This window comes from Dyadobacter ginsengisoli DSM 21015 (genome assembly GCF_059568735.1).
In genome coordinates, this window is the sequence record NZ_JCANTY010000001.1 from 1 (window position 1) to 115,343 (window position 115,343).

80 protein-coding genes (1 of these 80 running past the window's edge) are annotated in these 115,343 nt (G+C 49.8%); 56 read left to right on the forward strand and 24 right to left on the reverse strand.

Annotated features, from left to right (window positions below; translation table 11 throughout):
- The 8 genes from BP71_RS00005 to BP71_RS00040 form a co-directional block, all read right to left on the reverse strand.
- Positions 1 to 6,719, reverse strand: a 6,719-nt coding sequence (locus BP71_RS00005; RefSeq protein ID WP_496375267.1) for a hypothetical protein, incomplete at its 3' end; no start/stop codon positions are given.
- Positions 6,720 to 6,942: 223 nt separating this feature from the next.
- Positions 6,943 to 7,572: a response regulator gene (locus tag BP71_RS00010; RefSeq protein ID WP_496375269.1), complete on the reverse strand. Its 630-nt coding sequence runs from the start codon at positions 7,570 to 7,572 to the stop codon at positions 6,943 to 6,945.
- A gap of 40 nt (positions 7,573 to 7,612) precedes the next feature.
- Complete coding sequence (locus BP71_RS00015) at positions 7,613 to 8,242, reverse strand: LuxR C-terminal-related transcriptional regulator (protein WP_496375271.1); 630 nt, start codon at positions 8,240 to 8,242, stop codon at positions 7,613 to 7,615.
- A gap of 107 nt (positions 8,243 to 8,349) precedes the next feature.
- Complete coding sequence (locus BP71_RS00020) at positions 8,350 to 9,672, reverse strand: T9SS type A sorting domain-containing protein (RefSeq protein WP_496375273.1); 1,323 nt, start codon at positions 9,670 to 9,672, stop codon at positions 8,350 to 8,352.
- 85 nt (positions 9,673 to 9,757) lie between these two features.
- On the reverse strand, positions 9,758 to 10,423 hold the full coding sequence (locus BP71_RS00025) for a hypothetical protein (protein WP_496375275.1): 666 nt from the start codon (positions 10,421 to 10,423) through the stop codon (positions 9,758 to 9,760).
- 52 nt (positions 10,424 to 10,475) lie between these two features.
- Positions 10,476 to 11,363, reverse strand: a complete 888-nt coding sequence (locus BP71_RS00030; protein WP_496375277.1) for a tail fiber domain-containing protein — start codon at positions 11,361 to 11,363, stop codon at positions 10,476 to 10,478.
- A 91-nt stretch (positions 11,364 to 11,454) separates the two neighbouring features.
- The gene (locus BP71_RS00035; protein WP_496375279.1) at positions 11,455 to 12,177 is read right to left on the reverse strand and encodes a hypothetical protein; all 723 of its coding nucleotides are present in this window, start codon (positions 12,175 to 12,177) and stop codon (positions 11,455 to 11,457) included.
- Positions 12,178 to 13,065: 888 nt separating this feature from the next.
- The gene (locus BP71_RS00040; RefSeq protein WP_496375281.1) at positions 13,066 to 13,494 is read right to left on the reverse strand and encodes a DUF1801 domain-containing protein; all 429 of its coding nucleotides are present in this window, start codon (positions 13,492 to 13,494) and stop codon (positions 13,066 to 13,068) included.
- Between the two features lie 194 nt (positions 13,495 to 13,688).
- Between BP71_RS00040 and BP71_RS00045 the strand changes: the two genes are divergently transcribed.
- A complete protein-coding gene (locus BP71_RS00045) occupies positions 13,689 to 14,507 on the forward strand; it encodes an alpha/beta fold hydrolase (protein ID WP_496375283.1) in 819 nt (272 codons plus the stop codon).
- Here BP71_RS00045 and BP71_RS00050 read toward each other — a convergent pair.
- Positions 14,504 to 15,316: a response regulator transcription factor gene (locus BP71_RS00050; protein WP_496375285.1), complete on the reverse strand. Its 813-nt coding sequence runs from the start codon at positions 15,314 to 15,316 to the stop codon at positions 14,504 to 14,506. The genes BP71_RS00045 and BP71_RS00050 overlap by 4 nt on opposite strands.
- 573 nt (positions 15,317 to 15,889) lie before the next feature.
- On the opposite strand from BP71_RS00050, the gene BP71_RS00055 reads away from it, so the two are divergent.
- Positions 15,890 to 19,003 (forward strand): T9SS type A sorting domain-containing protein, encoded by a 3,114-nt coding sequence (locus BP71_RS00055; RefSeq protein ID WP_496375287.1) that lies wholly within the window; start codon positions 15,890 to 15,892, stop codon positions 19,001 to 19,003.
- Positions 19,004 to 19,084: 81 nt separating this feature from the next.
- On the opposite strand, the gene BP71_RS00060 is transcribed toward BP71_RS00055, so the two are convergent.
- The 3 genes from BP71_RS00060 to BP71_RS00070 are packed head-to-tail and all read right to left on the reverse strand — an operon-like array spanning position 19,085 to position 21,266.
- Entirely contained in the window at positions 19,085 to 20,497 is a 1,413-nt protein-coding gene (locus tag BP71_RS00060) for a peroxiredoxin family protein (RefSeq protein ID WP_496375289.1), read from the reverse strand.
- Between the two features lie 29 nt (positions 20,498 to 20,526).
- Positions 20,527 to 20,772 carry a helix-turn-helix transcriptional regulator gene (locus BP71_RS00065; protein ID WP_496375291.1) on the reverse strand — a complete coding sequence of 82 codons (246 nt, stop codon included), beginning with the start codon at positions 20,770 to 20,772 and terminating at the stop codon, positions 20,527 to 20,529.
- Positions 20,769 to 21,266 (reverse strand): hypothetical protein, encoded by a 498-nt coding sequence (locus BP71_RS00070; protein WP_496375293.1) that lies wholly within the window; start codon positions 21,264 to 21,266, stop codon positions 20,769 to 20,771. The genes BP71_RS00065 and BP71_RS00070 overlap by 4 nt, the downstream gene beginning before the upstream one ends.
- 160 nt (positions 21,267 to 21,426) lie before the next feature.
- Between BP71_RS00070 and BP71_RS00075 the strand changes: the two genes are divergently transcribed.
- The 11 genes from BP71_RS00075 (at position 21,427) to BP71_RS00125 (ending at position 31,884) form a co-directional block, all read left to right on the forward strand.
- Positions 21,427 to 21,885 (forward strand): DinB family protein, encoded by a 459-nt coding sequence (locus BP71_RS00075; RefSeq protein ID WP_496375295.1) that lies wholly within the window; start codon positions 21,427 to 21,429, stop codon positions 21,883 to 21,885.
- Positions 21,886 to 22,178: 293 nt separating this feature from the next.
- The gene (locus BP71_RS00080) at positions 22,179 to 23,975 is read left to right on the forward strand and encodes a sensor histidine kinase (RefSeq protein WP_496375297.1); all 1,797 of its coding nucleotides are present in this window, start codon (positions 22,179 to 22,181) and stop codon (positions 23,973 to 23,975) included.
- Between the two features lie 6 nt (positions 23,976 to 23,981).
- Positions 23,982 to 24,755, forward strand: coding sequence for a response regulator transcription factor (locus BP71_RS00085; protein ID WP_496375299.1), 774 nt, complete (start codon positions 23,982 to 23,984; stop codon positions 24,753 to 24,755).
- A 235-nt stretch (positions 24,756 to 24,990) separates the two neighbouring features.
- Positions 24,991 to 25,701: a porin family protein gene (locus BP71_RS00090; protein ID WP_496375301.1), complete on the forward strand. Its 711-nt coding sequence runs from the start codon at positions 24,991 to 24,993 to the stop codon at positions 25,699 to 25,701.
- Positions 25,702 to 25,738: 37 nt separating this feature from the next.
- Positions 25,739 to 26,758 carry a hypothetical protein gene (locus BP71_RS00095; RefSeq protein WP_496375303.1) on the forward strand — a complete coding sequence of 340 codons (1,020 nt, stop codon included), beginning with the start codon at positions 25,739 to 25,741 and terminating at the stop codon, positions 26,756 to 26,758.
- A gap of 14 nt (positions 26,759 to 26,772) precedes the next feature.
- Positions 26,773 to 27,888: a DUF4282 domain-containing protein gene (locus BP71_RS00100; protein WP_496375305.1), complete on the forward strand. Its 1,116-nt coding sequence runs from the start codon at positions 26,773 to 26,775 to the stop codon at positions 27,886 to 27,888.
- A gap of 47 nt (positions 27,889 to 27,935) precedes the next feature.
- Entirely contained in the window at positions 27,936 to 28,733 is a 798-nt protein-coding gene (locus tag BP71_RS00105; protein ID WP_496375307.1) for a hypothetical protein, read from the forward strand.
- Positions 28,734 to 28,738: 5 nt separating this feature from the next.
- Positions 28,739 to 29,665 carry an OmpA family protein gene (locus BP71_RS00110; protein WP_496375309.1) on the forward strand — a complete coding sequence of 309 codons (927 nt, stop codon included), beginning with the start codon at positions 28,739 to 28,741 and terminating at the stop codon, positions 29,663 to 29,665.
- Positions 29,666 to 29,711: 46 nt separating this feature from the next.
- Positions 29,712 to 29,984 (forward strand): hypothetical protein, encoded by a 273-nt coding sequence (locus tag BP71_RS00115; RefSeq protein ID WP_496375311.1) that lies wholly within the window; start codon positions 29,712 to 29,714, stop codon positions 29,982 to 29,984.
- A gap of 63 nt (positions 29,985 to 30,047) precedes the next feature.
- Entirely contained in the window at positions 30,048 to 30,557 is a 510-nt protein-coding gene (locus BP71_RS00120) for a hypothetical protein (RefSeq protein WP_496375313.1), read from the forward strand.
- Positions 30,558 to 30,561: 4 nt separating this feature from the next.
- Positions 30,562 to 31,884 (forward strand): OmpA family protein, encoded by a 1,323-nt coding sequence (locus BP71_RS00125; RefSeq protein ID WP_496375315.1) that lies wholly within the window; start codon positions 30,562 to 30,564, stop codon positions 31,882 to 31,884.
- A 118-nt stretch (positions 31,885 to 32,002) separates the two neighbouring features.
- Here BP71_RS00125 and BP71_RS00130 read toward each other — a convergent pair whose 3' ends face one another.
- The gene (locus BP71_RS00130; protein WP_496375317.1) at positions 32,003 to 32,623 is read right to left on the reverse strand and encodes a DUF2306 domain-containing protein; all 621 of its coding nucleotides are present in this window, start codon (positions 32,621 to 32,623) and stop codon (positions 32,003 to 32,005) included.
- 340 nt (positions 32,624 to 32,963) lie between these two features.
- Here BP71_RS00130 and BP71_RS00135 point away from each other — a divergent pair, with 340 nt between their 5' ends.
- Positions 32,964 to 33,500 (forward strand): Crp/Fnr family transcriptional regulator, encoded by a 537-nt coding sequence (locus BP71_RS00135; protein ID WP_496375318.1) that lies wholly within the window; start codon positions 32,964 to 32,966, stop codon positions 33,498 to 33,500.
- A gap of 86 nt (positions 33,501 to 33,586) precedes the next feature.
- A complete protein-coding gene (locus BP71_RS00140; RefSeq protein ID WP_496375320.1) occupies positions 33,587 to 34,762 on the forward strand; it encodes an epoxide hydrolase family protein in 1,176 nt (391 codons plus the stop codon).
- A gap of 123 nt (positions 34,763 to 34,885) precedes the next feature.
- On the opposite strand, the gene BP71_RS00145 is transcribed toward BP71_RS00140, so the two are convergent.
- The gene (locus tag BP71_RS00145) at positions 34,886 to 36,310 is read right to left on the reverse strand and encodes an RNA polymerase sigma factor (protein ID WP_496375322.1); all 1,425 of its coding nucleotides are present in this window, start codon (positions 36,308 to 36,310) and stop codon (positions 34,886 to 34,888) included.
- Positions 36,311 to 36,574: 264 nt separating this feature from the next.
- Between BP71_RS00145 and BP71_RS00150 the strand changes: the two genes are divergently transcribed.
- Positions 36,575 to 37,369 carry a penicillin-binding transpeptidase domain-containing protein gene (locus BP71_RS00150; protein ID WP_496375324.1) on the forward strand — a complete coding sequence of 265 codons (795 nt, stop codon included), beginning with the start codon at positions 36,575 to 36,577 and terminating at the stop codon, positions 37,367 to 37,369.
- Between the two features lie 111 nt (positions 37,370 to 37,480).
- Here the strand turns inward: BP71_RS00150 and BP71_RS00155 are convergent, their stop codons facing one another.
- Positions 37,481 to 38,032: a hypothetical protein gene (locus BP71_RS00155; protein ID WP_496375326.1), complete on the reverse strand. Its 552-nt coding sequence runs from the start codon at positions 38,030 to 38,032 to the stop codon at positions 37,481 to 37,483.
- A 343-nt stretch (positions 38,033 to 38,375) separates the two neighbouring features.
- Here BP71_RS00155 and BP71_RS00160 point away from each other — a divergent pair, with 343 nt between their 5' ends.
- The 3 genes from BP71_RS00160 (at position 38,376) to BP71_RS00170 (ending at position 42,797) form a co-directional block, all read left to right on the forward strand.
- A complete protein-coding gene (locus tag BP71_RS00160) occupies positions 38,376 to 38,546 on the forward strand; it encodes a hypothetical protein (RefSeq protein WP_496375328.1) in 171 nt (56 codons plus the stop codon).
- Between the two features lie 83 nt (positions 38,547 to 38,629).
- Positions 38,630 to 39,619: an alpha/beta fold hydrolase gene (locus BP71_RS00165; RefSeq protein ID WP_496375330.1), complete on the forward strand. Its 990-nt coding sequence runs from the start codon at positions 38,630 to 38,632 to the stop codon at positions 39,617 to 39,619.
- A gap of 673 nt (positions 39,620 to 40,292) precedes the next feature.
- Positions 40,293 to 42,797 (forward strand): glycoside hydrolase family 95 protein, encoded by a 2,505-nt coding sequence (locus BP71_RS00170; RefSeq protein ID WP_496375332.1) that lies wholly within the window; start codon positions 40,293 to 40,295, stop codon positions 42,795 to 42,797.
- Between the two features lie 49 nt (positions 42,798 to 42,846).
- On the opposite strand, the gene BP71_RS00175 is transcribed toward BP71_RS00170, so the two are convergent.
- Genes BP71_RS00175 through BP71_RS00185 form a run of 3 tightly spaced genes read right to left on the reverse strand, consistent with a single transcriptional unit; the run spans position 42,847 to position 44,419 of the window.
- Positions 42,847 to 43,716, reverse strand: coding sequence for a HEPN domain-containing protein (locus BP71_RS00175; protein WP_496375334.1), 870 nt, complete (start codon positions 43,714 to 43,716; stop codon positions 42,847 to 42,849).
- Between the two features lie 33 nt (positions 43,717 to 43,749).
- Complete coding sequence (locus BP71_RS00180) at positions 43,750 to 44,070, reverse strand: helix-turn-helix domain-containing protein (RefSeq protein WP_496375336.1); 321 nt, start codon at positions 44,068 to 44,070, stop codon at positions 43,750 to 43,752.
- Positions 44,071 to 44,077: 7 nt separating this feature from the next.
- The gene (locus tag BP71_RS00185) at positions 44,078 to 44,419 is read right to left on the reverse strand and encodes a type II toxin-antitoxin system RelE/ParE family toxin (RefSeq protein ID WP_342085588.1); all 342 of its coding nucleotides are present in this window, start codon (positions 44,417 to 44,419) and stop codon (positions 44,078 to 44,080) included.
- 584 nt (positions 44,420 to 45,003) lie between these two features.
- Here BP71_RS00185 and BP71_RS00190 point away from each other — a divergent pair.
- From BP71_RS00190 to BP71_RS00235, 10 genes are all read left to right on the forward strand, one after another.
- The gene (locus BP71_RS00190; protein WP_496375339.1) at positions 45,004 to 45,600 is read left to right on the forward strand and encodes an RNA polymerase sigma factor; all 597 of its coding nucleotides are present in this window, start codon (positions 45,004 to 45,006) and stop codon (positions 45,598 to 45,600) included.
- 146 nt (positions 45,601 to 45,746) lie between these two features.
- Positions 45,747 to 46,934: a FecR domain-containing protein gene (locus tag BP71_RS00195; RefSeq protein ID WP_496375341.1), complete on the forward strand. Its 1,188-nt coding sequence runs from the start codon at positions 45,747 to 45,749 to the stop codon at positions 46,932 to 46,934.
- Positions 46,935 to 47,082: 148 nt separating this feature from the next.
- On the forward strand, positions 47,083 to 50,439 hold the full coding sequence (locus BP71_RS00200) for a TonB-dependent receptor (protein ID WP_496375343.1): 3,357 nt from the start codon (positions 47,083 to 47,085) through the stop codon (positions 50,437 to 50,439).
- Positions 50,440 to 50,454: 15 nt separating this feature from the next.
- The gene (locus BP71_RS00205; protein WP_496375345.1) at positions 50,455 to 52,071 is read left to right on the forward strand and encodes a RagB/SusD family nutrient uptake outer membrane protein; all 1,617 of its coding nucleotides are present in this window, start codon (positions 50,455 to 50,457) and stop codon (positions 52,069 to 52,071) included.
- A gap of 108 nt (positions 52,072 to 52,179) precedes the next feature.
- A complete protein-coding gene (locus BP71_RS00210; protein ID WP_496375347.1) occupies positions 52,180 to 54,426 on the forward strand; it encodes an alpha-N-acetylglucosaminidase in 2,247 nt (748 codons plus the stop codon).
- A 371-nt stretch (positions 54,427 to 54,797) separates the two neighbouring features.
- Entirely contained in the window at positions 54,798 to 57,941 is a 3,144-nt protein-coding gene (locus BP71_RS00215) for a SusC/RagA family TonB-linked outer membrane protein (protein WP_496375349.1), read from the forward strand.
- Positions 57,942 to 57,960: 19 nt separating this feature from the next.
- Complete coding sequence (locus BP71_RS00220; RefSeq protein ID WP_496375351.1) at positions 57,961 to 59,778, forward strand: RagB/SusD family nutrient uptake outer membrane protein; 1,818 nt, start codon at positions 57,961 to 57,963, stop codon at positions 59,776 to 59,778.
- 114 nt (positions 59,779 to 59,892) lie between these two features.
- Complete coding sequence (locus BP71_RS00225) at positions 59,893 to 63,936, forward strand: hybrid sensor histidine kinase/response regulator transcription factor (RefSeq protein ID WP_496375353.1); 4,044 nt, start codon at positions 59,893 to 59,895, stop codon at positions 63,934 to 63,936.
- Between the two features lie 115 nt (positions 63,937 to 64,051).
- Positions 64,052 to 65,974 (forward strand): alpha/beta hydrolase-fold protein, encoded by a 1,923-nt coding sequence (locus BP71_RS00230; RefSeq protein WP_496375356.1) that lies wholly within the window; start codon positions 64,052 to 64,054, stop codon positions 65,972 to 65,974.
- Between the two features lie 28 nt (positions 65,975 to 66,002).
- Entirely contained in the window at positions 66,003 to 67,088 is a 1,086-nt protein-coding gene (locus BP71_RS00235; RefSeq protein ID WP_496377738.1) for an endo-1,4-beta-xylanase, read from the forward strand.
- 200 nt (positions 67,089 to 67,288) lie between these two features.
- Here BP71_RS00235 and BP71_RS00240 read toward each other — a convergent pair whose 3' ends face one another.
- The gene (locus tag BP71_RS00240) at positions 67,289 to 68,155 is read right to left on the reverse strand and encodes an AraC family transcriptional regulator (RefSeq protein ID WP_496375358.1); all 867 of its coding nucleotides are present in this window, start codon (positions 68,153 to 68,155) and stop codon (positions 67,289 to 67,291) included.
- 290 nt (positions 68,156 to 68,445) lie between these two features.
- On the opposite strand from BP71_RS00240, the gene BP71_RS00245 reads away from it, so the two are divergent.
- From BP71_RS00245 to BP71_RS00285, 9 genes are all read left to right on the forward strand, one after another.
- Entirely contained in the window at positions 68,446 to 69,030 is a 585-nt protein-coding gene (locus tag BP71_RS00245; protein ID WP_496375360.1) for an RNA polymerase sigma-70 factor, read from the forward strand.
- A 141-nt stretch (positions 69,031 to 69,171) separates the two neighbouring features.
- On the forward strand, positions 69,172 to 70,248 hold the full coding sequence (locus tag BP71_RS00250) for a FecR family protein (RefSeq protein ID WP_496375362.1): 1,077 nt from the start codon (positions 69,172 to 69,174) through the stop codon (positions 70,246 to 70,248).
- 175 nt (positions 70,249 to 70,423) lie between these two features.
- Positions 70,424 to 73,825: a TonB-dependent receptor gene (locus BP71_RS00255; RefSeq protein ID WP_496375364.1), complete on the forward strand. Its 3,402-nt coding sequence runs from the start codon at positions 70,424 to 70,426 to the stop codon at positions 73,823 to 73,825.
- Positions 73,826 to 73,846: 21 nt separating this feature from the next.
- Positions 73,847 to 75,403: a RagB/SusD family nutrient uptake outer membrane protein gene (locus tag BP71_RS00260; protein WP_496375366.1), complete on the forward strand. Its 1,557-nt coding sequence runs from the start codon at positions 73,847 to 73,849 to the stop codon at positions 75,401 to 75,403.
- 171 nt (positions 75,404 to 75,574) lie between these two features.
- A complete protein-coding gene (locus tag BP71_RS00265) occupies positions 75,575 to 82,474 on the forward strand; it encodes a LamG-like jellyroll fold domain-containing protein (protein ID WP_496375368.1) in 6,900 nt (2,299 codons plus the stop codon).
- Positions 82,475 to 82,756: 282 nt separating this feature from the next.
- On the forward strand, positions 82,757 to 84,382 hold the full coding sequence (locus BP71_RS00270; RefSeq protein ID WP_496375370.1) for an NADP-dependent glyceraldehyde-3-phosphate dehydrogenase: 1,626 nt from the start codon (positions 82,757 to 82,759) through the stop codon (positions 84,380 to 84,382).
- A 215-nt stretch (positions 84,383 to 84,597) separates the two neighbouring features.
- On the forward strand, positions 84,598 to 84,942 hold the full coding sequence (locus tag BP71_RS00275; protein ID WP_496375372.1) for a hypothetical protein: 345 nt from the start codon (positions 84,598 to 84,600) through the stop codon (positions 84,940 to 84,942).
- Between the two features lie 28 nt (positions 84,943 to 84,970).
- Complete coding sequence (locus tag BP71_RS00280) at positions 84,971 to 85,345, forward strand: hypothetical protein (protein WP_496375374.1); 375 nt, start codon at positions 84,971 to 84,973, stop codon at positions 85,343 to 85,345.
- Positions 85,346 to 85,459: 114 nt separating this feature from the next.
- Positions 85,460 to 86,044, forward strand: coding sequence for a dihydrofolate reductase family protein (locus BP71_RS00285; RefSeq protein ID WP_496375376.1), 585 nt, complete (start codon positions 85,460 to 85,462; stop codon positions 86,042 to 86,044).
- Positions 86,045 to 86,925: 881 nt separating this feature from the next.
- Here BP71_RS00285 and BP71_RS00290 read toward each other — a convergent pair.
- Positions 86,926 to 87,144: a hypothetical protein gene (locus BP71_RS00290; RefSeq protein WP_496375378.1), complete on the reverse strand. Its 219-nt coding sequence runs from the start codon at positions 87,142 to 87,144 to the stop codon at positions 86,926 to 86,928.
- 369 nt (positions 87,145 to 87,513) lie between these two features.
- Between BP71_RS00290 and BP71_RS00295 the strand changes: the two genes are divergently transcribed.
- From BP71_RS00295 to BP71_RS00310, 4 genes are all read left to right on the forward strand, one after another.
- The gene (locus tag BP71_RS00295) at positions 87,514 to 88,809 is read left to right on the forward strand and encodes a hypothetical protein (protein WP_496375380.1); all 1,296 of its coding nucleotides are present in this window, start codon (positions 87,514 to 87,516) and stop codon (positions 88,807 to 88,809) included.
- Positions 88,810 to 88,939: 130 nt separating this feature from the next.
- The gene (locus BP71_RS00300; RefSeq protein ID WP_496375382.1) at positions 88,940 to 89,200 is read left to right on the forward strand and encodes a hypothetical protein; all 261 of its coding nucleotides are present in this window, start codon (positions 88,940 to 88,942) and stop codon (positions 89,198 to 89,200) included.
- A complete protein-coding gene (locus tag BP71_RS00305) occupies positions 89,197 to 89,472 on the forward strand; it encodes a Txe/YoeB family addiction module toxin (RefSeq protein ID WP_496375384.1) in 276 nt (91 codons plus the stop codon). Before BP71_RS00300 ends, BP71_RS00305 begins: the two co-directional genes overlap by 4 nt.
- Positions 89,473 to 89,549: 77 nt before the next feature.
- Complete coding sequence (locus BP71_RS00310) at positions 89,550 to 90,812, forward strand: dipeptidase (protein WP_496375386.1); 1,263 nt, start codon at positions 89,550 to 89,552, stop codon at positions 90,810 to 90,812.
- Between the two features lie 74 nt (positions 90,813 to 90,886).
- On the opposite strand, the gene BP71_RS00315 is transcribed toward BP71_RS00310, so the two are convergent.
- Complete coding sequence (locus BP71_RS00315; RefSeq protein WP_496375388.1) at positions 90,887 to 91,246, reverse strand: TfoX/Sxy family protein; 360 nt, start codon at positions 91,244 to 91,246, stop codon at positions 90,887 to 90,889.
- Between the two features lie 80 nt (positions 91,247 to 91,326).
- Complete coding sequence (locus BP71_RS00320) at positions 91,327 to 92,526, reverse strand: serine hydrolase domain-containing protein (RefSeq protein WP_496375390.1); 1,200 nt, start codon at positions 92,524 to 92,526, stop codon at positions 91,327 to 91,329.
- Between the two features lie 284 nt (positions 92,527 to 92,810).
- On the opposite strand from BP71_RS00320, the gene BP71_RS00325 reads away from it, so the two are divergent.
- The 8 genes from BP71_RS00325 to BP71_RS00360 all read left to right on the forward strand — a co-directional run bounded on the left by BP71_RS00325 (position 92,811) and on the right by BP71_RS00360 (position 103,640).
- On the forward strand, positions 92,811 to 93,038 hold the full coding sequence (locus tag BP71_RS00325; RefSeq protein WP_496375392.1) for a hypothetical protein: 228 nt from the start codon (positions 92,811 to 92,813) through the stop codon (positions 93,036 to 93,038).
- 198 nt (positions 93,039 to 93,236) lie between these two features.
- On the forward strand, positions 93,237 to 93,899 hold the full coding sequence (locus BP71_RS00330) for an HAD-IA family hydrolase (protein ID WP_496375394.1): 663 nt from the start codon (positions 93,237 to 93,239) through the stop codon (positions 93,897 to 93,899).
- Between the two features lie 133 nt (positions 93,900 to 94,032).
- Positions 94,033 to 95,127: a zinc-binding dehydrogenase gene (locus tag BP71_RS00335; protein WP_496375397.1), complete on the forward strand. Its 1,095-nt coding sequence runs from the start codon at positions 94,033 to 94,035 to the stop codon at positions 95,125 to 95,127.
- Positions 95,124 to 96,371 (forward strand): MFS transporter, encoded by a 1,248-nt coding sequence (locus BP71_RS00340; protein WP_496375399.1) that lies wholly within the window; start codon positions 95,124 to 95,126, stop codon positions 96,369 to 96,371. The genes BP71_RS00335 and BP71_RS00340 overlap by 4 nt, the downstream gene beginning before the upstream one ends.
- Positions 96,372 to 96,573: 202 nt before the next feature.
- Complete coding sequence (locus BP71_RS00345; protein WP_496375401.1) at positions 96,574 to 99,735, forward strand: SusC/RagA family TonB-linked outer membrane protein; 3,162 nt, start codon at positions 96,574 to 96,576, stop codon at positions 99,733 to 99,735.
- A gap of 20 nt (positions 99,736 to 99,755) precedes the next feature.
- Positions 99,756 to 101,519 carry a RagB/SusD family nutrient uptake outer membrane protein gene (locus tag BP71_RS00350; protein WP_496375403.1) on the forward strand — a complete coding sequence of 588 codons (1,764 nt, stop codon included), beginning with the start codon at positions 99,756 to 99,758 and terminating at the stop codon, positions 101,517 to 101,519.
- A 60-nt stretch (positions 101,520 to 101,579) separates the two neighbouring features.
- Complete coding sequence (locus BP71_RS00355) at positions 101,580 to 102,470, forward strand: alkaline phosphatase family protein (RefSeq protein WP_496375405.1); 891 nt, start codon at positions 101,580 to 101,582, stop codon at positions 102,468 to 102,470.
- Positions 102,471 to 102,710: 240 nt separating this feature from the next.
- Positions 102,711 to 103,640: a lysophospholipid acyltransferase family protein gene (locus BP71_RS00360; RefSeq protein ID WP_496375407.1), complete on the forward strand. Its 930-nt coding sequence runs from the start codon at positions 102,711 to 102,713 to the stop codon at positions 103,638 to 103,640.
- 171 nt (positions 103,641 to 103,811) lie between these two features.
- On the opposite strand, the gene BP71_RS00365 is transcribed toward BP71_RS00360, so the two are convergent.
- Entirely contained in the window at positions 103,812 to 104,384 is a 573-nt protein-coding gene (locus BP71_RS00365; protein WP_496375409.1) for a helix-turn-helix domain-containing protein, read from the reverse strand.
- A 258-nt stretch (positions 104,385 to 104,642) separates the two neighbouring features.
- On the opposite strand from BP71_RS00365, the gene BP71_RS00370 reads away from it, so the two are divergent.
- From BP71_RS00370 to BP71_RS00390, 5 genes are all read left to right on the forward strand, one after another.
- On the forward strand, positions 104,643 to 105,164 hold the full coding sequence (locus BP71_RS00370) for a hypothetical protein (RefSeq protein WP_496375411.1): 522 nt from the start codon (positions 104,643 to 104,645) through the stop codon (positions 105,162 to 105,164).
- Complete coding sequence (locus tag BP71_RS00375; RefSeq protein WP_496375413.1) at positions 105,161 to 105,490, forward strand: molybdopterin-dependent oxidoreductase; 330 nt, start codon at positions 105,161 to 105,163, stop codon at positions 105,488 to 105,490. Before BP71_RS00370 ends, BP71_RS00375 begins: the two co-directional genes overlap by 4 nt.
- Before the next feature lie 246 nt (positions 105,491 to 105,736).
- A complete protein-coding gene (locus tag BP71_RS00380) occupies positions 105,737 to 106,306 on the forward strand; it encodes an ABC transporter permease (RefSeq protein WP_496375415.1) in 570 nt (189 codons plus the stop codon).
- On the forward strand, positions 106,281 to 108,140 hold the full coding sequence (locus BP71_RS00385) for an ABC transporter permease (RefSeq protein WP_496375417.1): 1,860 nt from the start codon (positions 106,281 to 106,283) through the stop codon (positions 108,138 to 108,140). Before BP71_RS00380 ends, BP71_RS00385 begins: the two co-directional genes overlap by 26 nt.
- A gap of 293 nt (positions 108,141 to 108,433) precedes the next feature.
- Positions 108,434 to 109,870: a hypothetical protein gene (locus BP71_RS00390; RefSeq protein WP_496375419.1), complete on the forward strand. Its 1,437-nt coding sequence runs from the start codon at positions 108,434 to 108,436 to the stop codon at positions 109,868 to 109,870.
- A gap of 168 nt (positions 109,871 to 110,038) precedes the next feature.
- Here the strand turns inward: BP71_RS00390 and BP71_RS00395 are convergent, their stop codons facing one another.
- Positions 110,039 to 112,369 (reverse strand): T9SS type B sorting domain-containing protein, encoded by a 2,331-nt coding sequence (locus BP71_RS00395; protein ID WP_496375421.1) that lies wholly within the window; start codon positions 112,367 to 112,369, stop codon positions 110,039 to 110,041.
- 201 nt (positions 112,370 to 112,570) lie between these two features.
- Here BP71_RS00395 and BP71_RS00400 point away from each other — a divergent pair, with 201 nt between their 5' ends.
- On the forward strand, positions 112,571 to 115,343 hold the 5' portion of the coding sequence (locus tag BP71_RS00400) for an RHS repeat domain-containing protein (RefSeq protein WP_496375423.1). The gene runs 434 nt beyond the window's last position; 2,773 of the gene's 3,207 nt are visible here — the first part of the coding sequence; the start codon lies at positions 112,571 to 112,573; its stop codon lies beyond the right edge, outside the window.

The following is a 115,343-nucleotide window of genomic DNA, read 5'->3' on the forward strand; positions in this document are numbered from 1 at the left end:
CCATTGACCGTGCCATCGCTTCCCGCATTGGTGCCCAGGTGCTCACCTGTGTTGTTCCAACCGGTTGGCAAACTTGGTGTCGTCGAGCCGGCCGCTGTCTGATGCAGCACCACGCTGTAAGTGCCAGGCACTACATTGCCGAAGTCATAAGAACCATCGGCCTGTACAGCCACGGTCGCTACTGCATTTCCGGCGGTATCCACGAGCGTCACGTACAATCCTGTTGGAATGGCAATGCCGGAGGTTGTATTAACTGTGCTATCCGTCAATGCGTTGGCATCATGGAATACATTACCTGAAAGGTTGACCAGAGGCGTGGTGAATGGAGCCGTTACCGTGCTTTCATTACTTACCGCGCCACCGTTATCGGTTACCACAAAAGGAACGGAAGCGGTCACATCGCCGTCGATCGGGTCAATCAGAACAGTAAGTCCTGTTACCGGAACGGTCAATGAGTCAACCCATGCAGTTTGTCCTGTACCCGGAGTCACACCTGGGGCCACATACGTAACGCCATTGATGGTCACCGTGGTTACACTGTCAGGGAAGGCGGTGAAGGTAATAGTTTCGACTGTTCCGTCTGAATCCGTGAAATCGAATTCGTCGGAGATATCGACCGTTACCACACCACCCGGGTTGGGCTGCGAAGGTACTGCTGCATCCACTGTGACAGGTGGGACCTGCACCCCGAAGTTAGCGTTGGTCACATCGGTAGTAGTCACCACGATGTTGGGCAAGATACCATTGACTGTTCCGTCACTACCGGCCGCTGTACCCAGGTTTTCACCTGTATTGAGCCAGCCGGTTGGCAAACTTGGTGTCGTCGAGCCGGCCGCTGTCTGATGCAGCACCACGCTGTAAGTGTCAGGCACTACATTGCCGAAGTCGTAAGAACCATCGGCTTGTATTGCCACGGTCGCAACCACAGCACCCGTGCTATCGACAAGCGATGCATAAAGGCCAGTCGGAATGGCAATGCCGGAGGTTGTGTTAACCGTGCTATCCGTCAATGCGTTGGCATCATGGAATACGTTACCCGACAGCTGAACAACCGGTGTTGTGAAATCGGCAGTTACGATGCTGAGGTTACTTTCCAGGCCACCATTGTCGGTCACAAAGAAAGGGATCGAAGTAGAAACATCTCCATCGACCGGGTCAACCAGAACGGACAGGCCGGTTCCGGGGACAGTCAGGTTGCCAGCCGGCCACACCTGCTGACCAGATCCCGGCGTTTCGCCCGGTGCCACATAGGTTGTACCATTGATGGTGATCGTCTCGACGTTTTCAGGGAACTCGGTGAAGGTGATCGAGCTCACGGTTCCATCGCTGTCGGTCAATCCGAAGTGCGAAGTCAGATCAACCGTGGTTGCGCCGCCCGGGTTAGGCTGGGTAGGCTCGGTTCCGCCGGTGGTTACCGGAGGCAGCTGGATACCGAAGTTCGCGTTGATCACATTGGTGCCCGCTACGGTTACGCCGGTCAGAATACCACCGACCGCGTTGTCGCTACCTACACCCGCGCCCAGATTTTCACCAGTGTTCACCCATCCCGAAGGCAGGCTTGGCACAGTGGAGCCGGTCGAAGTCTGGTGTAGCACGATGCTGTAATCACCAGGAGCAGTTACACCGAAGTCGTATGTGCCATCCGCATTCACAGCGACGGTTTTTACAGCAACACCGGTCGAATCCACCAGGGTCACAAACAGACCGGTCGGGATAGACGGATCGGTGGCTGTGCTGTTGACAGTCACATCTTTCAATGCATTGGCATCGTGGAATACATTACCGGTCAAAGTTACCGGAGCAAAGCAAGCCTCAGGTGCGTTGATAGCGACATTGACTTGTTTTACCAATTGGCATTGGCTTGCATTGTCAGTCACGGTTACCGTGTAAGTTCTGGGCGAACCTGTAGTCACTGTCGGATTAGCAATGAATGCGTTGGAAAGACCTACTGAGGGACTCCATACATAAGAATAGCTTCCCGAAGAAGTCACATTCAATGGCAGCGGGGCCGAAGTGCCTTCGCAAAGGGCCACATTACCGGTCGTAGCCGCGATGGTGTTCGGATTTACCACGACTACCACCTCTTTGTAGTTACTGCAACCGGTTGCCGTGTTGGTTTGAGTCAAACGGTAGGTCTGGGTAGAAGTGGCAGCGATCGTTGTAGTTGTTGCGTTGGGGCTGGTTACGCCAGCCACAGGGCTCCATTGCCAGGTACTGTTTGCAGGAGCGGTTCCAGCCAGTGACAGGGTCGCTACGCCGCCTTCGCAAATCGCGGTGTTGCCGGTGATAGTAAAGTTATTAGGCGTATTGACGGTCACTACAACCTGGTCGGTGGTGGTACAGCCATTTAATGTAACGCTCACTGTGTAAGTGGTCGTTACCGTCGGCTTCACAGTTGGCTGGGCCACATTAGCCGCGCCTACAATGCTTGCACCCGTCCAGGAGTAGGTCGCACCTGCGATGGCAGGGGTGCCGATTACAGCAGATTCACCAGGGCATAGGGTAGCGTCGCTGCCTGCATTGGCCGACGGGCTCACTTTCACCTGATCGGTGAACACACAACCGCTAGGCAGGGTCACTGTTACCGAATAGATCATTTCCGAGGTCACTGTGGCAGTCGGGTTAGCCACCGTTGCGCTGCTCAAACCGGTCGCCGGTACCCAAAGGTACGTTGCGCCGGCAGGAGCCGCCGGGTTTCCGGCCGCACCGTATCCGATCGCAATCGGTCCGGCAGGGCATACGTTCTGGTCAGCTAAATCCAGGCCGGTTGCCGGGTTAACGGTCAGTGTCACCTGGTCGGTCAATGGGGTGCTACATCCGGGGTAGCTTACCTTTACCACGTAGGTGGCCGTTGCCGTCGGGTTGAGCACGGTCGGGTTGGCGGCGGTGTTGCTGCTTAGTCCGACCGCAGGCGTAATGCCATCAGCCATAAACCATTCATATTGCGCAAAAGGTTCAGCAGCACGTCCCAGCTGTGCAGGCTCTCCCTGGCAGGTAGTCAGGGCTGCGCCAGCATATTCGCCGGCAGTTACGGTGTTGCTCAAAACTACTGTGTCTTTGGCGATACAGCCCGACAATGGATCGGTAACAGTTACAATAAAGCTTTGCGGAGTGCTGGAAGCAAATTGTACCTGAGGCTGAGCATCGGTCGGTCCTGTGCCATTAGTCCATGCAGCGTTAGATGGTTCCCACGAATAGGTCCAGTTGGTTCCCGACGGGGCAGGAGTACCTAATGTTACAGTGGCTCCATTACAAACCGCACGGTCGTTACCTGCATCGGCAACCGGTGCAGATACATTGACGACTACGGTTTCACGGTTCTTACAGCCGGACGCAGTTTCAGTGATGACAACCTCGAACGGCGTGGTGCCGGTAACGGTGGCCGTAGGGTTGGCAACTGTGCTGCTGCTCAATCCCGCTGCGGGTGTCCAGGCATAGGTAAAGCCGGCAATCGGCGTGCTGCCGATCTGGATGGTGGTGCCAGGACAAGTGTATTTATCTTCTGCGGTAAATACCGGCAATGACCATCCCGGCGGGTTGATCACAATCGATTTCTGGCAAGTGATTGAACCATCATATTTGTTGGTCACAGTCACAGTAATGGTAGCCTGCGCGGTCGAAGTGATGTTTACCGTCGCAGCATTGGCATTGTCCACCAGGTTGCCGGGGCTCCACGAGAAGTTGTAATCCGAAGCGGGTAGGGTGGTTCCCAGTCTTAAGGCCACCGATCCGAATACTTTCGGGCAAGCCTGGTCGGAAAGGGTCACAATTTCAAAGTCGCATCCGCCAGTGCCTGTGCAAGGTTGTACCAGCACGTCGGCAGTACAGGAAACGCCGTTCAGGGTAACTGTCCGTCTGAAACGGGTCACACCGCTGTTACTTTTCAGATAAGCATTCTTGCCATTGCCGGCAGTCTGCAAAACAACGCCGTCGCCGGAGACCACGCTCCATGTATAGGTTGTACCCGGCGCATTGTCTTCGTCCATATGGTTGCTCCATACCGGTCCGCAGACGGTTTCGTCCTGATCGCTGATGCGCGAGTTGAGTACCGAAACTTTTACCTCATCGGTGAATGCACAGCCATTTTTGACGGCCGTAACGGTGTAGTTGATCGATCCGCCGGTCACTGCTGCCGTACCCGCATTGAATACAGGGTTAGCAACCTGCGAAGCCGAAAGATACTGACCCGACGTCCAGGTATAGGCAAATGTAGCATCCGCGGTACCGCCCAGGGTGACAGAGGTATTTTTACAAATCGTCTTGTCGGTTCCGGCAAAGGCCAACGTGTTGTTGGGCGCAGTCACCGGGGTTACGGTCACATCGTCGGTCGTTACGCAAGTGCCGCCTCCTTTTTGCTGAACAGTGACCGTCAAACGGTATACCGTCGTAGCAGTTGGGTTGGCAATAGGTTGCGCACAGGTAGTACAGCTCAGTGACGAAATCGGATCACCGGAAATCGCTGTCCACACATACGAAACCGAGGGGCTGGAAACGGGTGGTGCACCGAGCTGGACACCACCGGCACCCTGGCAAATCGACTTGTCGGTACCCGCATTGGCGATCGCCGGAACTATTGTAACCTGGTCGATATCCACGCAGCCGACCGCGTCGGTTACCTGTAATGTGTAGGTGGTTGTTGCGGTGATAGCTGGAGTGGTCCACGTGCCGGTGGAAGCGAGCGGTGTGCCATTGCTGGTACTGCCTTCGAACCAGAGGTAGGAGTACGCAGCTGTTCCGCCGGAAGCTGTCCCTGCCAGCTGTACCGTATTCGAACCAGGCCCGCAGACATACCATTGTGGTCCGTTGGCATTGGCGATCGGCGATACATCGGTACCGATGATCACCGATGCTACCCCGGAACTGTCTACGGTTTTGAAACCGCAAAAACCGTCGTTGACCTTCACGATCCGGCGGTAGTAAGCCGAAGTGTTCCTCGCCAGCGGCTGCAAATCCTTGAATACCTCGCCGGGCATGTCGACCCACGGCCCTGTCGCGCTTTCGGCAATCTGCCATTGGTAAAGCATGGTAGTGCTATAACCGGACGGCGAAGTAATAGCAGCAGGGCTCGCATTGATCACCTGCGGGATACCCAGGATACAGGCCTGCTGGCTGGCTGGTGAAAGCGTAGTCACAGCGAATTGAAGATCAGGAACGGGATCGGCTGAAAGCTTCCATACATACTGAGAACGGATATTTCCATTCGCCGTCGGGGTAATTGCATACTTGCAAGGGCCGAACTGGGCGTCAGTCGCGTAAACTCCACCCGCATAAATATCGCCCGCCGCGTCTACACCAACGGATAGTCCGTCCTCAAGGGAAAAGGTAGCGCTTGCCCCTCCCGCAGTTTTGATCCATACGAAACCCGCATCGGTGGTGTATTTGCTTACAAAAATATCTGTGCTGGCAAGGTGAGTACCCCGGTTGGTTACTTTGACAACTCCCGCTCCCGGGTCCCAGTCGCGATCCAGGATTAAGGGCGCATTGGTATAGCGACCGGTGGCCAGCAGATTTCCGGCATTGTCGAGGGTAATATCCCCAACAGTATTACCCTGAAACATTCCCCAGACGTAATTCCCGTTCCCATCCCATTTGGTGATGAAACCAGGACCGACTACATCGCTGACACCCGAACCTGGATCCAGGTCTATAGTTCCTCCCGCGCTTCCCCCGATATAGATATTTCCGGCATTGTCTGCTTCGATATCGGTCACGCTGCTGCTGCTGGTATTTGCAATAGTCTTGACCCATTGAAATGTTCCAGTGCTGTTCAATTTTGTGACAAATGCCGTTTGGGTGGTCACCGCAGGAACAGAAAGGGGGCCAAAATCAGAAACTCCGCCATTTGCGGCCAGTGTACCTCCGACAAATACATTGCCATTTCCATCAACGGACAGTGCGGCTCCAATGTCGCCGAATGTTCCTCCCATCCGCCTGGCCCATATGAATGTGCCGTCCGGAGCCAGTTTTAAAACGTATGCGTCAAGCGATGACGCACCACCCGGGGATGTCAACTCGGACACACCTGCGCCCGGGTTGAAGTCGACTGTATTGGCAAAGTTACCGGCAACATAAATATTGCCGGAACCATCGGTTTTGATCTCATTACCGGCGCCGTTGCTTCCAGCGACAGCGGAGGTGTCCCCCAATCGGGCAGCCCATAAATAATTTCCGTTGCTGTCGAGCTTAAGTATAAACGTTTCCGTGCCATTTGACGCTCTGGTCGAAAGTTCTGCAACGCCACTACCCGGGTTGAAGTCGGCAGTTCCCCTGAATGACCCGGTGATAAGCAGATTTCCTGCCGCATCGACCGTGATTGCATTATAGGTGAGCTGAACAGTAGCGCTGATCGATTTGACCCATAACAGATTTTTGTTTTTATCCAGTTTCTGGATGTAGGCATACGCGCCGGCTCCTTCGGTCAAAGGAGTTACACCCGGACCTGGGTCGAAATCGACTGTTTCGAAGTAATTCCCGACCATATAGGTGTTTCCTGTCGGGTCGGTAGCGCCTCCTCGCGGGATAACTTGCGCCCCGGCTGTAACCAGGCCGGGTTCTGCTACCCACACATTACCTACGTCCTGGGCCTGTGTGTGGCCGGATTGTAGCCATAGCATTAAAAGGCAGCTTAAAGTGGCCAGCCAGGCATTGCCAGCCATGCGCGCTGGATCCCCCAATCGCCTGACAGCCAATGCCAACTTGATAAATAATTGTTTCTTCATTTAATGTAGAGTTTGGTTCGTGAAAAGAGCCTTGGGAACATACATTTTCATTTTATCATAGGCAGTGGGTGGGTTAGGATGAACGATTTCACAGAAGTGTGTCAGAAGTGTTTTCGGGAAGTAGTTGATCCGGATTGACATAGCGATCCCTCCGGCCTGTTCAGACAGACCGGGTTAGTTCACAGCATTGCCGGGTATAAATCGGGAACAACTACGACAGGCATTAGCGCTCGACTTTCTTCGCCAGCTCGATGACGCTCGAAACACCCATTTTTTGAAATATTCTTGCCTTAAAGGTGCTGACGGTGTTTGCGCGAAGGTTTAAATCCAGCGCAATTTCCTTAACCCATTTGCCCTTTATCAACATATACATGACTTCTTTCTCTCGATCCGACAGTCCGTTAGCAACTTTCAGCCGCTTGGCCGATGGATTCTTGGTCGATACCGCGTCGAGCAGCCGTTCCTGAACTGCAAGGCTTACATACCGGTTCTTTTTCATGACGGTTGTGATCGCAGTGATCATTTCCGCTTTTTCAGCGGATTTAGACAAATAGCCGTTTGCGCCTGCGGTAATGTACTCCAGTGCATGTGTCTGCTCATCCGCGGCAGAGCACATCAGGATCACGATGTCGGGTTGGAACTGTCGTATGCGTTCTATCATTGACTTCCCTTTCCCCCCGGGGATATCAATATCCAGCAGGAGCAAATCGAATAACGATCCCTGTATATACGATAGTCCGGCTTCAAAACTTTCCGCTTCGGTGACCGATGCCTGGGGATAAAGTTCATTCAGCACGATTTTTTGACTCATCCGGACTAAAAAGTGGTCTTCAATCAATAGAATTTTCATCATTCAAAATCGGTTGGTAACGGGATGCTTTTAATTCCGACGGTTAGTTGTTGTTGTCTTTGTTGATCAAAACCCTGTTGAGTTTAATGGCCAGTTCAACGATGTTATCGACTTCAAGCTTCCGGAAAATTTTACGCTTATAGTAGCCCACACTTTTAGGGGTTGCTCCGGTGATGATTGCGATTTCCTGGTGCGATTTGTTGACAACGAGCAAGTCGGCCATGACTTCTTCTCTTTTGGTCAATTTCTGATTCAGCGGTTTTTCAGCAATGTGGGATAGGAGTTGCTGCTGAATGTCGGCGCTGACGAACCTGACGTTCTTCTCGGCTCTTCTGAGCCCCTCGTTAATCTCCTCGGGCAAGGATTTGTTTGAAAAAAGGGCCGCCACTCCCGCCCGGATAAATGTATACATGAACTGGGTTTGCTCGCCAAGGTTGACGAGGATCGCCGTCTCCGGATTCGCTCTTCTGAATGTACCCAGTAGCGCGGTGTCTTTGGCGTCGGCAGCGCTTGCATCCAGAATCATCGCCTGAAACTTTTGACCGGATGAATGCTCGATTGCACTTCGCAGGGAATTGGTTTCATCGATATTGCCTTGGGGGTACTCACTTTTGATCACCGTGCGTATGGCGATGGAAAACAAATGGTTGTCGGTAACGATCAATATCGTCATGATTTGGTAGGGTTATTCATGTAAAATGGTGCTTGACAATCGGCCGGGGTGCAAATGAAAGGAACCCGGGCAGTGACTTGCACTGCCCGGGAACTATCACGGGTTCATTATCTGGTAACGGCTACTTTGTGTGTGCTGATAGTGCCGTCAAACAGGGTCATGGTTACGATGTACATGCCAGGTGCTAGTTTGCTGACATCTACGCCTTGGTCCGAAACCTTCTGTTGGAGCAGTACATTCCTGCCTGAGGTATTCCTGATCGCTACTTCCTGCACCTGTGCATAGTTGTTGACCAGCAGCTTGTCGGATGCGGGATTAGGGTAGGTGCTGATCCGGGCATCGCTGAATTTTACATTACGGATGGCGCTATACGCAAATGTGTTGTCCTTGTCTACCATCTTCAACCGGTACAGGTTTATTCCCGCAAGCGGGGTGTTGTCGACAAAAGAATAGTCGACGAGTACTGAGCTTTCGCCAGTGGAAGCAACAGCTCCGATCCGGTTCCAGTTTTTGCCATTCCCACTGCGTTCGATCTCGAACCGGTCGCTGTTGGTTTCTTCGGTGGTGGCCCAGGTGAGGAGAGTGGTTTTTCCTTCGGCAACGGCTGCAAACCGGGTGAGCGTAACAGGCATCGGAACGGCAAGGGCAGCAAATGTGTAGGCGGTGTAGGTATCGGGGGCCAGGGGGCTAACGGTCGTGATAGAACCTGCTGACAAGTCGCTGGTGCCGCCTAAAATGGATGTCGTGTCCGTTTTGGAAGGAATGGCCACCCATTCGGTCCCGTTCCAGCCTACAATGGTGAGTTTGTTGAGCTGTCCGCCGGTCAGGGTCGATATCGCGCTGCCTGCATCCCAGGTCAAAGTCAATGGGGTCGCATTCGCCCCGTCGATGTCCCAGTATTCGATGGTGCTGACCACGTCGACGTTGTCGCCCATGGCGCTGGTAGCGAACGGGCCCCCGCTGGGCAGTGCGGTGTAGTCCGAACCAGTAAACAGGTTGCTGGTAACGGCCGTATTAGGGTCTGAGTGAAAATAAGAACCCATGGTGCCGTCGGCGGAAGCGGCAAACGGGCCGAGGGCACCATTGTCCCCGACCGGGAAGACAAATTGGCCTGCCCCGTATTTGCGTACGTAACCGTCCACATAGCCTGCATCCGACGCACCGGTGGAAGTCAGGTTATCGCCTGCGAAGTTGAGTACGCCGAAGTTGCCAGCGGCACGTTCGGTGAGGATCACGCCGGGCTGGGCGCCCCCGCCCCCGGTGACGAAGTTGTAGTTACTAAAAAAGGTCATCTGGGCACCTCCGAAGATGGTGGTGTTGCCCTGGCCGCCTTCCTGTGCCTGGGCGAACTGTCCGAATAAAAGCAGGGCTGCGGAGGCGGCCATGCTGATCCATCCTTTTCCAGATGGGGTGGTATAGTTATGTTTCATTGTAAAATCTGTTTAATGCTCTGAGAATGATAATGGTGTTTTGAAAGCGCCCGCTTGCTATCTCTGAATAACTAGCCAGTGAACATTAGAATGGCCCGATAGCGTAGGTTTCCCGAAACTGAATATCTCCAGAATAATAACCAGTATAAAACCAAAAATAGAGTGTCTGTGGACCTGTCACGGTCACCCGAAACCCAGGGGCTGTATGGTGTGCAGTAGGTACAACAAATAACCATTCTGCTGCAATACCCTCTTGAGTGTAAGTCGAGGCGCTGCTTGACAAAGCTGTGTTGATAAAAGCATGATTCGGGATAGGATGCGTTGTCGCGACGTTAGACACTGACCACCTGGCATAAACCATATAGGTGCCTGCTTTGGGGAATGTTATGGACCCACCCGAGTATTTCTGGTCTACAGCGCCAGTCGGAAAGTTGACGACCCCTCCGGTAGTCCCGTTGATCATGGTGCCGGCCAAAGGATTCTGCCAGCTCGTACCGCCGGCTGCATCCGAAGTCAAAACTTTCCCTGCCCCCTCGGTACCGTCGGTAATGGTTACCTGGCCTGTCGTTTTGTCTACTTTCATCTTACGCCCGGGAGTGGACGCTTCCACTTCCAGGTTGGAATTAGGCTCGATGGTGGTTGGGTTCGTGCCGATTTTTACTTGTGCGAAAACGGTGGAGGAACCAAGAAGCATCGCCGCTCCGAGCATAACAGCGTAAAGTGTTTTAGGCAATAGTTTTTTTGCTTTCATGATTGATAATGGTTTTTTCATGATTAGTAAGGGGTTGATTAATAGTTGTTTCTTACCGGCTCACCGATTTGTTGTTTTCGGCTGCGCTTAATGTCTGCTCTATACGGCTGATACGCTCGTTGAGCTCAGCAAGAGAAGCTGCTTTGCGCGTCAATTCGGCGTTGAGCTGCCCTTTTTCCTTTTCCAGTGACTCCACTTTCTCGTTGAGCTCCTGTACTGATTTCACGAGCATCGGAACCAGCTTGCTGTAATCGACCTGCCAGGGCTTGATCTTCTCATCCTCGCCTCCCACTCTTACGGCCTGGGGATATACTTTATGCAATTCCTGGGCTAATACCCCCGTGGCCAGCGTTTTTTTGGAATCTGCCTTGTAGTTATAATCGTACACTTTGACTGCTTTCAGCGCTTCCAGCCCGAATTTCGTAGCGTGGATATTTTCCTTCAAACGCTTGTCCGAAGTGGTGCCGTAAATCACGCCGCCCGCGCCATTGTATGTAATTGCACCAACACCACCGGGAACGCCACTAACACTAAAGATGATGAACGACTCTTCGATCGTACCCGTGGGCTTGGAAAGGTGGAGTGGGGCGCCGCCTCTGCGCTGGATGCCGACCCACAAATCCCCCCCACCGGCGCTGATCTCCATACCGTCCATATTGGATGTTCCCGTCCAGATCGTTCCGGTTTGTTCGCCGTTTTGTGAAAGAATTTTTGTAGTTCCCCGAATATCCAGCCAGGCTTGCGGCAGTGCGGTGTTAATGCCGACGGCGCCGGATTGCAATACCACCGTATGCGTGTTACTACTGGATTCCACATCCAGATGGGCTCCAGTACTAATCGTGGTCGGGTTTGCGCCTATTTTTACCTGCGCAAAAGAGGTGGTTGCTGCAGTAGTGGCGCCAAGAAGTGCAATAGCGGACAATAGCTGTTTTGTTTTCATAAAAGCTCTGGTTTTGAATTAGAAATCGATGAGAATGGCCGGGAACCAAGCGTACAACCGGGATTGAGGCCGTTTGGACTGTGTCGGTAAGCTAGTCGATCTTCGTAACGGTCATGTAGGCACGTCCGCAAGTACCGGTCCAGATGGGGTTAACCGGTGGCTGTCCATCTGTCTGCATAGTATAGCCATCCAGCGAAATGCCATCGCCGGCAGCTAAATTTCCTGTGTAAACAACTGATTGCCAGTCGCCCACTCCAGCGATTGAAGTGACGCCTTTGTACAACGGACCGCCATTTTCTGACACCACCCAAATCCTGGTCCACAATGTTACACCTGCGCCGGTTGTACTGGTGCAGGATAAGCCTACCTGTACAGAATAAGTACCGTCCGTGGGTACAGTGAATCGCTTGGTAGCCGCGCTCCAGTTTGCTGCTCCCAGCGTAGGCACAAGCGGGAGCCGCTGGTTTATTTCATCGTGGGTTGTGAAAGTAGGAATGATGGCCTGGCCGGTTATCGCTCCGCTGAATGCAGTGACTGGTATCGCGAGCTGAGACTGGCTCTGCCAGGTAGCGACGCCGTTGGCATCTGAGGTGAGTACTTTCTTGTCGCCCTGAGAGCCGTCGGCGATCGTCAGTTTACCGGTGGTTTTATGGATGCTGATCTTTTTGGCCGGATCCGTGCTTTCCACTTCCAGGTTATTATTGGGATCAATGGTCGTCGGATTAGAGCCGATCTTGACCTGCGCGTAAGTAAGGGATGATCCTCCCAGTAGCATGCTCAGCAGTAGTGCGGAAAGTAGTATACGTCTTTTCATAGAATTGATAATAGGGATTAGTAGTGTTTGGTTTTGCGCAATCGAAATCCGGGAACACCGTAAGGAGTTATCGGATTATTCAAATGATGTTTTAAGCGTCGTGCAGGCCTAATCAGACCTTATAACCGGTCCTTGACCCGAAACAAACATAGGCAGACTATATTAAATCGACCCATCGATATCTACAAAAACGGGGAAGAAATAGCTCGATAATTGTAGTAGTAATTTTACAAATTGGATGCACTATTGTTCCGACCTGGCAATTGTCGATTTACAATGGCCGAAAGAGGTCGGCGTTGACGATCGAATGGGTCCTGATATACGACGATGAGAAATCGGCTGCATCTCCCGGTCGGGCCGAGAATTTGAATGAGGTTAAGTGCTTCTTTATGAGTGTATAATATTTGGTAAGTGTCTTTTTTACGTCTGCTCAGAATCTTTCCGGGCTTCAAGAAAATGATGTGATTCAGGTCTGAACGAGCATATCATCTCCCTGCTGCAACAGAAAAGTTGCATTTGTTGCAACTACCAGAATGTAGGGAGATGTCTACAAATTAATTTTATGTTATGCCCGGTCTCCAAGCTCGGAAACACGGTTATGCAAGGGCCCCGGCTATCATACCTTATACAACTATTGCGATAGCTGCAAACCGCCGCATTTAGAATGACCGGCAAGACCGGTGTTGACTCGTGTCGATGTAGTTCTGGCGGTACTCATTCCGACGCCGGCGTATCGGCTTGTGGATGGGTTGGAGCTGATTGGGCTTGCATGAAGTGATCTGATGCAAGACCTCTGTCCTGATGAGGTGTATTTTTAAACCGGGAAGAAGTCAGGGTAATCCCGACCTCCCGACTATTCCTGATCCGCAAAATTACGGATAAAATGATCTAGGGATTTCCGTGTTTTTTGTGAGGTTTTGTCCTCCTGAAGCGTTTGTCTAATTCTACCGCTTCTTTTATCAGCGTGGTTAAGGCAGGAATATCGATTTCATCAGCTGATTGATACACCTTGTAGAAAATCTGCTTGTTAGTTCCGTGCGTTAAATAGTTGTTTGCATCGTTCAGCTGGTTGCCATACCAGAAACCGAACAATACCCCTTTTTTAACGCCGCTTCGGGGAACGGACGATGGAAATATCAAGCAAATAGATTTATTGCCATAGAAGAACGGGACATTGTAGGATAGTTTTTCTTTTCCATATCCATTTAAGGCTTCCAGTGTTATTTGCCGCAGAACATCTACCAGCAAGGCTTCGTCTTTGGGCAAAAACTCAAAGAACTCTATTATCGACCGGAATTTTATTTTTTCGTTTTCCATCCGCTATTATTTTCCTTAATCGAATTTCCGTTCATTTCCCTGATTTTTAATCATCGGATTTGGCCGGGGTTTCTGTTTAATATTCTGGAATCAATAGCAACGATCAGCAAATTTTCCCTGGAATTTTGCCGATCGTTGCTTTAAAACTATCTTTTAGAATTAAAAACCAATCTTTCTAAAAAGTCAATACCCGAATGCTGCCTGCAAGTTATATCAAGGTCAACGATATGCAAATAGCCTATTATGAACTCGGTGCATCCGGGTCGGCTACTGTTTTCTTTCTTCATGGAAACTCATGTTCCGCGGGTACCTGGCGAAAGCAATTTTCGTCGGATTTATTAGCCGCTTACCATTTAATTGCGTTCGATCTGCCGGCTCATGGCCAATCCGATGCTGCGGGGGATCTGGATTACAGCCTGTCGGCGCTTGGCAAGATCATGGCCGAGGCGATCAAACAACTTGCCGGCGGGAAACCTTTTGTCCTTACGGGAATGTCGTTGGGGACGAACATTACTATGGAGGCTTGCCGATGGCTCGGACCTGCAGGTGTTGTTTTGGCGGGGCCTTCGATTATCGGGGATGGCTTTGGGCTCGATCAGATTGCACAGCCAGGTGTAGACCTGAGCCCTATATTTATCGAAAATGCGACCATGGAAGCGATTATCCGATATAGCCAACTGGTATCTGCCTCGATGAAAGAAGAGGACCATGAACATTTCGTAAGGGATTACCTCAACGTAAAGCCAGGTTTTCGTTCAAAGTTGTATGAAGGAATTTCACAAAATAAATATTCGGATGAAATTCGACTTCTTAAAGATCGCAGGAACAATTTGGTTGTATTTGGTGCGGACGAACGGATAGTGCGAGCCAACTACCTGGATCAACTCGCCGATTTTTGCTTTCAGGGAAGTGTTTTCAAAATACCCGGAGCTGGCCATCTCGTTCACATAGATCAGCCGGAGGTTTTCAATCAGCTGATTGCAGATTATCTGGCTGAAATTATTACGCCTTAAAGGTATCTCTCTCGAAACCCATAAGTTACCAGAGCTGTGGCATTGCTAATGCCGGTCTTTTCATGCATATTTCTTCGATGCGTGATGATGGTGTGTTCACTGACAAACATTTTGTCTGCAATTTCTTTGCTGGTTAGTCCTTCCGACATCCACTTAAGCACTTCGATTTCTCGTCTGCTAAATAAACGGTCCGATTCCCCGAGTGAATACTGCTTTTTGAATACTGTCTGATAGCACATCGGGGAGTCTTTGCCTTCGGCTATCCGGACTACGGTCTGAACTGCGGGAGCGGGTGATATTAAGCCGTCTACGTTCAAAACTATTCCCATAGACATTAACGGATTACCCTGTTCGTCGGATTTAACAAACCAGTTCCGTTGAAGCAAATTCGTGTAGCTTCCCCATTTATTGCGGAGCCTGTAACCATAGGTAAATACAAAGTTTCGGTGTTCTTCGGTCGGGTAATTTCTCAGGAGGTCGAGGCGGTCCGGGAAAATAGAATCATTGAACAACTTCATGTCTTCACGATGGTAGATTTCGGGAAGAAGATTGATGCCATTTTGAATAAAAGTGTCGGCTTGCTCCCCAAGGATATTAATCATCGCCTTTGACATAGTCAGATATTTACCCGTTGTATAATCCAGCAGGTAGACTACGGGAATGGAATGATGAAAATAAGAACTAAAAATACGTTGATTGACATCCAGTATATCTTCCAGTTCACGAAGTTCAAGCATACTGTCATCAAGTGATCTTCCGGACGCAAATTGGAGATAGGTCTGCCAATCCATTTTCTTTTTTAGGGCCATTGTAATAGGGTCGAAACGTGTAGGATGTTACTCTAAAAATACCAAGAAGATGGTAGTTTTCAAACGTACGCGAATGATAAATTTGCAACGACATCGGGTTCTGCGGATACCGTATTGAAGTACCTGCACTTTCCGTATTTGGGTTGATCTTATGCACAAATCCGCCAGCTGTTGATTTTGGAGTGTTGCAGGATAAACTTAAACTGACATTTGCCAGTAAATGCCTGATATAAGTAATACACTTGGCAGCAACGGGCGCTTCTGTTATCCCGCATGAAAGTTCAACGGATGACCCTGCCAGCAATATAATGAGTTCCGAAAACGTAAACCCTCCATAAGATGAACCCTGCTAAATCGACAATACTATTCTTCCTTCTTTTGATTATTGCGGCATGTGCAAAAGATGACCCTGCGCCAGCTGAGGAAAAACCGTTGAAAGGAATAAACATGTTTTAGGTCAAGGACAAGTTCTGAATTTCAGAAAACACAACCTTTATTTCTTCAACTTTCAACCGCAAAACAGGTATGGGAAACTTTTGCTTGGCCAATAGGCATTTTAGATTTGGGATCATCATGGCGTTAGCACTTATTGCCAATATCCCTGATGTAACAGCACAATGTAATTTTGTTCCGCTCGGCCCATCTGACGTCAATAAACCGTCCGACGACTATGCTGATGAAATAAAGACCGTCACACACGAAAATGAGATTTTTATTCTCTTCACATTCGAGGGGAATGCGATTGTAAAAAAATGGGACGGCGTTGAATGGAATGTTCTTGGTGAGTCCGTTAGTCCGGCAGCCACTGTCCGTACGGCGGCGATTGCAGTTGATGGGCTGGGTGCACCCATTGTTTTTTACGAAGAATTTGATGGCAAGACTATGGTCAGGAAATGGACGGGCTCCAACTGGATAACATTGGGCAGTGAGACTGTTTCTTCTAATTATGTCAGATCACCATCCATAGCTATTGACGACAATAACACCGTCTATATTGCTTACAGGGATTATGCCAACAATAGCAAAGCCACGGTGCAAAGATGGGACGGAAGTTCGTGGTCACCGGTGGGTACTGCGGGCCTTTCCGCTGGACTTGTCGAGGATCCGGCAATCGCGATTGATGGGACTGGTGCTCCGGTGCTAGCATACGGCGATGGCGTCAATGGAGGAAGGATTACCGTCAAAAAATGGAATGGAACCAGCTGGATTGATCTCGGACCACCCGGGTTTTCTGCTGGTTATGCCGAGTTTACTTCCATTGCAGTTGGGGGTGGAGTAATTCATGTCATCTACAAAGACTTTGTAAACGGATTAAAAGCAACAGTTCAAAAGTGGGATGGTGTGGCCTGGAGCGTGGTCGGTACCCCTGGAATATCCACGAGTGAAGTATCAAGCCTGGCTATCGCAGTGGGCAGTAGCGGAAATCCGTATGTCATTTACCAGGAAGCCCCGTACCGAGCGACGGTGAAAATGTGGAATGGCACTGCCTGGGCTCCGGTTGGCTCGGTTGCCCATCAGGAAGAATCGGCTGGCTTTACTGCGATCACACTGGATGCAGCGGATAATCCGGTGGTCGCATTCCAGGATCTGGGATCCAAGGCGAAGGTAAAGAAGTGGGTGGGCAGCAATTGGATTACTTTGGGATCGGAAGGGTTATCTGACGGACTCGCATACTCCCCATCAATCGTCGCCGACGGTTTTGGAAATCTCTATGTTGCTTATGTCGATAAAGCAGCTGACAATAAGATCACCGTTAAAAAATGGGATGGTAGTAATTGGACGCTTGTGGGCAGCAGGGGATTTGCGAGCGCAGGCATAGTTTCGATCACTGCCGACCATACCGGTAAACCGTATGTGGCTTATATGGATTTTCAGAATTTGGCGATCGTCGTCCGTACATGGGATGGTAGTGCCTGGAACACGTTGGGCGCATCGGACGTAGCTACCGGGCACGCGTCATCTGTCTCGATCGTGATCGACAGTAACGATGTCCCGTATGTCGTGTATATGGGCAGCGCCAACAGTTTCAAAGCCACTGTGAAAAGATGGGATGGAGCGAACTGGACGGCTTTGGGCGGATTAGGATTTACACCGGGTTTTGCCGGGTCCCCCGCTATTGCCTTGGATAAAAGCGGCACCCCATTTGTGGTATTTGCGGACGGCACGAATGGAGAACGAGCTACTGTGATGAAATGGAACGGTACGAATTGGGATCTGGTGGGCGCCGCCGGATTTTCGGGCCCTAGCGCTGCGCATACTTCGATAGCTATTGACCAAATGGGGACACCTTACGTGGTCTATCGAGATTCTGAGGCAGGCGGAAAGGCCACAGCCAGACGATGGGATGGCAATAGTTGGGTGGGAGTTGGAAACCCGGGCTTATCAACAGGAGTGGCCACTTATACGATTATTCGTCTGGATGTAAATGGTGATCCGATCGTTTTTTACCTTGATGGACCATCGGGCAGGCCGACAGTCAGAAAATGGAATGGGATCAGTTGGGACGCAATGGGCTTGCCGGAATTTTCAGCAGGAAACGCAAATTACCCGGCGATAGCAATAGACGCTGTTGGAACACCCTATGTAGCTTACGCGGCTCCCGAGGTGTACGTACAGGCTTTCCAAGCAACCCTTCCCCTGGAATTCAGCTCACAAACGCTTGAACTGGATAATTTTCATGCGCGGACCTTTAAAAATGATTGTGAGCTAATCGCAACGATAACCCCGAATGGATCAGCACCGGCAGGGGGCAGTATACTGGCAAAGGTCTGGATGGAAGGGGTTCAACCGTCTTCATATGTCAGGCGTCACTACGAAATCACCCCGTCCGTCAGTCCTGCGAATGCTACGGCATCGGTGACGCTCTACTTTACACAACAGGAATTCGATGATTTTAACGCGGTCAACGATATACAGCTCCCCAGCGGCCCGCTTGATGCAACCGGAATTGCCAATTTGCTGATTGAAAAAATAGGGGGGCAAAGCAACGACGAAACAGGAACGCCGGGATCTTATACGGGAAGTACTGAAACCTTTCATCCGACCGGTCAAAATATTGTTTGGAACGCGACCGGCGGCCGATGGGAAGTTACTTTTGATGTGACGGGTTTCAGCGGGTTTTTTGTAAAAACGAGCAATAGCCCATTGCCGGTTGTCCTTTCCAATTTTAGTATACGCGATCAGGAAGGCAGGACGCTGCTTTTTTGGGAGACATCCAGTGAAATCAATGCATCGCATTTCGAAATTGAGAGAAGTCCGGATGGCAAATCGTTCCAAAAAATTGGAGTTGTGGAAGCGGGAATTGGTGGGAACAACGTTCAGCATTACCACTTTACTGATAGTCAGAATAATCTGAACTCAAAAATTATATACTACCGGCTCCGTCTGGTAGATATGGATGGTTCCTTCACCTTCTCGCGTGTGCTCTCCCTTCAAATGCACGATGGAGGTGAAAAAATGAGCGTGTATCCGAACCCGGTAGGCAATACATCCTGGTTGACGATCGACCATGACCTGAGTGCGGCAAAAATCAAGGTGTACGATTCCCGGGGAAGATCGATTAAATTGCTTCCTTACCATGAAAATGGTCAAACGAAAATCCATGTCGGCGGCCTTGGCCCGGGGAACTACTTCATAAGGTTCGACACGACAAGCGGACCTGTAACCAGGAAATTTGTTGTCGAGTAATGAAGGAATACATGGAATGAGTTTCGGGGAAGTTTTGAATCGGTAGGGGCAATCAAAAGAAGTGTTTACGTTCAGAAATGCTCACTTTCCAGGTAATTTAGTCGACTCTTCTATCTGTCTGCCGAGAATTTCCGGGTTATTGGATGGCCGTAACGAGTAAAACCGACCATTGGGGGCAATAATGTAAGTAGTTGGAAAAGCGCTGACATTGTACGACTTGATGATCGGATGCTCGCGTAGTTTATCCTCCGTGAAGACATGGTAACCTTTAACCCCAAATTTTGTGATGGCCTTCTTCCAGGTGGTTTGATTGTCCACCGACACGGTTAAGAAAACAACGCGATCGTCATTTTCAAACTGTTTTTTAACAGGTTCTATGGATTTGAAAAGGGCGTGACAGGGTCCGCAAGCGGCGAACCAGAAATCGAGATAGACGGTTTTGCCCCGAAATGACGCCAGGCTGACTTTTTCTCCTGATAAATTTTGAACTGAAATTTCCGGTGCGAAATCTCCTTCCCTTATCAGCGTCGTTTCGGCAAGCATGCCCGTCAGGATCTCCTTTAATCGTTGATCCGCCAATTGCTCAATGGCGTTCTGAAGGACCGGATCGCCAATGGCATTTGTGCTGTTTGAGATATCTGACTTTAATGTTAAAAAAATAACGGGGGAACGTAATTTCCCGGGTATGAAACTGGCTAAAAGCTGATATTTTCGTTCGGCATAATCGGACGTTTGCGGCTGAACGTTTTCTTCCAGGTAGATGGAAGCCAACACTTTGACGGCGTCGGCATAAAATCTGGAATTGTAATGAGCTTCATCAAAAATCAGCAGTTTTTGCATGCTTTGCTTGGAAGCCTCGCTGAGCTTGTCCTGATGCTTCGTCAAAATGTGGTTATAGGAGTCCCCGAAAATTGCGGCCAGGCTATTATGCTTTGCGAGCAGTTCGGTAGCAGACAGGTAACCCAGTAATTGCATGTGGCTCTCGCGGCTCATCGAGTTCCTGAAAAGGGTCATATTTTTATTGACGGCATCTTTCAGACTGTCTATGGAGGCAAACATATAATCCACCGGAAAACTTTGCAGTTTCGCCGTTGCAACGGCCTTTCGTACGAAAACCTTCATCTGGTTGATCGAGGAGGTAATTTCAAATTTCTCCTTACCGGCCCCGTGGTAGGAAATGCTATTGGCAAAGTCGGATTTGTCATAATGAATAACAATGCTGTCACCTGGCTCGACAAATCCTCCGAAATAGTTAGCCCCATCGCTGAAACTCAGGAAAGTGGTGCCGGAGACCTCAAACCGATGGTGAAACTGTCCGCTCTGCAACGGCAAAACGACGCCGAGATTCCCGGTATAAAGAGAGGTGGAGACGATGGTGCATTGAAGGCTTTCCCCACCTGCATTGCGAACGACTCCTTGTATATGCACATCTCCCGCCGACACGGTGCGGACAATAAGGAACATGGCAAAATGCAATAGGCAGATTGTTTTCATGGCTGGTATAGATAGAATGATCCGCGTTATTATCTCGCTTTCGGGACGATAACGCTTTCTTCATCCTGAATGATAAATATTTCTTCAACCGGCTTCCCAAAAACCCTCGCCAGCTTGATAGCCAACACGGCCGAGGGGATAAACTTGCCGGTCTCTATCGCATTGATGGCCTGGCGTGAAACATTCACGCGGTCGGCCAGCTCCGCCTGCGTCATCCGCCTGATCGCACGCTCGACGCGCAGCGTATTTTCCAGTTTGTCGTTTTGCGCACTCAATCCTGACCAGGCTTAATATAAATGACAGCATAATAACGCAGCGCATAGGCAAGCAAAAAAGTGCCGCAAGCCAGCCCAATGATGGCTTGAAAGGTGTTTTCTATCCGATACCCGGGCGTAAAATAGAAATAGGCAAAGGCCGCCAGGCCGGTCAGGAACTGCGCAGATGCGGCAAACTGGATTGATTCCAACCGGATCTTGTAGCAGTACTCGTCGGGCTCTCTGGCCATAAACACGGCAATGATCCCCAGCACGAGGAAACATAATGAAGCGTTGCCGAATACAGCATTCACTTCCCGGAAATCGGACGGATAGGGATAAGAACCATCCGGAAATGTGTTGCCAGACGAAATGACCCTGTACACATTGATCAACCCCCCGGTGGAAGCCACGCAATAACCCAGCAGCCCCGCAAGGGCCACGCATACACCTATTGCCCGATACCGGGACGGAAATAGCAGCACCATTATCTTGAACGTTTTGTGATTTTTCAAATGTAATATATGATTTACAAAATGTAAAGTAAACATTACATTTTTTCTGAGCCCTGCTTAGCCTTCCGCTTGCGCCGATTTCACTGAACAGGATGAATTTGAGCCGGAATACTGTATCTTAGGGCATTTTCCATGTTTGTTTTCCCAATAGGCAGCAGTTATGAAAGAGTACTTTATCCGTTTCTTCACCTTCAACAACTGGGCGAATAAAGCCGTCACCGAATTCATTTCAACAAACGATATCAGGGATGAACAGGTCTTGCTGTTTGCTTCCCATCTGGCGCATGCACAACGAAACTGGTATTTCAGGGTAACAGGTCAGCAAAATGATGTTCCGCTCTGGACACCGCTGCCGCCTTCCTCCATCGCATCGCAGCTGGCGGAGAACGGGGTACTTTGGCTCTCACACCTGAGTGAATTGCAAGATCTTGATTTTCAATCCAAACTGGCCTACAAAAACATGGCCGGGGATCCTTACCTGGATAACCTGGCGGATATTCTGACACACCTGGTCAACCACTCGACGTACCACCGCGGGCAGATCATCTACCTCATACGCGCACTGGGTATAACGCCGCCCGGAACCGACTTCATCCTTTTTGCGAGACAATTCCACTGAGGAGCGGATCGTGAAGGGCGCGAATGATGCTGAAACGAGCCGGAGTCAAACTCCGGGGAAGGTCAGGTCACGACCGGTGTACCCGGGTCCCTCGTCTGGTCCGTTGGGGAGTCGAGTTATCCGGTCCGGCAGGTACACTTCCGCGACGCAGCCTTTCTTCGAAATTTGTCTTTTAAATTGGGGTCGAAAAGCTGCGTGCGTAAACTTGCCGGAGAATGTAACTTCATTCACAAGTGTCTGAGGAAATTGTTATATTGAAGTCAAATCATACATTTTCCTAAATCTGCATTGCAATGAGAATACGCCCACTCTTCGCGATTCTGCTAAAACTTTGCATGGGTGGTGCTTGTTTTCTGATTTTGGTGAATGCAATAAATGCGCAGCCGGGTAATGATTTGCGAAAGTCGAAGGCAAACCTGAGGTTCGAGCAGGCCAGGGACTCGCTGGCCAAGGCGCTGGCCGGGCAAGATTCCATGAAGATGGCGGAATGTTATTATATTTTGGGAAAAAGTTATATCGGCCTGGAAAATTTCATCCAGGCCAGGCACAACCTATTGCGATCCATAGCGATCCGGGAGCGATATGGCCCCTCGGAGGAAATAGCCAGGGCCTACATGCGGCTGACCGAATGCGAACTTTACGAAAAAGACAAAATTAACTTTGACAATGCTACCCGGTATTTACGGCAAGTGCTGTATAATTCCCAAAGAGCCAAATCTCATTTCGGCTTAATGAACGCATACCGCGGAATGGCGTCCATACATGTATTGGGCGCAAAAATGCGGAAAATGGGCATAGAATTGCCTTTTTCTCCATCTATTGACAGTATTCTCTACTATCAGAACAGCGCCCTGAAAATAGCGATCGCCCTGCGTAAGCCGATCGACATTGCGCTTGGCTACGATTTGCTCGCAGATACCTGGTCCTATTTGGGGAATTATAAGCAGGGGATTTTGTATGAAAAGCAAGCAATATCCCTGTACAAAAAACTGGGCAGAGCGGAAGCGAATATTGAACCCTATATGCAGCTCGGAATAAGGTACCTGGAAATGCGGCAATACAAATTAGCTAAGCATTGGCTTGACAGATCAAAAAGTTTGTCGGATAGCTGCAACTGGCGGACTTACACTTACGCATCGGCACTGGCACATTCCTATTCAGCCTATTTTATGGCTGCCGGAGATTCAGGGAAAGCGATGAGTTACCAAAAAGAAGAATATGAACAGAAGCTCAAAGGTGAAGAATCGTATCGAAAGGCAGCCGTTGACGGGATCACGGTATCCCTGGAAAATGATCGGAAAGGGTACCAGCTCGCGTTGCAGGAGAAGGAGCTGGAGAACAGGCGTGAAAAGGCCAGACTGCAATCCTGGCTGATTTTTTCGTCGGTTTTGTTGTTCGTGCTGGCATGCGTCGTCGCAGTTTTGTCTCATCGCCTTTATAAGCGCTACAAAGCGAAAAGCCACAAGAATGAACATCTGTTTTTAGAACAAAGTCACCGGATCAAAAACAATCTGCAGACAATTTCCGATCTTTTGCAATTGCAGCTCGGCGATCTGAATGAGCCGAAGGCTATTCAGGTGATAGCGGAGAGCGTACTTCGTGTGGAGGCCATGTCTTTCATTCATAAGCGTTTGTATGGGAAAAACAGGAGCATTGAAATCGAAATCTCGGAGTATGTCAGGGATTTGGTTAACAGCGTCCTGCGAAGTTACCATGCCTCCGATGTCATGGTAGATTATCAAATCGAAAAGATTCTTCTCCATGCGGATAAAGCCATACCTTTGGGGTTAATCATAAATGAACTGGTCAATAACGCCTGTAAGCATGCACTTGCCGCCCAGCCCAAACCGCGGTTGTCGGTGGGTTGCTATGAAGTGGGCGATGACATTTTCTTGTACTTTGAGGACAATGGCCCTGGATTCGAGGCTCAAAATGCGAAAGACTCATTTGGATTGGAGCTGATCCGGATATGGGTTGCCAATCTTAAAGGGGAGTCATCATTTACTTTTGGAGCAGGGACACGTTTTACATTGTTTTTTAAAAAAAGGATGAAAATGGGCCGGAACTATGAGTCGGAATTTATGCGATGAATTGAAATGATGAAATCTACTTCCCGAATTCTGATTGTTGAGGACGACAATCTGCTGGCTAAGCGAATAGAGAAAGACCTGATCAACGAGGGGTTTGAAATTACCCAAATCGTCGGCAGCATGTCGGACGCGGTAGCCAGCGCAAAAAAGGCGGCTCCTGACCTGGCCCTGATTGACATCAAGTTAGACGGTCCGGAGGACGGAATCGAGACCGGCAAAGAATTACAGAAGATCGTGGACATTCCGATTATTTACATTACCGGAGAGCCTACTTACCTGGACTTGGCCAAACGAAGTGAACCGACCCATCCGGCGGCATTTCTCGAGAAGCCGATCCGGACAAGTGAACTGATCGTTCAGGTGAACCTGGCAATGAATAACTTCTATTACGGGCTTCTTCCGTTATCGAAAAGAGCGATTTCGGACCACGTTGTTTTACTAGTTGAAAGAGAATATGTCAACGTCCGGCAAAGCCATATCCTTTTTTTGGAAGCGGACGGACCTTATACCAAAGTTTTTGTTACGCCGGAGGAGCACGAACGGCTTTATCAGAACCGGCCTTCCGGGTTCCTTTTTGCATCACCTAATCTGGGGCGTATCAGCGCCGGGCTGCAACCTTACTTTTACAAAGTATCGAGGGGGCACATCATTAACTTAATGCACATCAGCCGTCTGAGATCAGAAGAAGTCATTCTGGGCAGTCACAGGATACCGTTCCCCGAGGGAAGGAGCTCAGAATTGCTTAATAGCCTGAATGCGATTCGGAAAACGAAACACTAGCCTGTTGCGCCGTCCCTGTACGCGGCCGGTACGGAGCTATCAAACTGGTTCATGCAAAAAAAGACCTGTTTCGTGCACCCGTTTCCGGCTTTGGACGTCTGTTTGGAGAACGGGTTGATTAAAAGTAGTTACTTGAGGTGGTTTTAATGAAATCCTGTTGTTTGCGTTTACATATATGCGTTAGTTAGCGCAATGCATCGTCACGGCTTGTCAATCCTCCTCTTAATTTTTTGAAATGAGAAACTTTACCCTCTCGTTGATGTGCTTGGTATACACGACCACTTATGCACAGAAAGTGAAAATTGCGCCCGCAATAGGCCCCAATGCCACAATCACCAACATGTCGAAGGCGAGCCGTGATGACACAAAGGCGGCCGCGGGCAATTCGGGTGGTAAAGCAAATTTCCCCCCCTTTTTTAAGTTTCAGGCAGGAGCGCTGATCGACTATGCGCTGAACGAATCCTTCGGGCTGCAATCCGGCTTGCTGATTAATTACAAAGGGTGGAACGTAAAGTCCAGCGGAACCTATTCGGGAGTCGAGGTAACGATCTCGGCAAGGCAAACATTCACTTACCTCGAATTGCCCCTATGGGCTACCTACAGGATCGGGGACAATGGCTTAAAGCTGATCGGAGGCCCCGTCGTAGGGGCGGCACTGGGTGTGAAGGAAAAAAGGAAGGGAGCGGGAAACGGACGAACGGAAACCCAGACTATCAAGGGGGCGATCGGATCGGATCCCGAGGACGATAATGCCAGACCTATTGATTTGAGTATCAGCCTGGGCCTGGCCAGGGAGATAATGATTGCCGACAGGGCTCTTGAGCTTTCGTTGAACGTGCAGCCTTCCATCACCAAATGGAATCCGTCGTCCAGGCTTGACTCGCAGCGGTTTGGGAGACATTTTGTGGTGGGTCTGCGGGCCGCGTATTTCTTTCCGATCCATTGATACAATTCCAGTCTAGACAGGTTGTTTACCTACTGTTATGAAAATTGATAGCATTACCAGACTGCTTTATGCGCTCTTTTGCAGCATTCTTGTTATTTCCTGCATTACCAAGCAGCCAGATGCGCAGGGCGTGGAGGACCCCGCATGCGGCAATGGCCTGGTGTCGCGATACATCAGGAAGGAAACCACCGGACAGAACTATGTATATGAATACAACTACCAGTACACGTTCGACTCCGAAAATAGAATTGCCCAAGTAAAGATGACAATGGGCGGCTCTCATTATAATGGGTTGACAGAGATAAATACCTTCACCTATGATAGTGAAGGATACCTGACGTCCCGGATATCGAGTCTGGAAAACCTTCAGGCGAATATTGATACCTATGACATCAAAGATGAATATTACACTTATGCGAATGGGCGGCTGGTGAAAACCACGGGAGTTATTAAATCCTACACGAAGAACGGGTGGACGGGGACATATCCCATTAAGGACAGCTACGAGTATAATTCCAAAGGAAGCCTGACCAGGCGATCGGACGCCTATGACCGTGTCTGGGTATATGAATATGACGCAAATGAGATGCTAAGCGGTTATTCTGAAATACGGTCGGGCTCCAACTCCGCTAATTCGTATACTTTCACCAATGGTCTGGTGTCGGCCAGGAAAGCACAATATGGAAATGTTACCTACGAAAACCGATATACGTACGATACCGAGCGCCAGTTGACAGAAGACAGCCAATTTCGAAACGGCGACCCATACAGCACTACCAGCTATGCTTATGACAATCAAAAAATGCCTGTAATACTGGATGGCGAACAATGGTACGTGGCCCCGATCGCCTTTAAAGGGCATCCGACAGTTCCGTCCCTGTTCGGAATTCGAAAACATAACCAGGTGTCACAGACCTATAATGGGTTCAAATCTCAGGAGTACACGTTGACGTACGATGGAGAGGGATATCCCATGCAGATTAATTCGCGAATGAATATCGACAGATACACCGGAAAAAGCGATAACGCAGAAACTACTATCGAATACTGTAAATAGGTCATCATCTGATTATGCAAGGTTCTATACTCTATGTCGATCAGCAATACGGTTTTTTGCAGGGATCTGACGAAAACCGCTATTACTTTACAGACAATGACTGGCGTGGCACCGGCGTTCCGCAGGCAGGCCACATCGTCGACTTTCAGGCCGACGGACAAAACGCGCGTGACGTGTACCCGCGGGTTGATTCCCCCGGTTGGCGCGCCGCCGCTCAGGCCGGTCCGGATAACTATTCTGCCGCTGCCAGACCAGCCTCGCCTGCGCCGCAGTCAAAACCCGTATACAATATAGGGTTGTCTGCTTCCGCATTAATTTTGTTAATGACCCTGGTCATTCCGTATGGGGATATGTCCGTAAAGTATCGATTTACCGACACGGGTTTCCAGGGCTTCTATTTCATTTTCCCGGTTGCATTGCTGATCGTTTCCATTTTAGGATTACCCCGGCTTTTCCCGTCACTGATCTGGATGTTGTGTGTCAGTGCGACGGTGATGTCCATTATAGACGACGACAGTCTTTTTTCCCGGGTCAGCAACTTACGTGAGCAAGCGCGAGCGGCATCGGAGACTTTTGGTTCCGTGTTTGGAACTGCGGCCGGAGACACAGTACGGGGGCAATCGCCGGCTATCATGGACCATTTGAATGCGGGCTTCTTTTTGCATGTATTGGCGCTTCTTTCTACCGGGGTATTGGTGCTTTTTTTTAAATATGAAATCAGGGCCAGCAGGATTCAGGTCCAGGGGCTCAGTGATTTGAGTGCCGCCGATCTGACCAATGCGGGTCGGGGCTTACTAGAAGGAGTAGAGCGACTTACCGGGCAACAGGTTCCTACGAAGCAGGAAACAGGCGGGTTCTTTCGAAGCTTTCTGACATTCAATAAAATGATCGCACCTACGATCATCACCGTGATGTATTATCTCAATCTTGCCTTTGTCGTTTTTGTTGGAATCGGGCTGATCTTCTCAGGGTTGTTTGTGCAGCGTTACGGTGGGGGCATGATTGCATTGTATGGTCTGTTGCTACTGTTGTTGGGCCCGCTGTGGGTGCGATTGATCGCGGAATTCTTCATCGTTATTTTCAAGATACACGAACGTTTGACGCGTATCGACGAGAAGACGGCGGGCTAATGAACATGCCATCCCGTTGAAGTTCCAGTTTTATCTTGATTTACCACATGCAACACTTGTCGCCCGGGTTCCCGCTCGAACCCCACCTGATACTCGCAGAAGAGTTGCCCGTACCGCCCAACGCGGAGTTTCGCATATGGCGGGCCTTGCGTGCCGACCTTGGTAAAATGGTGATTGTGAAGATTTTCCCGGACCACCATGTTCTGGTTACTGAAACGGGTTTTACGCCGAAAGCGCCTGGTGATACTTGGGCCGTCAGGCGGGAACCTGAAAAGCCGGGATGGGGTATGGGGCGGCCAGGTGACGCTCCCACGCCCGGACATCCGGCCAGCCAGCGCACATCGGGATTTGAGAGGCCGGATGGTCAGGTGCCAAAGAAGGTTGCCACAAAGCCCTGGCCGGTGTGGTGGGGCCTGACGGCGATCATTTTTTCGGGGCTTGCAGTTGGCGTCGGATACTGGTACTGGTTATATCGATCCGACGGGCCCACCGGTGACGGTCCGCGGGAAATCGACAACCGGCGCAGTCAGGAAATTTTTGATAAAAATAAAAGGGACCAATATCATACGGATTCGTCCGCTATGGCAAAGAAAAGGCAAACGGAAGCTTTCGGAGCGGTGCATGCGGATACGACGGCCGTCGTGATCATCCCTCCCGATGACATTCCGCCCGCAGCCTCCGAGCCAGCGAAAGAAGGTGAAGTGCAGGTCCTCCGGCAAACGTCGGAGCCCGTTAAGAACAGGACGTCGCAATCCGGGGAATCAGCCCATTCTTCGCCCGGCGAAAGGCCGAAAAAGAAGGTGCGAAAGGACACGGGTGTATTTGTACAGGATGAAAATCTTTAACCGATATGAAAATTTTAAAATGGGTTTTGACACTTAGCCTGGTCTTTTGGACAGGCCAGTTGATGACGGGATGTGTGTCTGCAAAGCGAAAATCCCAAAAAGCAGCGACGGCTCAGCGGGGAGAGACCCGAAAAGCGGAGCAAAAGGCCGCAGAAGTACGCAACAAATCGGAACAAGCGGTGAAAGAGCAAAAAATATCCGGCTCAGCTCATGAAAGAATAGGTACTTACATTGAATCGCAGCAGGACAGTATGAGGATGGATGAGGCCGCCCTTGAAGGAGCGTTGACGGACCTGCAGTCGGCTGGAAAGCGTGGCCACAAATCTGTTCCCGATGCGGTGCGGGACGTGGACTTTGTCATTGCCGAATCTGCCAGAAGATTACGCGCATTTGAAGCGAAGACCGCCGTTATTCTGGACTTTCTGGACAGCGACACATTTAGCAAGTCAGAGATGAACACATTGTTCCCCACCGGTGAATATCGTCTCAAACCGGCTCAGGTAAGGCAAGGAGTCAAAATGTTTGCCCCAACTGTGGAAAAACTCTTTCAGTTTTCGGAAAAATATAAGGGCTCCTTCAAAAACCTTGAAGGAGAGATCGTGATCACGGGTTATTCGGATGCCATGCCTGTGGAGACTGGATCGAGGCTATACACCGACCTTGCCTCGCGTCTCGGTCGCGATGACCAAATCCGGGAGCCTACGACTTCGGAGATAAACCGGAAGCTATCCGAGCTTCGTGCCGAATCGGTGAAAACCATTGTTGAGGATATTCTTAAAGACAAGAAAAACAAAGACGATTTTCTCAATATCTCCGTCAGGATGCTCGGCCGGGGGGAAGAACTTCCGCCATTTCTCACGGGTACTGTCACCCGGGACGACAAACGAAGACGTATCGTTACTTTTTATTGGGTTGTGCTCCCGACACTGTGAGCCCCGGATAAGTCTAGCTCCATTACATTATTAATTTGAAATCTGTATGAAGAGAAAAGCCCTGATTTTCCTGATCGCCCTCGGACTGTCGGCTTGTAAAGATACAATCGAGATAGACGCCGACAGGCTTGCCGAAATTGCCTGTGAAGGAAGTCGAACCAGCGATGAGAAGGAGAAGGAGGAATTGCACGATCAATTTCAGGAGTTTGAAAAACATCTGAAGTTGAAGTACAAAGGCCGTGACGGGGACATCCTTCGCATATATGACCTGTATTTCGCGCAGCTGAAAGATTGTCTTGGATATATCCCCGCCAAATAGGTTTGTCGGATAGATATGTCGGTCGGCCTTGGAAAGATAAGTCTAACTAACCTTTAAATCTTCATGAATATTTTCAATGATGTCAAACGATTTGTTTATGCAGTGGCAGCAATAGTTGCGTTGGTTTGCTGCCAAAAATCAACGGTCGATAAGGAAGTCTCGTCATACTTCCTTGAGGCAAATATCGACGGGCAACCCTTCCGGTGGGAGGGGATCGAGGATTATGTACATGAGGTGAAAGCAGATCTGCTCATGGGAGGTGCCTATCCGGGAATCCACATTTCGATCCAGCGCTCCGAACATGAATATTTCTTTTTCGGAACAGACGGCGAGTATACCGGCGGGACAGGGAGTTATCCGGTCCTGGGCGCGTATGTAAAACCAAGCCGTTTCGCAGAGTATGCATCCGGGATTTATAATGGTTCGGAGCGACCAACGAACGGGAGATTTGAAATTACAAAGGCAACCGAAGCCGTCATCGAGGGCACATTTTCCTTTGATGTTTACAGCGACAAAGGGCATGGTACCAACAAAATATCGGTAAAAAATGGCCGGTTTCGCTTGAAATACTAGAAGTATGGATTTTAAAAGCTGCCGGCCTTTTTCGGGAGGCTTCCGTATCGACACCAAAACCAGCCATTTGATTATCATTTACCTGATGCTGCTTGCGTGCGGGCAAGGGTATGGACAAGATTCTCCGGCTCAGGCCCGGCCCCTTCGCAGCGCTTTCGGGATGAGTGGCGGAATGGCTTACCGGCAAGCATCACCGGATCCGTTGCTAGAGAATGGACTGATGTCGATTTTTACTTACCGGGGCAAACCTCAGTCAGACTGGTTTGGAGACTATTATGCAATCAACGAAAAAGGGCAGGTAAAAAAAGTTTTTTTCAGGGAGATTGATTTTGACCTGAATGCCCGCTATACGCTTTTCAACGAACGGGATGGCGGATGGTATTTCAACGCCGCATGTACTTTGCATAGGTACAGTTTTTCGTTTCAGAACGATCCGTCGTTTCAGTTTAAAGGATATGACCTTTCGATCAGAAACGGGGACCTGGAAACATGGGGGATGCAAGTTGGTGTGGCCCGATTCTGGCCTTATTTCCAGGAAAAGCACATTCGTTTTTTCTTTCGGTTGGGCGGGTCATATTATTTTCGACATACCCTTGGCGGATTCAATATTCCGGCAAACGAGTCTTATGTGCAAAATTTTGTTGAGAACGGAACGGGATTTACAGTCAGTTACGGCGACAGGGAGCGGCATGTCTTCGCGTTTGTTCCGGAGATTGGAATGACCCTTAATGATAAGCCGGTAGAAATCGCATTGTATGCGCATGTTCCGTCGAAACAGTATGTTTTCCAGGAAAAGTATAATTTCTATCGACAGAAGCGCTTACTCGATGAAACGTATATCTCTTACAGTACATTTCATACGGCAGTGATCCTGAGGGTAGGCTTTACCTTCTTCAAAACTTACAGATCCGAGCGTAGGCCGGATCCTTCAAAAACCATTGTACCGGAACCTGTCAGGTCGGATACTGATTTTGACCGAGCCACAAACACCCGGCCATTTGAACTTAAGATCTTATTCGAAGAAGGTAAAAGTGAGCTCATGGAGGTATCGTTCGAGAAGCTGGATAAGCTTGCCGACTGGTTATTGGCCCACTCTTCGGTCGTGATTCAGCTCAATGGCCACACGGATCGGATAGGTGACCCGCGTTTAAATCAGAAACTGTCAGTGGATCGGGTAGTGGCGGTCAAGAATTACCTCACTTTGCGCGGCGTGGCATACAACCGGGTCGAAATCAAGGGCTTTGGCGATACGCGGCCGTTGGACAAAAACTGTCCATCCCCCTGTCCGTCCAACAGGCGGGTGGAAATGATTATTTTAAAAAGGTAATTGCCTGGGTAAAAGTGAATAAATTCTGTCGCATTGCCTCCGGGGGAAAGCAAAAAAGGCATGATCACGCTCTTCACAAGCATGTAATGACTTGCGGAGACCCGGTGGTATGCGGATATCAAAAAGTTTTTGCAATGCCGCGAAAAAAGTAGGCCAATGCCACATTGGGGACCCAACATAACCATGCGACGATCACGTACGCTTGGGTAAAATCGTGATAGACCCACATCAGAACGGGCATCCATAGACGGAGTGTCACAGCGGCAAAACAGGTAGCGTAACTAATCATCATTGCTTTGCGATGCAGGTCCAACTGCCCTTTTCGAATACTCACATAGCCCTGCCAGGTGCTGCTAAACCATACGCAGGCAAGGCTGAAAAACCCAGCCATGGCTATGATTCCACCATTAGCATAAAATGCAAGGTACCCGGCTGACAAAGAGCTGCACAGCGCCAGCATTACATACCATTTTCCAATACGACGATGGACGACAGGCCTTTCACGTCGGATCTTTTGGTTGAACTGAGCCCACCCGGTTAACAGGGCAAGCCCACCACAAACGATGTGCACGTAGAAAGCGAAGTTCCAGGGAATACTTGCTAAAAGCACGTCACCTTTGGAGGGTAATATCCCAAAGCTATCCCACAGGAAATACAGGACAGGATAAAGGCCTATGGCCGTCGCCAGTACAACGGCCAGGATTTGACCGGATTTACGAAGTATTGTTTGCGTGCGCATTGCTTTTTTTGCCTACTTGCCAATCTGATGCTTTTATTGATGTCAAAGTTGCGCGGTAGCCTGGAACATTTGTAGCGGTACTGTATATTAAGTAACAGGGCGGTTTCCTGATTTTTGCCACCGTGTCGCATTGCGTGTGACCGTCAACGATGGTTATCGGGATGGCCCGGCACATGGAATGAATTTGTCCGCGGCACTTTCTGGCTGAATGTCAAATAATTTTGTAGTATTGAAAATTCCGCTCGGGCTGGTTCGGAAAGGCTGTTGCTGGCCGTTTTCCCGTTTGCAGGGTCGGGGACGCGCGAAGCCTGAGTTCAAATGTCAATATGCTCAAAAATTTATGGCAGACCAACACATACAGGCTGAATGGGGAAAATTCGGCCACTTGTTCAGGCGGGAAGAAATTCCTGCAAAAACAGTGCTGCTCGACGAAGGGGAGGTCGCCAAAAAGGTTTACTTTATTGAAAAAGGATGCCTTAGGCTCTCGTTCAATAAGGACGGCAAAGACATTACTTTTCAGTTTTTCTTCGAAGGAGAGGGGGTGTCATCGGCGGAAAGTTTTCGTTACAACCAGCCAAGTCTCTATGCGGTCGAGAGCCTGGAACCTTCCGTCCTGCATACGCTTACCAAAAAAGACTATTTCGAGATCATCGAAGCATCACCGCTGATCAGGGAGGCGATGGAAGAGCAAACCCTCCAGCGGCTGCTGTACATGGAAAAACTCTTTCTTTCGAGAATCAAAAACAGTCCTGAAGAAAGATACAAAGAGTTGCTGGAACAGCGTCCGGAAATTCTTCAAAGGGTGCCTCAGTATTACATTGCCTCTTTCCTGGGTGTTACTTCGGTTTCCTTGAGCAGGATCAGGAACAGAAGGTAGGATTTATTAACAATTGTTATCGCCCGCCGGATGCATGGTGCCGATTTTTGTAATGTCAACAGTTTCACATTCAAAATTTAGAAATCATGCAACCATTTAAAATTGAAATCTCCGGCAAAGACATTGATTATCTCAAACAAAGACTTGCCAACACCCGCTGGATAACCCCGACTACGCAGAGCGGATGGGAAAAGGGCGTTCCGGTTGACTATTTACAGGACATCGCAGGCTATTGGCTGAATGAATTCGACTGGAAAAAGCAAGAGGCTGCTCTGAATCAATATCCGCATTTCATTACCGAAATTGAAGGACAGAATATTCACTATTTGCACATTAAATCGCCGAGGGCAAATGCAGTTCCCTTAATGCTGATCCATGGCTGGCCGGGATCATTCGCGGATTTCACCAGGGTGATAGAGCCGCTTGCAAATCCCCAGGACCCCGGCCAGATTGCATTTGACCTGGTTATTCCTTCCATTCCGGGCTTTGGCTTCTCGGTGCCAGTCAAAGAAAAAGGTTATAACATGATCAGGATAGCAACGACTTTCGCCACTTTGATGGACCGGCTGGGCTATGCAAAATTCGCCGTGCACGGAGGCGATATGGGCGCCGGCATCGCGGGGATCATGTTCGGGGTTGCAGCGTATAGCCTGATCGGTACACACATCAATTCAGACTTTTTCGCCGTAGCCGGGCTCGGTATGTTCCCTTCCGACCAGTCATCTTTTACGGATGCAGAAAAAGTCAGGCTGGAACGGATGAAACAATACAAAAAAGACGGCACGGCCTATCTGGAAATACAGGCCACCAGGCCTGATACGATCGGTATTGCGTTGGCGGACAGCCCGGTAGGGCAGTTGGCCTGGATGGTTGAAAAATATAAGGAATGGACCGATGAGGACAAACAACTGCCGGAGGACGCCATTGGTTTGGACCAAATGTTGACGAATGTGTCGTTGTACTGGTTCAATCAGCTGGGGGCGTCGAGCGCGGCGATCCTCTCCGAAAATATGAGCATGGCATTTGATTGGGGCGGCGGCGATTCACAGGAAGCCAGCCAGTGGACACCTCCAAAGGTGCCGTCCGCTATGGCTTGTTTTGGTAAAAAAGAAGATGAAACCCTTTTGAAAAAGCTGACCAGCTTCATGGGGGAACCCGACAGATGGTCTTTTTATGACAAAGGATGCCATTTCCCCGCGATGGAAGTCCCCGATTTGCTGGTAGACGATATCAGGCATTTCTTCTCAGCTATTCCCAAATAATAAACAATGCAACACGGATTCGGCCGGGTGCAATGTCTTCTTGAAATAGCTGTTGAGCCTCGTGACCGATAAGTAACATCCCCATCGGGGTGTCTTTGATGAACCGCGACGCCCCGATTTAAATTAATCGGCCAAACTGATTTCCACAACCCCGGATTTTCCGTTTTCGCCATACTTCCTGATCCCGTCAGATTCATTCAAACTGACCAGATTGTATTTTTTCTCCAGGAGCGTGACGGTCTCGTTTTGTTTCACCGGTACACCATCGACAACCAGATAATTTACCTTATTCAGAAATGTGAATTTGCCGCTGCCGGTAAACTTGTTTCTGGTAACGTTCACCTTAACCTGATCTCCCAAAAAATACAATTTACCGTCGTCCCCCGACCAAAAAAGTTTCGACGCGTAGAATGAGCCTGACGGCAAATCGGAATTCCGTTCGCGAACCGGCCTGTCGTTTTCCGGCTTTGTTGCGGGTTCCGCGATGCGACTGATCATTACCTGGTGGTTTTTAAATACATTCGGTAACTCTGTCGATAAACCAGCCGTGTCCAAAGCCAGACTTGCCACCAGTAACCCTCCCAAAGTGCTTAGATTTTTCATCGATTCTGAATTTTTAGTTTTTTCAACTATGATGGGATTTTCAGAAATGGTGGCAGGGTTGGGGTCGGAAAATAAAAGGCTGTCGGTCATTTCCTTTCCTGAATTGAAACCGGGAACTCTGATGTGCGTTGCACCGGCTGTCGGGTAATTTACCGGAATCATATCTTTGCTGTCGCCAGGGGCACGCATTTCAGAGCCACCCGTCAGGAACGCAGCGGTAGCGATGGTCATAACCCCGGTTTTTAGATAAGTCGTATAGGAAATACCGGAAGGTTTGAAATTCGGAACAGGAGTATCGGACGCACTAAAATTAAGAGAATGCTTCGTTTGGGGTTGAATGGCAAGGCTACGCAGCTTTCCCGCAACCAGGTGATCGATATTGCGGATTGGAAAGGAGACCATCAACCAGATCAAACCTCTTTTGCGCCCCCTGTTCTTCCTGAGTTTCTGATCGAGAAGTTCCCGGATCTTTTTTCGGGCCCGTGCCAAATGCGACTTCGACGTCCCTTCGCTGATACCGAGCCGGGCAGCGATTTGAGCGTGCGTAAAATTGTCGACGACATAGAGATTAAATACCAGCCTGTGATGCCGGGGCAAATAACCTATCACCTCCAATAGCTCCGCCTCGGAAAAGCCGTGCTCGTCGCCGACCGGGTTTTCCTCCTGAAGCTCATCGGCAATGGTCAGGTAAGCATGGGATTCCTCCCATTTTTCTTGCCTCTTTTGCTCCCGCAGGTATTGCAAGGCCACATTGACGGCGATCCGCCTCAGCCATGCCTCAAAAGGCCCTTTGTTTTCAAAACTGGAAACTTTATGGATCGCAACCAGAAACGCGTCATGTGCCAGGTCCTCGGCTGTCTGCCGGTTTTGCGTATACCGACAACAAACGCCGATCATTTTAGCGATGTTTTGTCTGTAAGTGACCTCCCAAAAACTGTCCGACATGTTATACATGATTGAAATTGTGCCTTTCAATGATGCGTTTTTTTCAAATGGTTGCAGTTAATATAAATAATTCTCTTGGGGCCTCGGATTTTGCGGTATATCGGTGCAATGCTTTTATTTAGCAATCACAATTCTTGTATTAGAAAGTCCGTTTGAAGTGTTATGGCAACGAACGGTTGAAAAAATAGCCCGGTAACTACCATTTAATCCATGATCAGCTTACAGTCCCGGAATTTTCCTGGAAAAATTGAAAGTGTACAAAACATGATAAAAATAACGACCGCAGTTCTGTTACTGATTGCGCATTGGCCGGTTGTCGCGCAAAATCTGGATGCACCGTTTAAAGAATGTAATCTGGAAGGCAGCATCACCATCTATGACTACAAGAATAAAAAATGGATTTTCAGCGATCCAAAAGATTCCGAAAAACAAACATTGCCAGCCTCAACTTTTAAAGTTATTAATTTATTGATTGCTCTTGAAGCCGGAACTATCCCCGATGAACAGGCGATCATCAAATGGCCTGGGAAGACCGATACGACGCTATACGGATACCGACCGGAAATTTATAAAGATATATCGGTCAAAGAGGCATTTGAAGTTTCGGCCGGTTGGGCCTTCATTGAAATGGCTAAAAAGATAGACAGGAAAAAATACAGCGAATACCTGAAACGCGCTGGCTATGGAAACGGAAATCTTTCCGAACCAGGGGACGACTTCTGGAACTTTGGTCCGTTTGGAATATCACCTAAAAATCAGGTGGAATTTCTTGTGAAAGTATTTGAAGGCAAAACCCCGTTTTCTAAAAGGAATGTGGACATCCTGAAGAGCGTGATGATCAACGAGAAAACAGAAGATCATACGCTTCTGGCAAAAACGGGCTGGACAAGAGCAAACGATCAGGATCTGGGTTGGTGGGTTGGATACGTCGAGAAAAAGAACAACGCATTCTTTTTTGCTACGCGCGTAAGTAAAAAGCGCGCTACACCGAATCCAAATTTCGGCAGCTGCCGAAAAACCATAACCCGACAACTGCTGGCGGAAATGGGTGTACTGTAAAAATCACCTATACCTGTGACGGAATACCCGCTTGCACCGACAAATAAAGAAAGTGAGCTAAATGGAGTAGGTCAGGTCGTTTGGGCGGTCCTTTAAAAGAGTTGGCGTGGTTTAGCGACGCATCCTGAACATAACGATCAACGGGTGATTCGAGACCATAGGGCCGTAGACACCCATTAATCTGGACTGCCAGGTTTTATGCAGGCTTTCAAATACGCGGTCTTTGGGAATCTCTACATTGAAGCCGAATGATGCGCTATCGAGCTTTGAAATGTTATAATGTTCAATAAGTTGGGTATCTGAATTTTCCAGTCTAAGGGTCGTTTCACTGTCGATGAGATGCCATTTGCCCGAGGATTTTGAGCCGTCGGTATCAGTTTGGACGAATGATCCGTCTTTCTTAAGTTTCAAATCAAATTTCGAGAAGTCTGCCAAATTTACGGGTGACTTATCTGCGTAGACAAACACCGCCTTCATATCCGTTGAAACTGACGCGAGCGTATCCATTCTGGCTAATTTGACGCTATCAACGAGCCAATCTGTTGAAACCAAAGATGTGTCAAAGAAAGATTCGTGGTTTATTTTCACGCTTTGGATTGGGTCTTTGTCCTTACAGCCGGATGTTAGCGCAAAGAAAATCGAGAGAATGATGATGTTTTTCATGGCGGCTACCTTAGTTTATGATATCAGTTTAGCTGTTTAATAGTGCAGGGATTGAACGATGTTGCATTCATAATTCCATTGTTCAACTCACATTGGCAGTGAAAGTAAAAATAATTTGGTTCACCTCTTCATTCGAAGAGTCCATTTTCTGGACTTCTCCAATTAGACGAATGAGATTTTGTATTTCGACAACTCCTGATGTCAATCCTCCGGGTTGGACGGGACGACAATGCAGCTTGTCCAGATCAACCCCTTATTTGCCCACTTGAAGCTATTTCTGCTATAACCCCAAGGTTCGGGGCGGTAGTTTTGAGCCATCAAATCGCAACAGATCTTGGAGCTCATGAAAATTAAACTACTATTCGGCAACATCAAAACTGGCCTGATGATGATGGCCTCGGTACTTTCGATTGCCACGGCCCGGTTGGAACGGGATTTCCAAAGCTGTGGCATGATGATAGTTCAGACAAGAAAGAAAAACGGGCAGCCGCAGGGTAAGGAAGATCATTTATAAAATCAAAAATCATAAAAACAATGGGAACTCATTTGAATTTCAAACGCAACCTAACACGAGTTATAGCCTTTATATTTATCGTCATGCAGTTTATCGACCCATCATCCGCAGCAGCGAAACCATTGGAGAAAACAACAGGTATCGTCACAAAAATAAACCACGTGGAGGATCCATTCGGGCGTATCAAACATATTGAGGCCGGCGTGCTGAATGTGGGCTATGTTGAAGCGGGCCCGGCCGACGGCAAGCCCGTCCTGCTGATTCACGGCTGGCCCTATGACATTTATAGTTACAAGGAAGTGTCGGAAATATTGGCAGCAAAGGGCTTCAGAGTACTCATTCCGTACCTTCGCGGTTACGGCAGTACGCAATTTCTGTCTTCCGCAACGCCCCGCAACGGGCAGCAATCAGCACTGGCGGTGGATATGATCGCATTCATGGATGCCTTGAAAATTGAGAGTGCTGTCGTGGGCGGTTTCGACTGGGGGGCGCGCACGGCAAACATTATGGCGGCGCAATGGCCGGAGAGGGTCAAAGGGCTCGTATCGGTGAGTGGATACCTGATTGGTAGCCAGCAAGGCAATATCAAGCCTTTGGACCCGAAAGCCGAACTGTCGTGGTGGTACCAATTCTATTTTGCGACCGACCGGGGACTGGCTGGTTACCAGGCCAATACGGCAGAGTTCAACAAATTGATTTGGCAGACTGCCTCGCCAACCTGGCAATTCAGTGAGGAGACCTATAACCGTTCCGCCGCCTCTTTTAAAAACCCGGATCACGTGAAAATCGTCATCGACAACTACCGCTGGCGACTTGGCCTGACAAAAGGTGAAGCCAAATACGATGAACTTGAAACGAAGCTGGCGGCAATGCCTGATATTAAAGTGCCTTCGATCACGCTTGAAGGAGATGCCAACGGCGCACCGCACCCGGATCCCAGCACCTATGCAAATCGGTTTAAAGCCCGGTATGCACATCACACCATCACCGGTGGGGTAGGCCATAATTTACCTCAGGAAGCACCAAAGGCATTCGCAGATGCGATTCTGGAAGTGGCCGGCTGGGTTAAATAACGCCTCCCGCCCGGGCAGTGGTTTTTTCACGATGCGCTTTCAATGGCCACTAGCCGGATCTGCTATATTTAATTGTTTTACAGCAAAAAGTTGATATTCTATATCTGTTACAGCCTGTTTAACCATGTTGCTTGTCAAAACTAATCAGTGAGGCTACGTCCGGGGATATGTCTGACGAGCTGATTTTTCTTCAAAGGTATGACGACTTAAAAAGGACGGTTCAAAACCGGATTGATATGCCTGACAAAAACCTTAATCAGATGATCATTTTTTCATATCAAAACAAAAGAACATTTCCGAACCGGAGAAAGAGTAACTTTCCAAAACTTTATGAAGAAGAATTTTCTGCCATTGAGCAGATCTATAAAGAGATTTTTGAATAAGTAAAACGTTGGCCTGAGCGGTTTAGCCCGCTTTTACAAAAAGTTTGAACAGGTGCCAGCCCCAATGCCAGCCGTTTGTCAAGCCACATTCGCCAGGTCGCGGCAAGCCGTGCAGGGCAGCCGCCAGCTTGGGTCGGCATTGTCATTTCTTAGCAGTTGATTAAGGAAAATTGGCATTATCGCCCGGGCGCTTTATATACAGAAACCATTGTGTTAAGTTGGTCACCTTTTACAGGGCGCGGTAGCGCGCCCGATTTCCGGACTTTTTAAACAAAAGATCACGTAAACCGATGAAAATCGCGCTTAAAAGAATAATACTCCCGATGGTTATTTCGGGTTGGTGCATTCCGGCAGGTTTTGCTCAAAAAGCTGATTCGCTGAAACTCTGGTACGCCCAGCCAGCCAAAGAATGGATAGAAGCATTGCCGGTCGGGAACGGGCATATAGGCGCCATGATTTTTGGTGGGGTGGAAGAGGAGCTGATCCAGCTCAACGAAAGCACGCTGTGGTCGGGCGGACCTGTCAAAACGAATGTCAACCCTGGCTCGGCTTCCTACCTCCCTCAGGTTCGCAAAGCGTTGCTTGAAAACCAGGACTACCAGCTCGCCAATGCGTTGCTGAAAAAAATGCAGGGTTTGTACACCGAATCGTATATGCCGATGGGTGACTTGAAAATCACGCAGGACTTCAAGGGCGCCAAACCTGAACGCTATTACCGTGATCTTCACATCGGCAATGCACTGGCCAATACGGTTTTTACCGTGAACGGCGTCGCGTATAAGCGGGAAATTCTCGCTTCGGCCCCCGACAATATCCTGGCCATTCGCTTGTCCGCCAGCAAGGCCGGGCAGCTCAACTTTCAGGTGTCGGCAAGCAGCAAGCTGCGCTACCAAACAGCTGTTTCCGATGGCAAAGAGCTGATCGTGAGCGGGAAAGCGCCTGCGCATGTGGATCCGAATTACTACAATCCGCCGGGCCGTCAGCCGATCGTGTATGAAGATACGACCGGCTGTAACGGCATGCGGTTCCAGTTCAGGATCAAGGCAGTGAACAAAGGTGGGGAGATGACTGTATCGGCTTCCGGCATTCAGGTAAACGGGGCCTCCGAGGTGATTATCTACCTTTCCGCTGCGACCAGTTTCAATGGTTTCGATAAATGTCCCGACAGCGGCGGCAAAGACGAGAAAGCGCTCGCTGCCGGTTTTATGCAAAAGGCCGTGGCCAAGAGCTATAATCAGCTTAAAACGGATCATTTGAAGGATTTTAAGTCGTTTTTTGACCGCGTCAGTTTCAATATAAAAGACACGCTGGGTGTCAATCAAAATACGCTTTTACCATCCGACGAACGTTTGAAATCCTATTCGAAAGGCGCATATGACCCTGGTTTGGAAAGGCTTTACTTCCAGTTCGGCCGGTATTTGCTGATTTCTTCCTCGCGGCCGGCGCTATCCGGCGTCCCGGCCGGGCCTCCTGCCAACCTTCAGGGAATCTGGAACAAGGAAATGCGGCCACCGTGGAGCTCCAACTACACGATTAACATCAACACGCAGATGAATTACTGGCCTGCCGAGGTAACCAACCTGTCGGAAATGCACCAACCGCTGCTTTCCTGGATTCAGGACCTTTCCAAAACGGGTGCAACGACGGCGAAGGAGTTTTATGGGGCAAAAGGCTGGGTAGCGCACCATAATTCGGACATTTGGGGCCAGTCGAACCCGGTAGGTAATGTGGGCGACGGCGACCCGGTTTGGGCCAACTGGTTTATGGGCGCCGACTGGCTTTGTCAGCACCTGTGGGAGCATTACCGGTTTACGCAAGACAAGGATTTTCTCAAAAACAAAGCCTATCCGGTCATGAAGCAGGCCGCGATTTTCACGCTCGACTGGCTAGTAGAGGACACCGACGGCTATCTGGTAACGGCCCCTTCCACTTCCCCGGAGAATCTTTTCAAAGATCCCAAAGGCGGGGAGGCAGCGGTTTCCGTTGCTACTACCATGGATATTTCCATCGTCCACGACCTTTTTTCTAACCTCATCGATGCCGCCCAGGTGCTTGGGACGGACACCGAATTCAGGAACCTGCTGATTGAAAAACGCAAAAAGCTGTATCCGCTAAAAATCGATAAAAGGGGCAGGTTACAGGAGTGGTATAAAGACTTTGAGGAGACCGACACGCTGCACCGGCACGTCTCGCACTTGTTTGCATTGCACCCGGGCCGCCGGATTTCCACCGAAACGCCGGAGTTTTTCGAGGCCGCCAAAAAGACGCTGGAAGTGCGCGGCGACGCAGGCACCGGATGGAGCAAAGGCTGGAAAATCAATTTCTGGGCGCGGTTACTGGACGGCGATCACGCTTACAAGCTGATCCGCCAGCTCATGCGATACACCGATAACTCCAAAGGCAATTCGGGCGGAGGGACCTATCCCAACTTCTTCGACGCACATCCGCCGTTCCAGATCGACGGAAATTTTGCCGGCACCGCCGGGATGGCCGAAATGCTCGTCCAGAGCCATTTATCCGAGCTCTCGATCTTACCAGCACTTCCTGCGGCGTGGAATGAAGGAAATGTGACCGGATTAAGGGCCAGGTCCGGATTTGAGCTCGATATCGACTGGAAGGACGGAAAATTGAAACAGGCCCGGATCAAATCATTAAACGGACAGCCCTGCCAGCTACGCACAAGCGTACCCATCACCGTCGCAGGTATGCAAGCGAAAAGTAAGAAGACGGGAAATGGCTATGTTACCACGGTGAGCATTAAAAAAGGTGCCGTAGTAATCGTTCGTCCGATTTAACACAACTACGCAGGCGATCTGAGAGTGAAGCCAAGAATCGGTTTTGGCTTCATTCTTTCGTGAATTGCGCAATGCGTTTGTTGCAAATGCGTTCGGTGAGTTCTTTCAGCAGTTTCACGCGCTCGCTCAGGTATTCCAGTTCTGCTTTTTCGATTTTGTAATGCATTTCATATCTCGCGTCTATGTACGCTTTTCTTAGAAGTTGAAACAGTCGCTCTTCGTCGGGCGTACTTCTTGGAAAAACGGTCGCGAAGTCGGGATGGAGTTTTACGATTTGATTTCCTAACTCCTCAATATCGTGAATTTTTGGTTTGTAATCGGTGAAAACAAGGAGGATGGAGGTATACAACCTTTCAGTGGTTTGATGCAACAAAAAGGCAGCCTCTTTATAATATGTTAAGTTATCCTCTCCTTTCTGGAAGTACATTTCAAACCCCTCTAAAAAATGGCTTGCGGAGGTAAACCAATTCTCAAAATGCCCTTTGGCTTTTTTCTGCCTTTCCTCCGGGTTCATGCTTTTCGGCTCGGATAACTTAAAATTTTCAGAATCAAAAAGCAGAATTCCCTCCTTCAAAATATCCGCAAAAAAGTAGTTATTCCCTTCAATCTTGTCGTTTACGAAGCCGATGCTGTGCTGGATAATGCTGGTTCTCGTAATGTCTTTACTTCCAGCCAGTTCCTTGTCTAGTTCCCGCCATTTTTTATCCCGTTTGGCGGAAATCCTGTCTTTGGTAATGACGAGAATGTCAAAATCACTCACGTACTCATATTTCTCCTGATAATCCTCAACCCATTCCCCACGTGCATAACTGCCGAAAAGGATGACCATTTCAGCCGGGACTTTGTCCAGGATGATTTGGGTTAGAATTTTTAGTTGGTCTTGTTTGGATTTTGGGAGGTGGGAGAGGGAGGTTTTCATGTGTGTGTGGGAGGTTGGTATGGGAGGTGATCGTCAGGAAGCCAATTTTTTAGGATTGAGTTCTACATTAAAATTCACTTTTGCCCCTAATGCATCAAATACTTTAAGAATCGTTTCCAACCTTGCATTTTTTACACTATTCTCAATTTTAGAAATTTGGGCTTTTTGCACGCCTACAAGTTCTCCTAATTGCTCCTGGGTTAGATTGCGCTCTTGTCTTACTTGTTTTATTGCGTGGCCCAGCAAGTCAATCCTCAGCTCGTTTTCAAAAGCCTCCCGTCTTTCTGTTCCACGTTCTCCGATGTGCTTGTCAATCATTGTATCAAGCGAAACGGTTTTAAATTTATTATCCATAACTATTTCATTTTGCTTTGTTGTCCAAATACTGTCTCCTGATTTCCTCAGCTTTCTTAATCTCTTTTGGCGGCGTCTTCTGCGTCTTTTTTAGAATACCATGTGTCGCCACAACCAACGTTTCCTTACCATCAATTTTGTCCCAAAATGAAAAAAGTCGATATGCCTTGCTATTGTATAGCGTCCTGAATTCCCAAATGAAGTCGTTAAGTTTTTTGAAAAGCTCGTTGTCATTTACAGATTGAGATTTTCTGATATTATAATAGATCTTCTCTCTCGTTTTATCGTCAAGAGCCTCTAAAAACTCGACAGCTTCCGGCAATAATTGTATTTCGTAGTTTGGCTTCATCCGCAAATTCAGTTAAAGGTATAAATTTCCCGATCGGGAAACAATTTGTTGCCGTAAATTTTGATAGAGGGAGGTTTTCATGCGTGTGTGGGAGGTAATCTTCGTCCTGTTCTAAGCTGCTTCTAAGTTAGTGCCTCAAATGGAGGACAGTAGCATGATTTGAATGCCGTACGTATCAATGGATAGAAGTATTTTTCAAACTGTATATTTCAGCGAATCAACGTTACCCATGGCCAATCCTCAATACGTCACACCCACTTAAAATTCCCGTCCAGCGCAGCCTAAGGATGGTAGCGGTATCGCAAGCACTTCGACCGCCGGGCGGCCCCGTCCACTCAGTGTGACGGTGTTAAGATATTGATTTAAAGTATATTATAGCACAAATAGACACTAGCACAGGCGCTCCTGTCATCCTGAGCGCAGCCGAAGGATGGTTGCATTGACGCTAACCCCATTAGTCGGCGACATCATCTTTTTTCTTCGGCAGCCTAACATACCAAACAAATTTTTAGTTAAATTTTTGTAATTTTCCAAACAATATATTGCTGACTGGTTACTTATTGATTATTAGTTCTGTTTGAGATTTGAGCGAGGCTTATTCGGATAGCGACAAATACCTGGTACTCTCTGCTTCACAGGGTAGTCAGGCCGCTTTTGTTGCGCTTTTTCACCGCTACAAAAGCAAACTTTACGGCTACACCCTCCGCCTCACCAGCTCCGAAATGCTGGCCGAGGATATTGTTCAGGATGTTTTCATGAAACTATGGACAGATCACGGCTCGCTGGCTTCGATCGACAATTTCGGCAGCTACCTTTTCCGCATGTCCAGAAACCACGTGCTGAACCATTTCAAGCGAATGGCACACGAAACAGCCATTGTATCGGAAATGTTCAGGGACGGCGAGCCCGGCAACAACAATACGCAGGAAATGCTCGCGGCCAGAGAGGTTGAGGAGGTGTTGCTATCGGTGGTAGAGACCTTGCCTCCGCAGCAAAGGGCGGTTTACCGCCTTAGCCGGGAGGAGGGAAAAAGCCACGAAGAAATCGCCGACTTGCTCAAAATTTCCCCGAATACGGTCAAAAATCACATTGTTCAGGCTATGGCGACCATCCGTACCCAACTCCGTCGCCATGCCGATTCGCTGCTTGTGGCGGCGATGCTGCTCTCTTTGAAAAAATAATCCCAAAATTTTTCACACTGACTAGTCCCTCGGTGTTCGCCGGTTGTCTTTCATTTGGCAATCGGGTAGAATCGTTTGCTATTGGCTCGAAAAGATATCCGGATAGCCAAATTAAATAATGGTATTAACCGGAATGAAGATATTTTATGCTTGACGAACGGATCGAAATTTTAATAGGAAAACTGATCGACGGAACGCTGGACGTGCCGGAGAAGCAGGAACTGGCCGAATCGGTACGACTCAATCCCGGCGATGAGCGCTTTGCCGGGGCGCTCGAACTTGCCTGGGAGCGGTTCGAGCCTGAGCAGCCGATGCCCGAAGCCATGTCGGATCGCATTATGGCCAACATTTTTCCTGCCAAAACAGTTGGGGAGGAAGAGGAGGAGCGAAGCGGTGGCATTGCCTGGCTGTGGCCGAAACTGGTCGCCGCAGCATTGGTGATCGGTTTTGGTGTGTATTGGTGGGCCAGCTACCGCGGCAGCCGCGAAATGGCGCAGCAGGAGAAAGTGGTGAAGGTGCAACTGGCCGACATCCCGCCCGGTGGTAACAAGGCTATTCTCATCCTCGGCGACGGATCGAGCATTGCCCTCGACAGCGCCGGTAACGGACTGCTCGCCAGCCAGGGCGGAACAAGCGTGACTCAGTCGGGGAAAGGACAGCTGGTGTACAAATCCGGCCATGATACCGAAAGCGCCCCGGTGCTCAATACCGTGACGACCCCCAAAGGCGGCCAGTTTCATATCGTATTGCCCGATGGGACCGGCGTGTGGCTCAATGCGGCTTCGAGCCTGCGCTTCCCGACGGCATTCACCGGCAAGCAACGAAATGTGGAGATCACCGGCGAAGTGTATTTCGAAGTGGCGCATAACAGGCAAATGCCTTTCGTCGTGAAAAACGGGGCGACGGAGATCACCGTGCTCGGGACGCACTTCAACGTAATGGCTTATGACGACGAGAAGATCATGCGGACGACATTGCTCGAAGGCGCTGTGAAAATAACACGCGGCGCAATGGAAGCATTGCTCGCGCCTGGCCAGCAGGCGCGGATCAGCGCGGCCACGGGTAGCGTGCGCGTAGTGGATGATGTGAATACGGAAAAGGAGCTTTCATGGAAGAATGGCTATTTCCAGTTTGAAGATGAGAGCTTGGAAAGTATTATGAGGCAGGTTTCGCGCTGGTATGACGTGGAAGTTAGGTACGAGGGCAACAGCCGGGGCGAGAACTTCACAGGCCGGCTCACGCGAAACTCGAATGTATCCAGTGTAATGAAAATCCTCTCGCTGAGCGGAGTGAAATTCAGAATTGAAGATAAAACCATTATTGTAACACCATAACCCCCTCTGCCTATGACCGAATAGCGACTTCCTCCGCCGGCCTCTGGTAAAAAAGAACGGGAACGTTGCAACCGCTCCCGATCTGGTAAGAGCCCGGCACTTGTAAACAATTGTCCTACTGTTTAGTACCAACTCTCAAGACAAAAGTATGAACCACAACTCTTTTATCCAAAAGGGGATAGGGTCCTCGTATGCCCATGAAGGACCTCCCTGCTCTCCCTTTATCAGGGCCATCCGGATTATGAAACTGATCTTTATGATTTCGCTCGCATGCTGCATGCAGGTAAGCGCCAGCAGCTTTTCGCAGAAGATTACCATTCTGGCGAAGAATGCGCCGCTGGAAAAGGTTTTGAAGGAGATTGAAAAACAGAGCGGCTACTCGTTCTGGTATAAGACCGAGCTGATCCGGAAGTCGGAAAAGGTGACGGTTTCCATGCGGGAAAGCTCGCTCGAAGAAGTACTGGCCCAATGCCTGGCGAACCAACCGCTGGAATATTCGATCGTGGACAAAACGGTGGTTTTGCAGGCCAAAAAGCGATTTAAGATAGCAACTCCGCCCCCCAAAGCCGTGCAAATAATCAAGGGGCAGGTAGTGGGCTCGGACGGAAAGCCGCTCGTAGGCGTGACCGTCGTTGTAAAGGCCAGCAAGCTCGGTACTGTGACGGATGCCGACGGGAATTTTTCGATCGATGTGTCGGATACGGATGTACTCGTTTTTTCCTACATCGGGTTTGAATCCAAGGAAGTCCTGGTCGGCAAGCAAACCAACATTTCGGTTTCATTAACAGAAAGTAATACGACATTGAATGAGGTGGCGGTGGTTGGGTACGGCCAGCAGTCGCGGAAAAATCTGACGAGTGCGGTCAGTACGGTCAAAAGAGAGGAGCTCAATAACGGTGCCATTACCGATGTGGGACAGTTACTTCAAGGGAAAGTGTCGGGACTTAACATCACGGCCAGCGGTGACCCGAATAAGCCAGCAGCGGTAGTGATGCGCGGCGCGTCCACGATTAACAGTGCGCAGGGGCCGTTTTACGTGATCGACGGCGTGCCCGGGGCCGATATTGCTACCATAGCGCCAGATGATATCGCTTCTATCGATGTGTTGAAAGATGCGGCTGCAACGGCCATTTATGGTAACCGTGCTGCCAATGGTGTCATCATGGTCACCACCAAAAAAGGAAAAGCGGGGACGATGCAGATTTCCTATAACGGTTATGTGGGTATCGAGAAGGTTTCGAACAAACTTGACATGATGAACGCGGACCAGCTGAGAGCTTTTCTGGACAAAAACGGCATTGGCTTTACGCCGGCGGATGACAAAGGGGCCAATACAGACTGGCAATCGTCTATCCGGAAAAGTACGGCGGTTTCCACCAATCACAACCTGTCTTTCAATGGCGGCGGCGAGCACACGACTTACGCCGCGAGTTTGAATTACGTGAAGAAAGACGGTATCCTGCTCAACAGTGACCTGACCCGTGTAATCGGCCGCCTGTCGATTGAGCAGCGTGCCTTGAAGGACAAATTGAAATTTGGCTTCTCGGTCACGAACTCGCATAGCAATGCGAACGACATTCCTTATCGTAACACCGTGTTGCTGCAATCCACATCTTACCTGCCTGTTTCACCGATCAGAAAAGAGGACGGTTCCTACTTTGAAAATTTTCAGAATACCAACTATTACAATCCGGTGGCGATGATCAATAACAGTGAGATGAATACGAAATCGAACAATCTCATCGGAAGTTTCAAAACGCAGGTAGAGCTGCCTTTCGGGCTAACTTACAATCTGGACATTTCGTACCTGAATACCAACTCTTTGCAAGGCACTTACTACAATAAATATTTTACGAATAATTACAACAACATGTACGACAATCCCGATCCGGGCCTGGGTTTCCATGCTGTTCAATCATTCGGTAAAAATGGGCAGGCAAACAGAGGTTCGTATCAGAATACCAGCAAAATCCTGGAAACTTACCTGACCTGGAACAAGGAATTCGGTGATCATTCCATCAATGCGGTAGTGGGCTACTCGTGGCAGAACAATAAGGTTGGCCAGGGCTTTCAGGTGACTACCAGCAATTTCCCGGTCGATAACATTACCTACAATAACCTGGCTTTGAGCAATCCGTACGGCACGACAGGCTACCAGATCAGCTTTGGGCCGGATGGGGTTTATCAGGAAACGCAGCTGATTTCCGATTTTGCCAGATTTAACTATAACTACAAAAGCAAGTATTTGCTGCAAGGGTCGGTCAGAAGAGATGGCAGCTCTGTGTTCGGCGCCAATAATCAGTGGGGATATTTCCCATCGGTAGGCGCCGCGTGGAGAATAAGCCAGGAAAGTTTCATGGAAAGCCAGAATGTATTCAGCGACCTAAAACTGAGGGCCAGCTATGGCGTTACCGGCAATGCAACCGGATTCAATGCCTACACGGCACAATTTATCTCCGGAGCTTTGGGTACCTACTACTATAATGGTTCGCTCACTGGTGCTTATGGTCCGACGAAGTCGGAGAACGCCGACCTGAAATGGGAGAAAACGGCCACAACCAATGTCGGTCTCGACTTTGCTGTACTGGGAAACCGGGTAAATGGCTCGCTTGAAGTGTATGAGAAGAACACCACGGGGATGATTTATTCCTATACAGTGGATCCGATCCTGGTGCCATCGGGAAGTATTGTAGCGAATGGCGGAAGCGTGAATAACAAAGGAGTTGAGTTTAACCTTAGCGCAAAAGTGGTGGACAAGGCCAATTTCAGCTGGACGAGCGGAATCAATCTTGCGCACAACAAAAACGTCATCACCAGCCTTACCAATCCCCTGTTTGCGGGCGGCGACTCCGTATTGCTGTCGCGTCCCGAGGGCGGCGGTCAGTCGGGAAGGTCACTCCAGATCCTGAAAGCGGGCCGTCCATTGGGACAATTCTTCTCGTTCCAGTACGCCGGAAAAAATGAAAGCGGTGTGTCCCAATTCGTGGCTGCAGACGGTAGCCTGACGACCACGCCGGTTGTTGGAAAAGACTATCACTACCTGGGTAGCTCGCAGCCAAAGTTGATGATGGGCTGGACGAACAGCCTGAGGTACAAAAACTTTGATCTGAACGTATTTATAAGAGGTGTATTCGGGAACAAAATCTTCAATGCGACCCGCGCCGACCTGTTCAGGCCAAGCACTGCCCAGTATTCCAATATCCTCGTGGATGCGGCCAATGAGCCGGTGAGTGATTTCAATGCTTACGCTTACTCGTCGCGCTTCGTCGAAAACGGAAGTTTTGTGAGGCTCGACAATGCTACCCTCGGCTACAATTTCAAGAAGCTGGGGCCATTTGTCAAAAATCTGAGGGTTTATACTTCCGTCAATAATTTGTTTGTCATCACCAAATACACGGGTGTTGATCCGGAGGTGAACCAAGGCGGGATCGCTCCGGGAGTTGACTATAACAACTTCTATCCGAAGACCCGTACGTTTCTATTCGGTCTGAACATATCCATCTAACATCGAAGCAGGATCATGAAGAATTCATACATAAAACTATTTTTCTCAACGCTGGCGGTAACCACCCTGTTTTCCTGCCACGACCTGGACGTGCCGGTCACGACCGCGCTGACGACCGACGTTTTCCCGAGCACGGATGAACAATTCGTTTCCGCTTCCGGGCCGGTTTATGTGGCATTGAGAGGGAATTTCGGAGCGGAAGCATATCAGATCGTGTCGTACAGCACCGATGAGGGCATTATGCCCGCGCGGGGAGGAAACTGGTATGACGGCGGGCAAAACCAGACATTGCACCTGCACACCTGGACAGTGGATAACGGCTATGTGAACGGACACTGGACCTGGTTATCGACCATTATTGGCGTTTCCAACCAGACGATCTCCATTCTGGAACAGAAAATGCCGGACGGCGCAGCGAAACAGACGAACCTTTCGGAGATCAAAATGGTACGTGCATTCGCCTATTTCATGATGATGGATAGTTTCGGAAATGTGCCTATCTACACGACTTACGGTGATTTTGCACCCAAAACCAATTCGCCGAGGACAGAGGTTTTTAATTTTATCGAAAAGGAAATCCTGGAAGCGATCCCGAATCTGAGCGAAGTATCGGGCACGACTACGTACGGAAGGCCCAACAAATGGACCGCCTACGCCTTGCTGGCGAAATTGTACCTGAACGCCGAGTACTACACCGGCACAAACCGGTATAACGATTGCATTGCCGCCTGCGACAAAGTGATCGGTTCGGGATTGTATGCGTTGGAGCCCAGAAGCAGCTATTTGAACATGTTCTATCCGACGAACGGACCGCAGATGAAGGAGTTTATTTTCGCGATTCCTTACGATCCGGCGCAAACCAATACTTTTCCATTCAGGAGCGTCAACATTCGCGCACGATACGACATTCCGAGAAGCATGGTCAAGAAGTTCAGTCTGCCGTACACGCCTGCGGGGAGCGCAAGTACACTGCCGGAGTTTTATGCCAATTTCAATGATGAGGGCGATATCAGGAACAAGCAATGGCTGACCGGCTTGCAGTATATGAACGACGGCGTCACACCCCTGACTGTTACTACGACCAACATTGGCTACGACCAGTTTTACAAAGGGAACAATCCGTCGGGTCCATACACTTATCAGGTGAGACTGACGCCCGAGGTGGTACTCCGCCAGGATGTGACGTCCTTTGATGCGGGGAACGACGAAATTGCCTGGCACATGGGTTACCGCAATATGAAATTCTACCCGGATGCGAGTTCGCTAAACCGAAACCAGAACAATGACATCCCCATTTTCAGATATTCGGACATCATTCTGATGAAGGCGGAGGCGATACTGCGCGGCGGAAGTCCGACATCAGGCCATACCGCACTTTCGCTCGTGAATGAGTTGAGGGCGCAACGGACCACTTCGCCTGCTTTGACGAGCGTGAACCTCGAATTTATCTATGCCGAAAGAGCGCGTGAATTTGCCTCGGAGGGATGGCGCCGCAACGACATGATCCGTTTCGGGAAGTTTGAGGGCAAATGGGGCTACAAAACCGATTCAGACATTAACCACCGCATCTTCCCGATACCAAGGGTGGCGTTGCAACTCAATCCTGCATTGGTTCAGAATCCTGGTTATTGATTACAACGTTCTCCGTATCTGTATTTCGGGTACGGAGAATGCCTTCATTCACATCGTTCCGGTCACCGCATTTCGCTGTCGACAGGGCCAATCATTCCGTATTTTAAAATGAATCATTTCCGTAATGGTGGTTCTTCTCCTCGATGGTTGAGAAGAGTCAACCTGTTTTGTCTTATCTTTTTGCTGAGTGTCCTCGCGAAGACCTCCATCGCCCAGGCGGTGGTCAATTCTGCAAACTCCCTGATACAGAGAATAGTCCCCACGCACGCTTCGCATTTTCAGGTAGAGGAGCTGCATTCGGCTTCTGGCAAAGACGAATTTGAAATAGAAAGTATGGATAACAGGATCGTCCTGCGCGGCACGAGCGGTGTCGCGATCGCCTCCGCCTTATACCATTACCTCACCGAATACGCCCATTGCCAGATTACCTGGAATGGTACCAACCTTGCATTGCCCGCGAAGCTGCCCGCCGTGCCTGCCAAAATACGGAAGGAAACGGTGTACCAATACCGCTATAACCTCAACTATTGCACATTCAATTACAGTATGAGCTGGTGGGACTGGGACCGCTGGCAAAAGGAAATCGACTGGATGGCCCTGCATGGTATCAATATGCCGCTGGCCATTACCGGCGAGGAATACGTGTGGCTGCAAGTGTACAAGGATATGGGTTTTTCGGAGGATGACCTGAAAGACTTTTTCAGCGGGCCTGCCTACTTTGGCTGGTTCTGGATGGGGAACCTCGACGGCTGGGGCGGGCCGTTGCCACGGAGCTGGATGGAGACCCACAAGACCTTGCAGCAGCAGATCGTCCGTCGCGAGCGGGAGCTGGGCATGAAACCCGTGCTGCCCGCATTTACCGGACATGTCCCGGCGGCTTTCCGGAAAAAATACCCCGGTGCGCAGTTAAAAGCCACCAACTGGACCAACGGATTCGGCGATACCTACATTCTGGATTCCCAGGATCCGCTGTTTGCCGAGATCGGAAAGCGTTTTTTGAATAAACAGAAAGAGCTTTACGGTACCGATCACCTGTATTCGGCCGATACATTCAATGAAAACGAGCCGCCTACCGATGATCCCGCTTACCTTTCCAAACTCAGCGAACGCATTTACGAAGGAATGCGCCAGGCCGATCCCGATGCCGTATGGGTAATGCAGGGCTGGCTTTTTTACAGCGACCGTAAGTTCTGGAAAGCACCACAGATCGAGGCGTTACTGAACGCCGTGCCCAACGACCGGATGCTGTTGCTGGACCTGGCGGCCGAAATCGAGCCGGTGTGGAAACGGACGGAAGCCTTCTACGGAAAACCATGGATCTGGAACATGCTCAACAACTTCGGGGGGAATGTGAACCTCTTTGGCCGGATGGACGGTGTGGCCCAGGGCCCGGCAACCGCCTGGAACGATCCCGCCAAAAAGCGTATGGAAGGCATCGGACTGACGATGGAGGCGATCGAGCAGAATCCGGTGATTTATGAACTGATGATGGACCATACCTGGCGCACTACGCCCATCGATCTCGACGAATGGTTGACCAAATACGCACGTAACCGGTACGGAAAACACGACGCTGAGCTGGTAGAAGCATGGCAAATCCTGCGGATGACCGTCTACAACGGCAAAGAAATCCGCGACGGGGCAGAGTCGATCATTACCGGAAGGCCTACGCTCGACTCGACGACCGTATGGACCCGCACCAGGTTGAATTACCCGCCGGCCGACCTGCTCCCGGCCTGGGATCTCTTCATTAAATCGGCCTCGAAAGGCCCGCATACCGACGGCTTCCTGTACGATCTGACCGATGTTTCCCGCCAGGTGCTGGCCAATTATGCATTGGTCGTCCAGAAGCAATGGGTGCAGGCATTCCGCGCCGGCGACCGCCGGGCCTTCCAAAAACATAGCCGTGCATTTCTGGAACTGATCTCGGATATGGATATGCTGCTGGGGACGCGTACTGATTTTATGCTGGGCCCCTGGATTACCTCCGCGCGAAAATGGGGAAACGATACCGTTGAGAAAACGCTTTACGAAAGAAATGCCCGGGACCTGATCACGCTCTGGGGAGATGCCGGCAGTCCGTTGCACGAATATTCGAACCGGCAGTGGAGCGGCTTGCTCAACGACTTTTACAAGGTTCGCTGGCAAAAGTTCTTTGAAATGCTGAGTCGCTCAATGCAAACCGGCATTGCGCCCGATTACGAGGCTTTCGAAAAATCGATCGCTCAGTGGGAGTGGCAATGGGTGAATGCCCGAAAGGACTATCCCGAGAAACCTGCTGGCAACAGCATCGAGGTTGTTTTTAAACTCAACGCAAAATATCGGACGCAGATGTACGAAGCCTATCAAAAGTAGGAGCAGCATGTTCCCGTCCGAAAAAGCTGCTAGCTTTTGTCGAAGAACCATTAGTTCAGGATCAATCGCCCTGTGGCAGTCCCGGGCAACAAGCGGATTGAATCCAGCCGTCGGATGTGAAATTTTTGCTCATCTAGATTCGCTGGTTTAAAATGTTGGCACTAATCCCTGAAATATTTGAAATAACTTTCCCCGATGTAACATAGGCTATTGTTTCTGTAACATTTTTGAAATCCATTTTGGATTATGGCAATATATATTTGTGTTCAATTATGCTGATAGTCATAAGTAACTGCTCACAAATTCTATAACCTTAATTCATTATGGGAAGAAAACTACGGCTTTTTTTACAATTGTCATTTTTACAATTAATGATAATTGCAGACCCGCTGGGCGCTCTTGCCGGGCGCCTTCCGGGCAATGTTAACGGCGCCGTCCGCGCAGCGAAAAAGGGCGCAGAAAGGAAAGTAACAGGCACGGTCACCGACGAAAACGGGCAAAAGCTACCCGGGGTCAATGTGGCAATTAAAGGAACAACCCGGGGCACTTCCACGGACGTGAACGGCGTCTACTTTCTGGACGCGGTCAACGATCAGGACGTGCTGGTATTCTCATTTGTGGGATATGTAGCCAAAGAGATGCAGGTCGGAGCATCGACTAAGATCGATATTGTCCTGGCGCCGGATACCAAGGCATTGGAAGAGATTGTGGTGGTCGGCTACGGCACACAGAAGAAAGCAACGGTGACCGGAGCGATCAGCAGCATTAAAGGTGATGCGATTGCCCAGGTTCCGGCACCCAATATTTCGCAGTCCCTCGCGGGCCGCGTCGCCGGTGTGAGCATGCGTCCGAACGGCGGGCAACCTGGTAAGGACGATCCCGATATTCACATCCGAGGCATTGTTACAACAGGCAACAACAAGCCGCTGGTAGTCGTGGACGGGGTTAGACGGGACAATATCCGCCAGGTGGACCCGGCGAGTATCGAAACCATCACTATTCTGAAAGATGCCGCCGCCGTAGCTCCTTACGGGATAGGCGGGGCCAATGGCGTTATTCTCATTACCACCAAAAGGGGAAAAACAGGTAAGCCTCAGGTGCGGATCAGTTCGTCTTACGGCTTCCAGAACCCCACTTACCTGCCCGACGTGCTCAGTGCGAAGGATTATATGGCCCTTCAAAACGAAGCATACCTGAACCAGACCCCGGGTGGCACCAGCCTGCCCAACGACCCCGCGATAGTTGCCGACTACGAGAACCTGCATCGCCAGGACCCGTGGAAATATCCAAGCTCCAACTTCCTCGAAGTGTTCAATAAGAATGTGCCCTTCCAAAACCACAATGTAGCATTCACCGGCGGGACCGAAAACGTGAGCTATCACGCCGGAGTAGGTTATTTTGACCAGAAAGGGATATTCGATCCGGTGAGCTACAAGCGTTACAACTATAACCTGAACCTGGATATGTCCGTGACGAAGACCACCAAAGTCGGGATGTCGCTGCTGGGGAGTATTGAGAATACCAGGGACGTGGATGCCGATGAAACCACTTCGGGGCACCTTTTCAGAAGTTTTTACAAATTTTTACCGACGCAAAGTCTGATCTTCCCCGAAGGAGACAAATGGGGAGAGTCTTCGGCCAACACGCCGGTAGGTGTGCTCCGGTCGCCGGGATACAGGAGAAACAACGGCAATACCCTCCTGGGGACCGTATTTGTGGAGCAGCAGCTGGCCAAAGGGTTGAGCATCAAGGGGGTATTTAGCTACGATCCGTGGGAGCAGAGCGTGAAATTGTGGCACGTTCCGTTCGTCTACCATAAAATCGATCTATCACAAAAACCCTACACTTACACCCAGGCTATCTCCTTGCAGGAAGGCGGCGGAAGGCCTTTCAGATGGTTGGGGCTGGAAAATCAGAAGCGGACGAATTTTACCTATCAGGCTTACCTGAATTATAACCGGACCTTCGGCAACCATGCCGTAACGGGCCTTGCGGTGATGGAAGTGCGCAAAACCAAAGCCGAAATGATGTCGACGCGCCGCAACAACTTCGCCATCGGTATCGATGAGCTCAGCTTCGGAAGCTCGGATAAGCTGGATTATGACAACTCGGGCAGCTCTTCTACCGGCAGCGAGCTGGGGTATGTTTATCGCCTCGGTTATACGTATAAAGACAAATACATCCTCGAAGCAGCCGGACGTTACGACGGCCACTACTACTTCGCGCCGGGCAAAAGATGGGGTTATTTCCCGGCATTCTCGGCCGCATGGCGGATTTCGGAAGAGGGTTTCATGAAGAATATGCGGTTTATAGACGAATTGAAGCTTCGCGGTTCGTGGGGGAAAGCCGGGATGCTCGCGGGTGGCCCGTTTCAATACCAGTCGGGTTACGACCTTCGCGGAGGCGCCTATGCATTCGGGAACGGTACGCTCGTGCAGGCGTCGAGGGTGCCGCGCGAGGCCAATTCCAGGATTACATGGGAAATTTCCACCAAAACAGACATTGGTTTCGACCTCAGCATGTGGAACTCGTTGCTGACCATGGAATTCGACTATTTCCACGAAAATCGCAGCGGAATGCTGCTGGCGCCGCAAGTGACATTACCGGTCGAATACGGCCTCTCATTGTCGGAGGAAAACAAGGGTAGAATGAATGCCGACGGTATCGAGATCAATGTGGGTACGAGAAAACGCGTCTCGAAAGATCTTGATTTCTCACTGAACGCCAACGTCAGCTACTCCATTAACCGGATGCAGGAAGTGTTCCAGACCGACGCAGAGGCCAAAAATCCGAACCGGACAAGGGTAGGAAGGCAGTTCGGCACACCTTACGGGTTTAAATCGACAGGCTTGTTCGGGAGCGCGGACGACACGAACAGCGACGGCATTATCGACACCAAGGACGGTTACAATATCACCCAGTTCGGCGCATTGCACCCGGGCGACATTCGTTACACCGACCTGAGCGGGCCTGACGGCAAACCGGACGGGCTCATCGACAACCACGATCTGACGGTGATCGGTAACCCGGTTTATCCTGCGCTCACGGTTGGGCTTACGCCGAGCGTGAACTGGAAGGGCTTCGATGTGACGCTGTTTTTTCAGGGTTCCGGCAAATCGAGCATCAACGTGCGGCAGTTCCTGACCGTGCCGTTTGAAAACAATGGCAGTAATACCGGTTATGAGTACTTCGACAACCGCTGGACGCCGGATAACCAGGATGCCAAATATCCAAGATCGACGCCTGCACCGTATGCCAATAATACCAAGGATTCCGATTTCTGGTGGGTCAATTCCAGCTATCTGCGACTCAAAACCGCCAGTATCGGCTACACTATCCCGAAATCGGTATTGGGCAAATTGAAAATGAGCTCGGCGAGAATCTATTTCACGGCTCAAAATCTTTTCACGATCAGCAAGATCAAGCACGTAGACCCTGAAATGGGTTATACCGACCGCGAAACCGCATATCCGGTGATGAAAGCCAACACATTCGGCATTGATCTGACATTTTAACCAGCTAACGACCATCATCATGAGTGTTTTCAGAAACTATATCAAAATATGCTGGATGGGCATCACCATGCTTTTCCTGTCCACAGCCTGCGATTCGGACGAATTTTTGGAGAATGTCAACAAGGCAAATCTCACCGACAAGACGCAATGGGAATCCGAGACCAATGCAGATGTTTTCCTGAACGACGTTTACAGCGAAATCCCGAACAAGCTCAATCAAACCGAGTCGCTGGATTACTATACCGACGATTATAACATCAGCCATTATTACACGGCGTCCAACTGGCGCCAGGGCGTGTGCCAGGTGCCGGGAAGCAGCACCGACAACCCCTGGGGCGGCACGCAGGGGCCAACTTACGGTTATACCTGGGAGCAATTTTTTGTAAAAATCCGCAAATGCAACACCTTCATCCAGAAGCTGACAGAGAATAAGGCCAATTTTTCGGAAGCGTATTTCAACAAGCGGATCGACGAAGCCAGGTTCTTGCGGGCATTTTTTTACAGTGAATTTTTTGTGCAAGTAGGCGGTTTGCCAATCCTGACCGAGCCGCTCGACCGCAACAAAATGAGTCCTGAGGAGTTGCTCAAACCGCGCGGGACTTTCCAGCAAACGTTTGATTTTATCGTGGGTGAACTGGATTTGGTGGTTAAAAATAAATTTCTGACCATCAAATACGCCCCTTCCGAAAAGGAGGCCGGCCGGGCTACATTGGGCGCCGCACTGGCATTGAAAGGTTGGGTAGAACTTTTCGGGGCGAGCCCGCTCTTCAATACCGCAACACCTTACCTGCCCGATCCCGGGAAATATGTTCACTTTGGAAATGCCGATCAGGCACGCTGGGCAAAAGCTGCGGCAACCAACAAGCAGTTTATCGACGAATATGGCAACGGTAAAAATTACAACCTCTTCACCGACCTTAAAAACTTCTGGCGCATCAGCAACGAATACAACCCCGAGGTGATCTGGGACCGGCAGGTGGTGGCCAATGTGTCCGGCATGGGGTCGAGCTACGAGGGCAGGGGAGGACCTACTTACGTTTTGGGTGAATACCGATCGTGGGGTAACTACAATCCCACCCAGGAGCTGGTCGACCAGTTTGCGATGGCCAACGGTAAACCCATTACCGACCCGACCTCCGGCTACAATCCACAAAAGCCCTATTTGAACCGTGAAAAGCGTTTTTACGATTTCATCGTGCACGACGGCGCGGTTTACAAGCAGGACTGGATGCCACGCGTCGACACCATTTATACGCGCATCGACGCCACCTATCCTAATCCCGACCGTACCAACCAAATCGACCTGGCCGGCAAAACGGACGTGGGTGATTCGGGTTATTACCAAAGGAAAAGGCTGAATCCCGACGCGGCGCCAGGCAGCGACGCCAGCGGCCAGAACTATGTTTTTTATCGCTATGCCGAAGTGCTGCTGAACTTCGCCGAGGCCCAAAATGAAGCTTCCGGCCCCGATGCCTCGGTTTATGACGCTGTCAACAAAGTCCGCGCGAGATCTGAACTCTCCGCATTACCTGCCGGCCTGACCAAAGACCAGATGCGCGCCGCTATCCTGCGGGAAAGAAGGGTAGAGTTTTGTTTTGAAGACAAACGCTTCTTGGATAACAAAAGGCTGGCAATGGCCGCCCAGGTCATGGGCAAACCGCGTCACAATATGGTGATCCGCAACTCGGTACCGGCCAACAATTCCGGCGTTTGGGTTTACACCGTGGAGCAGGAGAAGAAGTATTCCGTGAAATTCGAGCCCAAACAATACATGAGCCCTATTCCACAAAACGTGCTGGATCAGAATCCGGGTATCAAACAAAATCCGGGATATTGAGCATTCTATTTTGAATTCCGTCGGACTGGCATTGGCGGTTAATGCAGTGCGGGGCGTGCACTAGTAAGAAGCACGCCCCATATGCTTTGCTTTTTGGAAAAAGTGTAAGTTGTTATGAATAAAAGCGATGGGATCCTGCGGCGAATATGCATCCTGACCCTATGGTTGGGATACATCTCGGCCGTTTCCGGGCAATCTGTTAAAATCTTTACCGTCGAGCACGGGCTGTCGAGCAGTATGGTCACGGATGTCCACCAGGACCGCAGTGGCTTCATCTGGGTGGGTTCACAGGATGGTTTGAGCAGGTTCGATGGAGTGAAGTTCAAGATTTACAGACACGACAAGCGGGACAGTTCGGGCATCGTCAATGACTGGCTGCGTACGCTTTTCGAAGACCGGTCGGGTAGCATGTATATCGGCACCATCGACGGTTTGCAGCATTACGACGCGCCTACGGACTCATTCCACGCCATTCAGTTCGATCTCGCCAACGGGCAGAAGGCGGGCGTACACGTGCATACGATTTTTCAGAGACAGAATGGAGAAATCCTCGTAGGAACGTCCGGCAACGGGATATTTAAGATCGTCAGAACAGGCGCAAAGCTATTTGCGAAGCGATTACAATTGGGAATTCCCACGGATCTGATCGTGAAGATATTTGAAGACGATGCATTCAATCTGTGGATTTCGACGGAGGATAAAGGCCTTTACAGGATTGGGAAAGGGTATAAAAAGGCCTATTTTCAAACCAAAGGGGTTCAAAACAATGTAGTGACCAGCATTTGCCAGGACAGGTATGGCCGGCTGTTCGTCGGTAATATGAGCAGCGGACTGTACCGGTACGATCAGTCGGAGGACGGTTTTTTGCCCATTCCCTATAACGGCCGCACCAACTTGCCGGTAACCGATTTGCTGGTCGGTAAAAATAATCAGCTGCTGATCGCGACAGATGGCGAGGGTATCAAACGGATCGACCCCGCTTCCGACAAAATAGTCGATATGGATGCTTCTGCGGCCAGTTTCGACATGAGCAAATCCAAATTGAAATCGATTTTCGAGGACAAGGCAGGCAATATCTGGCTGGCGGTGTACCAGAAAGGGCTGCTCCTCCTGGCCGACGATCATAACCGGTTCGGATACATAGGAAGCCGTTCTGCGAGCCGCAATTCAATTGGCAGCAGCGCCGTGACGGCCCTGGGGCAGGATAAGGCGGGCACGGTGTGGGTCGGGACCGACAAGGATGGCCTGTATGCTTTGCCTATGGGCGCGACGAAGAGCGTGCATTATGGAAGTAACGGACCAGGCACGACGGCCCCGGACAACATTATGACGGTTTTTGAAGATTCACAAAACACGTTGTGGATCGGCTCGTACCTGAATGGATTATTAAGCCTCGACCGCAAAACCGGAAAGTACACGCGCTTCGACAAGCTCACCGACGCCAACGGGGACAAGGTGCAAAGAGTGCACAATATCAAGGAAGATTCCCGCAAACAGCTTTGGATCGCTTCGATGGGATCGGGACTGTTTTGCCTCGACCTGATGACGGGCGGGCTCAGGAATTTTAACGCAGCAACCCGGAAGGGCGACCGCGCGGACGTCAATGGACTTCCCAACAACTGGATCAACTGTTTGTTACCTACGAAAGACAACAAATTGCTGATCGGCACATTCGACGGGCTGGCTTGCCTGGATCTTCAAACGGAAAGTTTTGTCTCCACATTTGGCGGCAACCGGTTGCTGAAAGGGTCGGTAGTCTATTCCGTTTTCGACGATAACCAGGGAAATCTCTGGGTCGGAACAGCCAACGGACTGAAAAAAATAGTACGGTCGACGCGGGAAATCACAACTTTCGATATGGAAGACGGCCTGCCGGGCAATCTCATCTGCGCCATCCGGGCCGACCGCGCGGGCAATTTGTGGATAAGTACCAACCGTGGAATGTCCAAAATGGACCCGGCCAACAACTCTTTCCTTAATTTCTACGCGGCCGACGGCTTGCAAGGCAACGAGTTCAGCCCCGGCGTGTCGATGGAGACGCAGAACGGCGACCTGTTTTTTGGCGGGATCCACGGCATTACCCACTTCAAGCCCGAGGAGATCCATGTATCGGACAAGCGACTCGACGTTCGGATCGCCGACTTGTACATTCATGACAAGGCGGTCAAAAAAGGCATGAAATCGGGGCGGTACATGATTGTGGATACAACCGTGAGTGCGGCGCGTGAATTTCACCTGGCGTATTTCGACAACTCTTTCGGCCTGGAATTCTCGACCCTGGATTTCGTGAACGGCGAACGGGTCTCCTACATTTATTCGATGAACGACAATGGTTGGGTGAAGTTACGGCCGGGAACAAACCGGCTTACATTCGATAACCTGGCGCCGGGCAAGTACATTTTCCGTTTGAAAGCGCAGGCGGATAAGAGCAGTTCGGCCGTGAATGAGGTGACCATCGTCATTCACCCGGCCTGGTATTTCTCGGCCTGGGCCATGCTGGGTTACGGGCTTCTTGCATTGGTCCTTTTCCTGTATGTTTTTAAAACGATCAGGAACCGCCGCCGGATCCGGAAAGAAATGCTCGCTCACTTGCAGCGTGAAGAAGTGAATGAAGCCAAGCTCGATTTTTTCATCAATATCGCGCACGAAATCAGGACGCCGCTGACATTGGTGGCTACGCCGTTGGAAAAACTCATCGTGCAGGATTACGATTCGGAGCGTTTGCGGATCTACGACATTATGTCCAGAAACACAAAACGTATATTGGATCTCGTTAACCAGCTGATGGACATTCGGAAGATCGAAAAGGGGCAGATGTCGTTGCAGGTTTCCAGTGTGAATATGAATGCTTTTATCAGGGAGATCGGCGGGTTGTTCAATGAGCAGGCCAGCGCAAAGCGGGTCCGGTTCTTGTTCGACCTCCCCGCGGCTGCGATCTGGGCGCGTATCGATCCGATGAACTTCGATAAAGTGCTGATCAACATGCTGGCCAATGCATTCAAGTTTACCCCGGAAGAGGGTATCGTAAGGGTGGTTTTGAATATCAAAACCCATGTCGGCAAGGCCGACGAGCTTGTGCTTTCGATCGAGGACTCGGGGCAATTTATCAATGAACATGAGACGGAGCGGATATTCGAATGCTTTTATCAATCGGAAGCACAGCGGATTTATAATCGTGACGGGACGGGCATTGGCTTGTACCTGGTGAAACAACTGGTGGAACTGCACGGCGGAAGCATCCGGGCGGAAAACATGGAGCAGGGCTGCCGCTTCGTAACGACACTGCCCATCGAACGGATCGAACCCGTGACGCCGGCTGAGCCATTGTTCACACCCGAACCGCGCGAAATGGCCAGGGCGTCCGGGGAAGACGAGCCGCCGGTTAGGAAGCGCAAACGCGTGGTGGTGGTCGACGACGACAGCGAAATCCGTAATTACCTTTCCGGGGAGCTGGCCACCGAATACGAAGTGCTCACTTATGCCAACGGGGAAGAAGCGTATAAAGGAATATTACGGGAAAAACCCGATCTGGTGATCAGCGACGTGATGATGCCGGTGATGGATGGTATGGCCCTTTGTAAAAAATTGCGGTCCAATCCGCTGACGAACCACATGCCGGTCGTGCTGCTAACGGCCCGGACGGAAGAATCGATGAATGCGGAAGGGCTCGAAATGGGCGCGGACAGTTATCTGACCAAACCTTTTAACCTTCAGATATTATCCAAGACCGTAAAAAGTCTGATCAGGAACAGACAGATCCTTAAAAACAATGAAAACGAACAGCAGTACGAGGAAGAATTTATTTCCAGCATTACCATCAAAGCAGCCGACGAAAAGCTGCTGGAGAAAGTCCACATATTCATCGATAAGCACATTGCAGACCCGGCGCTGAGTGTCGAAATGATCGCAAACGACCTCGGTATCAGCAGGGTTCACCTGCACCGCAAGCTCAAAGAACTGACGAATATGACGACCCGGGACCTGATCCGGAACATTCGCCTCAAACAGGCCGAAAAGCTGATGAATACGAAGGGGCTTACGGTTTCGGAGGTAGGTTTTGCCGTTGGATTTACCAACCTGAACAGTTTTTCAGTGGCATTTAAGGAGCTGTACGGCGTATCTCCGAAAATGTATGGTGAATCAATCCGTGAGGTGTGAAAATGAACAAGCAATTTATTCAACCGTTTTTGGTATTTAAGTGCCTGAAATACAGAGGAAATGATCCGATGTTTTCAACAAAACAATAAACTAATCAACCAAAAAAATTAACATGATGAAAAAACGACTATTATTGACCATGGGCCTGATCATGTTCCTGAATTGGGCATGGGCTCAGAATGCTTCTATGGAAATGCCGAAGGGATTTGATGCCGTGCGGCAAGGCCTCGCAGCCGGGAAAATCGATTCGGTAACCTACAAATCGAAGACCGTAGGCACGGCGCGGAAGGCGCTGGTGTACACGCCGCCCGGTTATTCCAAAAAGACCAAATACCCGGTTTTGTACCTGCTGCACGGCATTGGCGGCGACGAAAAGGAGTGGTTGAAAGGCGGTAATCCGCAGCTGATCCTGGACAATCTGTATGCCGACAAGAAGATCGAGCCGATGATCGTGGTAATGCCTAACGGCCGCGCGATGAAAGACGACCGTGCTACCGGCAATATCATGGCTCCCGACAAAGTGACTGCATTCGCCACGTTCGAGCAGGATCTGCTCACCGATCTCATCCCGTTTGTCGAAAGCAAGTATTCTGTGTTCACCGACCGCGAGCATCGCGCCATCGCGGGCCTGTCCATGGGCGGTGGCCAGTCGCTGAACTTCGGATTGGGCAATCTTGACAAATTCGCATGGGTGGGCGGCTTTTCATCCGCACCTAACACCAAAAAGCCCGAAGAGCTGATTCCCGATCCGGCGGCAGCGCGGCAGAAGTTGAAATTACTGTGGCTTTCCTGCGGGGACGACGACCGCCTGATCACATTCAGCAAACGCACGCACGACTATCTCTTCGCTCACGATGTACCGCATGTGTACTACGTCGAGCCCGGTGTGCACGATTTTAAGGTTTGGAAAAATGGGTTATTTATGTTTTCCCAATTCCTTTTCAAACCGGTGGATGTCAAAATCCTGAACAAATACACTGTTCTCGGATCACCGGCTGAAACCAATATCCGCTCGGCCAAATACCCGCAGATCCTGCCCGATCACCGGGTGGTGTTCCGTACCAAGGCGCCCGGCGCACAGAAAGTGCAGGTGGATTTGGGTAAAAAATATGACATGCAGAAGGATACGGCCGGTTTCTGGTCGGTTACCACGGATTCGATCGGTGCCGGTTTCCACTACTATTCACTGCTGATCGACGGCGTGGCATTGGCCGACCCGGCCAGCGAGACGTTCTACGGCATGGGCCGCATGGCCAGCGGTATCGAAATCCCGTTTAAAGGAGGCAGTTATTATGCGCTCAAAGACGTACCTCATGGCGAGATCCGCATGAAAAAATACCTTTCCAAAGCCTCCAACGCCTGGCGTGAAATGTATGTGTACACGCCGCCAGGCTATGAGCAGTCGACCGAGAAGCTGCCGGTGCTTTACCTGCTGCACGGCGGGGGCGAAGATCAGCGCGGCTGGGCGATGCAGGGCAGAACGGGCCTGATCCTGGACAACCTGATCGCAGAGGGGAAGGCCAAGCCAATGCTTATCGTCATGATGGATGGCAACTTCGGTGGCGGCGGTATCGCCGGGTTTAATGAGAATTTGTTGAAAATGTTTGAGAACGAACTGAAACAGGGTGCAATGCCATTTGTGGAAGCGAATTTCAAGGCCCGTACGGATGCGCAGGGACGGGCGCTCGCGGGGCTGTCGATGGGTGGCATTCAAACCTTATATGCAGGCATTAAAAACACCGATCAGTTCGCTTACCTGGGCGTATTCAGCTCGGGATGGTTTGCCAACAACCCGACACTGTCCGAATCGCATTATGCATTGATCAAGAACAACACCAGTACCATTAACACCAACCTGAAACACTTGCGCATCTCCATGGGAGCGAAAGAGGATATTGCTTATCAGAACTGTAAGATCATGCTCGGAAAGTACGACGAGGCCGGTGTTCGCTACCAGTATAGCGAATATCCGGGCGGTCACACCTGGCCAGTATGGCGGCACGATCTGTACGAATTTGCCCAGGTGCTCTTTAAATGATTTCAGGTAAAATGTATCATTGATGATGATGACAAAAAATCATTTCCATGTCGCGTTGACTTCTGTTCTATGCTGCGGAATTTCCTTTCTGATAACAGGCCACGCATCGGCTCAGAAAACTTTAAAGGAAGCGTACAAGGACTATTTTCCGGTAGGTGTGGCGGTCGCGCCAAGGAACCTGACCGGGCCCGAGGCCGAGTTGATCGTGCGCCAGTTCAATAGCATTACCCCCGAGAATGCGATGAAAATGGGTCCCATACACCCCGAGCCCGATCGCTATGCCTGGGAAGCGCCCGACGCGATCGTCGCGTTCGCGCAAAAGAATGGCATGAAAGTGCGCGGCCACGCGCTTTGCTGGCATAACCAGACACCTCCGTGGTTTTTCACCGACGGCGCGGGCAATCAAGTGACACGCGAAGTGTTGCTGGAACGTTTGAAACAGCACATTACCGACGTTGTGAGCCGCTATAAAGGCCGGGTATATGCCTGGGATGTGGTGAACGAAGCAGTTCCCGACACGGGAACATCCATTTACCGCAGTTCAAAGTTTTATGAGATCATCGGAGAAGATTATATTGAAAAGGCATTCGAATACGCGCACGCTGCCGACCCGGACGCGAAGCTTTTTTATAATGACTACAATACCGAAAGCAAGGCCAAGCGCGAGAAGATTTTCCAGGTGGTTAAAAAATTGAAAGAAAAGAATGTGCCTGTTCACGGCGTCGGATTGCAGGGCCATTGGTCTGTGTATGAGCCCTCCGCGAGTGAATTGCAGGAGTCGGTCAGCAGGTTTGCGGGCCTGGGCCTGGCTGTTCAGATCACCGAGTTGGACGTTTCGGTGCACGTGAAAGAGCACGGCCGACGGGAAAAGACCGCAGCGGATAAGCGTGTGCTGACGCCAGAAATTCTCTCCAAACAGGCCGCGCAGTATGAAATGATTTTTGGAACGTTGCGCAGGAATCGCGGAGCGATCACCGGGGTTACGTTCTGGAATGTATCCGACAAATCGACATGGCTGGATAATTTTCCTGTGCGCGGCAGGAAAGATTACCCGTTGCTTTTCGATGAACAGCTTCAACCGAAGGCCTATTTCAACAAGATCGTGGATTTTTGATTTCGTCGGTAGGCGCGGGCGGACCTGGAATGGCGTGCCAGGTTCGTGCCTTTTTTTGCCGCTTGGCAAATGTACGTTAGATGTGGTAGTGTATTTTGGCCGGACGCTTTGAGCTTCCGGCTAACTTAGCTTATTAGCGAGGTGGTAACTATGTCTGAGAATCTATATTCCATGCTGCCTCCCTGGATCGTCAGCCGGCATTACCTGTTTGAAAAAGCTTGCAGGTAGGTAGCCGGTGTCTTCCCGGTGATGTGTTTGAACTGTCTGTAGAAACAGGTGATATTTTGAAAACCGCTTTCATAACAAATCCGCTTGATTGTCATATTATTGTTGATCAGCATTTTACAGGCATTTCCAACCCGGATTTCGATCAGGAACCGGGAAAACTGCTTGCCTGTCCGGGATTTGAAATACCTGCAAAACGAGTTTGGCGACAATCCTGCAATGGAAGCTACCTTTTCCAGCGGGATCTTTTCATTGAAATGGGTAAGTGTGTATTTGTAGATGGCATTAATTCTTTCGTTTTCCTGTTCGGGATTGTCATAGCGAAAACCCAGCGAGGCCAAAGCACCTTTTTCCCCCGCCTGACTCGCCGCTATCAGGCATTCCATCAGAAGTATTACCCTATACGGGCCCTCTGCGTGGCATAACTTTTCTATCAGTGCGGCGATGGTATTGCCTGGTTTCCCCTTGATCGACAATCCGCGTTTGGCCTTGTCGAGTACATTTCGCAGGACTGCGTTCTCGGCGAGCATTAAAAAGCGTTCTCCCCAAAAATTCTCGGTGAAATGTACCACGGTGGAAAAAGGTGTCGGGTGGGTTTCATCTTGATGATCAAGGTCGTAATGCCAATAATGAGGCAGATTCGCACCTACCAATACGACGTCGCCTGCATTGAAACGCCTGATGTCGTCACCGACAAACTGGGTGCCGCTTCCTCTGTGAAAGCAAATCAGCTCTACCTCCTCATGGCAATGCCACCGGCTATTGATGTTGGGAATCAGTTCCTGTCTGAGACTGAATGACCTGTTAGGCGCAGTGGCAACCTGCAGCATATGAGGTTTCATATGTAGGAAAGATTTTAGGCGCAGTCACTTCATCGTCAATCAGCCCGTTTGGGTAGATAAGAGACTTCTGGTAAGCGCCTGAGCCTGAAATTTGGATTGAGAAACACAAAAAAGGCTTGAAATATATCAAATGCTAAGATAGCTTACTAATACGGGGAGATTTGAACTATGGTAAAATCGAATGAGGTTTGGTTAAAATTTAGCCAAATCTTCATTAAGAAACATTATTCCTTTGTATTGTTTAATTTTTGATTGCTTTCTTCTAAAACTGACGCCGCGTAAACCCGCCTATGCCAAGCACTTTTGTCAGCGATTCTCAATTAACGCTCGGGCTCAAAGCTGGTGACGAGGGTGCTTTCAGGCAGATCTATGACCGCTACTGGCATAAGCTCTATCGTGTGGCGGTGGGCAAAGTGAAAGTGACCGAGAATGCGAAGGAAATCGTGCAGGATATCTTTCTGGACTTGTGGGTGAGACATGCCGATCTGGAAATTGAAATCCTTGACCATTATTTGTTAAGTGCTGTCAAGTTCAAAGTGCTTGACTTTTTCAAGCATGAGATCGTCCGAAAGAACCATCGCGACTTCCTGCTGTTCAGTCACTCGGATGCCGACTGGGATACTGAGCAGGAGCTTGCTTACAACGACCTGAACCAGGCTATCATCGCCTGCATTGATCAACTGCCGCCCAAGACCAGGCAGATCCTGGAATTAAGCAGGCTGCAGCACAAATCAAACACCGAGATTACCGTCCTGCTCGGTATTCCCCACCGGACGGTAGAATACCACATCGCCCAGGGCCTGCAAAACCTTCGTGTCTATCTGCGAGACTACATCATCCTGCTCCTGGTTGCATTACTCCTGTGGATAAAATAGCCGGAGCCATTTTTGGCTACCTGTAAAATTCCAATCAATCAGGCCTGGAATTGCCTTTTTTATATAATTTTTCAAATATTTTTTAAAACCATATGTGGCTGTTGCATCGGTCCGTCTACTTCTATATATAAATCGTCTTATTTGAAGTTTCGCACTATGGTTAATAATTGGAAAGGCCTTTACCGCCTGCTGGATCAATACCAGAAAGGAACCATTAACCCGATCAAAAGACAGGTAATGGACTTCTGGTACGATTCGCTGGGATCGGAGCAGCGTACTGAACATTCGGAGGGGCCTACCGAGCAGGAGCTGCGTTTGAAAGACGAAATGTGGGTGAGTATCAGGCAGGGCGCCGATGAGAGGCCTGTAGCGGAGGTCCCCGTTGCCGGCAGGCGCTGGTGGCAGACGGTTTATGTTAAGCTTGCCGCGGCGTGCCTGGTTCTGATGGTCGCGTTTTTTACTTACAAACGGTTCTCCGGAACCGCTTCGATCATCGCACAAGTACCCGACAGCGCCATGGACGGGATGCTGCAATCGATCAATTCGGATGATAAAAACAAAGTTGTAAGGCTTTCCGACGGCAGCACGGTTTCGCTTCATCCCGGAGCGGTTTTGTATTACCCGCAAACTTTCGCCGGGGCTCAGCGGAAAGTTTACCTGAAAGGCGACGGTCTGTTTGAGGTAACACCAGATAAATCGCATCCTTTCCTGGTATATTCGAACCACATAATCACACGCGTGGTCGGGACCAGTTTTGTCATCAGGCAAGACCAGAAAGGAAGCGTGGAGGTGGCAGTTTTGACTGGAATCGTCAAGGTTCAAAAGAATGTTGAAGACAGCGAGAGGACAGGCAGGGCAGAGGAGGTGACTTTGACCCCGAACAAGAAAGTGACCTTCTTTCCACAAACCCAAAGACTGATAACGGGGCTGGTGGAGCACCCTGTTGTCATTGAAGATGTCATTAAAGCCATCGACGAAACGAAGTTCAACTTCAGGGATGTTGCGCTTTCCGACATTGTCCTGGTTCTGAAAAAAGCCTATGGGGTAGACATCGAGCTTTCAGATGCGAAACTTAAAAACTGCAGTATCACCGCCGACGTGTCACAGCCAGGCTCCCTGTTTGAGAAACTGGACATCCTCACCGGGGCCATCGGCGCACAATACGAGGTGACGGGCGAGAAGATCGTAATCGCCGGGGACGGCTGCCCTACCGAATAATCGTATCACCAAACCTTTGACCCTATGGAATAAAATCAGCAAAAAAAGAAAGACCGAAGATGCTGGAAACATACTTCGGTCCAGACCCAAACCTGCAAACGAGGCTATTTCATTCTGGAAAAATGAAATGCTGGGAATCGTTTAAATCAACACCTTGATCAAACAATGTAAAGCAATGAAAAAAAGGCTACAAATCATAGACCCTTGGTGGACTATCATGAAAGTGTCAACATTACAACTCTTCTTTATCATCCTTGTGGCGAGCTATGCCAATGCCGGCAGGACGCACGCGCAGGAACTTCTGATGAAGAAGGTGTCCGTGGAAGCCCAACAGCAACAGATCCTGGAAATCCTATCGGAGCTCGAACAGGCAGCGAATGTCAAGTTCGTATATAGCAAACAGTTACTTCCGGTTTCAAGGAAGGTGACCCTGACCGCCATCAACAAGCCCTTGTCCGAAATCCTCGATTTGATGTTCAGTCCCGATAATGTTACTTATCGTATTGTCAAAAACAGGATCATACTGAAACTGGCCAAACCGAGCGCCGCGCTTGACGGCATAACGCAGCAGGCGGTTGCTATCGATGATGAGCAAAGCAGGATCATCGAAAAAAAGGTGTCGGGCACGGTCACATCCGCGGGCAAGGAAACATTGCCGGGTGTTAACATCACGCTGAAAGGTACTAACCGAGGCACTACTACGGACGTTGACGGGAAATATTCGATAGACGTTCCCGAACAGGATGCCATCCTGGTATTTTCGTACGTGGGCTACGAAAGCCAGGAAGTGAGGCTGGGCGCGGCTTCTGTGGTGAATGTGGACCTGAAATTCAACGATAAATCGCTGGAAGAAGTGGTCGTGGTAGGCTACGGCACGCAGCGCAAGTCGGATCTGACCGGGTCGGTGACCAGCATCAAAGGTTCCGAGCTCACCAAGATCGGGGGAAGTAATGCAGCCGAGGGGTTGCAAGGCAAAGCGCCGGGCGTATCGATCCTCAATCAGGGCGGACCGGGCGTTGCGCCTACGGTTTTTATTCGCGGGCTAGGCACGAACGGTGACGCCGGCCCGCTGTATGTCGTGGATGGCATGATGGTTAACAACATCGTTTACCTGGCCCCGGGCGATATTGCTTCCATGGAAATTTTAAAGGACGCGTCCGCAACGGCTATTTATGGTTCGCGTGGAGCCAATGGTGTTATTTTGATCACCACTAAAAAAGGAAAAACGGGTAAGCCTGTCGTCAATCTGAGCACTAGCCATGGATTTCAGTTTTTGACCCGTAAATATGAAGTCGGTACTGCCAGGCAATACGGACAGCTGGTAAACCTTTTCAGAACGAATGCCGGACAAGCGCCGCTTTACAATGTCGACACGCTCGGAGAGGGTACCGACTGGACGAAGGAATCGGTCCAGAAAGGATATGTGGGCGACTACCAGCTCTCCGTCGGCGGTGGTACCGACCGGGTTACCTACAATGTGAGTGCATCGTACCATAAGGAAGATGGCGTGCTTAAATACACCAGTTTCGACAGGCTTACGCTGCGTGCCAACAATGAGTACAAAATCAGCAACAGACTTACCCTGGGCAGTAATTTGTCTTTTTCGAGCAGCAACTACAAAGGAAATGCAGGCTGGAACGGGGGGAGGGGAATCAATTCGCTTTACAGGATATCGCCTCTGATACCGGTACGGAAAGCTGACGGTGGTTTTTCGGCAGGGCAGGACCCGGATGTTGTCAATCCGTACGCCGCCTTGTATTACGGCAAAGACGTGCATACCCGCCCGATGCAATTCGTGGGTAATGCATTCCTGAACTTTGAAATTTTCAAAGGCCTGACCTTCCGCAGCAGCTATGGGACGGATTACACTTTGAACAAAATCAATTCATTCGTTCCTGCATTCAATGTGTCCAGCCCGAACCAGATCCAGGCGAGTAATTTGCTCGACAGCGGGTTTGAAACCAAATATTCCTGGCTTTGGGAGAATACCCTTACTTACGATAAGCAAATAGGGAACGATCACCATTTGAACCTGCTCGCTGGCTACACGTCGCAGAATTATGATTACAATATCCTGAATTACACCGGGACCGGTTTATTATCTTCTGCGCCCGACTACCGGTATCTCCAAAGCGTGCCGTCATCGAGCCTGAGCGTAAATCCTGCCTTGCCCACGAGCGAATCGATCCTTTCCTATCTGGTGAGGGCCAATTATACGTTCAAGGACCGGTACCTGCTCACAGCGTCGTTCCGTACCGACGGGTCGTCGAAATTCGCTCCCGGCAATCGGTGGGGCAGCTTCCCGGCCGTCGCATTGGGCTGGCGTGCCTCGGAAGAAGCATTCCTGAAAGGTGTTCACTGGATCAATAACCTGAAATTGCGCGGCAGTTGGGGACAAATCGGGAATAATAAGATTTCCAATTATCAGACTTACAGTACGTTGTATCAGGAGCCTACTTACAATGGCGTGTTCAACGGCGTATTTTACAATAATGCAACCATTACCACGGCGGCCAATCCCAGCATTACCTGGGAGTTTTCCCAGCAGACTGATCTGGGTCTTGAATTTGCCACGCTCGGGAACCGCCTGAAAATTGAAGCGGATTATTACAGTCGGGATACTAAAAATCTGCTTCTGGTATTGCCTATACCGGGCAATTCGACGGGCCTGACCTCCGCGGGCTTTTCCAATGCGGGTACGGTGCGTAACCGGGGGTACGAGTTTACTGTGAGCTGGGAGGACAATGCCGGTGATTTCAACTATGGCGTGAGACTGACCGGCACGGCCAATCAAAACAAGGTGCTTGACTTTTTGGGCCAGACCGTCTACACCGGCGATTGGATGGTCCCTTCTACGCATATGTCGAAAGCGGGCCTTCCGATCGGCGTATTCTATGGCTATAAGTCGGCAGGCATTGCTCAAACCCAGCAGCAGATCGACGAGCTCAATGAAAGGGCGGCATCCACGTCGGGTGTTGCCGGCAAGCAATTCTGGCCGGGTTTGAAACCGGGAGATCTGCTTTTCCAGGACCTGAATGGTGACGGGTTCATTGATGTCAAAGACAAAACCGAGATCGGATCGCCACATCCCAAATTCATTGGCGGCATCACACTCACCGCTTCCTACAAGGGATTTGACCTCACGGCCGATCTGATGGGCAGCTTTGGCGGGAAGATCAACAACAGCACACGCAATCAGTTTCTGGCTTCGGGTCTTACCAACCTGAACGTCGAATGGCTGAATTCGTGGACACCGGAGAATACGAACACCGGAATTCCGCGGTATGCATTCAACAGCTCCACATCCCAGCAGTCGGACTTTACCATTGCCAATGGCAATTATTTCAAGGCCCGGTTCATTGAATTGGGATACACATTAAACCCCGCAGCGCTGGCGAAATGGAAGATTTCAAGCCTGAGAATCTACGCGAACACAACCAATCCTTTTTATCTGACCAAATACAAAGGCTTTTCCCCGGAAGTGTCCAATTCGTATGGGGTGACTACGATGGGCGACGATTTCAGGACCTACCCGGTTTCAGGAACTGCTAGAATTGGTTTGAATGTGACATTCTAGGGAATTTAACTTGACTTACAGATGAGATCAAATATAAAACTGTGTATAGTTTCCTCGTTGCTGGCTTTAACGCTGGGCTCCTGCGGGGAGGATTTTCTGGATAAGGCGCCGCTGGGCACATTGTCCACGGCTTCATTCGAAAGCGATACAACCACGCTCGGACTCGCCGTAAACCGCTTGTACGGCACACTGTCCTGGCGTGAATACACCATCGGTCGCCAGCAGTTCAGTACACATGAGCTGTCGGGGGATGATTTTGTGTCGGGCACGGACGCCAATATGAACCTGTTCCAAAGCTATGCCTACCTGGCCGACAACGCGTATATCCAGCAGTATTGGGACAGAACTTATCAAAACATCCATTATGCCAACGTGGTGATCGACAGGACGGCCGCGCTGGCTGAGCGGGCGCCGACTTCCGCTAAATTATTTGAGGCGCAGGCGAAATATTTCCGTGCCTATTACCATTTCGATCTGACAAACGTTTTTGGTGATGCGCCACTGAGGGACCACGACCCTGCTGCGACCGAATACAATATTCCCAAAAGTTCCCACGCTGACATTATCAAGCTCGTTATCTCAGATTTGAAATATGCCATCGAGAACCTGCCTACCAGGACTCAATGGGGTACTGCCCAGCTCGGGCGGATTACTAAAGGCACTGCTCAGGGTTTGCTGGCCAAAGTGTATTTGTATGAAGGTGACTATGCCAATGCGAAAGTGTATGCCGATGCGGTGGTGAATGGCGGTGAATACGGCCTGGAACCGGATTACCGGGCGGTTTTTAGTCCTGAAAAACTATATGGATCTGAGAACATGATGCCGGGAGGGTACATTTTCAACTCCTCGATCAGCCCCGGCCGGTGGTACAATCCGTACCTGCAATACCAGGGACTGCCGGGTTTTGCCAACGGCGTCATTTATCCTTCGCAGGGTTTGGTTGACAGCTATGAAAACGGCGATCCGCGCATGAAAGCGACTATTTTTACTAAAACCGATTCAATCACGGGCTATAACAGCAACAAGCCCGTAACATTTCCGGCGAATACCAACTTCGCCAACAAAAAGGTGATCTGGCCATTCTCTTATTGGAACCAGTCGAATTTCTCTTTCCAGAACGTAAACCCGATGTTTTTGCGGTTTGCGGATATCCTGCTGATCGACGCCGAGGCAAGCAACGAATTGGGCAACACGGCGGATGCGCTTAAATACCTGGAACAGATCCGTTTCCGTGCACGCGGTGGCAAAACGTTCAAGGCGACTGTGGACGCGGGATTAAATGGAGGTAGGGGTGTTCTTCCCGAAATCACAGCCACCGGCAAAGCGTCCCTGCGCCTGGCGATCTGGCGTGAACGCCGCGTCGAGATGGCGCTGGAATTCAACCGCTGGTTCGATCTGGTGCGTTACAATAAAATAGCTGCCGCAGACGGCAGCGACGGGACGGGCTACACGGAGGCGTTGTTGAAGAACACCTACGGCCGGGCTAATTTCAATTTTGAAAAACACAGCCGTTTCCCGATCCCTGCCGTCTACATCACTTCCTCAAATGGCGTGCTGGTGCAAAACAAGTCCTGGTAGCCAGCTGTCGGGCAGTTGAACAGTCTTTGGCCGCCTGAGGCCTCTTCCCAGATTTTCTGACATTATCCAGACCGCCGGCATTGAGCCGGCGGTACCGGAAGGCCGTGGCCGCTTTCCGAAGAAAGCCAATTACCCATTGCTAATCCCAAACTTAGATAACATGTTAAATTCATGAATAAGATATACTTCATATTATCGGTCATCCTGCTTGGTCTGGTATCCTTTCAAGTGCATTCGCAATCGATACATCCGGGCGTTCCCTTTAACGCTCAAGACCTGGCTCAACTGCGAATTGATATTAACTCGGAGCCATGGAAAACACCTTATCAAACCTTTAAGAATGGCGCGAATCTCTCGTACATAGCCGCTCCGGCGGTGGAGGTCAGCCGTGCTCCGAATATTGACGCCGCCCGTACGGCTTGGAGCCGCGATATGAATATGGCTTTCAATTTGAGCATGGTGTATGCCCTTACCGGCCAGGAATCTTACGCCGCAACCGCAAAGCAAATCCTTGTCGACTGGGCGCGGGTTAATAAAAAATGGAGCGGTGATGAGGACTTTCTCGACCTGGGTGATTATGCCGATAAGTTTACCGCCGCGGCAGACATTCTCAAATCGACCTATCCCGGATGGACTTCTCAGGACACCGAGTTGGTGAATGGTTGGTTTACGAACGTGCTCTGGCCCGTTGTGGACGTTCCCAATCCGACCAGAGGCGCCAATCAGGGGGCTATCCAGCTCAAAGCGGCGATAGGAATAGCGGCGTTTTTACAGGACCCAGCCAAATGGAATGCCGCCGTGCAGTCGCTGAGGGCAGGTGCGAGCGGTTTGGCCAATAGCCTTGCAAACGGACAGGTTGGGGATTCGGGACGGGACGAAGGCCACTGGCGCGGGCAGGTGGAAGCATTGGCGTGGTGTCTGGAGGTTGTCTGGAAGCAGGGCATCGATCTGTATTCAGAACTTGACAACAGGATGCTGCGAATCGTCGAGCTTTATGCGCATTTTCATCAGGATAAGACGCCCTTCATCAATCAATATATTCTCTCGGGCAGCACTTATGCCTGCTGGACCAATTGGGGAAGCGATGGTTCGGCTAAATTCAATCTGAATGCCTATGAGATCATCCGCAATGCCTATACCCATCGAAAGGGTATTGCTACGCCCTATGTCGATATGTTTTTGCAAAGACCGGAAGGCGTTGTCAATACAGGGAATTTCTTTTATCACAAAACGTCGGACAATTCAACGGCCGCGCAGTTACCTGCCATAGTGCCGCCCGCCGTGCAACCGGTGGGGACGTTGACCAATCTTGCAGTAGGAACAGTCGGAATTGTTGGCTCATCAGCTCTCAATGCGGGCACCTGGACGGTCAAAGGTGCAGGCACAGGCCTGCCGGTACCAGCCCTGACAGATCCGGATGGTTTTAACTTTGCATTTCAAAAGCAAACCGGTGACGTGGTGCTGGTAACCAAGGTCAATACGGTAGATGGTCCTGCGAATGCCCGTGGAGGTATTCTGATGCGGGAGTCGCTGGCTGCTGATTCCAAATATGTGGGGATTTTTATCAATGCGCAGGGAGGTGTCACTTCCACCTGGCGTGGGGCGACTGCTTGGAGCAAGACCAACGTTTCCTGGAATAATCCGCCTCGGGGATTTCTGCCCCATGGCTGTTTTTCGGCTCCTTATTGGCTGAAAATGCAGCGGATAGGTAGCCGTGTAACCGCATTCGATTCGCCCGACGGTGTGAACTGGACGGCTTTGGCGGAAGTCGAAATTCCGATGAATGACGATGTGCATGCCGGTCTTGGCGTTACCTCGGGGAGTACTTCGGAAGTGGCTACCGCTACATTCTCGGAACTGCAAATGTCCAGCTCCGCGCCTGACGGTTCTCCGGTTATCCAAAGCGCCACAGCTGAGTCGGCAGCAGTGGGTGCAAATTTTCAGTATCAAATCCAGGCTAGCGGTACTCCGACTGCATTTTCAGCAGACGGCTTGCCAGCTGGTTTGGCAATTGATACCTCAACTGGAGTTATATCAGGAATTCCTACCGGAACGGGTAGCAGGAATATAACCCTGGGCGCGACCAATGCGTCGGGCACGGGTAATGCGATCCTTGTCCTTGATGTTACGAGCGGCACAGCTCCCGCCCCGCCTGCTTTGACGAGCGCGAGCCGGACCGTCGATGATCGGATCAATCTGACCTGGGCTGCATCGGTTGACGCCAATACCTATACCATCCGGCGCTCTGCGACACCCGGTGGGCCGTACCAACAGATCGCCTCCGGAGTTAACTTGACCTTTTTCACAGACCTTACCGCCGAACCAGGCATGAATTATTATGTGATAACGGCGTTTTCGGGCGAACTGGAAAGCGGCTTGTCCAACGAGCTTTCCGCCGAGCTTCCGCCGCTGGTGCCTTCGCGCCCTGTTGTAAACAATGGTGATGCTCAGGTGACGCTGAGCTGGCAGGCGGCCGAAGCAGCGGCGACATATAAAGTAAAAAGAAGCAGCGCGGCCGGCGGTCCCTACACCGAGATCGCGACGGGCGTTATCGACACGAGTTTTACGGATCAGTCAGTCACTAATGCCAGTCTTTACTACTACGTCGTCTCAGCGGTGGGTATTACCCTCGAAAGCAACAATTCACCTGAGAGCCTCGGGCTGCCGGGAACGACGTCGAGTATGTGGAAAGTCAGCCCGGCCAGCAAGCTATGGTCGGACGCAGGCAACTGGTTGGGTACTGTTCCGGTATCTCCGGCACTGATCTATTTTGGCGCTTCACAGTCGACAGCCGTTTTACAAAATGACATGGCCAACTTGTCGGTGGCCCGGATGACGTTTACCGACAGCGCCTATCAGCTTGCTGGAAATCAGTTTACGCTCCTTGACGGTGTGGAAAACAATGCAACCAAAACACAGGTCGTTCAGGTACCGGTGGTGTTGGGCAACAATGTGCAGATGATCACCAACGGTAATGTACGTTTCGAAGGTGTAATTTCCGGAAGCAATGCGATCACCAAATCGGGTGTGGGCGTGTTGCACATGAACGGGCTGAATACCTACGCAGGCGGAACGGTGGTGACCGCCGGCACGCTCAAAGTTACAGGCGGGCAGGACGGTTCACCGGCGGGCCCGCTGGGAAGCGGCCTGGTGACCTTGAAACACGGTACGGTGCTCAATTCGACGGATGTAACCAATACGTATATCCCCAACGACATCAAGATTGAAGGAAATGTGCTGTTCCTGAATGGCTGGGAGGCAGATTATGTCAAAATCAGCGGCGGGCTGAAAGGCAACGGTAACATTACCTATGACGGTTCCAGTTACAGCGGACTGGACCTGAACGGGGATAACAGTGAATTTACCGGCACGTTTTCCGCCGTGCGGCGAAGCAGCCGGCAGCGATGCAACTTCACAAATGCCAAGGCCGGCAGCGCGAAAGCCAGCTGGTTTCTGGATGCGAATTTCAGTCGCGATAGCCAGCGAATGCTTTTCAGTGGTGAAATTGAATTTGGCGCATTCTCGGGCGGGGGCACCATTACCGGAGGCCCTGCACCGGTCTTGAAAATCGGGGCACTTAATACGGATACCGAGTTCAGCGGGCAATTATTGAATGCAATATCGCTGATCAAGGTGGGAACCGGCTCCTTCACCATCACTGGCTCCAATTCGAATACTGGCTTCCTCAATGTCGAACAGGGCGGTGTTTTTGTCAATAACAGTGGCAAGGTTTCGAGCGTGGTAACTGTGAAAGGTGGCGCATTCGGGGGCGATGGGAACTGCACGGCGGATATCATCGTCGGCACTGGAAATGGCGGCCAGTTGGTACCGGGCCGAACTCAAAATGCCATTGGTACGCTGACGACCACAGGAAAAACAACGATTAATGCCGATGGCGGCCTGGTCGTTCAGCAGGATTGGTCGGAGATGTTTACCGATAAACTGGTAACCAGTGGCCTGGTTCTCAACAATGCGGCGCTAACGGTGACCAATCTGGGTACTGGCGCGCCTGCCGCAGGCTCACGGTTTTTGGTTGTGGACAATACTTCCGCCACTCCGGTAGCGGGTACATTCGCCGGGCTTGGGGAAATGGCGCTGCTTGATGTCAATGGCTCTCCGTTCCGGATCAGCTACATTGGCGGCGATGGGAACGATATCATTTTATTGGAAGCAAGCACGGTAACCAGCGTTGTTCCCCAGAAAATAACAGGCCTTACTGCAACCGGCGAAAGTACCAGTTCAATTCAGGTTTCATGGATCAAGTCTGCTGATTCGGATGTGGTTTCTGCCTATATCCTGAAAAGAAGCAGCTCAGCGTCCGGCCCGTTCGAGCAGATCGCGGAACTGACCGATACCGTCTTTACCGATACGGGCCTGGATTACGAAACCACCTATTATTATACGGTTTTAGCCAAAAACTACGTAGGCGAAAGTCCGGCTTCGGATGTCGCGTCGGCAGCAACGAATGAACTTCTCGCTCCCTCAGTATTAGGAGGGCTGCTCGCGACCGGCGCCGATGCCAAAGTGTACCTGGGATGGACAACGCCCGTCGATGTGACCGGCTATAAGATCATCCGTGCCACCTCGGCCGACGGCGTGCAGGGCCGTACCGAGTTGAGCGCAACGGCAAACCCATTTGTGGATTCGGGCGTGACCAATGGAATAACATATTATTATTGGATTTCAGCCGTCAATCAAAAAGGAGAGGGACCGCAATCGTCATTTAGCCCCGTGACGCCGGAGAGCGGAAGGCATTTGTATTATCAGTTCGCGGAGACGAACGGGGCCCGGGCCGTGGATTCATGGTCCAGAAAGGATGCTACCCTGGGAGCGGCAGCTTCCCGGGTACAGGGAAAATCGGATAACGGGGTACAACTGATCGGTACGCCAATGTCCTTTGTTTCCGTGCCGAATGGCGTAATGGATGGCCTGACAAACTTTACGGCCTCCATCTGGATCAGACTCGATGCCAGCAACAATTGGGAACGCGTTTTTGATTTCGGGGCGGGATCGGCATATATGTTTCTTTCATCGCGCAACGGAAATACCGGGACTGTACGATATGCCATCAAAGCGGCAACCGGTAACGAGCAATCGGTGACAGCGCCGGGACCTGCGCTGCCTTTGAACACCTGGACACACATCGCCGTCACCCAAAATGGCAACCTGGTGATCCTGTATATCAATGGCGCCGAAGTGGCGAGAAATGCTGCGCTGACCCTGAACCCTTCGGTGATCGCAGGCTCTGCGAAAAACTATCTGGGTAAGAGCCAATTCACCAGCGATCCCAATCTGAATGGAACGATTGATGAGTTCAGGATTCACAACAGGGCACTTTCCGCTCAGGAAGTCCAGGATATTGTTAAGCTTAATCTCGGCAAACCACAGGTAGTTACCGGGCTCGCAGCTACGGCCCAGGGCGCTACCTCTGCAACTATCAGCTGGGCGCAGGCTCCCGCTGCGGATCTGGTAACTTCGTACGTGATCAAACGGGCTACCGCTGAGACAGGACCTTTTGAACCGGTCGCCGAAACAGCCCAGACTACTTATCTGGACAAGCCGCTGGTAGCCGAAACGACCTATTATTATCAGGTCTCAGCCAAAAATATGGCAGGAATGAGTGACGATTCGGGTGTAGCTTCGGTGACCACGGGAGAACTTCCCATGCCGTCGGAAATTACAAACCTGATCGCCGCCGGTGCTGATGCGAAGATTATCCTGACCTGGACGCCGGCAGCCGATGTAGAAGGTTATAAGATCATCCGGTCGACCTCATCGGATGGACTGCAGAATAAGGTCGAATTCACTTCCGGTTCAGCGAGTTTTATGGATACCGATGTCACTAACGGCACCCGTTATTATTACTCCGTGCTCGCTTTCAATGCCAAAGGAAATGGCCCGGCAGGTGCCTGGCAATCGGTTTCCGCTGTCCAGGGACGCCACAGCTATTGGAACTTAAACGAGTCGGCGGGGAACAGCGCACTCGACTCCTGGTCCAGACGCGACGGCACGCTCGCCGCAGGGGCGGCATGGGCTGTGGGTAAAACCGGGAATGGGCTGAAATTGAATGGTACGGCGACATCCAATATGCAGCTCCCCGCGGGCATAGTCAACGGCCTGACCAATTTTACCATTGCCATGTGGGTAAAACTGGATGCAGCCACAGACTGGATGCGAGCATTTGATTTCGGGTCTGGCACGACCAGCTACATGTTTGTTACTGTGCGGAATGGCGCCACTAAAACCATCCGGTACGCGATCAAGCAGGGGAGCCCCGCCGAGCAGCAGCTTACCGCGCCGGGAGCGGCTTTGGCGGTCGGCGCCTGGACCCACATCGCCGTCACGCAAAACGGACAAACCGGTGTCTTGTACGTGAATGGGGTCGAGGCAGCCAGGAACACTGCCATGTCCCTGAATCCATCCTCGTTGGGTAATACCACGCAAAACTGGCTGGGGAAAGCCCAGTTCAACGATCCGGTGCTGAATGGCGTGATCGATGAGTTTCAGATCTATAACCAGGCACTGACCGTGACTGAAATCAATGAGCTGATGGCGAACAATGCATTGCCGGTCAATCTTGTGCATTTCTCCGGGCAAGCTGGCAGGGAAGGCAATGTGCTTTCCTGGACAACTGCCGGAGAGACCAACAACAGGGGATTCGAGGTGGAAAGAAGCTGGGATGGCAAGCATTTCGGGAAGATCGGTTTTGTAGATGGCGCAGGAACGTCAACTGCACAAGCCAGCTACCAATACTTGGATGCCAAGCCGCTCGCAAGTGCATATTACCGCTTGAAGCAGCTGGATTTTACCCAGCGGACCGAGTTCTCGCGGATCATTCACATAAAAAATGATTCGGGGTTGCAGGTGCGTGCCTTTCCCAATCCGGTACGCGGTTTGCTGAACCTGGATGTGCCGGAAACCGATGGTCACCTGGTGGTCCGTAATATGGCAGGTGTGATCGTCGATGAAAAAATGAATTATCAGGCAGGCAGCTACGATACCTCCAGGCTTTCAGAGGGGACCTATCTGGTCTCTATCGGAGAATATACCTTCCGGGTATTCGTCCGGTAATGTGACGTCAACTACTCCATGAAGCCGGTTTACCCGGTTTCATGGAGTAGTTAGCCGTTTAAAAATAATAAATGTAAAACTTACACTTATTTAAAATTTATATTGATATTTGCGGACTTTCTATGAAACTATTGTGAGCTGCTGAAAGTGATTGTTTTAATATAAAATTAGCCGGTGATCTTTTCCCGTATAGTATGCGGACGTATCATTGTGTAAATTTTTATAAATGTCAAATTGACATATAAAATATAATCAATGAACCAACAACCAATAACTATATCAATGGGTTTTAACAAAGTGCTTGAAGATCTGTTTCCGACAGAGCAACAAATTCCCACGGAATTTGACTTGCCCGGACAGGTCCATCAGCGGGAATACCTGAGTGCAGGTGAAATGAAAATCTGGAATGGCCCTGTTCATGAGGTCTTTTCCCCGGTCTGCGTGAAAACAGAACAAGGCTTGCAACGAAAGTTGATTGGCAGTTACCCGTTGTGTACGGCAGCCGAAGCCGCAGAGGCGCTTGACGCGGCTGTTGCAGCTTATAACCATGGTCGCGGCGAGTGGCCTACGATGGGAGTAGCAGAGCGCATCCATGCGGTGGAGATTTTTACAGGCCGAATGATCGAGAAAAAGGACATTATCGTCAAGCTCATCATGTGGGAGATCGGAAAATCGTTTGCCGACTCCGTAAAGGAATTTGATCGTACTGTCGAGTACATCTATGCTACGATCGATGCGCTCAAGAATATCGACCGTGACTCATCCGGATTTCAGATCGTCGACGGCATCGCTGCACAGGTGAGACGCTCACCGTTGGGCGTCGTGCTGTGTATGGGGCCGTTCAATTATCCGCTTAACGAGACATTTACCACCCTGATCCCGGCGCTGATCATGGGTAATACCGTGCTTTTCAAACCCCCAAAATTCGGGACGCTGCTGCATTATCCGTTGCAAGATGCGTTTCGGGATTGTTTTCCCAAGGGTGTCGTGAACATCATTTACGGCAGGGGCAATGCGATTGTGCCCGCATTGATGCAGTCGGGAAAAATCAATGTGCTGACGCTGATCGGATCCAGCAAAGTAGCCAATGAGCTCAAAAAATCGCATCCCAAGGTAAACCGGCTGCGCGCTGTGCTTGGCCTGGATGCAAAAAACGCGGCTATCGTTACCGCCGACGCCGATATCGACCTGGCAGTTAAAGAAGTTGTCACCGGCGCATTGTCCTTTAACGGGCAGCGGTGCACGGCTTTAAAGATTATCTGGGTACACCGCCTTATTGCCGACGCGTTCCTCGAAAAGCTTGGCAAAGCCATAGCGCAGCTCAAATTCGGGATGCCTTGGGAAAAAGGAGTGTCGCTGACCCCACTTCCCGAGCCGAATAAAGTGGAATACCTCCATGAATGCATTGCCGACGCCGAAGCCCATGGAGCATATGTTGTCAATGAGAACGGAGGAAGCTCCCGCGGATCGTTCTTTTACCCGGCCGTGGTGTATCCTGTTAATCAGCAAATGAAACTGTATCATGAAGAGCAGTTTGGGCCTATTGTACCGGTAGCGGTGTTCGACGAGCTGGAAGAACCGATCCAGTTCCTGATCGATTCAACTCACGGGCAGCAGGTCAGCATATTCAGTGAAAATGCCCGGGAGGTTGCTTCCCTGATAGACCCGCTTATCAACCAGGTGAGCAGGCTTAATATCAATAGTCAATGCCAGCGCGGACCGGACATCTTTCCGTTCACGGGCAGGAAAGACAGCGCTGAGGGGACGCTCTCGGTTACCGATGCCATCAGGGCATTTTCGATCCGGTCGCTCGTCGCATTTAAGACCAACGCGTCTAATCAGGACATGGTCAATCAGATAATCCATGAGGGCCACTCCAAATTTTTAAGTACAAAATTTATTTTTTAGGTTAAGCTGGGTAGGTAGTTTTCATTGACCGGAGGCCAACGGCTTCCGGTCAATTTCTTTTGATCGCTTTTCACGTTTGCATTGGCCGGTTGAATTTTGACGTTTACTGTATAGCGTTCCTGTTTCAAAAGTCTGCATTAATTTAGCCTAACCGAAGGAATGATTGTGCCCCATAGAGAAACCGTATATGAAAGTTCAGTAAGACAAATAGGATATTGATTTCTCTCTTCATTATTGTCGCTCCTTTTGATGATGCCGGTCCAGGCCAATTAAAATCCTGTGAACATTGGTTTGTGGGTTTCAGGAAACTGGTGTTTTTCTTAAAGGATATGGGAGCGATGAGTGGGGAGAGAAGGGGAAAGGGAGGATTGGGAGGAAAGGGAGGATTGGGGACTGGGCGCTCTTTTTTGTTGCCAGTAGCCCCGGCAGGTAAAAAAATGCCGAAATGTATTGTGCGCCAGCGAATATCTGCATTTGTTTTTCCCGTGACGGAATTCAAACTCCGCTGCATAAATATTACAAACCCGAGATTTATTTTTAATTTCCGCCTAAGTACTTAATCATTCAAACTTAAACTTCTGAATTGACATGAAAACAAAACGCTACATCTTGCTGATGGTGATCGCAATCAGTGTATGCTCGATCGCAACACGAAAGGCAGTCACGGCTGATGACCTGGTTGGCACCTGGAAGTACCTGATCAGCGACGTTCCTCCGGAATACGAATCGGGACTTTTGGTTTTTGAGCAAAAGGATAATAAGACAGTCGGGTACGTGGAGGCCGCCGAAAAGAATGAAATGCAGGAATTGACAGTTGATCAGGGAAAAGTCACCTTTACAACAGAGAACCAGAATGGCGTCTTCAAATACAGCTTCGTGCAAAAAGGCGATACACTCACCGGAATGATCGGCTCCCAATATGGAGATTTTCCGATCAAAGCTGTGAGGCAGGCTAAGAAGTAATTTTCTACGAACCTGAGATTGCCGCAAAACACCCGGATATTGTCACGATCACCCCGCATGTACGTACCTCGGTCATTCTAGATTTGTGCAAACTTTAAACCAATTGCAAACACAATGAGAAAGGTCAGGATCATGGAGCATGTTTCACTCGACGGGGTGATGCAGCACGACGCCAGCGAAGGTTTTACACATACCGGTTGGACGACACCATATCGAACTCCGGCCGGGTTACAGGCCGTAATGGAGGCGCAGGGGAGCGCCTTCGATCTGTTGCTTGGCCGCCGCACTTACGATGCCTGGACCAATTACTGGCCGAAAGCCGGGGATAACCCGATGGCCAATGCGCTGAACGCCGCAACGAAATACGTCGCGACACATAGGCCGCACAGCCTCGAGTGGGGACCGGTACAGGGCTTAGGCACGGACATCGTAGCGCGTATTCAGGGTCTCAAGTCAACGGACGGCCCAGACCTGATCGTAGGCGGAAGTTCGACGCTGACATCCCTGCTGCTCGGGCAGGGACTGGTGGATGAGGTTGTGCTAATGGTGTACCCTGTATTGCTGGGTCATGGCAAACGCTTCTTTTCGGATACCGCCGATCCGCGCGAACTGGCTTTCGTGAGCACGAAGGTGACGCCTACCGGCGTGCTCATCAATACTTATCGGTACGTGGGACCGCTGGCCAAGGCGGGCATGTAGATTTATTTCGTCTGAAGGAGAATACACAGATAAAAAGGAACAATCCTGTTATTTTAGGACTGTTCCTTTTCTTACTTAATATCTTTCCTGATTAATCATGCAGGAGATTCATCCTCTTGCTGAATGAGCTACTGTTTTACAATCTTGAAAGCCTTTCCATTAACCTTCAGAAGATAAATTCCCGGCTGAAATTTGCTGATATTCAGTCCTTTTGCGGGCTGACAGCGTGGGTTGATGTACGATTTTGGACTGCCCTTTCAAAATTCAGCGGGGTGCCATTTGATAGCGAAAATTTCAACGGAATCCGGTGGGCTGGGCGATTCGATGAATAACAAATTGGTTGGGGGGATTGGGGTAAACCTTGATTTTTAGATCCTCTTCAAACCGGATGGAAACTGTTCGTGAAAAAGCGCATGCACCGTCGTTGTGGTCCGCCGCGCGGTCGATCTGCTGTATTGTTCGTCGCATTGGATGAAGCGGTCAATGAAATCCATTGTGTGCCGTCCCAACCGACGAGCCGCAGGTTGGCCGCCGTAGCAAAGCTGGAAACTCAGGAATGGAAACGGTGGACAGGATCAGAACTTTAGTTTCAGAGTGAAAATTTCTGATATGATGGATGAGCATGGTGAGGTCATTGTCCGGCATAATCCAGCAGCATCATGCACAACCCAAAGCGGACGATACTGTGATCGTGGGCTGCTAAAACTCTTTTCATCATGTCGATTCCTGGCCATGTAAAGAAATGGCTTTTCCGGAAGCGAAGTTTCAATCCAGGTCGAACGCAGCCACAATCTACGCGGCAAAAGCGACCTGAAGCGTCTGAATTACTACAATGTTTGTGTAGAAAAAAACACGACAAGGAGGCGATGGCACTCCCGGAGTCATCGAATAAAGCTTTCGAGTTCCCACCTGATCCCTTCCATCCAATATCCCCGATCATCCATTTCTGCATATTCTTCCTGTCTGAAACGAACCGTCCAAAATGACGAGGTTGGGGAATTCTCATCGGGTATACGGACGGTTATATCAGGATTGTCTTTCGTTGCTGGTATCGACGCAGCAATTTTCTTCGCTTCTTCGATTGCCTCTTTTTGTGTCATATGGCGTGTTGTTGCAAGATTTCTCAAACTCTCTACCGGTAAAGTAGATAAAAGATAAGTAAATTTTGTGCTGCCCCGGCGGAGTTTTTTAGCGAAATATGTAGCGGCTGCGTCAATGGCGGCGCGAAGTGTTCGGATAGCTTTCTGTTTGAAAACCAGCGTTTTTGATATCTGGTGCGCTGGCCTTGTCTCGGTGGTAATGTGCTTGTATACACGTGGTGCCGGCTTGTTGTGTTCGGTAATCGGTAAGGCGTATGGGGGCGTAACGATGCATCATATGGTAAGTAAGCGGGTTTCTTCGCTTTATACATCATGGCAAAGAAACAAACCGCAATTGCAGCCAGGAATGCAGATTCAACTACTCAAACCATGGATTCGAACCCACTTTTGACCCGGCGCGAAATGCTGGGAATAACCGGTATGGCCGGTTTATCAGCCCTGACAGGAAGTACAGCCTTTGTTTCTGCGCAGAAACGGCCTCGTATCGCCTGTCTCGTTACCTATTGGGGTGCTACCAGATCGCATGCGGACTGGATCGTCACCAAGCTGCTGGACGGCTATTGGTGGCAGGGTGCCCACACGCCTTCGCGGGTGGATGTGGTGTCGGTCTATATCCATCAGTTTGAAACAAGCGGACTGGGCCAGAAAATATGTAAATCGAAGAACATTCCGATCTTCAAGACAGTAGGCGAGGCCGTTACGTTAGGCGGGAAGGAACTTGCGGTGGATGGGGTCGTGATAGTGGGGGAGCATGGTGAATATCCGACGAATCTCAAGGGACAGTGGCTCCTGCCGCGCTGGTGGATCTACGAGAAAGTAATGCGGGTTTTCGAACAGAGCAAGCGCTCGGTGCCGGTTTTCAACGACAAGCACCTCTCTTACAATTGGGACGAGGCCAAATGGATGTTTGACAAATCCCGCGAGCTGAATTTTCCTCTGACCGGCGGTTCCTCCATTCCGGTGTATTTTCGCAAGCCCGAGATCGAACTCGACATCGATACGCCCGTCAAGGCATCGGTAGTTATTGGTGGCGCTTCTGACGAAGGAGCCCTTTTCCATTGTGTGGATGTGTTGCAGGCCTTTGTGGAGCGTCGCAGGGGAGGAGAAACAGGGGTGAAATCGGTGCAGTGTATCCGGGGGCCGGAAACATGGAAATGGACCGAACAAAATCCATGGGCCGTGAAGCTGCTGGAATCAGTACGGACGAAGTTTGATCTGAAACCGGGGCATTTTCAGGAGATTGCCAAACCAAACGTGTGTATCGTGGAATATAATGACGGGACAAAAGCGGCAATATATTCAGGGCAGGGAGTGGGGTGGACCTATGCCGGCGAAATCGAAGGGCGCATGGACCCGACGATCATCTCGATGCTGGACTGGCCGGGCCCCTTCTCGCAATACCACGCCTCCAACTCCCAACCGCACTGGATTACCGAGATGATGGTGACCGGAAAAGAGCCGTTCAATGCGGAGCGGTTGCTATTGTCGACCGGGATCACGGCGTATAACATGGAATCGAACTGGGAGAACGGTAAGTACTCCGCCGTCGGACGTCGCATTGAGACGCCTTTTATGAATATGAAATACCGCTCGACGCGCGGCGCGCAGTTCAGCACGGGAGAGCGCCCGCCGAATGTGCCATACATGCGCGGGTTTGCGGAGTGAGTTTTCAATTTTGAATGATTTCGGTCTGGAGCCGGAAGGATACTGACTTCCTGATCCCACTGCAAAAACAGGCCGAATCGTTTTAAAACTGGCGAATAATCTTATCTTTGTGTACCAAAAAAAGTACACCATGGCAATAATAGAAACAACCAGCCGGCAGTTCAGGGAGCGGCAAAAGGATTTTTTTGAAATGGCCGATAAAGGGGAGAAAGTGGTCATCAGGAGAGGTCGCAAACAATCTTATGTGCTTACTCCCGTCTCTGAAGATGATTTGTACTTTACTCCGGAGATGATCCAACGCATAAAAGACGCGCAACAGGAGATCAGGGAGGGAAAGTCTACCGTCATCAAGAGTAAGGAGGAGCTCGATGCTTTTTTTGACAACCTGTGATATATACAATCATTTTTTCAGATAAAGCGAAAGAAGATTTGCAGTTCCTGAAAAGATCTGAACCACAGGCTTATAAGAAAGCAAGGCTGCTAATAGAAGAATTCTCGGAACATCCTAAAACAGGACGGGGGAAACCGCAGCTAAAAAAGCATGATCTCGCAGGATTATATGCCAGAAAGATAACCGACAAGCACAGGCTGCTATACTCTGTTGATGATGATACCATTACAGTAGACATTATTTCTGCCAGGGGGCACTATGATGATAAATAGTGCATGGTGTTTTTTGTACTTTCTTTTCATTTAATCCGCAATTCCGAAAGTAGCATATACTATGAACTAATTAATCAATGAAACGCAGAGACGTTATTAAGAGCCTGACACTTTTGCCGGCTGCCGGTAGTATTCTTCCAAAGCAATCCTCATTATCGGTTCCTGTTGCCGGAAATAACCTTCCTCCGAAGCCGATGCCTGATTTGCATCGCGATGCATTCGTAATGGACGGGCATACGCATGTCATGAGCCGCGAACTGATCTTGAAAACCGATATCGGCCAGCGGTATCCGGATGGGACAGTGGATCTTCCAAGGGCAAAAGAAGGGGGATTGGATGCGATGTTCTTTTCGGTTTATACACCTGAGAACTATTACCCCGGAAGGTTTGAGACAAAGAACACTTTTCGTGTCGTGAATCTTGCATTGGATCAGATCAAAAAGAATAATGCGGTAATAGAGCTCGCACTCACCGCTTCCGACATCGAGCGGATCAATAAAAAAGGCAAAATGGCAGCCTTCCTGGATTTGGAAGGCGGTTACGACCTTTATGGAGATCTCGACCTGCTGCGCGCTCTTTATAAGCTGGGCCTGCGCTCTATGCAGCTGACCGCTCACAGTACCACGAATGCTTTTATAGACGCCTGCAACGATGTGTACACCTGGGGCGGCATTAATGATCATGGCAAAGCGGTGATCAAAGAAATGAACGATCTAGGCATGGTCATCAATGTGGCCCACGCATCCAATGACGGCATCATTCAATCGGTGGCTGCCAGCCGTCACCCGGTGATCTATAGCCATGGTGGCTTTCACAAAATTGTTGATCATCCCCGTTGTATTACCGACGAAGCTGCAAAAGCAATCGCCGCAAAAGGGGGCGTTATCGGCGTGCATTTCGGCAGCCTCTTCAACAACCCGAAATACTGGGCGTGGCAGAGACCGAACAACCCAGTCAGGGTGCAGCCCAATCCGCAGCCTAAAACACCGCGGATTCTTGCACCCCAGGTTACCACGCAAACCATTGAAGAAGTTGACAAGGAGTTTGCGCGCGAGCTTCCATTTACTTTCAATGGCACCATTCCCGACGAATACTGGATGCATGTAGATCAGCTGGCGAAAGTGATCGACTATGGCGTGAAGCTAGTTGGCGAGGATCATATTGCCCTGGGCTCCGATCTAGACGGCGGGCCCGAATTGCCGCGGGAAATCAAAGACATCAGCGACTTTCCACAGATCACCATCGCGATGCAAAAGCTGGGTTACAGTGATCAGCGAATCAAAAAGATACTTGGGTTAAACTGGCTCCGTGTAATCCGGCGCGTAACCGAAGGAAAATGAGCATGTTGAATGTCCCGATCCGACCGGGGTGCCGAGCCCTTAACAATGCAAACCGCTTTGTCAGGGGCTCGTTCTTATTCAGATTTCAATTTTCGCTTCTTCGATTTTTTCGCTATTTCATTAAAATCAAGGCATAGGTTTATAAAGTATTCAAAGTCTTTTCTTGCCTTAATTCCGTCCGGACTTACGTAGCAGTAGCCTTTGTATTCTTTTCCTTTCATCAGCATTGTCTGGTAGCCATTTTTCTCTGCAACTTCCTCCTGCAATTTTGGATCGAAACGGCACATTAAGTTTTCTCCGCTTACACAAACACACGTTTTCCCGTTTACCATAAAATTCAAACCATTGAACATTTTCTTTTCTTCAATTTCCAAATGGGGAATTTCGGCAAGGTATTCTCTTACTCTTTCGGCAAGTTTTATATCGTAAGCCATGGATTGTAAATCAAATAGGTGTTTATAGGGTAGTCAAAACCTCCTTCTGTTCGGTATCTGGACAATATATTGTTTTCTTTTCAATTACTGCGTTTCGGAGCGTCATAAGAAATATAGCCTTGCCACTTCCAGGGTATGCAGGTGTCTCCGATCAGGGTCTCTATAAGTTCCTGAAATATCTTTTCACCGTTTTCGCTGTTAGTCATTATGATAATGGATGTGCCTTTGTCTGTAAAATTGATGTTGTAGTTTCTCCACGGACCTCCGTTTCCTTCTTTAAAGAATGCTTTCCCATATGGGCACTCCATGAGCCCCCATCCAAGCCCGTACGATAAATGAATGGCATCATTCTCATGGGTAGTCTCTTCTGTTATTGGCGGGAACTGTGTTTTGGAATGAATGGCAATCTGCGGCGCGAGCATTTCTTTGTACATATCCCTGCTTAGTCCTTTTTGTTGCATCACATTTTCGATAAACCGCGCGTAATCGGCGATGGTTGTTACCATAGAGCCACCGGAGACGGATACTGTCCGCTTTCTTTTTTTGTCAATACCACCATCATTCATGTGTCCGACGGCCACGTTGTCGTCACCAAATGATTCATGCCACACATAGCCGGTTCTGGTCATTCCTAATGGCTTAAAAATTTTATCCTGAGCTAGTTCGTCAATATTTTTTTGAGTGATCTCTTCAATCGCCAACTGAATGAGCTTGAATCCCTCTCCCGAATAGGCATATTTTGTTCCCGGTGTAAAATATATTTTAATAACACCAGCCGAGTCAAATGCCGGGTCCGGCAGTGTGGGATTGAACCATCTTACATTGGGTAGTCCCGTAGTATGGCTTAAACACATCCGCGCTGTTATCAGCTTCCAGCTGTCATAGTCCCTGAGGTCGGAGAAATACTTGTACTCGCCGATAGGCTTTTTCAGATACTTGTATAACGGCATATCCAAGTCGATAACCTGTTCCTCCACAAGTTTCATAACCAGGTATCCAAACACGGCTTTGCTGAACGATGCCCCGTATACTATCGTAGATGTGTCCAGAAGGGTGTTTTGAGGCTTGTTTTTAAAACCGTAAGATTTAGCGAACACAGTTTCGTTGTCGTTCAGGATTGCCAGGCCCACGCCTTGCACATCGGCGGCTTTCATCAGTCTGTGTACAACCGTGTCGATTTCGGAGACGGTAATCCGGCTTCCGTCGAGCCTCCTGACCGGTGCCTGAGCCCAACAGCAGCTGGTAACGAGTAGCAATGAGAGCACAATTATTGATTTCATGGCTTTGAATGATTAGTTAAGTTGGTGACAGGCAATACCGGTGTGTCCGGTGCCTTAGATTTTACTTTGGAAAAGCTTGCCAAATCCCCCGAAAGGCTCCCAAAGGCATTTAAATGAATACCGACCCTAACCGGCCGCCCGATTTCGGACAAAGTATGTCCGGATTTGCATCCCTGTTCACTGCTTCAATAGTAGCATCTCCGTGAGGTGATATCCGAATTCAACTTGTGCTTATCCTTCATCCGGCCCCCAATACCGGACGGTACTCCCATTGGAGGATTGAAATGAAAACAGGTCAGCAAACTGCTTGCGCGATAAGTAATGCAGGCAACAAAGACTGGTACACGCCGGCTACGTGTCAGGAAACCGGAGACGTAGCCGACGTTCGCTCGCAGGTCTCTGGCTATCACCTCGTGCCCGGTGGATTTAATCACGATTTAAACTGGCGGATTCATCTCCCGTTTTTCAATATTTCCTTTCGCCCCGAACAGCGGCAGCAGAAAAAACAATAATTTAATAAACAAAAGTTTAGTATTTATAAATTTTTGCCACAAATTTGTTTTGCCTCCACTTGCCCTTACCCGGGTTTTGTTGAGGTATCTGTACACAACTTTGGTTGGAGTGGTGGCCCGATCGGATATTCAAGCCGGATCCGGCGGGCCACCAGGGAAATATTAATCAATCATCAAATCAGTTTAAATATGGTAAAAATGGCAGTTTTTGACATGGCTGGCACCACCGTCAATGAGCATAATGTGGTGTACAAAACACTTTGGAAGGCTATCACAGAGAAAGATCCCGATTTCACGCTGGAAGAGGTTTTGGCCGAAGGGGCGGGTAAGGAAAAGCTGCACGCCATCAAGAGCGTGCTCAGCCTGAGAGATATCGACGATCACGAGCTGGCGGTCAGCATCTTCAACCGGTTTCTGATCCTCCTTGCAGGTGCTTATGATACCCAGGAAATCGGGGAGCAACGCAATGCGACACTCGTTTTCAATACTTTAAGGGATAACGATATTGCCGTTGTCCTGAATACCGGTTACAACAGGCAGACCGCCGAGGCACTGGTTAAAAAAATCGGCTGGGAGGAAGGTGTACACTTCGACTGCCTGGTGACGGCATCCGATGTTGCCGGCAACCGGCCAAAGCCCGATATGATTTTTTATGCCATGGACCGGTTGGGTTATACCGAGGCGACTGAAGTTATCAAGGTAGGTGATTCGACAGTTGACATCGAGGAAGGCCAAAATGCAGGCTGTGGTTTGAGTATCGGTATCACCACCGGGGCGCATACCCGTGAACAGTTGGATCAGGCTAATCCCCATTTTATTATCGACGACCTGATCGAACTGTTGCCGATCGTCATGGTGTAAATTCAGGAAATTTTTGCATAGGCTACCTGTTCCAGCCTTTAAAAACTCTTAACAATTTGGTAAAATATTGTTTAGTATTAATAAACAAATGTTTTTCACCTTTGTATCATCAATCTGACATCGAGAACATTAAATGAGCATAGCCAATATTTTAATATTCAACGGGCCGGGAGAAGACATGCAGTTGCTTGAAAGAGAGCTGCCGGCCGCAGGTACCGGTGAAATTCTGGTACGCAATTTATATACGACAATCTGCGGGAGCGACCTTCATACCTTTTGTGGAATGCGGCATGAAAAAACACCGACGATCCTTGGGCATGAAATTGTAGGAGAAGTGGTGCAGATAGGCAGAGAGCATTCGGGGCTCGATTATGCCGGCAAGAAACTGGAAGCAGGTGATATCGTGACATGGAGTATTTTTTCGTCCGATCCGGCGTCTGAAGCATCCCTGAGGGGTATGCCTCAAAAAGCAGGTGGGCTGTTTAAATACGGCCATGCGCAGGTAACGGAGCTTGACGCCTTTCATGGTGGATTGGCAGAGTATTGTATTTTGAAGAAAAACACTGTAGTGCTGAAACTGCCCTCCGGTATTCCTGTGCCTGTGGCGGCGACCATTAACTGCGCAGTCGCGACGGTGGCAGGAGCGCTTCGCCTGGCAGGGAATATTGAAGGGAAACGGGTGTTGATTACCGGTCTCGGTTTGCTGGGAATTGTTTGCGCTGCGATGTGCAAAGACGCCGGGGCGGCCCGTATCGTCACGGCCGACATCAATGCGTCGCGACTTGAACTATCGCGCCGGTTTGGGGCGGACGGTACCTTTACCTTATCCGGGAGAAACGACCTGGCGGAATTTACTTCGGATGAGGAAAAGGTTGATATTGCATTCGATATGAGCGGGGCAGCGGATGCAATGGAAGCTGGCATTGGAGCGCTGGGAGTCGGAGGGACTGCGGTTTGGGTGGGCGCGGTTTTCAATACCAGGCCTGTTGAAATTGATGCTGAGCAAGTTGTGCGGAAATTGATCACGATAAAAGGCCTCCATAATTACAATTATGACGACTTCATAAATGCAGTTGAATTTATGGGTAGCAATCACAACCATTTCCCATTCGATCAGGTGATCGGTAAGGAGTTCAGTCTGACGGATGCACAGTCTGCGTTTGAATACGCACTAGAGTATAAACCCTTGCGCGTGGGTATTCGCCTCGCCGAACTAAAAACAAAATGACCCAGACGTTCAGAAGGCAGCAATGGAAAATGTTGATCCTAACGATGATCTGCTACCTGTTTTTTTACACAGGACGGCACAATTTCGGCTGGGCGGCACATGGAATAGCAGCGGATTTCGATGTGCCTTTTGCTACCATCGGCTGGATCAGTTTTGCAATGCTGGTGGGTTACGCGGTCGGGCAACTGGTCAATGGCAACCTGGCCGACCGGTTCAGTGCCAGGATCATGATGCCGCTGGGCGCCTATCTTTCTATCGGGGCCAATGTGGCGGTCAGCTTTGCCGAGTCATTGGAATGGGTAATGATTCTCTGGGCGTTGAACGGTTTTTTTCAATCAATGGCCTGGGCGCCGGGTGGCAAGATCATTTCCAATTGGTGGGGCGCGGAAGAAAAAGGTAAAGCTTTCGGGTTTTACACGATGGCCGCAGGGCTTTCTTCGGTGGTTACCTACCTGCTTTCGATTTTGATCCTTAAACAGGATCAGGAGTGGCGGATGCTTTTCAGGTTGCCGGTCTTGCTGCTGCTCGTGACTTCCACACTATTTCTCGTTTTTGCAAGGGACAAACCATCGGACCTGGGTTTCCGGGACCTGGACGAAGAAAACACTTTAAAAAGTAGCGAAGACAGCGAAAATTGGCTGACCCGTTACCGCAATGTGTTAAGTAACCGCCGCTTCCTGCTGGTTACACTGGCATTTGCATTTGAAAGCATGGCGCGTTATGGGTTCATTTTCTGGGTACCGGTGCATTACCTGGGAAGTAACTGGAAAGAGAACCCGCATAACCTCTGGGTTACCTTTCTGTTGCCTGTTGGAATGGCGGCGGGAGCCATTTCATTTGGTAATTTGTCCGATACACTTTTTAAGCGAAACCGCATTGCCTCCATCCGGTTCGGGATGATCGCCAGCGCATTCATAGCATTGGTTATTTACGTCGCACCCGCCGAAAACATCGGCTTGCAGGCCGTGGTGATGCTTTTAGCAGGTTTCTTTGTATATGGGCCACAGGCCAACTTCTGGACTTTGTGTCCGGAAATGCTGGGCAATCACCGGACGGGAACCGGCATTGGAATTATGAACATGACCGGATACCTGTTTGCGGCACTTGGTGAGCCGCTATTGGGAAGATTGATAGATATCACCGGAAATACGGCACACATATTTCTCCTCATTGCATTGATCTGCCTGGCATCCGGCCTGGTTATCTCCACAGTAAAAAGCAGTTCGTATATATTTTACCGGTAGTTACTTGCTGCGAGTTCTTTGGCCGCCTCCCTCTAAGGACAGCTTGATTTCTACACCATTTTAAATATTACTATACTTATGTTTAATATTAATTAAATTTTTTTGAGAAGTGCTTGCGCATTCTTAAAAGTTGATATATATTTAACAAAAGTTTATTAATACTTAATTTTATCCCTTTCCTTTTCTTAAAACCTAACGTATTATGAAACATGCTTTACGGCTTGTAATGCTATGCTGCTGGCTGACAGCCTGCGTGCAGGTGTGCTGGGGCCAATCGCGGGTCAGTGGCGTTGTACTCGACGCCCGGCGAAGCCCGGTGCCCGGTGTGAATGTGGTTCTCTCTGAAACCACGAATGGTACCACGACGGATACCGACGGGAAATTCTCCCTTTCGGTGCCGTCATTGAATGGGAAGTTGGTTTTTTCTTCCATCGGTTACGAACGTCAGGAAGTGGCGATGAATGGAAAAGCGACGATCGAAATCCAGCTGGTCGAATCCGCAGCGGTATTGAATGAGGCGGTGGTAGTCGGCTACGGAACCCAGAAAAAGGTCAATCTGACGGGTGCTACAGAGCAGATCGGGAGCGAGATTCTGGAAAACCGGCCGGTAGCCCGGATCAGTCAGGCTTTGCAGGGTGCGGTGGGTAACCTTAACATCACGACCGGAACCGCCGGCGGGGCTCCTAACGCGACCCAAAACATCAACATCCGCGGCTACACGGGGCTGGGTACCTCCGGTTCGCCGCTGATTGTGATCGACGGTATCCAGGGCGGCGATCTGAACTCGATCAACCCCTCCGACATCGAATCGATTACCGTCCTGAAAGACGCTGCGTCGGCTGCCATTTACGGGTCAAGCGCTCCCTATGGTGTGATTTTGGTCAATACCAAACAGGGCAAGAAAGGTAAAGGGGCCAGCATTACCTATAATAACAACCTGTCGTGGGCGCAGACGATCAACCTGCCCAAGATGGTCAATTCCCTGGATTTTGCCAATCTATACAATGAATCCTTCAAAAATGCGGGACGCGCCCCGGCCTTTGATGAGGAGACCCTTCAGCGGATCAGGGATTATCAGGCCGGCAAGATTACCAACGAAACGGTTCCTATTCCCACAGCCGGCGCCAATGGCTGGCAAACCTGGGCATCCAGCAACGCCAACCACGATTGGTTCAAAGTCTATTTCAAAGACTTTGCATTCAGTCAGCAGCATAATGTAGGGGTTACCGGCGGGTCGGATAAAACCACTTACTATGTTGGAGGCGGTTATAACTACCGCGGCGGGATGTACAATTTTGGGCACGACACTTACAAGCGATTCAACATCCGCGCCAACATTACTTCCGATCTGACGCCGTGGCTGGGTTTCAGCTTCCGCAGCAGTGCCTCCCGGCAGCTTCATGATACCCCCAATTTGTATGGAAACAAAACCGGGGGTGGTAATGAAGCCTACATGCACCAGATCGCCAGGAAGTTTCCGACGGTGGCACTTCTCAACCCCGACGGCAACTATTCCTCTACCAGCGATGTGCTGCTTCATAACGAAGGAGGCCGGAACAAGTCCGTCACGGACCAGGTAATGCTTACGGGGGAATTCAATGTGAAGTTTACCAAAGACTGGACGGCCACCGCGAATTACACATTGGACGGCAGTTTTTACGACAATCAGTCGCATCAGAAGACTTTGTACGAAATCCTGCCCGACGGAAGCAAGGCCGTGATCGGCGGCACCTCGCCAAGTTCGTTTTCAAGGAGCAACGAGCGCAATTTTCACCATATCGTCAATGCATTCACGACTTATGAAAAGCAGCTGGGCGGTCATTATTTCAAATTGCTGGGTGGTTATGTACGCGACCTGACCGAATTCCAAAGCTATTCCGCGTCCAACTCGCAGCTTTATTCAGACAATATCCCCTCGCTGAATACATCTTACGGCACATCGCCGACGATCGGTGACTACATTCGTAAACTGGCGTCAGAAGGATTTTTTGGCAGGGTTAACTATAATTTCAAGGAAAAATACCTGTTGGAGGTCAATGGCCGGTATGATGGCACTTCCCGCTTTTTGAAGGATGTGCGTTGGAAATTCTATCCGGGAATTTCGGCAGGCTGGAATATCGATCGCGAAAGTTTTTTCGAACCGCTGGCCAAAACGATCAATGCATTTAAAATCCGCGCTTCCTACGGGTCTTTGGGCGATCAATATTTTCTCGATGTCAACGCGCCTAACTGGTATCCGTTTTATCCCAGTCTGAGTATTACAAAACCAACTTCCACTTCCTGGCTTTTCGGATCCGGGCAGGAGGCGGCCGTCAATTACCCGGCGATGGTGAATCCTGCGCTTACCTGGGTTACGACCACTTCCACCAACATCGGGACGGATATTGCATTGCTAGATAACCGGCTGACGACCTCGTTCGACTGGTACGTCCGGAAGGCCGACGATTTCGCCGGGCCGTCGCAAGCTTTGCCCGGGATCCTGGGCGCCTCGCCGCCTACCGCGAACAATGCAGCCATCGAGACACGCGGCTTTGAGCTGTCCATTGGCTGGAATGATCACATTGGTGAGGTACGCTACGGGTTAAGGGGTGTTTTGAGTAACTACTCCGGAAAGGTGCTGAAATACCCAAACCCGAACGGAACGCTTTCAAGCTACTATGAAGGGCAGAAAATGGGCCAGATCTGGGGTTATCAGACTGTGGGCTTGTTCCAAAGCGATCAGGAAGTAGCAGAAGCGCCCGTGCAAACCTACCTGTCTTCCGCTGCCTGGACACCCGGCGATGTGCGGTACGCAGACCTGAACGGGGATGGTAAAATCGACGCGGGCAACAGCACGCTTGCCAACCCGGGGGACCGGAAAGTGATCGGCAACAGTACACCCCGCTATTCGTACAGCTTCACGGGCGATCTGGCATGGAAAGGGTTCGATCTGCAAATTTTCATGCAGGGCATTGCAAAAAGGGAAGTTTTTATCGGTTCCAACTACTTTTTCGGCATTGTCGGCAACGAATGGCAAAGCTCCGTTTTTACGGTCAACCAGGATCGCTGGACGCCTGAAACCCCCGACGGCTACTACCCGAAATTTTACATGAGCGATCAGAATTCGAAGAACACGCAGACGCAAACAAGATACCTGCAGAACGCGGCTTATCTGCGCATCAAAAACCTGCAACTCGGATATTCGCTGCCGTCTTCCGCCATGAGGGCGATCAGGCTTCAACGCATCCGGGTGTACGTGAGTGCGGAGAACCTGGCGACTTTTACCAAGTTAGTGAAAACGCTTGATCCCGAACTCTCGATCGGGTCCGGCAAGATTTATCCATTGCAGAGAACATTCTCGGCAGGACTGAACGTGACATTCTGAAACCCTTTTTGAGAAACAAAATGAAAAAATATCTCGTATCCATCATACTTGTAGCCTATGCGGGCCTGCTGGCTGGCTGCAAGGAAGGTTTTCTGGACAAAGCGCCTGAAACCAGTATCAGCGACGCGGAATACTGGAAAACCGCCAACGATCTGCAGTTGTACGTGAACAACTTTTATTCGGCATTTCCGTCCACGATCGGTTCTTACGGAACCATTGGTATTTACGGTTATGACGCCGACGAAGGCAGCGATAATATGATTTACACCGGCTACAATACCGCACTGAACGGTGAACGGGTAGTGCCATCCAACGGTGGCGGCTGGGCTTATGCAGAATGGTCGGCGCTGCGTAGTATCAATTATTTCCTGGCCAACTATAACAAGGCGGCAGAAAGCTGGGACAACAAGAAGAAGTTTGTAGGGGAGGCACTTTTCTTCCGTTCCTACTTCTATTTTGCCAAACTGAAAGCATTCGGTGATCTTCCCTGGGTAAACAAGCCCCTTGATCCTACCTCTGCGGAGCTTAAAAATGGCCGGCTTTCGCGGAGCGTGATCGTGGATTCACTGATGAATGACCTGGAGAAGGCAGTCGAATACCTGCCCACCAAATCGAAAGGCGTGCCGATGCGGATTAACAAGGAAATTGCCCAGCTTTTGCAGGCACGTATCGCATTGTATGAAGGTTCCTGGGAAAAATACCACGCAGGTACAGCATTCGGGGTAACCGGCTCGAACGGGGAGAAATTTTTGAAAAAGGCTGCCGAAGTGAGCGATGCCCTGATCAGCAGTAGCTCCGGTTATCAATTACAATCGACGCCCGGCGAAGACGGTTATTGGAGGCTATTCAATCAAACCGACTACTCCGGCAGCACGGAAATTATGCTTTGGCGGAAATTTGACCTGAACCTGAACGGGGGGCATTACTGGCATCGGTACACAAATACCGGCGCCGGGCGAGGGCTTACCAAAGATCTCGTGGACGCTTACCTGTGTGCGGATGGGAAACCCGTTTCGACAAGCCCGCTCTATAAAGGGGATGCGACGCTGCAGGCCGCGGTGGCCAATCGTGATCCCCGTCTGCTGCAAACCTTGTACGTACCGGACGGTAAGCACGTCATCACCAACAATCGTCCCGGCGGGGCTGCACCTGCCTTATTCGAAGTTCCGTCGTTTTCGGCTGCCAACGAAAACAAACCCGCTACGGGCTATCAGGTTTACAAAGGGCACAACCCCGACTACAACCAGCAGCTCGACCGCGGCACAACCGGGCTGATTCTGTTTCGCTATGCCGAGGCGTTGCTGATTTACGCAGAAGCCAAAGCCGAATTGGGCACATTTTCCCAAACGGATGCAGACCGTAGCGTTAACCTGCTGAGAAGCCGTATCGGAATGCCTGTGTTAACGGTAGGTGCCGTGGTGGGCGATCCGAATCCCGAGTTCCCGGCACTGAGCCCCCTGATTAACGAAATACGCCGTGAAAGAAGGGTAGAGCTTGCCTGCGAAGGGTACCGCCACGATGACCTGTTTCGCTGGGCCGCCGCGGATGAAAAAATCGTCGGATGGAAGCCGAAAGGAGCGACGCGCGCACAATGGGAGGGTAAGGTTCCGGCAGCACAACTGGCGACATACCCGATTGATAACAAAGGTTATATCGAATTTTACCAGGGCATTGCGGGCATGAGCAGCGGTTACAAGTTCAACGTAGGGCGGGACTACCTGGCACCGCTGCCACAGGACCAAATGGTTTTAAATCCCGATATGAAGCAAAATCCGGGGTGGTAATATCTTTATATCGGCGCGCGTCGTATCAGACGCGCGCTGTTTTAAACATAAATGAACAAAATGAGCAATCGTAGTATCAGGTTTTTGAGTATAGTATTCTTCTATTTTGGCATTATGCCGGTTTTTGGGCAGAAAAAAATCGAACATGTGATCCTGATCGGTGTCGATGGCTTCGGTGCTTATGCTTTTGACAAAGCCAAGGTTCCAAACCTGCGGGACCTGATGAAGAAAGGCTCCTGGACACTCCAGGCCCGCACGGTATTGCCCTCATCCAGTGCTCCCAACTGGGCTTCCATGGTGATGGGGGCAGGGCCGGAATTGCATGGTTATACGACCTGGGGAAGTAAAAAGCCGGATTTGCCGGCGCGTGTCCTCGATGAGTACGGCATGTTCCCGAGCATTTATGCATTGCTGAGAAAGGAAAAGCCCAAAAGTGAGATTGGTGTGATTTATGAATGGGACGGGATAGGATATCTGTTTCCCAAAAAAGCCGTAGATAAGGACCAGAACTGCGACGGAGATATTGCCCTTACCAAAGCCGCCACCAGCTATGTCAGGGAAAAGAAGCCTAACTTTCTTTTTATACACCTGCACGATGTCGACAGAGTCGGCCACAATGCGGGGCATGGAACTCCCGACTATTATGCAGCCATTGAGCGTACGGACACCCACATCGGCAGCATTATCAAAAGTATCGAGGAGGCAGGGATCATGGACAAGACCGCCATTATTTTTACCGCAGACCACGGTGGCATCAACAAGGGGCACGGCTCTATTTCCATGCAGGAAATGCAGATTCCCTGGATCATCAAGGGGCCGGGAGTTCGTCGGGACAACGAAATCACGCAAAGTGTCATGACCTTCGACACCGCAGCGACCATCGCGGCGATTTTTAAACTCACACCGCCGCAGGTCTGGATTGGACGACCGGTGGCGGCAGCTTTCAGATAACGCTTATTGACAGGTAATTGGCCCGGACGGAACCCGCCCGGGCCAAATTTTGTAACCAATAAAAACTATTTTTTGCTTGATTGCTAACTAATTTGACTGATATTGCAATCCCGCAGGGAAATCAACCTTAATTGTTCTGATCTGCCACACATCGAGGCGTTTTCATGCATTGGTGTTTGAAAGATTCGTGAAGCGCAGTTGGTCGGTCGCTTCCCAAACTGAAATTAAATCAGGCCGCTTATGAGAAATGGCTCCAAAACATTTACGTCACCCTTCGTTAGCGGGTGGGCGTCGAAAACTGGTTTCGGAAAAACATACGGCTCAAACCAGAACCGCTTCTCCACGCAGGTGCTGCTAAATCTGGGCAAAGGCTTTTCCTTTACACTTTATCTGTTGGTGCGTTTTGTGATGAGGTACCGGTTCGCCGTGCTCCGAAAGAATCTTGAAACCTCTTTTCCGCGCAAATCGAAAGACGAGATCCAGGCGCTGATCACAACTTATTACCGGCATCTGGCTGATCTGGTCGTTGAGCCTGTGCTTTTTACGATGGCCGGCCGCGCAACCCGTAAAAAGCTGGCGACATACACCAACAAGGAGCTATTAAACCGACTGTACCGCGAAAACAAGCACGCGATCCTTCTGGCTTCGCATATAGGCAACTGGGAGTACCTGATCAACCTTCCCCGTGAAACGGACTACGAGGTTTATACGGCATATACACCTATTTCAAACCGGTATGTCGACAATTGGGTGCACAGAATGCGTTCGAAGTTTGGTGTAACGGTAATCCTGAAAAAAAACTTTTACAGGAAAGCATTAGCCGTGCTGAAAGGAAATGGTAATCCTGCCCTTGTCGTCGTGATTGCCGATCAGAGGCCTGCGCCGGGAAGTGTGAAGTACCACCTTGAATTTCTGGGGCAGAACACCAGTGTGCAGGTCGGTGCGGAACGGCTCGCACAATCCTCAAATGCGGCAGTGTTGTACCTGGAATGCACCAAGGTCGAGCAGTTTCATTATAAATACACATTCCACCTGGTGACCGAAGCGCCGGCTGGGAGTAAACCCCTGGAAATCACTGCGAAATATTATGAAATGATGGAAATGAATATTTCGTCCCAGCCAGGCAATTGGCTCTGGTCGCATAAGCGGTGGAAGCAGATCACCTCTTAGTTAATCCTCACGCCCGTTGTGAACGAACCCTGAGCGTGTTTACTAATACTGAACATTTTTTATCATGGATGAATCTGCTTGAGGGATGTATTTTGCATTTAATGACCGTTGTGATGTTGCGTATACTAGTGAGCGTCATTTCAATTACGGATGAAGGTGGGTTTGCCTGTATCAGGCGCGCTGGTCGAAGAAATAGAGTACCAGCAGTGTACAGGTTTCCGATGAAGCGTTTTTGGGGACGTGTGGAAGCCTGCCATCGAAAAACAGTGAGTCGCCCTCTTGCAATAGCAGCGTTTGCCCGTTAACATTGTAGTCTGTTTGTCCCTTTACCACAAAAATGAATTCGTAGGCGTCCGTGGTAACTTCTTCGCGGTGTGCGTCGGCGGACAGGTCCAGCAATGCGAAGTCGATCGTGCTCGCAGGCAGGTTGCGCATCATCATGCGTCGGTAACTGAAACCTTTTGCCTCTTCTTTTTCGAATGGAGCGTAATCGGCTTTGCGGTTCAGCAAAATCGTTGGTTCCAGCAGGCTGAGTCCCTGAAAAAAGTCACTTACCTCAATTTCCAGCGATTGAATGATACCGAGCATGACCGGCAGGGACGGTATCGTTCTTCCATTTTCTATTTGTGATACAAGTCCCTTGCTGACTCCCGACTTTTCGGCGAGTTCCTGCAAAGTCATTCTTTTTTCCAGCCTTTTCTGTTTGATGCGGCGGCCAACCTCTAAAATGAACAATCCTTCCATGAATAAGAGCAAAAATCTTGATAATATGGTTTCAGCAGGGTACCTGAAATGTATAAAGCAGCAAACGTGTCAAATCTATTTTTGATGTACTATTTTGCTTTTAACAGATTCTAATTAATTTTAATCGGATTCTAATTTTGTTTAGTATTACTAAATAAATAGCTAAGACGCTCCAAGGTACACAGAATTCCGGGAGAAGTGACGGAACCGGGTGGATAGAAGACCGGCTGTTTTTTCAGACTAAAATGCTTTATTAAAATGGTAAGATGGATGATCATGGTGGTCTTTTGTGCCTGTAATGTAACCGGTTGGGCCCAGGAAATACACACGATCGGTTTTTTCAAAAGCTACCCGGTCGGGAAATTCGGAAAGTCAAAGCTGAATGGGGGAGGGTTTGCCACGGATGGCTGGGGTTTCCTGCTGGAAAACAACTCCTCGCTGGCCATTTTACCCCGAAATCTGACCATTGGAACACATTTCAGCTACCAAAAAAACCGGATCGATACGCAGGAAATGGGCCGGAAATTTACCGACGCGCTGGGTTATCGCGCGAATGTGGAGGATGCGCAGTACGAGCCGGTGACGTTGTTGATAGGCCCTCATTACACCCTGAACTTATCGAAAATCATGCATCTGGATATCAAAACGGGGCTGGGGATAATGTTTACCAATGTCAATTCTTTCCGGATAGATGTTGTCGATCCGCAGGGAGGTACTTCTCGTCTAATGGCAAGGTCCCGGATTCCCGGGTATGGCGCGACCTGCCACTTAGTAAATTGATCGAAATCGTTAAACCGTACCCCTCGGTGCAGACGGTGGTGTTCTACTTTTTCGGCGAAGGGCTTTATCGCGGCACCTATTATGACACCCACACGCTGGACAACTGTATGAAGCCGGGCGCACTCCTGGCCCGGGAAATGAATTACAAGCCATTAACAGAGCTTTATGGCGCACCGCTCCGGTTGCGGGTCGAGAATCAACTTGGCTACAAGATGGTCAAATGGATCGAGCGGATTGAATTTGTCACATCACATGCCACTGTGAGCAAAGGTTACGGCGGGGAAAATGAAGACGATGAGTACTTCGATCTGATCGCAAGTACTTAGCCGACAAAATGCATTGGGAAACAGGCATGTGCAGGCACACGTATGAGACGGTTTTACCAGCATGCCCGACCATGTAAGTGATAGTAGTTGAGTTTATTATATAAGAATCTTAAATATTTTTGTTTTAAAGCAGATATTTTAGATGCTTTGAACCTTTTATTACCGTATTCCGGCACCGATCCTGGTTGTATCAAGGGGTGTTTAAGTTGCTGTTCTCGGTTTTTATTTAGGTTTTGCTAAAAAGTTATGAATAAGCTTCATCTCAAAATCGCGCTGCGCGCTTTTCTAAAATCCAAAGGATATAACTTCTTGAATATAATAGGATTGGCGCTGGGCTTGGCCACATTTACTTTTGTCTCGTTATACGTTGATCATGAGACCAGCTATGACCGGTGGAATAAGAACCTGGACCGGATTTTTCTGGTGGAAAGGGAAATGCCCAACGGACCTTCGCCCTACACACCCGGTAAACTGGCTGCGGCCATAAAAAGCGCGTGTCCGGAAGTTGAAGAAACGGGCCGCATGAATACCGCACTATTTCAGTTGCCGTTCTTTACCGAGTCAGGAAGGTTCCTGATCAAAAAGTGGGTGGGGGCCGATTATTCACTGGCCAGCATATTAGGTATTAAACCCAAAGGCTTTCATTTAACTCCCGGCGACGCTGCTCCTACTATTTTGCTTTCGAAACAAACTGCCGAGGTGCTTTTCCCGGGAGAAGACGCTATTCACAACAAAACGGTGACAATGATGTCCAGGAGCGGTATGCCGATGACCATTGCCGGCGTTGCCGATGACCATTGCCGGCGTTGCCGATGATGTCCCGGGCAATACCAATTTCAGTTTCGATTGTATCGGGTTCAGCGGGGACATCACGCAAGGCAAGGATCAAAGCTATGCCAATCAGATCTACCAGACTTTCCTGTTGGTAAAACCTACCACGGATATTGGTTTGCTTTCAAAAAAAATTGACAGGATTTACAAGGAAGCGGCATTGGCAGACACCAGTCTGCTGGCAAAAGAGTCCTTAGCGATGTCGGCAGCGCCGGCAATCTATCTGGACCCTTTGAAAAACCTGCATTTAAAACCTCATTATGGCTCTCGTGTAAATGACCAGATCGTAAAAGGTCTCGTCGTGCTGGCGATTATCATATTGATCGTCACCGGCGTAAATTTTACTAACCTGTATGTTTCACAAGCCAACAGGCGCTCAAAAGAGGTGGGGATCAAGAAGGTTAGCGGCATTAACCGAAGACAGATTGTCTTTCAGTTCCTGACGGAGATCTTTTCCCAATGCCTTCTTGCTTTCATCGTCTCGTTCGGGATAGTGGTCGCTGGCCTGCCTTATTTCAGTCAGCTGCTGGATGTCGACCTATCAATTTCCGGCATAAACTCCGAAATAGTCATGCAGCTTCTGCTTGCATTAATCGCACTGACCTTACTGGCCGGGGCCTATCCGGCGCTGGTGATGGCAGGGTTCAAGACTGCCGAAGTATTAAGAGGAAGTCAATTCGATAAAGCGGGAAGATTCTCCTGGACAAAAGGTTTGATACCTGTGCTCCAATTTACATTTGCCATTGCCTTTGTGATAGTTCTGGTCATCATTAATCAGCAGGTGAGTTTTATGAAGTCCGCAGACCCCGGCTTTCTGGCTAAGCAGGTTATATATGTTGATAATCTGGGTATTTATAACAACCCGGTCAGTTTCGAGTCTGTGAGCGAGCGTATCAAATCGGTTCCCGGCGTAAAAAACGTAACTGTTGCTTCTCATGTGCCGGGTGGGATCATGCCGGCCTCCTATGAATATATGGTTCAAAATAAGGCGTATGCCATGCAGACAATTGCCGTCGGTTACCACTATTTTGAAACACTCAATATCGGGTTGAAAGAGGGGCAGACCTTTTCCTCTTCATTTCCGGTAGACTCCGCGAATGCGGTGATTAACGAGACCGCCGCGAAGGCAATGGGCCTGACGAAGCCCGTCGGCACGGTTGTAAAAGGGCGTGGCGGTAACTACACGATTATTGGGGTTATTAAAGACGTCAGGGCGGCCGGTTTTGAAGCGTACACGCAACCGGCTATTTATCTGATGAACGATCCGCTGGGAGTACCCAAGACGCAAATTATGATCAGCGCGGAAAGTAAGGCCATACCGGCTATGCTCACCACTTTAAGCCGTGAATGGAGTAGTATCAATAAACTGGATGGAGACAATTTTAACTATCATTTTCTGGACGAATTATATGGAAAGCTATTTGTAAAGCAGGAGCAGTTACAGTCTGTACTCACCTATTTTTCAGCGCTCGCCATATTCATCGCATCGCTGGGCTTTTTTGCTTCGGCGGCACAAGCCATTCATTTGCGGATGAAGGAGGTTGCCGTTAGAAAAGTGTTCGGTGCAAGAGGCAGGCAGCTCATGATCACATTGGGCAAACCATTTTTCTACATTATGTTCATCGCTAATGTAATGGCTTGGCCTGCCGCTTTTATAATCGCCAATAAATGGCTGGAAACCTTTGCCTACCGGGTTGACATTTCTTTCGCCCCTTTTATGATTGCCATGGTCATTTCAATCACGATAGTTGCAATAACGGTTTGTCTGCAAATTATCCGAGCGATTAACTTCAACCTCGCCATGAAGTTAAAGGCGTGAAGTATCTTTCTGATTCATTTTTCAGAATCAGGACCCAACGCCGGTTGATCTACACGAATCACGATAGATTGAACTGTTAATGAATGCCGGAAGTGCAGGCTGTCGATGCCCGGCGCCATTTCCCGTGCGGACAGGATATCGCAAAACTCAGTTCAATGCACGGGAACGAGCAGCGTTCTGGTGCTGCTGGTGGTCTGTATATTTAGTACCTAACGGTTACACGTTGGGCATTGAATATATTTCGTATTGTAATGACTATCAGGCAGCTCAGACTTATTAGTATTTCTTATTTGATGTTACCCAATTTATTGTTCTTTCATTTTTGGACGGGTCAATTGATCGGTGTATTAGGTTTAGGAATTTGCGCCAGCATACTTTTTTATGAATTTCGGGATAGCGCATTTTCAGGAGAAGTAATTTTCAATGCGAACGACCTGTCGAAGATTGCCCTGTGCTCTGTAATGTTTTGTCTATTGTCCGGGGTATGTGGCGTTTTTTATCAGACGAATGATCACTGGGCTCATAACACCAAGTTTTTTGAGCTTTTTAAGTATGACTGGCCGATACGCATCCCAACGGGAGGGCCGGTAGTTGGCTACTATTACGGCTACTATCTTGTTCCCGCGCTCTTTTCAAAAATGGCAGGGTACTTTAGCGAGAGTGCAATCTTTGTTTGGACCGTCCTGGGTATGGCACTGGGAATTTGCTGGCTATACACATCCGTAGGGCAGAAGCTCAGGTATGTGCTGCTCGTTTTAATGGTTGGCGATTTTGCCCATGTTTGCAATTCATTGTTTTCAAAGTTGTTTCGATATCCCTACTCATTCGGAGATTTTGGAATTGAGGTGTGGTCTAATTTCGAGAATCTTTTCTGGGTGCCCAATCAAATTATTCCCAGTATGATCGTGGGCGGCATGCTGGTCCATTGCATTAGGTCGGAAATTGCTCCGGAGCGGATGGTTCTTCCAATCTGCTTGTCTTTCTGGTGGGCTGTGTTTCCGGCATTCGCATCGTCGATTCTTGTTGCCATCCTGATTATCAAAAAATGGATAAGCCGATCTTTACCAACTTCGGCCCCTGAATTTACTTGTACTATTCTGTTGCCGTGCATTTGCGTTGTGCCGGTGTTGCTTCTTTTTCTGTCCCACGAGAGACCTGCTGTCGTGGGTTTTATCTGGGACTTTGCCGATCGGTCCAATAGCCGGATACTGGAATATGTCCTTAATGTGGGAGTCAATGCCACAGTTTTAGCCTTCCTTTTCCGGTACTTTTCAGTAAATGACAGGAATCAAGCATCGGCTTTTCCATTCTATGTTGCGGTTTGTCTGATCCTGACAATGCCGCTGGTCCGCATCGGAAAAGTCAACGACTTTTTATTCAGAGGATTTATGCCTCTACTGGTTGTTGCAGGCCTTTGTATATATCAATACCTTCCGAATCGCGGCTTCAACAGGCGGTTCTCTTCAGTGAAAAGGGCAGGGTTTGCCTTCCTGATTTGTTTCCTTGTCGTTGGGCCGTCGTTTTTAGCGATCGGTCGGGTGATCAGGGCATCGGAATTTAATCGGATAACCGCCAGGATATTTCCGGGGCGTGTCCATTTTGAACCAGTGCCGTATGATTTCTATCCCAATGTGTACGAGGCACTTCGGGCAAGGTGGTCGCAAGCAGAAGCCGATCAGTATTTAGGTAAAAAAAACTCAATTTATGAACGCCTCATTGCACCAGAATAATGCCTGTTAGCACGATGACGGTCGGAGTTCGCGGTGTACCAGCTTCCCGTTGTTGGCCGGACGGACAGTTGGGCGTCTACACACGCCCATGGTGCCAGCAGGAACAGATACAGCGGAATCCTGACTTTTCGGGACGCGGTTGCGTATATAAGCGGAGCCGAATTCCGGTCACCTGATCAGCATCAGATTGCCCTTGATCAACGGTTTGGCAGGATCAAGGCGGATCGTGTAAGGATAGGCTCCGGCCGAAAGGAATTGTTCCTTATATTTTCCACTAAAAGGGGTTGAATAAGCTTTGGAATAAAATATGACCGATCCCCAACGGTTAAAAATAGTCACTTCCGCATCGGGATAAGACGCTATGCCGCGCAATTCCCAGGTTTCGTTAATGCCGTCGCCATTCGGTGTAAATGCATCCGGGATCAGCACTTTAAAAGAGATATTGACCGCCACTTCATCCTGGTTCGAGCATCCGTTTTCGTCGGTTATCCTTAATGTATAAGTAGTGTTCTGTGCCGGGGTGACCAGCGGGGCCGATTTGGTGTGGTCATCCAGGCCGTCCGGCGGTTGCCATAAGTAAATTACCTTGTCCAAAGGTGGAGCGCCGATCGTTGCACTTTCACCTTCTCTTACAAAGACATCGGCGCCTGCCTGGGCGACAGGGGAAGGGTAAACGGTGATGCTGGTTTTGGCGCTGCTCTGGCACACCGACGTCCCGCCCAATGCATAAGTGATTTCATGAATGCCCGGTCCTGCTTTTTGGGGATCAAAAGTTTGGGCCTCCACGCCATTGCCTGAAAATATGCCACCCGTTGGGGTTGCAACCAGTGGGATTATGCCGTTTTCGGTTTCACATACCGGATCTACCTGCTCAATGTGAACCGCCGTTTCATTCAACTTCGATATTTCAACCGCATTTGTTTTATTAATGCATCCGGATGAATCCACGATTTCTACCTGATACGATCCGGCGTCGTCAATGTAAATGGATTTCGTATTTTCAGGAAGTATCTGACTGTTTTTATACCATTTATATTGGTAGGAAGGTCCTTCTGACGCAAGCAATAATAAAGAGTCGCCCTGGCAAATCGTCGTTCGGGAATCCGACGGGGATAATGTGGCAACGCTGGGGGGGACAATCTGTACGTTGAGCGTGTCGGAAAGGGATTTGCAACCCTTTACGGCATCGCTGGCAATGGCCCAGTAGTTCCCGGGTTGTGTCACGACCAGCGAATCGGCATTGCCGGGAACCTTCGCATTGTCTTTAAACCAGTCGTAGGTATACCCGGTGTTTTTAACGGCATATAGGGTTAAGCGGCCGTTTACCGAGCAAATAACCGGTTTGCCATTTGACTTGAGATCGAAATTCAATTGTGTGACATTGATCTTGACAATGGCGGAACGGCTCGTTTTGGAACAGGTTCCGGCCAATGATGTCACCAACTGGTATTCGCCGCTTTCCGCCGTTGAAAGTTCGGACGAAGTGGCTCCTTCAATAATTTTGCCATCCTTCTTCCATTGATAATTCCAGTCGGCATTTTTTATGGCCGTCAGCAAAACCGACTTCCCGTCGCAAACGGACACTTCGGTAACTAGCTGGTTATCCACTTTGATAGTAGGATCGGGTGGCGCGACAGGTGGGCAATCCACCACATAGAGCTGATAATCCCGCTGTACCGAACCGATCACGACTCCGTTGCGGAGCTCTTCCACTACCACCGAGAAAACAAAAAGGCCCAGGCGGTTGGGCGTCACCTGCAATTCTCCGGTTTGGGGATTTACATGAAGGGCGGGATTGCCGGGAATCGCATTGTTTGCGTTATATCCGCTGCTCCATTGGGGTTGGGAATTAGAATTCGAATTATATCCCATCGGGTTTTGCATGGAGTATCTTAATTGATCTCCGTCCGGGTCTTTGGCATTAAATGGAAAGCGGAATGGCTCGTTGACGCAGATGTAAGCGCCGTCCAGTTCCTCAAAAGCGGGAGAGGAGTTCTGAAATGATTTCCCCGACAGGGTAAGCGGCGGAAAGTAAGTGCGAAGGTTTGTTGTTGTGACAGTCGGATCCTGAATATTAATAATATCGCCATTGCGGCAACAGTTATTCCAGGAGAGATAATAGCCGGCGGGATCGGTGTATTGAGCCGGATCTAGTTTTATCTCCTTTTCATATTGGGCAAATAGCGTTTTTAATCTTCGGGTCTCGGTACAGGTTTCATTTTCATAAATCACAAGCTTGCTGGAGGTGAGCGGAATATTAATAACCTGCATTTCTGCATCGTCCGATTTACGGAAAATACCGATAAAGTGATCGGACTCGGCATTTGTTATCCCGGCCAGATCTATATATACTTTCAGAATAATCCGATATTGATCCGGTGCGCTGCCAACTTTACTTAATTCCAGATTGCCGCCCATAATGTGGGTTGCAAGGGCGGTAGATTTACTAATAAATAGAAATGCAGATGTAAATAGTAATCCGAAAATTAAACGAATCATTATTAGCAGGACTTGTTTTAAGAGGAGTGTTGAAAGCGTATAGTGCTTATTCTTACACAATAATAGGTATTAACAGCCATAACAGATTCCGTAATGAGTGAAAATAAAAAATATTTCTACAAATTTGTTCGCAATTAAAATATTAGTTTTACATTCGCAATGTAACCATTCCATACTCTATCGTTTCAATTATACCCCTACATGAGATTTTGCTTCTGGATGCAAAGAATTGCGATTCTTTTGCTGAGTATCCCCGCCTTATCCCAGAGTCCCACTGAAAATTATGTATTGTCCCGCACTTATCGTGTGCGTGGAGGAGAAGTATCTTCCGGAACTAAGTATTGGGGAAACCCTGATCAGGTTCAGACTTCGGTCGGTTATTTGGACGGTCTTGGAAAGTCCAAACAAAATGTAACAGTAGCCGGTACTCCGAAGAAAAAGGATATCGCCAGCGTGAGCCTGTATAATTCAATGCACGAATTAGAAAAGGCGTATTTACCGGTGGCGATGCCGGATGGCAAGGGCGATTTTAAAAGTATATCTAGTATTAATACAGCGGCAGCCAGTTACTATAACGCCGCTGCCAATGTTGGTGATCCCACTGCCAACGCTTGGGTAGAAACACTTTACGACAACTCCCCATTGAACCGGGTGAAAACCGAAAAGGCACCTGGTGTAACCACCGGCGTCCGGAAAAGCTATCGTACCAATCAGAGCGCTATTCACAACTATATCAAACTCTATAAATTTGCAGGTAGCGGTATACTGGACGAGGTTTTCGATAACTATGGTGAGGGCACTTTAAGTGTGGTTGAATCGCTGGACGAGGACGGGAAAAAGGTGGAGGAGTTTGTGGACCGGAATGGTCGGATAATATTGAAAAGAGTGGCCGGACAGGAGGATACTTATTATGTATTCAATGAAAAGGGGCAGTTGCGCTATGTCCTTCAGCCCCGATTTCAGGATGGGCCCGGAACGTTCATAGACAAACTGGCAAGATATGCCTTCCAATATACTTATGATCACAGAGGGCGCATGATTACCAAGAGGATTCCGGGGCAGGGTACTTCCAGCATGGTGTACAATGACAATACGGACATGCTTGTATCTCTCAAAGATGGTAATAATCAGGACTTCTATTATAAATACGACGGCCTGAACCGGCAGACCGAAATGGGCTTTATGAGTGGAACGGTGGAGCAGCCGCTGGTGAAAACGCAATACGACAACTATACCGGTGTTAACAGCCTATTGGCGTTCAAAAGTCAAAATGCTTTTGAGGGTCAGGAACAATGGCCGGATAGCGATGGTTTTCTGGGACTTCCAGCTTCTGATCCTAAGAAAGGCCTGATAACGCAGGTAAGCGCGCGGGTACTGGACGCCAAAATACCAGGGAGCGACTGGGTGACCACTGTATTCTATTATGACAAAAAGGGGCGCAAGATACAGACGCAACGGAGTTTGCACGGCTTGGGAGCGGATGCGCGCGAACAGATCTCTTATCAGTACGATTTTGCCGGCAATGTCGTCAGAGAGCATACGTTGCACGATCTGTATAATGCTGAATACCACTCGGAGAAAGCGTATACTTACGACCACCAGAACCGGCAATTAAGTATCATACATACTTTCCATCCGGAATCAGGTCCTGAGGTAGTAGCCACTCCTTATACGCATGTTAGTAATACGTATAATGATATAGGTTTACTGGCTGCAAAGTCCTTTCATAACGGCAAGCAAAAATTAGGATACCAATATACGCCGAGAGGATGGCTCTTCAACTTGCAAAACAAAGAAGGGGGAAAGACCTATAAATTTGATGTCCGTTACAATGCCAACGGAAATATCAACAACCTTGTATGGCAGACCGATGGCTTTGGTGGTAGTTTCAATACAATGTCGTATGACGGCTCGAACCGCCTGACGGGTGCGCTGGGAGCTCCTTACAGTGAGTATGATATTTCATACGATAAAAATGGAAACATTCTTGCACTGAAAAGGGGTGAAAATGGCTCGATTGACAATCTCCAATACCAAAATTTGAATGATGCCAATGATCCTGGAAATTATCAGGGAAATCAGTTGATGCGCATCACAGATACCGGTGGGCCGGAAGGCTTTAATAATGGCAATTCGGGTACTGGGAACGATTACGCCTATGATCAGAATGGCAATCTGCTGAAGGATGAGAACAAGGGCATAACCGACATCGCTTACAACATCATCGATTTACCATTATCGGTAACAATGTCGAATCCCGCAGGGACGCTTCGGTATGTGTATGATGGTGCCGGTAATAAGCTTGTATCGACATCTCCTTCGAATACTACTGTTTATGCAGGGCCTTTCGAATATACTTCGGGCGGCCAGTTATTACGTCTGAGCTTGGAAGAAGGGCAACTCGTGCCGTCGGGCGACGATTTTGTAGTGAACTACTATTTGCGTGACCACCTGGGCAATGTCCGGATGGTGATCGATCAGAATGGGGAGGTGTTGCAGGAAACGGAGTATTATGCGTTTGGCATGCCGGTGAGGCGCAGTGGGACGGATGCGAGCAATAAATATCAATTTTTGGGAAAAGAGTCCCAGAACGAGACCAAGTGGATCGATTTGCAGGCGCGTTTTTATGATCCTACAACGGGTAGGTTTATGTCAGTGGACCCTGTTACGGATGGGCAGGAATTCTATTCGCCTTATCACTATTCTTTCAATAATCCGCTTAGATTTTCGGATCCTGATGGGAAATGGCCGGGTGAAGGGTTTTGGAAGGCTGTTAAGGCTTATTGGAACAGACCATTGACGAAGGATCAAAGAGCGATGAGTCGTGCATACAATATAGCCTTAACCGGACAGGATTTTGAATCTTCAACGCAAGGCGAGTTGAACATGAGAATCCTTGGTGTCGGCATGATGTATTCAGCCTCGCATGGAAAGCCAGGTGCGACATCTAATAGGTCATTGCCTAGAAAGATTA

Coding starts and splice junctions, on each gene's coding strand:
- BP71_RS00115 (WP_496375311.1), top strand. CDS start 29,712: ATGAAGAGAAAAGCCCTGATTTTCCTGATCGCCCTCGGACTGTCGGCT.
- BP71_RS00235 (WP_496377738.1), top strand. CDS start 66,003: ATGACAAAAAATCATTTCCATGTCGCGTTGACTTCTGTTCTATGCTGC.
- BP71_RS00380 (WP_496375415.1), top strand. CDS start 105,737: ATGAATAAGCTTCATCTCAAAATCGCGCTGCGCGCTTTTCTAAAATCC.
- BP71_RS00050 (WP_496375285.1), bottom strand. CDS start 15,316: ATGGCCCTAAAAAAGAAAATGGATTGGCAGACCTATCTCCAATTTGCG.
- BP71_RS00260 (WP_496375366.1), top strand. CDS start 73,847: ATGAGATCAAATATAAAACTGTGTATAGTTTCCTCGTTGCTGGCTTTA.
- BP71_RS00060 (WP_496375289.1), bottom strand. CDS start 20,497: ATGAAAACAATCTGCCTATTGCATTTTGCCATGTTCCTTATTGTCCGC.
- BP71_RS00175 (WP_496375334.1), bottom strand. CDS start 43,716: ATGAAAACCTCCCTCTCCCACCTCCCAAAATCCAAACAAGACCAACTA.
- BP71_RS00145 (WP_496375322.1), bottom strand. CDS start 36,310: ATGTCGGACAGTTTTTGGGAGGTCACTTACAGACAAAACATCGCTAAA.
- BP71_RS00290 (WP_496375378.1), bottom strand. CDS start 87,144: ATGACACAAAAAGAGGCAATCGAAGAAGCGAAGAAAATTGCTGCGTCG.
- BP71_RS00035 (WP_496375279.1), bottom strand. CDS start 12,177: ATGAAAAGACGTATACTACTTTCCGCACTACTGCTGAGCATGCTACTG.
- BP71_RS00215 (WP_496375349.1), top strand. CDS start 54,798: ATGATAATTGCAGACCCGCTGGGCGCTCTTGCCGGGCGCCTTCCGGGC.
- BP71_RS00150 (WP_496375324.1), top strand. CDS start 36,575: ATGATAAAAATAACGACCGCAGTTCTGTTACTGATTGCGCATTGGCCG.
- BP71_RS00360 (WP_496375407.1), top strand. CDS start 102,711: ATGAGAAATGGCTCCAAAACATTTACGTCACCCTTCGTTAGCGGGTGG.
- BP71_RS00340 (WP_496375399.1), top strand. CDS start 95,124: ATGACCCAGACGTTCAGAAGGCAGCAATGGAAAATGTTGATCCTAACG.
- BP71_RS00330 (WP_496375394.1), top strand. CDS start 93,237: ATGGCAGTTTTTGACATGGCTGGCACCACCGTCAATGAGCATAATGTG.
- BP71_RS00350 (WP_496375403.1), top strand. CDS start 99,756: ATGAAAAAATATCTCGTATCCATCATACTTGTAGCCTATGCGGGCCTG.
- BP71_RS00130 (WP_496375317.1), bottom strand. CDS start 32,623: ATGCGCACGCAAACAATACTTCGTAAATCCGGTCAAATCCTGGCCGTT.
- BP71_RS00315 (WP_496375388.1), bottom strand. CDS start 91,246: ATGGCTTACGATATAAAACTTGCCGAAAGAGTAAGAGAATACCTTGCC.
- BP71_RS00240 (WP_496375358.1), bottom strand. CDS start 68,155: ATGAAACCTCATATGCTGCAGGTTGCCACTGCGCCTAACAGGTCATTC.
- BP71_RS00100 (WP_496375305.1), top strand. CDS start 26,773: ATGCAAGGTTCTATACTCTATGTCGATCAGCAATACGGTTTTTTGCAG.
- BP71_RS00210 (WP_496375347.1), top strand. CDS start 52,180: ATGAATCATTTCCGTAATGGTGGTTCTTCTCCTCGATGGTTGAGAAGA.
- BP71_RS00170 (WP_496375332.1), top strand. CDS start 40,293: ATGAAAATCGCGCTTAAAAGAATAATACTCCCGATGGTTATTTCGGGT.
- BP71_RS00325 (WP_496375392.1), top strand. CDS start 92,811: ATGAAAACAGGTCAGCAAACTGCTTGCGCGATAAGTAATGCAGGCAAC.
- BP71_RS00230 (WP_496375356.1), top strand. CDS start 64,052: ATGAAAAAACGACTATTATTGACCATGGGCCTGATCATGTTCCTGAAT.
- BP71_RS00120 (WP_496375313.1), top strand. CDS start 30,048: ATGAATATTTTCAATGATGTCAAACGATTTGTTTATGCAGTGGCAGCA.
- BP71_RS00045 (WP_496375283.1), top strand. CDS start 13,689: ATGCTGCCTGCAAGTTATATCAAGGTCAACGATATGCAAATAGCCTAT.
- BP71_RS00180 (WP_496375336.1), bottom strand. CDS start 44,070: ATGGATAATAAATTTAAAACCGTTTCGCTTGATACAATGATTGACAAG.
- BP71_RS00385 (WP_496375417.1), top strand. CDS start 106,281: ATGACCATTGCCGGCGTTGCCGATGATGTCCCGGGCAATACCAATTTC.
- BP71_RS00010 (WP_496375269.1), bottom strand. CDS start 7,572: ATGATGAAAATTCTATTGATTGAAGACCACTTTTTAGTCCGGATGAGT.
- BP71_RS00245 (WP_496375360.1), top strand. CDS start 68,446: ATGCCAAGCACTTTTGTCAGCGATTCTCAATTAACGCTCGGGCTCAAA.
- BP71_RS00265 (WP_496375368.1), top strand. CDS start 75,575: ATGAATAAGATATACTTCATATTATCGGTCATCCTGCTTGGTCTGGTA.
- BP71_RS00125 (WP_496375315.1), top strand. CDS start 30,562: ATGGATTTTAAAAGCTGCCGGCCTTTTTCGGGAGGCTTCCGTATCGAC.
- BP71_RS00320 (WP_496375390.1), bottom strand. CDS start 92,526: ATGAAATCAATAATTGTGCTCTCATTGCTACTCGTTACCAGCTGCTGT.
- BP71_RS00300 (WP_496375382.1), top strand. CDS start 88,940: ATGGCAATAATAGAAACAACCAGCCGGCAGTTCAGGGAGCGGCAAAAG.
- BP71_RS00075 (WP_496375295.1), top strand. CDS start 21,427: ATGAAAGAGTACTTTATCCGTTTCTTCACCTTCAACAACTGGGCGAAT.
- BP71_RS00295 (WP_496375380.1), top strand. CDS start 87,514: ATGGATTCGAACCCACTTTTGACCCGGCGCGAAATGCTGGGAATAACC.
- BP71_RS00160 (WP_496375328.1), top strand. CDS start 38,376: ATGAAAATTAAACTACTATTCGGCAACATCAAAACTGGCCTGATGATG.
- BP71_RS00085 (WP_496375299.1), top strand. CDS start 23,982: ATGATGAAATCTACTTCCCGAATTCTGATTGTTGAGGACGACAATCTG.
- BP71_RS00365 (WP_496375409.1), bottom strand. CDS start 104,384: ATGGAAGGATTGTTCATTTTAGAGGTTGGCCGCCGCATCAAACAGAAA.
- BP71_RS00335 (WP_496375397.1), top strand. CDS start 94,033: ATGAGCATAGCCAATATTTTAATATTCAACGGGCCGGGAGAAGACATG.
- BP71_RS00020 (WP_496375273.1), bottom strand. CDS start 9,672: ATGAAACATAACTATACCACCCCATCTGGAAAAGGATGGATCAGCATG.
- BP71_RS00110 (WP_496375309.1), top strand. CDS start 28,739: ATGAAAATTTTAAAATGGGTTTTGACACTTAGCCTGGTCTTTTGGACA.
- BP71_RS00105 (WP_496375307.1), top strand. CDS start 27,936: ATGCAACACTTGTCGCCCGGGTTCCCGCTCGAACCCCACCTGATACTC.
- BP71_RS00040 (WP_496375281.1), bottom strand. CDS start 13,494: ATGGAAAACGAAAAAATAAAATTCCGGTCGATAATAGAGTTCTTTGAG.
- BP71_RS00025 (WP_496375275.1), bottom strand. CDS start 10,423: ATGAAAGCAAAAAAACTATTGCCTAAAACACTTTACGCTGTTATGCTC.
- BP71_RS00345 (WP_496375401.1), top strand. CDS start 96,574: ATGAAACATGCTTTACGGCTTGTAATGCTATGCTGCTGGCTGACAGCC.
- BP71_RS00195 (WP_496375341.1), top strand. CDS start 45,747: ATGCTTGACGAACGGATCGAAATTTTAATAGGAAAACTGATCGACGGA.
- BP71_RS00200 (WP_496375343.1), top strand. CDS start 47,083: ATGAACCACAACTCTTTTATCCAAAAGGGGATAGGGTCCTCGTATGCC.
- BP71_RS00055 (WP_496375287.1), top strand. CDS start 15,890: ATGGCGTTAGCACTTATTGCCAATATCCCTGATGTAACAGCACAATGT.
- BP71_RS00165 (WP_496375330.1), top strand. CDS start 38,630: ATGCAGTTTATCGACCCATCATCCGCAGCAGCGAAACCATTGGAGAAA.
- BP71_RS00155 (WP_496375326.1), bottom strand. CDS start 38,032: ATGAAAAACATCATCATTCTCTCGATTTTCTTTGCGCTAACATCCGGC.
- BP71_RS00015 (WP_496375271.1), bottom strand. CDS start 8,242: ATGACGATATTGATCGTTACCGACAACCATTTGTTTTCCATCGCCATA.
- BP71_RS00030 (WP_496375277.1), bottom strand. CDS start 11,363: ATGAAAACAAAACAGCTATTGTCCGCTATTGCACTTCTTGGCGCCACT.
- BP71_RS00095 (WP_496375303.1), top strand. CDS start 25,739: ATGAAAATTGATAGCATTACCAGACTGCTTTATGCGCTCTTTTGCAGC.
- BP71_RS00220 (WP_496375351.1), top strand. CDS start 57,961: ATGAGTGTTTTCAGAAACTATATCAAAATATGCTGGATGGGCATCACC.
- BP71_RS00395 (WP_496375421.1), bottom strand. CDS start 112,369: ATGATTCGTTTAATTTTCGGATTACTATTTACATCTGCATTTCTATTT.
- BP71_RS00355 (WP_496375405.1), top strand. CDS start 101,580: ATGAGCAATCGTAGTATCAGGTTTTTGAGTATAGTATTCTTCTATTTT.
- BP71_RS00390 (WP_496375419.1), top strand. CDS start 108,434: ATGTTACCCAATTTATTGTTCTTTCATTTTTGGACGGGTCAATTGATC.
- BP71_RS00225 (WP_496375353.1), top strand. CDS start 59,893: ATGAATAAAAGCGATGGGATCCTGCGGCGAATATGCATCCTGACCCTA.
- BP71_RS00280 (WP_496375374.1), top strand. CDS start 84,971: ATGAAAACAAAACGCTACATCTTGCTGATGGTGATCGCAATCAGTGTA.
- BP71_RS00205 (WP_496375345.1), top strand. CDS start 50,455: ATGAAGAATTCATACATAAAACTATTTTTCTCAACGCTGGCGGTAACC.
- BP71_RS00270 (WP_496375370.1), top strand. CDS start 82,757: ATGGGTTTTAACAAAGTGCTTGAAGATCTGTTTCCGACAGAGCAACAA.
- BP71_RS00080 (WP_496375297.1), top strand. CDS start 22,179: ATGAGAATACGCCCACTCTTCGCGATTCTGCTAAAACTTTGCATGGGT.
- BP71_RS00310 (WP_496375386.1), top strand. CDS start 89,550: ATGAAACGCAGAGACGTTATTAAGAGCCTGACACTTTTGCCGGCTGCC.
- BP71_RS00255 (WP_496375364.1), top strand. CDS start 70,424: ATGAAAAAAAGGCTACAAATCATAGACCCTTGGTGGACTATCATGAAA.
- BP71_RS00185 (WP_342085588.1), bottom strand. CDS start 44,419: ATGAAGCCAAACTACGAAATACAATTATTGCCGGAAGCTGTCGAGTTT.
- BP71_RS00370 (WP_496375411.1), top strand. CDS start 104,643: ATGGTAAGATGGATGATCATGGTGGTCTTTTGTGCCTGTAATGTAACC.
- BP71_RS00135 (WP_496375318.1), top strand. CDS start 32,964: ATGGCAGACCAACACATACAGGCTGAATGGGGAAAATTCGGCCACTTG.
- BP71_RS00285 (WP_496375376.1), top strand. CDS start 85,460: ATGAGAAAGGTCAGGATCATGGAGCATGTTTCACTCGACGGGGTGATG.
- BP71_RS00140 (WP_496375320.1), top strand. CDS start 33,587: ATGCAACCATTTAAAATTGAAATCTCCGGCAAAGACATTGATTATCTC.
- BP71_RS00090 (WP_496375301.1), top strand. CDS start 24,991: ATGAGAAACTTTACCCTCTCGTTGATGTGCTTGGTATACACGACCACT.